The sequence below is a fragment of the Kocuria palustris genome (assembly GCF_007666205.1).
Lineage (GTDB): Bacteria > Actinomycetota > Actinomycetes > Actinomycetales > Micrococcaceae > Kocuria > Kocuria palustris_A.
On record NZ_VDOR01000004.1, the window covers coordinates 57,672 to 172,008 of the forward strand.

Below are 114,337 nucleotides of genomic sequence, written 5' to 3' on the forward strand. Positions count from 1 at the left end.
GGACGTCGAGGAGGTGGCCCGGCACGTCGAGGTCGACGTCGACCAGGTGGTCGAGGACCTCGGCCTGCTCTTCGTCTGCGGCCGCCCCGGGCACACCCCGGACCAGCTCATCGAGGCCTCGTGGGACGGCGGGCCCGTCAACGTCTCGAACGCCGACGAGATCTCGGACCCCGTGCGCCTGACGCAGCCCGAGGCGGCCTCGCTGCTGATCGGGCTGCAGACCCTGCGCTCCCTTCCCGGCGAGCAGACCCCGGCGATCGACTCCGCGCTGCGCAAGGTGGCCGAGGCCGCCGGCGAGCCCGCGACCGTGGTGGATGCGGTCGGCGCCCGCGCGGACACCGCGCTGGCCGCGGCCTCCCTCGAGGCGGCCGGCCGGCCGGAGGAGCTCGAGCCCCTGCCGTCGATCACCGCCTGGAGCGCGGCCCAGGATCCGATCGACTCGCTCGTGGACCTGGTGCGCGGGGCGATCGACGGCCGCCGCCGCGTGCGCATCCAGTACATCGTCGCCTCGCGCGACGAGGTCACCGAGCGCGAGATCGATCCGCTGCACCTCACGTCGTCGAACACCTACTGGTACGTGATCGCGTGGTGCACCCGCGCGCAGGCCCTGCGCGAGTTCCGCCTGGACCGCGTGCGCTCGGCGCTGGTGGTCGGCGACGCCGACGGCCACGAGGACCTCGCCTCCCGCCCGCGGCCGCGGCCGCGGGATCCCGCCCTGTCGGCGGAGACGGAGATCGCCCTGGTCACCGACCGCCGCAGCCGCTGGATCGCGGATCAGTACCGCGCGACCCGCATGGCCGTCGTCGAGCTGCCGCCGGCCGCCTCCGAGCAGGCGGCGGCCGGGGGCTCCGCGCAGCCCGAGGAGGCCCCGGCCGCGGTGCGCGGGCGCTCGTCCGCCCACGTGCCCGTCGAGTTCGAGGCCGCCCAGATCTCGTTCACCACGGCGGAGCAGGCGTTCTCCCTGGTGACGCGGTTCGGCGGCCAGCTCGGCGCCCTGGCCCCGCCGCCGGTCGTGGAGGCCGGGGAACTCTGGGTGAACACTGCCATGGCCCCCTACCTCGATTCGGGCGACGAGCAGTCCCCGGGGATAGGGTGAGCGCCGTGTCCTGGTGGATGTGGGTGGTGCTCTGGAGCGCCGTCGTGGGGATCTCCGCCATCGTGCTGGGGATCCTGGCCTGGACGGTCTGGCGCCGGTTCGCGGGCGCCGCGCGCGAGCTGGGGGAGCTCGGTGCGACCGTTGAGCTCATCGAGGCCCGGTCGCGGCAGGCCGCCGAGCAGCGCGCCGCCCGGGCCGGCCGCCCGCGCGGGACGGACGTGTTCACCCCGTGGGGCGAGGCCCGGCTGAAGTATCGTGAGGACAGTCACCGACGACGCTCCGAGCGCATGGCGCGACGGGCGCGCAGAGGTCAGCCGCAGCGGGTCCAGGACCTGCAGACGGCACGAGGAAAGGAACACCGCAATGGGTAGGCTCTTCGACAATCCGATGTTCATCGTGTTGATCCTGCTGGTCATCATCCTGCTCTTCGGCGCGCCCAAGCTGCCGGGCATGGCCCGCAGCCTCGGGCAGTCGATGCGGATCTTCAAGTCCGAGGTCAAGGAGATGAAGGACGACGACAAGGGCGGCAAGGCCTCCCGCGGCGAGAACGAGTCCACGATCGTCGACGGCGAGACCGTCCGCGACTCGGGCGACCGCCGCTCGAACGGCTCGACCGCCGCCGACGGCGCGGCCCCGGCCGCCTCGGACTCCGACGGCACCGTCCGATGATGCGGGGGCCGGGCGCCCCCTCCGATGATCGCCGGGCCGAAGTCCTGAAGGGCTCCGGCCCGGCTCGCGTGCCGTCGACGCCGCCGTCCGGCGGCCACCAGGGAGACGCAGGATGACCGAGAAGCAGCCGGGGAAGACCGCGGCCCGGGCCGACAGGAAGGCCCAGCGCCGGGTCCGCAGCCGCCGCATGAACCCGCAGGCGCAGATGGCGCTCACGGAGCACCTGCGCGAGCTGCGCAACCGCGTGATCAAGTCCGCGATCGCCGTGGTGCTCGGCATGGTCGTGGGCTTCGTGGTCTACAACCCGTTCATGGCCTACATCACCGAGCCGCTGACCGCCGTGGCCGCGGCCCAGGGCCAGGAGGCGGCCGTCAACTACAACTCGGTCGGCGGGCCCTTCAACCAGATGGTCCAGGTCGCCATGACGCTGGGCATCATCATCTCCAGCCCCGTCTGGCTCTACCAGATCTGGGCGTTCATCATGCCGGCGCTGCAGAAGAAGGAGAAGCGCTACGCCTACGGCTTCGTGCTCGCGGCCGTCCCGCTCTTCCTGGCCGGCTGCGCCGTGGCGGTGCTGGTGCTGCCGACCGCCGTGGTCGCGCTGACGTCGTTCACCCCGTCGGGCGGCACCAACCTGATCGGCGCCGACGTCTACGTCACGTTCTTCATGCAGCTGATCCTGACGTTCGGCATCTCCTTCGTGCTGCCGGTCCTGCTCGTGGGCCTGAACATGGTGGGGATCCTCAAGGGGCGCACGATCCTGCGGTCGTGGCGCTGGGTCGTGATCATCGTGCTGATCATCTCGGCCATGGCCGCGCCCGGGCCGGACATGATGACCATGTTCTACCTGGCGATCCCGCTGCTGCTGCTGTTCTTCATCGCCGTCGCGATCTGCCTGCTGCTCGATCGCCGCCGGGCCCGGCGGGCGGCCGCCCGGGAGACCCAGACCGAGCTCTCGGCCGACAGCGCGACCTCGGCCGATGAGCTCGACGCCGTGGGCGGCTCCGGCCGGGCCGGCGGCCCCGTGGACCTGGCGGCCACGTCGGAGGAGGAGCTCCGGAGGCTGGGCGGACCCGAGCCGGGACGCTGAGCCGGGCCGCCGAGCCGGAGTCCGGTCCGGGCCCCGTCCCGTCCGACGGCCCCGGCTCCCGAAGGCCGGCCAGGGCTGTCGGTGCTGCGACGTAGGGTGGAGCCATGCCCAGTCCAGCCGAGCGATACATGGCAGCCAAGGCCCGCACCGCGCAGGCCCGGACCCACCGCAGCCGCTTCGCCCGGAGCCTGGACTTCGAGCTCGACGACTTCCAGCTCGAAGGCTGCCAGGCCCTCGAGGAGGGCCGCGGGGTCCTGGTCGCAGCGCCCACCGGCGCCGGCAAGACCGTGGTGGGGGAGTTCGCGGTCGACCTGGCCCTGCATCGCGGTCAAAAGGCCTTCTACACCACGCCCATCAAGGCGCTGAGCAACCAGAAGCACTCCGACTTCGTGCGCCGCTTCGGCGCCGAGCGCGTGGGCCTGCTCACCGGCGACACCTCGATCAACTCCGAGGCCGACGTCGTCGTGATGACCACCGAGGTCCTGCGCAACATGCTCTACGCGGATTCGCCCACACTGGCGAACCTGGGCTTCGTCGTCATGGACGAGGTCCACTACCTGGCCGACCGCTTCCGCGGCGCGGTGTGGGAGGAGGTCATCATCCACCTCCCGCCGCACGTGCAGATGGCCTGCCTCTCTGCCACGGTCTCGAACGCCGAGGAGTTCGGCGACTGGCTCGGCACGGTCCGCGGCGACACCGATGTGGTGGTCTCCGAGCACCGCCCCGTGCCGCTGTGGCAGCACATGCAGGTCGGCCACGAGCTCATGGACCTGTTCGTGACCGACACCGTCGAGCAGGCCGCGGAGAAGGCCGAGCGCCTCGAGCGCGCCCGGGAGTCGGGGGAGCAGGCGCGCATCGAGCCTCCCGCGGTGAATCCCGAGCTGCTGCACCTGGCCCGCTCCGGATCCGCCGGGCGCCGCGGCCCTGGCGGGCGATCCCGCGATCGGCTCCGGCAGTCCTCGGGACGCGGCGGCAGAGGAGGCGGGCGCGGCAAGGGGGGCCGCGGCAGGGGCGGCCACGACGACCGCCGGCACGGCTCGGAGCGCGACAGCGGCCCCTCGTCGATCCCGCGGATCACCCGCCCTCACCTGCTGCGCCGGATGCAGAGCGAGGGCCTGCTCCCGGCGATCACCTTCATCTTCTCCCGTGCCGGGTGCGACGACGCCGTCACCCAGTGCCTGGCCGCGGACCTGCAGCTGACGGACGAGGCGGAGCGGCGCACCATCCGCGCCGTGACGGCCGAGGCCGCGGCCTCCCTCAACGACGCCGATCTCGACGTCCTGGGCTTCCACGAGTGGCGCCAGGGCCTGCTGCACGGGGTTGCCGCCCATCACGCCGGGCTGCTGCCCCTGTTCAAGGAGGTCGTCGAGGAGCTGTTCGCCCAGGGGCTCATCAAGGCGGTCTTCGCGACCGAGACCCTGGCCCTGGGCATCAACATGCCGGCCCGCTCGGTCGTGCTGGAGCGGCTGGACAAGTTCAACGGCGAGTCCCGCGTGGACATCACGCCGGGGGAGTACACCCAGCTCACGGGCCGCGCCGGCCGCCGCGGGATCGACGTCGAGGGCCACGCCGTCGTGCTGTGGCGCCCGGGGACGGATCCGCAGGCCGTGGCGGGCCTGGCCTCCAAGCGCACGTACCCGCTGAACTCGAGCTTCCGCCCGACCTACAACATGTCGGTCAACCTGATCGCGCAGTTCGGGGCCCAGCGCACGCGCGGGATCCTCGAGTCGTCCTTCGCGCAGTTCCAGGCCGACCGCTCGGTCGTCGGCCTGGCCCGGGAGGTGCGGCGGAACCAGGAGGCCCTGGCCGGCTACGAGGAGGCCATGACCTGCCACCTCGGCGACTTCACCGAGTACGCACGCCTGCGCCGCGAGCTCAAGGACACGGAGAAGTCCGCCGACAAGGCCCGCTCCCACGCCCGCCGCACGGAGGCGGCCTCGTCGCTGCAGGATCTGCTGCCCGGCGACGTGGTCGACATTCCCCAGGGACGCAGCCGGGGCTACGCCGTCGTGGTGTCCCCGGATCCGCACTCGCCGCAGCCCCGGCCGTCGATCGTCACGCACGACGCGCATCTGCGCAGGCTGGGCCCCCAGGATCTCGAGGGGCCGCTGCGTCCCGTCTCCCGGATCCGCCTGCCCAAGCGGATCGCGGTGTCCTCCGTCAAGGAGCGGCGGAATCTCAGCAGCGCCATGCACGCGGCTCTGCGCGACGGCGTCCCTCCGCGGACAGGCAGCGGCGGGGATCAGCCGCGCTTCGCCCGCGGCGGCTCCGGCTCCGAGGCGCGGATCGCCGAGCTGCGCCGACGGCTGCGCGAGCACCCGTGCCACGGCTGCAGCGACCGCGAGCAGCACGCGCGCTGGGCCGAGCGCTGGCACCGGCTCCGGCGCGACACCGACCGCCTCATGCGGCAGCTCGACGGCCGCACCAACGCCGTGGCCGCCACCTTCGACCGCATCACGGCGGTGCTGCACGCCCTGGACTACCTGGAGCTGCGCGACGACGAGCTGCGCCCGACCCCCGCGGGCCAGACGCTGCGGCGCATCTACGGCGACCGGGACCTGCTGCTGGCCATGGGGCTGCGCGACGGCATCCTGGAGGGCCTGGACCCCGCCTCGATCGCGGCTGTCGCCACGATCTTCACGTATCAGGCCAAGCGGCAGGACGCCGGAGCCAGGCCGCGGCTGCCCTCGGCGCGGATCGAGCAGGCCGTGGCCGCCGCGGTCACCCACTGGGCGCGGCTGACGGATCTCGAGGAGCAGCACCGCGTCGAGCAGACCGCCGAGCCCGAGCTGGGCATGGTCGGGCCCATGCACCGCTGGGCCCGCGGCGCATCGCTGCGGGCCACGATCGAGGACACCGAGCTCGCCGCCGGCGACTTCGTGCGCTGGACCAAGCAGGTCATCGACCTGCTGGACCAGGTGGCCTCGATCCGCAGCCTCAGCCCGCAGACGCGCACCGGCTGCCAGCGCGCCGTCGACCTCATCCGCCGCGGCGTCGTCGTCCAGTCCGTGCTGGAGGACCCCGAGCCCTGAGCGCCGCCCTGCGCACCGGGACGCCGCCGTCCCACGCACCCGAGCCCCTGAAGGAGCACCATGACCGCTGACACCGCGGCACCTCGCATCGACCGCTCGCCCGCGGACGGGCCCGTCCTGTATCGCCGCGGCTCGGTCTACACCACGGTGGACCCGGGAGCCTCCGCCCTGATCGCGGAGGGATCGCAGGTCGTCTGGGTCGGCTCCGAGCAGGCCGCCGACTCCCTGCAGGACGACCGCATGAGGGTCGTCGAGCTCGACGGCCGGCTGATCACCCCGGCGTTCGTGGACAGCTCGGTCGATCTGCGCCGGGCGGGCTCGCCGGCCCGGGCCGCGAGCCTCGGTCTGGGCGCCCTCGTGCACACGGCCGCCGCGGCGGCCGAGGACGAGGGACTGCAGGAGTGGATCGAGGCCGCCCGCTCCGGGACCGGCCCCCGGATCCTGCTGTGGCCGACCCTCGCCTCCCCGGCGGCCGACGACGGCTCCGCCGGCGACGCGGACGTCGAGACCGCGGTGGCCGAGCTGCGCGCCGCATGCGAGGACGTCCCGCTGGTGGGCCTGCGTCGCCAGATCGGCGAAGGCCGGTCCGCGGAGGCGGCCGGATTCGCCGCATCCGCCGGCCGGGCAGGTCTGCATCCCGCCCTGGCCGTCTCCGATCGCGCCGGCCTGGCGGCCGCCCTCGAGGGCCTCGAGTCCATCGCGGCGGCCGAGGGCGAGCGCGCCGTGCACGCACTGGGCGTCCGGATCGATCTGATCGGCGCCGTGGACCTGGCGGGAGCCGATCTCGAGCGGATCGCCGCCTGTGCGGCGACCGTGTGCCTGGATCCCTCCTCGCAGGCTCCGGTCGCGGAGCTCTACCGGCAGGGGATCCCGGTCGTGTGGGGCACCGGCGGTGCGGCGCTCGACGGCTGGGAGGCCGTGCGCAGCCTGATGCGCCATCCGGACCCGCAGCAGCGCATCTCGGCGCGCGCCGCATTCGTCGCGGCCACCCGCGGTGCCTGGCGGGCTCTGGGGGGCGGGCATCCGCTGGCCGGGCAGCTGGCCTCGGGCACACCGGCCACCTATGCGGTGTGGGAGGTCGAGGCGCTCATGGTCCAGCAGGCCGAGGGGACGGGGGCCTCGTGGAGCACCGATCCGCGGGCGCGCACCCCGCTGCTGCCCGCCCTCGAGGACGAGGCCGCACCGCGCTGCACGCAGACCGTGGTCGACGGCCGCAGCCTGCCGACAGCCTGAGGCGTCCTCGTCTCCCAGGCACTCGCCAGGGGAGCGGGTCCCGTCAATGCCGTCGCCCGTGATCCGGGCATGGCAGAGTCGGGGGCAGCGGTCCTCCGATCGCATCCCCGTCGGCGCGCCCTCGACCTGTTGGTGCGGTGCCGGGGCCGGATTAGACTCACTGCTCCGCACCGATCGCGCAGCGCTCCCGGCGCTGACTCGGCGGCCGCAGCGACGCGGCCGGGCTCCGGTCGATGCGGGAGCAGCCCGCGGGCTGATCCTCGATGTCCTGCTCGAAGCTCCACGGCGAAAGGATGCGCGCAGCGTGCGTTCCCTCATCATCATCCCCACCTACAACGAGCGCGAGTCGCTGCCGACCGTCATGGACCGGCTGCGCCGCGCCGTTCCGCAGGGCGACGTCCTGGTCGTGGACGACAACAGCCCCGACGGCACGGGCGACATGGCGGATCGGATGTCGGAGGCCGACTCGCAGATCCACGTCCTGCACCGCACCGAGAAGAACGGCCTGGGCCAGGCCTACATCGCCGGCTTCACCTGGGGCCTGGAGCACGGCTACGAGATCCTCGTCGAGATGGACGCCGACTGCTCGCACCAGCCGGAGGAGCTGCCCAAGCTGCTGCAGGCCGTGGAGAACGGGGCGGATCTGGCCATCGGCTCGCGCTACGTCCCCGGCGGCTCGACCGTGAACTGGCCGTGGATCCGCAAGTTCATCTCCCGCGGCGGCGGGATCTACGCCCGGTTCTTCCTGGGCTCGAACATCCGCGACATCACCGCCGGCTACCGCGCCTTCCGCGCCGAGACGCTCCAGGCCATCGACTTCCAGTCGGTCACCTCGCGCGGCTACTGCTTCCAGATCGACCTGGGCTGGCGCACGGAGCTGGCCGGCCTGCAGGTCGTCGAGGTCCCGATCACGTTCGTCGAGCGGGCCGAGGGCGACTCCAAGATGAGCGCCGACATCACCCGCGAGGCGATCGTCAACGTGGCCAAGTGGGGCCTGACCGCCCGCGCCAAGGTGCTGCGCGACAAGGCCCAGGGCGTGCTCGGCCGCTGACCCGGCCCCGAGCTCGGTGTGTGCGCCCGGCGCGGGCGTCCGCCGATGCCGGTGCGGCGCCGGTGCCGGCACCGGGAGGCGACATGACGAAGGGCCGCTCCCTGCAGGGGAGCGGCCCTTCCGCGGTCCTGTCCGGACGCCGATCGGGCTGCGGCTCGCGCTCGGCTGCCCGGAGCTCGGCCGACCCGCGCCGAGCCGTCAGATGCGCGCCGTGATCACAGCGCGTGCTGCTCGCGGTAGTAGTCGATGCGCTGCTGGAGGATCTCCTCGAGCTCCTCGGTGCTGCGGCGCTCCATCAGCATGTCCCAGTGCGTGCGCTGATGCTTCTCATTGGGGTTCTCCGGCTTCTCGCCGTCGACGATGATGGCCTCCTGGCCCGTCTTGGTGTGCCAGACGGGCGGGACCTCCGCCTCCATGGCGAACGTGACGAAGACCGACTCGCCCTCGGGAGTGCGGTACTCCACGCGCTGCCGCGAGGCAGGCTCGACGCCGGCCTCCGACTCCATGGACTGCGAACCGAGGCGCATGCCGCGAAGGCTGCGATCGCTCATCGGGTGTTTCTCCTGTCGATGGGGACACGTGCTGCTGAAGGCGGCAACGCCGCGGGGCCCGAGTCTATTCCCGGACCCCTCGGCTGATGCCGCGGCGACCGTGCTCCGGCGCGTCCTGCGGACGGGCCACCCCCGTGGAATGCGGAGGAGGAGCACTGCCGAGCGCAGTCCTGGGCGGAGCCGGGCTCAGTGCTGCTGATCCCAGCCTCCGCCGTGCCCGGTGCCCGGGTCGGCATGTCGACCCGGGGCCTGCTGATCCTGACGCGGCCGGTCCTGCTGGTCGAAGGGCAGGTCCCGGCGCTCCGACGGCCCCGCCGGCGAGGAGCCGGCAGGGCCACCGTTCTGGGCGCCGCCCCCGCCGGAGCCGCCGCCGTCGCCCGGCAGCGGGGCATTGAGGTCCACCGGGGCGTTCGGGTCGATGGACTCGGGGCCGGGCACCTGGAACTCATCGGGATCCGTGAACGACTTGGAGGGATTCAGGTCCTCATCGGTGACCTTGACCAGGCCCTCGTCGTCCTTCGCCTGGCGGCGCGCCTCGGCCTCCCGCTGGTCCTCGTCCTCCATGACCTCGCCCCAGTCCGGACCGGAGTCGGGGTTGCCGAGGAACTCGCCCACGCCGCGCAGGGCGTCGCCGAGCTCGGCCGGGATCATCCAGACCTTGTTCGCGGAGCCCTCGGCCACCTTGGGCAGCGTCTGGATGTACTGGTAGGCGAGCAGCTTCTGGGTGGGCTTGGCCCGGTGGATCGAGTCGAAGACCTTCTGGATGGCCTGGGCCTCGCCGTCGGCGCGCAGGATCGCGGCCTTGGCGTCGCCCTCGGCGGAGAGCACGGAGGCCTGGCGCTGGCCCTCTGCCGTGAGGATCTGGGACTGCTTCTCGCCCTCGGCGGTCAGGATCGCGGCGCGGCGGTCGCGCTCGGCGCGCATCTGCTTCTCCATCGAGTCCTGGATCGATGCCGGGGGAGTGATCTCCTTGATGTCCACGCGCGAGACGCGCAGGCCCCAGCGCCCGGTCGTGGAGTCCAGGACACCGCGCAGCTCGGCATTGATCTTGTCGCGGGAGGTCAGCGTCTCCTCGAGGTTCAGGCCGCCGACCACGTTGCGCAGCGTGGCCGAGGTGAGCTCGTCGACGGCGTGGATGTAGTTGGTGATCTCGTAGGTCGCGGCCCGGGGGTCCGTGACCTGGAAGTAGACGACGGTGTCGATGCCCACCACCAGGTTGTCCTCGGTGATCACCGACTGCGCCGGGAAGGAGACGACCTGCTCGCGCAGATCGATCATGGGCAGCAGGCGGTCGATGAACGGCACCAGGATGTGCAGTCCGGGCGACAGCGTGGACTGGTACTTGCCGAGGCGCTCGACGATGCCTGCGCGGGCCTGCGGAATGATCCGCACCGCCTTCAGCAGGATCACGACGGCGACCACGACTAGGATGACCAGCAGGATGATCGTGGCGATCATGGGGCTCTCCTCGAGTGTCTCGGGGTCGGAGGAACAGGTGGGACCGCGGGGGAGCCGGGGATGCTCAGGCGCGGTCGAGGTCCGGGTCGCCCAGGGCGGGGGCCGAGCGATCGACGACGACGGCCGCGCCGTCGACGCGCTGGACGTAGACGGTCTCGCCCACGGGGATCTCGGGTCCGGAGGTGCGGGCGCTCCAGACGTCGCCGTGCAGCCGGACCAGGCCGGTGGCCGAGGAGACCGGCTCCAGGACGGTGCAGCTCGAGCCCGGGAGCCGGTCGGCGTTGGAGAGCCCCTCGCGGCCCGGCCCGCGCTGCATGCGCGCGATGAGGGGCGGGCGCACGACGAAGAGCAGCAGCAGCGAGACTCCGATGAAGACCACGATCTGCAGCGCCCAGCTCCCGCCGTCGAGTCCGGAGAAGGCGGCGGCGGCCACCGCGCCGATCGAGAGCATCAGGAACGTGAGATCGAGGGTCAGCACCTCGATCACGATCAGCACGGCCGCGACGATCAGCCACAGGATCCATCCATCGGCGGTCATCCAGTCGAGCATCGGGCGGCCCTTCGTCGTCGGCGGTCTGTGCCCCCATTGTGTCAGGGTTCGCATTTGAAAACCGGAGGGCGAGGTCGTGTGTCGCGGATCGCAGCGGCGGGACTCGCACGGTGAACGGGAATCATCTGCTGTTCATCTCGTGTTCACCTGACATAAGATCTGCTGACGCTCCTCGCGACGCGCCGCGCGTGGACGAGGGCAGGCGAGCTCGTCGTCCGGGACCGCAGGAGCAGCAGGCCCGCAAGAGACACAAGAAGCAGGAGAGTCCGTGAAGATCATCGCACCCATCGCCGCATCGGCCGTCGGCGCCGGCGTCACGGGGGCTGCGGCCGGTCTTCTTGCGCTCACCACGGCTCAGGCCCACCTGCCGGCTCTCATGGCGCGGGCCATGAGGCCGATCCCGGACCTGCAGCACAAGCGCGTCCTGCTGTGCACGGGGGAGGCGGATCCCCGCACGCGGGGCACCGCTCAGGACGAGGCCCAGCAGTGGCGCCGGGCCATCGAGGCGGAGCACGAGATCTCCGTGGTCCTGGTGGACCTGCGCACCGGCCCGCGCCCGACGGCCCGTCAGCGGGCCCGCGCGCAGCAGCTGGCCGAGTCCGTCCCGTCGGATCGTCGTCGGGAGTTCGCGATCGACGATCCCGCGGGGCGCACGGTGATCAGGACTCGGGGGAGTCGGGGTCCTGCGGCTGGTCCCCGATGATCTGGCCCAGGGGGTCGACGCGCGGCGGGCGCAGGATGCTGCGCGAGACATTGCGGTACTCGTAGCGCCCGAGCAGCTTGGCGGCCTCTTCGTCCTCGAGGTCGTAGGCGTGCGCGAGCATGCGGACGTTCTCCGTGTAGAAGGCGTGGAGCTTGTCCACGCCCTTCAGGAACTCGATTTCCTTGCTCATGGTGGATGCGGCCTCTCAGGCGGTGGCGGTCTGGGGTCCGTGAGGCTCGGCCCACAGCGGATCGTGTCCACCGTAGTCCGTCCCGCCGGGAAACTCGCGTCCTGCGGCGGGCATCACCTGGTCGTCGCCGGGCATCGGCTGCACTGCGCCTGCGGCATCCGGGACGCGGACGTCCACACCGTCGGTGCCATGCGGCGGACCGAGGGGCGACGAGCCGCGCAACAGGAGTGTCGACCTCGTCCTTCGAAAGCCGATAATCTACATTATGTAAAGTCGAGTGCTCCGAGCGGCGGGATGCGCCCGCGAGGGGCCTCCTCCGCGGGCCCGCGGAGCGCAGCTTGCGGCGGTCGCGCCGGGCCCTCCGAGCACCGCTGCGTGGTGAGCGCGCGACGACCGGCAGCGTACGGACTCGCGGCCCCTCAGCCCCGTTCGGGTCCGAGGCGGCGCCGTCCGCCCGCGGTGCGCCGGGCCGTGAAGCCGACGCTCTGCCATCGGCGCGAGATATGCGGCGCAGCGGTCCGTCCGGATTCCGATATCCACCCGTAGACACCCCGCGGCATTGTCCGCGGATCGCGACGCGATCCCCTGAGCGGAGGCTCTGCGGTATTGTCGGTGAATGCCGTGAGGGCGATTCGTCGTCGGCGCAGCCTCTCCGCGGGAGGCATGGCAGAGCGCATCGTCGCTCCACGTCAGAAAGGGTTCGTGCCCCGCGGGCGCCGCGGCGCAGCGGCGGGCCGCGACCTCTTGGTCGGCGGGTTCGCTGATTCCGTGTCGTAGTAGATAAATAGAACGACACGATCCGAAGAATCGCCGCTGCGATGCCGACAGCACGGCGGAGCGGAATGCCTCCGAGCTCCCTCCTTCGCATCGGAAGGGAATTCCGAGTGAATGCGGCTCGCTCCCCTGCCTGCCCGCGCCGGACACCCTCCCTTCGATAGTATGTTCGAGTCGCCGATCGGTGGGTGCTCCCCTGCTCGACTCCCCCGGGATCGGCACCTCCCTCTCCCCGCCCACCGAAGGACGGCCGTTCCATGGCTCTGCCTCCCCCGCCCGTCGAGATCCCGCTGCGGGAGGCCGTGCAGCGCTTCCTCGCCTCGGTGGAGCGTCGTGCGCGGGTCCAGTCCCTCTCCGCGGCCACGGCCAAGAACTACCGTGTGGATCTCGAGCGCTTCCTGGAGCTGCTCCCCCGGGCGGAGGAGCACACGGCGGAGTCGGTCACCGGCGAGGACGTGGACGAGGCGCTGCTGATCTTCGCGGGCACCGCGGATCATCGGCGCAAGCCGCGCGCCGGGGAGGAGATCGACGACGCCCGTCGCCGCATGGCCGTCACGGCGAGGGAGGCCAAGTCGGCCGGCTCGACCCTGCGGATGCGGCGCTCGCTCTCCCGGTTCTTCGCCTACTGCGTCGAGCAGTCGTGGGCCACGATCTCGCCCATGGGCGCCTCCGAGCTGACCCCGCAGGCGGAGGACCCGCTGCGGGTGGAGCGCACGTCCCTGGACATCGAGGAGGCGCAGGCGCTGCTGCGCCACGGCCCCGGCACCGAGGCGACCAACCGGCACCGGGACCGGGACGCCATCGCCCTGGGGCTGATGATGGTCGTGGGGCTGCGCGCCGGGGAGATCGTGCGCCTGGATGCGGACCATCACTCCCCCGCCGGCCCCGGCGGACCCGCCCGACTCGTGGTCTACGGCAAGGGCCGCAGCACGCGCACGGTGCCGATCGCCGCTTGGATCGACGAGCTCATCTCGTCGTACCGGGCTCGCCTGGGCCCCGAAGCACCGGCGCCGCTGCTGCTGTCTGCCACGGGGCGCCGTCTGGCCGTGCGGGACATCGAGCGCCTGCTCGAGCGCGCCGTCCAGCGCACCCGGGCCGCCGACCCGCGCCGCGCCCGCGGCGTCGTCCCGCACGGGCTGCGGCACACGGCCGCGACCCTCATGCTGGCTGACGGCTGGGACGTCAAGGTCGTCGCCCGGCTGCTCGGGCACAGCTCCGTGTCCACCACGAGCCGCTACCTCGACGAGCTGCCCGGCGAGCTCTCGGCCGCGATCGACGCCCATCCCCTGCACCCCTGACGCGGAGGACGGCGGCCCCGACCCCCGGTCAGGGATCGGGGCCGCCGTCGCAGCCGACGCTGCCCTCGCAGCGCCGCAGCCTTCCGCGGGAGGGATCGGCTCAGACCAGCCGGCCGGTTCCGGGGAAGCGCTCCCACACGCGGTGGCGGGTCAGCGCGTCCTGGACTCCCGAGAGGACCTCCCGGGGCGACTCGCCCACGGTGACGCCGGCGCCGTCGGCCAGTCCCAGCGCCCCCAGGGTGTCGATGCCCGTGCCCCAGGCGCCGACGGGCTTGGCCTGGCGCCAGACCTCCTGCAGCAGCAGGCTGGCCCGCGGGTCCACCTCGTCCGGGCCGGGCGCGGCCGCCTTGGCGTCCAGCCCCTGGTGGGCGTCCGGGCCGGGCAGGGGGCCGGAGGCCACCAGGAGCGCATCGAACTCGACCGAGCGGGCCGTCAGCAGCGTGCGCTGGGCGACCACGCCCTCGGCCACGGCTCCCCCGGTCGGGGCGATCACCAGCGGCACCATGCCTGCCTCGTCGATCTCGCGCACGAGCTGGGCCAGGGCCGCGCCGTCGACGCTCTGGCCGACGACGATGCCGATCTGGCGGCCGTCGACCGGCCATGTCCTCCCGACCTGCGACAGCGCAGCGGAAGCGCGGACGTCCTCGGCGGGCGGCACGGTCGGCTCGGGCTCGGGCAGGCCGAGGCCCTCGGCGACGGCGCGGCCCAGAGCAGGATCGATGGCCGCCAGGTGCCGCACTTGGCGCAGGCGCACGTTCTCGTCCCAGCACTTGCCGAGCTCGAACGTGTAGGCCTGCGCCGTGTGCTCGCGCTCGACCTCGCTCAGCGACAGCCAGAACAGGCGGGCCTGGCTGAAGTGGTCGTCGAAGGACTGCGGCCGGCGGCGCTCCTTGACCGAGGCCTCGACGGGCTGGGGGACGTCGATGAACGGGCGCTGCGCCTCGGGGGTCTCGAACGGGTTGCCCCCGTCCAGCGAGTTCGGGCGATAGGGCGCCGCACCCGAGTGCACCGCGGACTGGTGCATGCCGTCGCGCAGCATGTCGTTGACGGGCGCATGCGGGCGGTTGATCGGCAGCTGCGTCCAGTTCGGCCCGCCCAGCCGGGTGATCTGCGTGTCCAGGTAGGAGAACAGGCGTCCCTGCAGCAGCGGGTCGTCGGTGACGTCGATGCCCGGCACCAGGTTGTTCGGGTTGAAGGCCACCTGCTCGGTCTCGGCGAAGAAGTTCGACGGGTTGGCGTCGAGCGTCATGAGCCCGACCGGCTGCACCGGCGCCAGCTCCTCCGGGACGAACTTGGTGGGATCCAGCAGGTCGATGCCCTCGAAGGTCTGCTCCGGCGTGTCCGGGAAGACCTGCACGCCGAGCTCCCACTGGGGGTGGGCTCCGGCCTCGATCGCGTCGGCGAGGTCGCGGCGATGCATGTCCGGGTCGGCTCCGTTGATCAGCTGGGCCTCCTCCCACAGCACCGAGTGGACCCCCAGCTTCGGCTTCCAATGGAACTTGACCAGAGAGGTGGCGCCGTCCGCGGCCACCAGGCGGAAGGTGTGGATGCCGAAGCCCTCCATCATCCGCAGCGAGCGCGGGATGCCGCGATCGGCCATGTTCCACAGCGTGTGGTGCTGAGCCTCGGTGTGCAGCGAGACGAAGTCCCAGAAGGTGTCGTGGGCCGACTGCGCCTGCGGGATCTCCCGGTCGGGCTGCGGCTTGGCCGCGTGCACCACGTCAGGGAACTTGATCGGGTCCTGGATGAAGAAGACCGGGATGTTGTTGCCCACCAGGTCCCACGTGCCCTCGTCCGTGTAGAACTTCGTGGCGAAGCCGCGGGTGTCGCGGGCCAGGTCGCCCGAGCCCCGGGAGCCCAGGACGGTGGAGAACCGCACGAACACCGGGGTCCGCCTGCCCTCGGCGAAGACGCCGGCGGCACTGAGCCCGGACGCGGTCCCGTAGGACTCGAAGACGCCGTGGGCGCCGGATCCGCGGGCGTGGACCACGCGCTCGGGGATCCGCTCGTGGTCGAAGTGGGAGAGCTTCTCCCGGAAGTGATGGTCCTGCAGCAGGATCGGCCCGCGGGGGCCGGCCTTGAGGGCCTGCTCGGAGCTGCGCAGCCGCGCCCCGTGGGCGGTCGTGAGGAACTCCCCCTGCTGGGCGCGGTCGGCGGGCTCGGCCCCGGTCTGCGCGCCGGTGGCGGTGCGAGCCTGCGGCGCGGCCTGATCGGGCTTGGGCGGCAGCGGGCCGCGGGGCTGGACGGGCTCCTCGACGGGAGCGGCCTCCGAGCCCGGGACGCCGGGGACCTGCGGAATCTGGGAATCATGATCTGACACGACGGATCTCCTCTGTCGTACTGCGCTGGTCGGCACGTGCTCATCCACCTGCCATGCCTCTGTGTATCCCGGATCGGGACGGATCATAAGGAGGCTGTCCACGCGTTCAGCAGACCCACAGCAGCCCGTAATGTGATGTGCCTCACATATGACAGGCCCCAGTGGTCTTCCCGGCGCATTCATGCCACTATTGAGAAGTAGTCAGATTAAGCGAGACGAACAGGAGCGGAACCCGGCATGTCACTGATCAACACCCAGATCCTCCCCTTCACCACTCAGGCCTTCCACAACGGAGAGTTCGTCGAGGTCAGCCAGGACGACGTCCTGGGCAAGTGGGCCGTCTTCTTCTTCTACCCCGGTGACTTCACCTTCGTGTGCCCCACCGAGCTCGGCGATCTGGCCGATCACTACGAGCAGCTCCAGGAGATGGGCGTCGAGGTCTACTCGGTGTCGACCGACTCGCACTTCGTGCACAAGGCCTGGCAGGAGACCTCCGAGCACGTCGGCAAGGTCCGCTACTACATGCTCGGCGACTCCACGGGCGACATCACCCGCAACTTCCAGAACATGCGCGAGGGCGCCGGCCAGGCCGACCGCGCGACGTTCCTGGTGGATCCCGAGGGCACCATCCAGTACATCGAGCAGACCGCCGAGGGCATCGGCCGCGACGCCTCGGAGCTGCTGCGCAAGGTCAAGGCCGCCCAGTACGTGGCGGCCCACCCGGGCGAGGTCTGCCCCGCCAAGTGGGAAGAGGGCGAGGACACGATGACCCCGGGCATCGACCTCGTGGGCAAGATCTGATCCAGCCCGACCCTTCGCCGCGAGCCGTCCTCGACGACGAGCCCGGCAGCGCACGACGGCGGGCCGGCACGCGCCGGCCCGCCGTCGTCGCATCCCAGCGGATCCCGCAGGCGCCCCGCGCCGGGCGCTGCGCATCCGAGCACCGACACAGCACAGGAGCAGACATGGCCAAGACCCTTCTGGACGAGAACCTCACCGGGCAGCTCCGGCAGCTCATGCCCCGGATCACCGAGGAGGTCGAGCTGATCTCCTCGCTGGACGACCGCGACGCCTCCGCCGACCTCGAGAAGCTGCTCGACGACATCGCCGCGCTCTCGGACAAGGTCACCGTGCGCCGCGACGACGGCGCCCACGAGCGCCGCCCGTCGTTCACGATCTCCCGCAAGGGCACGGACGTCGCCGTCACCTTCTCCGGGATCCCCATGGGCCACGAGTTCACGTCGCTCGTGCTGGCCCTGCTGCAGGTGGGCGGCAATCCCATCAAGGAGGAGCAGGAGCTCATCGACCAGGTCGCCGACCTCGACGGCGACTACGAGTTCACGACCTACATGTCCCTGTCGTGCCAGAACTGCCCCACCGTGGTCCAGGCGCTGAACACCATGGCGGTCATCAACCCCCGCATCAAGCACACCGCCGTCGAGGGGTCGCTGTTCCAGGACGAGGTCGAGGAGCAGGGCATCATGTCCGTGCCCACGATCCACCTCAACGGCGAGCACTTCGGCCAGGGCCGCACGACGATCGAGGAGTTCGTCGCCCGCCTGGACAGCGGCGCGGAGGCCAAGGCCGCGGCCAAGCTCAACGAGAAGGACCCGTACGAGGTCCTGGTCGTCGGCCAGGGCCCGGCCGGCGCGTCATCCGCGATCTACGTCGCGCGCAAGGGCATCACCACGGGTCTCGTGGGCGAGCGCTTCGGCGGTCAGGTGCTGGACACCATGGCCATCGAGAACTTCATCTCGGTCCCCTACACCGAGGGCCCCAAGTTCGCCGCGGCGCTCGAGCAGCACGTGGGCTCGTACGAGGTCGACGTGGTCAAGGCGCAGAGCGCCACCGAGCTGATCCCCGCCGAGGAGGAGGGCGGCCTGCACACCGTGAAGTTCGGCGAGGAGGCCGCGCTGCAGGCCCGGGAGATCGTCCTGGCCACCGGTGCCAACTGGCGCCTGATGGGCGTCCCGGGCGAGTCCGAGTACCGCAACAAGGGTGTCTCCTTCTGCCCGCACTGCGACGGCCCGCTGTTCAAGGGCCAGGACATCGCCGTGATCGGCGGGGGCAACTCGGGCATCGAGGCCGCGATCGACCTGGCCGGCGTGACGAACCACGTGACGGTGCTGGAGTTCCTCGAGGAATGCCGCGCCGACGACGTCCTGATGGAGAAGCTGCGCTCGCTGGACAACGTCGACGTCATCACCAATGCGGCCACGACCGAGGTCATCGGCGACGGCAAGCAGGTCACCGGCCTGGCCTACATGGACCGCACGACCGATCAGACGCACGAGCTCGAGCTCTCGGGGCTGTTCGTGCAGATCGGCCTCATGCCGAACACCGGCTGGCTGCGCACCAGCGGCGTGGAGCTCACCCAGCGCGGCGAGATCGTGGTGGACGAGCACGGCGCCACGAACATCCCCGGGGTGTTCGCGGCCGGCGACTGCACCGCGATCCCGTTCAAGCAGATCGTGGTCGCGCAGGGCGCGGGGGCCACGGCCGGTCTCTCGGCCTGGGAGCACCTGATCCGCACCAAGGCGGCCGTGCCGGCCTGATCCCGGGTCCCTGCTCCGGACGCCTGGCCGCCAGGCGTCATCCTGCGGCCCGGGCGGCACCGGATCGCCGTCTGCGCCCCTGACGCGGCGCTGCCAGGAGCGCATCCCGCACGACGACGGGCCGATCAGCACTCGCTGATCGGCCCGTCGTCGCGCGCGTGCAGGGCTCGAGCGGACTGGCGGCCCTGCTGCGTGGAACCTGCGGCCACTGCCAGAGCGCGGTCGAAGGGCCGCCATACGCTGAAGGCGCCGAGGGAGGGCCGCCGAGGGACGGACGGACTCCACCGGCGTCGGCCGGGCATCCGCCGCGGCCGCTCAGCACCGCTGGAGCAGAGGAGCACCCCATGACCGCCGACACCGCCTGGCGCACCTCAGGAGACGGGACCGCGATCACCGACGAGACCATCGAGCGGATCGACCGCTGGTGGCGCGCCGCCAACTACCTGTCGGTCGGGCAGATCTACCTGCTGGACAACCCGCTGCTGCGCCGTCCGCTGGAGCGCGACGACATCAAGCCGCGCCTGCTCGGGCACTGGGGCACGACCCCGGGGCTGAACTTCGTCTACGCCCACATGAACCGCGTCATCCAGCAGCGCGACCTGAACGTCGTGAACATCACCGGCCCGGGCCACGGCGGCCCGGGCATGGTCGCCAACGCGTACCTCGAGGGCACCTACGAGGAGGTCTACTCCTCGATCACCCGCGACGAGGACGGCATGCGGCGGCTGTTCCGCCAGTTCTCCTTCCCCGGCGGCATCCCCAGCCACGCCTCCGCCGAGCTGCCGGGCTCGATCAACGAGGGCGGCGAGCTGGGCTACTCGCTGAGCCACGCCTACGGCGCGGCCTTCGACAACCCGGACCTGCTGGTCTGCGCGGTCGTCGGGGACGGGGAGGCCGAGACCGGACCCCTGGCCACCAGCTGGCACTCCAACAAGTTCGTGGATCCGCTGCACGACGGCGTCGTGCTGCCGATCCTGCACCTCAACGGCTACAAGATCGCCAACCCCACGCTGCTGGCGCGCCTGCCCGAGGACGAGCTGCTCGCGCTGATGCGCGGGTACGGGCACACCCCGTACGTGATGACCGGCGGCTTCGACGGCGAGGACCACGAGGCCGTCCACCGCCGCATGGCCGAGACCCTCGACGCGGCTCTGGACCACATCGCCCGGATCAAGAAGTCCGCCGCCGACGGCACGCTCGAGGGCCGCCCCGCCTGGCCTATGATCATCCTGCGCACCCCCAAGGGCTGGACCTGCCCGCCCGAGGTCGACGAGCAGCGCATCGAGGGCAGCTGGCGGGCGCACCAGGTGCCGCTGTCCGACGTCCGCGAGGACGAGGGGCACCTGCGCATGCTCGAGGACTGGATGCGCTCCTACGCCCCGCAGGAGCTCTTCGACGACCGGGGATCGCCCTCGGGGGCCGTCCTCGAGCTCTCCCCGCAGGGACCCCGGCGGATGAGCGACAACCCGCACGCCAACGGCGGCCTGGTGCGCAAGGACCTGCGCCTGCCGGACTTCCGCGACTTCGCCGTCGAGGTCGCCGACGACGACCGCGGCACGCGCCTCACCGAGCCCACGCGACGGCTCGGGGAATGGCTCACGGAGGTCGTGCGGGCCAACCCGGAGAACTTCCGCATCTTCGCCCCGGACGAGCTGGCCTCCAACCGCCTGGCGCCCCCGGTCTTCGATGCGACCGCCAAGCAGTGGAACGCGCTCTACGAGGACGACGACTCGAACATGGCGCGCCGCGGGCGGGCCATGGAGATGCTCTCCGAGCACCAGTGCCAGGGCTGACTCGAGGGCTACCTGCTCACCGGCCGCCACGGCATGTTCACCTCCTACGAGGCGTTCATCCACATCGTCGACTCGATGTTCAACCAGCACGCCAAGTGGCTCAAGGTCACCCGGTCGCTGCCGTGGCGCGCCCCGATCTCGTCGCTGAACTACCTGCTGTCCTCGCATGTGTGGCGCCAGGACCACAACGGCAACACCCACCAGGACCCCGGGTTCATCGACGTGGTGATGAACAAGTCCCCGGAGATCGTGCGCGTCTACCTGCCCTTCGACGCCAACACCCTGCTGAGCACCTACGACCACGTCCTGCGCTCCGACGACCATGTCAACGTCGTCGTCGCGGGGAAGCAGCCCACCGCGGACTGGCTGTCCATGGACGAGGCCATCGCGCACTGCACCCGCGGCCTGGGCATCCTGGAGTGGGCGGGCACCGAGCTGCGGGGCACGGACCCGGACGTCGTGCTCGCGGCGGCCGGCGACGTCCCCACGACGGAGATCCTGGCCGCGGCCAAGATCCTGCGCGAGGAGGTCCCGGACCTGAAGGTCCGCGTGGTGAACGTGGTCGACCTCATGCGGCTGCAGTCCGAGGAGGAGCATCCGCACGGGCTCGACGACCGGGAGTTCGACGGCATCTTCACGACCGACAAGCCCGTGATCTTCGCCTATCACGGCTATCCGTGGCTGATCCACCGCCTCACCTACCGCCGCAGCAATCACGTGAATCTGCACGTGCGCGGCTACAAGGAGGAGGGCACGACCACCACGCCGTTCGACATGCTGCTGATGAACGACATCGACCGGTACCAGCTGGTGATCGACGCGCTGGACCACGTGCCCGGGCTGGCCTCGCGGCAGGCCGAGCTGCGCCAGCAGATGCAGGACGCCCGCGCCCGTGCGCGCGCCTACACGCGCGAGCACGGCGCGGACATCCCCGAGGTCGCGCAGTGGCACTGGCAGGACGGCTCCGACGCCGATGCGGCCCCGGCGGACGACACCGGCGGCGACAACGAGTGATCTGCTGACCGGAGCGGCAAGGGTCCGGGGCCGCCGTCCCCGGGCCCGCCGGTCTCCCGGGTCCGGGGAGCGACCGACGCCGGGCAGAGCAGCGCCCCGCAGCCGATCGGCTGCGGGGCGCTCGCGCCTGCCGGATCGCGACGTCCGTCGCCGCGGTCGGGAGGATCGATCCGAATGATCAGGCCTCGACGCGCGGCGCGCTGAGCACGGCCAGGGCCTCATCGGCGCGCTGGGCGACCACCTTCACGTCGTAGGTCTCGGCCACGGTGGCCTGCACGGACTTGAAGTCGCGTCGGCCCCCGGTGGCCAGGTGGGCCAGGAAGCCGAACACGGCGCCCCAGACGGCACCCAGGATCAGGGCCCACAGCAGGATCGTGAACCAGGCCGCGGGCACGAAGATCATGAAGAGGATGCCGATCAGCAGGCCGAACCACAGACCGCTCAGTGCGCCGGAGCCGGCGGCGCGGCCCTTGGTCATGCGCCCGGTCACGCGCTCCTCCGAGCGCAGGCCCTCCCCCACGATCTTGACGGTCGAGACGTCGAACTTCTCGTCCGAGAGCCGGTCGACGACCTCCTGGGCCTCGGCGTAGCTGCGGTAGCTGCCGATCGTGCGGAACTCGAGATTGGCGGCGGGGATCTCCGTCATGCGTGCACATCCTTTCCTTGGGAATCACTCCCATTCACGCACGCGGACGCGGGGTCGTGGCAACCGGTTGCCATCGATTCTGGCCTGTCGGAGGGGGCTTTTCGCGGCCCGCGGACAGGGGGCGGGGTCGACGAGACGCACGTCACCGTGCTATCGACGAGCCTCCCCGGCCGGAGGACTCGTCCGTGGTGCCGATCTGCGGCGGCGTGGGCCCCGGCCGGGACTCCTCCGCGGCCAGGGAGTCGTACTCGTCGTGGGAGGCCCTGCCCTCCCGCTCGGTCCCGGGTGCGCCGGTGTGCTCGGCATCCCTGGAGCGGTCCTGCTCGTCGGGATGCCGGGCATCCGAGGCCTGCGGGTCGCCGCCGCGGTCCTGCTCGTCCGCTCCGCTGCCCTCCTCCTCCTGCTCGTCCCGGTACTCGTCGAGCTTCTCGCGCTGCTCGTGGCCGCGCTTGGAGTAGGTCGCGATGCGCACGGCATCGGCGTCATCGAAGTTCGATCCCAGGGCGCCGGCCAGCAGGCCCATCGAGACGGACATCGACACGATCGCGATGTAGTCCCCGGGGCCCGGGGCGTAGCCCAGCTGGGAGGCGAGGTAGTCGGCATCGATCACGATGACCGACAGCGCGCCGAGCGCGACGAAGAGCAGCGCGAAGACCATGACGACGCTGAGCAGCACCGTCACGAACGTCGCGATGTTCTCGACCGCGGCCCGGCCCGAGCCGGTGGCCGCACGGTCGTGGAACCACAGCCTGTTGCGCGTGATCAGCCACAGCGTGAACGTCAGGACCATCACCACGCCGATCAGCACGTGGCGCGCCGGGCTCACGGCGACGGCCAGGGTCCAGATGCTGCCGAAGAACACGCCGAAGCCGCCGGAGGCCAGGCCCGCGGCGATGCCGCCGCTGAGCGCCGTGACCAGGCGGCCCGGCCGGTTGGTGCGCACCATCCCGGCGATCTGGCGCAGGCGGGCGGAGGGGCCCGGCCGCACCAGGTAGTGGACGTCCGTCTCCAGCCCGGGGCGCACGGCCACGTGGGAGACGCCGATCCCCTCGACGAGCTCGTCGCCATCGACCGGGCGCTGCGCATCGCGGGTGCTGACCTCCACCAGATCCACGATCAGATCCCGCGCCGAGGCCTGCAGGCGCAGCGCACCCAGCGACGGCAGCGAGATCATCGTGGAGCGCCCGGCGGCGTCGACCTCCGCGATGACCGGCCGCTGATCCAGGGCACGCGGCAGATCGGTCAGGTAGACGAGGTAGCGCCAGTCATTGCGCTCGAGGATGCCCGGGGCGCGGGCGCTGAACGGGACGGTGCCGTCGTCGTTGAGGGGGAAGGTGAAGTGGCTGACCTCGGTCTCCCACGGCGTCCCGGTCCGGCGCGTGAGCCGCTCGGCGATCTCGTCGGCGAGGGCATCGGTCACGTTCTGGGGCACGCCGGGATCGGCGAGCAGGCCGAGGACCTGGGGCTGGGAGGGCATGCGGACATTCTCGCATCCGTCCGCCCGGCGGCCCGTCGGACGGGCGGATGCGGATCAGCAAGTTGCGGCAACCCGTTGTCCGCGCCGCGCTCGCCCGAGTTGTCTGGTCCCATGTCATCAGAGTCGATCGCATCCCATCCGGACCGTCTGCTGCCCGCGGACCCGGCCACCCGCTCCATTGCCCGCGGCCTGCTGAGCGAGGTCGAGCACCTGCCCATCGTCTCGCCGCACGGCCACGTTCCGCCGGCCATGATCGCGGACGACACCCCGTTCCCGGATCCCACGGAGCTGTTCATCAGCCCGGACCACTACCTGACCCGCCTGCTGCACGCCGACGGCGTCGACCTGGCCGATCTGCGCGTGGGCGGGCACCGGCAGACGGATCCGCGCGAGTCGTGGCGGATCTTCTGCCGGCACTGGCACCTCTTCGACGGCACGGCCACGGGCTACTGGCTGCGCTCGTCGTTCGCGAACGTGTTCGGCATCGACGACTCGAAGATCGACGAGGCCCACGCGGACGAGATCTACGACCAGTTCATGGAGCTCGTGCAGAAGCCGGAGTTCCGCCCCCGGGCCCTGTTCGACAGCTTCGGCATCGAGGTCCTGGCGACCACCGACGACCCGCTGGACACCCTGGAGCCGCATGACCGCGTGGCCGCCGACCCCTCGTTCCGCGGGCGCATGCTGCCCACGTTCCGCCCGGACTCCTACGTCCAGTTCGCCAAGCCGGGCTTCGCGGACCGAGTCCGTCGGCTCATCGACGAGGCCGGCGACGGCCTCACCGGCTACGCGGGCTACCTGCGGGCCATGGAGAACCGCCGCCGCTACTTCATCGACCACGGCGCCGTGTCCTCCGATCATGGCACCCACGACGCCCTGACGCTCAAGCTCGACGACGCCGAGGCCGACCGGCTGCTGCAGAAGGGCCTGGCCGGGCAGCACACGGCCGAGGAGGCGCACGCCTTCGAGGCGAACATGACCTATCAGTTCGCCCGGATGGCGGTCGAGGACGGCCTGGTCATGACCATCCACCCCGGCGTGCACCGCAACCACTCCCCCGAGACGTTCGCGCAGTTCGGACCCGACACCGGCCACGACATCCCGTTCCAGATGGAGTACACGCGCTCGCTGCAGCCGCTGCTGGGCGACTTCGGGAACCAGAAGGACTTCCACCTCGTCCTGTTCACGATCGACGAGACCGTGTTCTCCCGGGAGATCGCTCCCCTGGCCGGGTTCTACCCGTCGGTCTACATCGGCGCCCCGTGGTGGTTCATCGACGAGCCCGACGCGATGGCCCGCTGGCGCTCGGCGATCACCGGGACCGCCGGGTTCTCCCGGTCCTCCGGGTTCATCGACGACACCCGCGCGTTCACCTCGATCCCGGCCCGCCACGAGGCGTCGCGGCGCACGGAGGCATCGTTCCTGGCCCGGCTCGTGGCCGAGCACCGACTGAGCGAGGAGCGCGCCCGCGAGATCATCGTCGACATCGTCGACGCCGCACCCAGGAGGGCCTTCAAGCTGTGAGCACGCAACCGCTGAACCGCACCACGTGCACCGACGCCCCGGCGCCCCCGGTGCGCATCGTCCATCTGGGCCTGGGCGCCTTCCACCGAGCGCATCAGCTCTGGTACACCCAGCACTCCGAGGCCGACCCGTCCGATCCGCAGTGGGGCTTCGCGTCCTTCACGGGCCGCTCGCCGCGGATGTCGGACCTGCTCGGCGCCCAGGACGGGCTGTTCACGCTCATGGAGCGCGGCCCGGAGGGCGATGAGCCCGAGATCATCGGCGCCCTGGCCGACCCCCGCGCCGCCGACGACGTCGATCGGCTCTGGGAGCTGCTGGCCGCCGAGTCCACGGCGGCGGTCACCCTGACCATCACGGAGGCGGCCTACAACCTGGGCCCGGGACTGTCCTTCGACGCCTCGGACGAGACCGTGGCCCGGGACCTGGAGGCCCTGCGCGGGGCCTGGTCCGACGGCGGCTTCGACACCTCCGGCCTCGGGGTCCCGGAGTCACCGGCCGCCAAGCTGGTGGTGGGGCTGTCGGCGCGCCGGGCGGCCTCGGCCGGGCCGATCGCGGTCGTCTCGTGCGACAACCTCTCGGGCAACGACGCCGCGGCTCGCAGCGCGGTCCAGGGCCTGGCCGCCGAGGTGGACGCGCAGCTGGGCGCGTGGATCGAGCAGAACGTCTCCTTCGTGGGCACCTCGATCGATCGCATCACGCCGGCCACCGAGGACTCCCTGCTCGATGACGTCGCGGAGGCCACCGGATTCGCGGATCAGGCGCCGGTCGTGACCGAGCCCTTCCGCAGCTGGGTCCTGCAGGGCGACTTCCCCGCCGGGCGCCCGGAGTGGGAGCGGGCCGGGGCGGTGTTCGTCGACGACCTCGAGCCCTTCGAGCGGCGCAAGCTGTGGCTGCTCAACGGCTCCCACTCCCTGATGGCCTACGCGGCGCAGCAGCGCGGCCACGAGACCGTCGCCGAGGCCATCGGCGACGAGACCGTGCGCGGCTGGGTCGAGGCCTTCTGGGACGAGGCGCAGCGCCACCTCACGGCACCGGAGCTGGAGATCCCGGCCTACCGGGCGGCGCTGATCGAGCGCTTCGAGAACCCCCGGATCCGCCACAGCCTGGCCCAGATCGCCGGCGACGGCTCCGCCAAGCTGCAGATGCGCGCGGTGCCCCTGCTGCGCGCCGAGCGCGAGGCGGGCCGCAGCGGCGAGGCCGCCGCGCGCCTGATCGCGGCCTGGACCGTCTTCCTGGAGGGCCGCGACTCCGTCCAGGACGCCAAGGCCGACGCCGTGCTCGAGGCCTCTCGCGCGCCCGACCGCGTCCGCGAGCTGATCCGGCTCCTGGACCGGGACCTGGCGCAGGACGACGGCGTCGTCGAGCAGGTCCAGGCCCTGGCCGAGGCCCTGTCCTCCTGAGCCCGAAGGGGCGGCCCGCGCACGGCATCGTGCGCGGGCCGCCCCTTCCGCACACCCGCATCCGCACAGCAGAAAGGCGACATCATGCTGCGACCGCAGACCTCACCCACCCGCGAGCTCGTCAACCTCGACGGGAGCTGGCGCTTCGCCGTCGACTGGGACCGCCGCGGCCTGGCGGACGGCTGGCAGTCCGCGCCTCTCGAGGGCCGCCTCGAGGCGCCCGTCCCGGGCTCGGTCAACGATCTCTTCCACGACGAGCGCATCCGCGACCACGTCGGGTACTACTGGTACCAGCGCGAGGTCCGCGTCCCCCGCGGCTGGGACGGCGAGCGCATCCTGATCCGCCTCGAGTCCGCGACGCACGAGGGCACCGTCTTCGTGGACGACCGGAAGGTGGCCGAGCACCGCGGCGGCTACCTGCCCTTCGAGGCAGACATCACGGAGCACGTCGCCGCCGGCGAGACCTTCCGCCTGAGCATCGCCGTGAACAACGAGCTCACCAACGCCTCGATCCCCCCGGGCGAGATCGTGGAGCACGAGGACGGCCGCCGCACCCAGGAGTACAAGCACGACTTCTTCAACTACGCCGGCCTGCACCGCTCGGTGTGGCTGTACTCGCGCCCGGCCGCGCACGTCGAGGACATCACCGTCGTGACCGATCGCGACGGCTCGAGCGGGACGGTGGACTACCGGGTCGAGACCTCCGGCGGCTCCGGGGACGCCGAGGTCTCCGTCCGCGTCCTCGACGAGGCCGGGAAGGAGGTCGCCCAGGGCTCCGGCGCCTCCGGCACCCTGTCCATCCCGGACGTGACCCTGTGGCAGCCCGGCGCCGGCTACCTGTACCGTCTGGTGGTCGAGCTGCGCTCGGACGGGCAGCTCGCGGACTCCTACTCCCAGAGCTTCGGCGTGCGCACCGTCGAGGTCCGCGGCAAGCAGGTCCTGATCAACGGGGAGCCGTTCTACTTCACCGGCTTCGGGATGCACGAGGACCACGAGACCCTCGGCAAGGGCCACTCCGACGCCCACATGATCCAGGACTTCCAGCTGCTCGAGTGGATCAACGCCAACTCGCTGCGCACCTCGCACTACCCGTACAGCGAGGACATCATGGACTACTGCGACCGCCACGGCATCGTGGTGATCGACGAGACCGCCGCCGTCGGGCTCAACTGGGCGATCGCCGGCGGGATCATGGGCGGCGAGGAGGGCGGCACCTTCGAGCCCGGCCACGTGGACGACTCGACGGCCGCCTCCCACCGCCGCGAGATCGAGGAGCTGATCGCCCGCGACAAGAACCGCCCCGCCGTGGTCCTGTGGTCGATCGCCAACGAGCCCGACACGGCCGTGGACGCCGCCCGCGACTACTTCGAGCCGCTCGTGCGGCTGACCCGCGAGCTCGACCCGTCGCGCCCCGTGGGGTTCGTCAACGTCATGTTCGCGCCCGCGGGCAGGTGCACGGTCTCGGACCTCTTCGACGTCCTGATGATCAACCGCTACTACGGCTGGTACGTCCAGCCGGGCGATCTGGTCTCCGCCGAGCAGTCCCTCGAGGAGGAGCTGCGCGGCTGGGACGAGTACGGCAAGCCCGTGATCATGACCGAGTACGGGGCCGACACGGTGGCCGGGCTGCACTCGGTCTACGACCAGCCCTTCACCGAGGACTACCAGGTGAGCTTCCTCGACATGTACCACCGGGTCTTCGACCGCGTGGAGTGCATGATCGGCGAGCACGTCTGGAACTTCGCCGACTTCCAGACCAAGTACGGCTACGCGCGCGTGGACGGCAACAAGAAGGGCGCCTTCACCCGCGACCGCAGGCCGAAGGCCGCAGCGCGTGCGCTGAAGCGGCGGTGGGCGGACAAGCTCGGCCGCTGAGGCCCGCGGCGCCCGGCCGATCGGGCGCCGCTGATCCCGCCGCGAGGGGCGGTCCCGGAGCCGATCCGGGGCCGCCCCTCCCCTGCGTCCGGGCACCGCGGGAGAGACGCAGGCAACAGCCGGGAACCGCCGGGGCCCCTTCTGCGGCCCCGTGAACAATGGAGGGACGGGAGCTGAACAGCCTTCAGCCGCTGAGTCCGCCGCACCGACCTCGACGATGAGGGCGGCGGGATTGAGGAGACCTCCATGTCCACAGAAGCAGGTGCCCCGGGGCGCACCGAGAACGAGGCGATGAAGCCTCTGCCCTGGAAGTCCGTCATCGGCTACGGAGCCGGCGACGCCGCGAACAACGTGGCCTTCACGACCACCACGATGTTCCTGCTCATCTACTACACCGATGTGCTGGGCCTGAGCGCCGTGGTCGGCGGCATGATCCTGGGCGTCGTGCGCGTGCTCGACGCCTTCTTCGACATCTTCGCCGGGGCCGTCGTGGACGGCGCCAAGGTGCGCCGGCTCGGCAAGTTCCGCCCGTTCCTCGTGGTCGGAGCGGTGCCCCTGCTCATCCTGGCGTTCCTGAACTTCCACATCCCCCGGATCGGCGAGTCCGGGATGCTGCTGCTGGCCTTCCTTGCCTATGCGCTGATGGGCCTGGTCTACTCCCTGGTCAACATTCCGTTCGGGTCGATGGCCGGGGCCATGACCCAGCGCGACGACGACCGCGCCAAGCTCGGCTCGGCCCGCGTGGTCGGGGCCACCATCGTGGGCGCCTCGCTGAGCGCGTTCGTGGCGCCGCTGCTCGAGCCCGGCCCGGGCCTGCAGGGGATCTTCACCCGCGTGCTGCTGACCCTCGTGATCGTGGGCTTCGTGCTCTACATCGTGTGCATCGCGACCACGCGCGAGCGCGTCGTGCGCGACGTGGCCTCCGTGCCCCTGCGCCGCAGCCTCAAGGCGGTCGGCCAGAACAAGCCGCTGCTGATGCTCATGGCCAGCTCGGTGTTCTTCCTGAGCTCCTACCTCTACCTGAACACGGTGCAGGTCTACTACGTCCGCGACGCCCTGAACGCCCCCGAGCTCTTCCCGGTCATCGCGATCGGGCAGCTGGCCATGACCTTCGTGCTCGTGATCCTCATGCCGAAGCTGGTGCTGCGCTTCGGGAAGAAGCACCTGTACATGTTCTTCGGCGCGCTCGTGGTGCTCGGCGGACTGATCATGGCCTTCAACCCGGGCGGCTCGGCCGTCGGCGGGCTGATCGGCCTGCTCGTCGCCCTGGGCGGCGTGCTCGGCAACAACGTGGTGGTCTTCGCGCTGGAGGCCGACACCGTCGAGTACGGCGAGTGGAAGACCGGGGTGCGCTCCGAGGGCTCCATCTACGCCGTGTTCTCCTTCACCCGCAAGGTCGGCCAGTCCATCGGCGGCATGCTCGCGGGCGTGGGCCTGGGCTGGGCCGGCTACGTCTCGGGGGCGGCCGATCAGTCGGCGGAGACCTTGCACGGCATGCAGCTCACCTCGGGGCTCTTCCCGGCGGCGCTGGCGCTGATCGCCACGCTGATCATGATCCGCTACCCGCTCACCGAGAAGGCGCACACCGGGATCATGGAGCAGATCCAGATCCGCCGCGAGACCGGCACCATGCCGCAGGTGGATCCGTTCGAGGACGAGCGGCGTCCGGGCCGCCGCCGCTGACCCCGGGCTTCGGGAGGGCGTGCCCCTGCCCGCCCTCCCGATCCCCCGGCGGCTCGCGCTGCCGTCGCGGAGCCCGTCGTCCCCTTCTCCGGGGACGGCGGGCTCTGCGCATGCCCGCCTGCGTGCGGGGTGTGTCCCGGGCAACACATGGCAATCCGAGGTGCCCCGTTCAGGGGCTGTTCAGGATGGACCGCAATCGGCAGTGAGGTCCCTCACGGGAGGGCAGCCCGCGCCGTCTCCTGAGAGAGGGACCCCATCCCCATGAGCACCACGACCGACGCCCCCGGAGGCCTGCCTGCCCCCGAGCGCGGGGCGAGCCGGCTGAAGCCGATCCAGTACATCGCCTACGGCGGCGGCGACATGGCCAACAACCTGGCCTTCTCGCTGTCGATCTCCTTCCTGGCGGTCTACTACACGGACGTCGCACTGCTGGCCCCGGCCACGGTGGGGCTGATCTTCCTGGCCATGCGCTTCGTCGATGCCTTCACCGACGTCATCATCGGATCGGTGATCGACCGCACGAACACCCGCATGGGCAAGTTCCGGCCCTACATCATGGTCTTCTGCGTGCCGCTCGTGCTCTCCGCGATCCTGGCGTTCTCCATGCCGGCCGGGCTGCGCGGCACGGACGGCGCGCTCATCTGGGCCGTCGTCACGTACTTCCTGCTCGGCTCGGTGTTCTACACCCTGGTCAACATCCCCTACGGCTCGCTCGCCGCGGCCATGACCGACAACAGCCAGGACCGCTCCAAGCTCGCCCTGGCGCGCACGCTCGGCTCGGGCATCATGCAGATCGTCACGGCCGTGGCCATCAGCCCGGCCATGCAGCAGTTCGTGGGTGATCCCGACGGCCTGCAGGCCGCGCTGACCCGCACCATCGCGCTGCTCGGCGCGGGCGCGCTCGTGCTCTATGCATTCCTGGTCATCACCTCGCGCGAGAACGTCGAGCGCCGGGTCGCCAAGGTCAGCCTCAAGGAGAGCTTCCGCACGCTCGCGGCCAATCGCGCCCTGCAGGCCCTCGCCGGCATCTCGGTGGTCTACCTGGCGGGCCTGTTCTGCCTCACCGGCATTCTGATCTACTACGCCCGCGACGTCCTGGGCGACGCGCGCTACATGATCTGGTTCTCGCCGCTGATGTTCGGGATGATCGTCGTCCTCGGCTGGAGCATCCCGATCCTCTCCCAGCGCCTCGGCAAGCCGCGCGTCTTCCAGATCGCCGCGCTCGTGGGCGTCGTCGGCGGCCTGCTGATGGGGCTGCTGGGACGCGACGCTCTGGCCATGGCGTTCGTGGGCGTGACCCTGATCGGCGCCAGCAGCAGCTTCGTGAACACCCTGATGTGGAACATGGAGGCCGACGCCGTCGAGTACGGCGAGTGGAAGACCGGGATCCGCAACGAGGGCACGACCTACGCGATCTTCTCGTTCGTGCGCAAGATGGCCCAGGCCCTCGGCGGCTGGGCGGGGCTGTGGCTGATCGGCGTCTTCGGCTACGTCCCCGGCGCCGCGGCTCAGCCCGACTCGGCGATCACGGGCATCAGCCTGGCCGCGGGCATCGTCCCGGCCGCCTTCTTCCTGCTCTCCGCGATCCTGGTGCAGTTCTACCCGCTGACCGACAAGCGCCACGCGCAGATCCTGCTGGACCTGCGCTCGCGCAAGGAGACCGGGATCCTCCCCCAGGCGACGCGCGACGAGCACGAGGAGCACGCAGCCGCCGACGCGGACCGCGGCGCCCGGGATCCGTCGGCGGAGGCTCCCGGCTCCGAGCCCGGGGCGCCCCGGGGCAAGTGAGGGAAAGGCCTCGGTGCGGCAGACACCCCGGACCTAGCCTGGAGGCACTGATCACCGATGGACGGCAACGAGGATGCCCTCGACGTCCTGTCCGAGGAGGGGAGCACCGTGATGATCACCGATGCCAGCGTCGCCGAGCTGCCGTGCAGCGGCCGCACCGAGGGAACGGTCGTCGCCTGGTGAGCGGGCAGCAGGCATCGGGACGGACCCCCGTCATCGTCGTGATGGGGGTCTCCGGGTCCGGCAAGACGACCATCGGCGCCCTGGTGGCCGATGCCAAGTCGGTCCCGTTCGTGGATGCGGATGACCTCCATCCGGTCGAGAACGTGCGGAAGATGGCGGCGGGCACGCCGCTGGACGACGAGGACCGGGCTCCCTGGCTCGACATCGTGGGCCGGCGGCTGCAGGAGGCCGAGGAATCCGGCGAGGGCGTGGTCATGGCCTGCTCCGCCCTGCGCCGGTCCTACCGCGATCGCATCCGCAGCATCGCCCCGACCGCCGTGTTCCTGCACCTGCACGGCACGCTCGATGTCCTCACCGCGCGGATCGAGGGGCGCAGCGGGCATTTCATGCCGCCGTCGCTGCTGACCTCGCAGATGGACACGCTCGAGCCGCTGACCGACGACGAGGCCGGCTACGTGCTCGACATCGGCCAGACCGTCGATCAGATGATCGAGGAGGCCGTCCCGGCGCTGGAGAGCATCCGCGACGAGATGCCGCGCGGCTGATCCCGCTCCGGGGAGCCCGCCTCGGGCGGGCTCTCGCCTCAGCCGGCGTCCCGTCGTGCTCCCGGCGGGGCGTCGGAGCCGTCCTGGGCCGCGGCGACCTGCGCCTCCAGATCGGGGCGGGCGAGGGACCAGGCCTGCAGCGCGGTGATGCCGATCCCGCGCGGACCCGTGCGACGGGTGGTCCCGCGCACGAGCAGCAGCCGGGTGCCGAAGAGCACCGATCCGGAGAGCCGCTGGGCCTCGTCGAAGAACGCGCAGTCGGCGGTCCCGCTGCCGTCGTCGAGGCTGATGAAGACCACGCGGTTCCCGCCGCGCATGGGCGGGGTCATGGTGGACACGCGCACCCCGGCCACGAGCACCTCCGTCCGGGAGCGCAGCTCCAGCAGGTCCCCCGCCGCCGTGACGCCGAGGCGGCGCAGCAGCGGGGCATGGCTGTCGAGCAGATGCGCGCTGACGTCCAGGGCCATGTGGTCGAGCTCGGCGCGCACGGTCTGCTCGGTGCTGGGCCTCGGCAGCCCCGGTGCCAGGCCCCGCAGCTCCGGATCCCCCAGCGGCAGCTCGAGCTGGCCCCTGACCTCCCGACGCAGGGTCGGGGCCCTGGCATCGGCGCGCTGCCGCATGGCCTGGACCAGATCCGCCCGGTTGGCGGCGCTGCCGGAGCGCTCGAGCAGCTCGTCGAGCGCTCCCACCGCGGCCAGCCGCTCGAGCGAGCGCCGGGTGGGACGCGCGCGGGTCCGCAGATCGCCGAGCGTGGCGTAGGGCCGTCCCGCCGCGATGCGCTCCACCTCCGCGTCCGAGAGGCCGCTGATCTCGCGCAGGGACAGGCGGATGCCCAGGCGGGGCCGGCCCCGGGCGTCGAGCCCGGTCTCCGGGGGCAGCTCCTCCACGCGGTGCTGGCCATCGGAGCGGCTGACGTCCACCGGCAGCACCGGGATGCCCATGCGCCGTGCCTCCCCCACGAGCAGGCGCTTGGGGTACATGCCGGGGTCGTGCTCCCACACCGCCGCCAGGAAGGCCTCCGGGTGATGCGCCTTGAGCCACGCGGACTCGTAGGTGGGCACCGCGAAGGCCGCGCCGTGGGCCTTGCAGAAGCCGAACGAGCCGAAGGCCGAGAGGATCTCCCACACCTCGTCGAGCACCCGGGGCTTCCAGCCGCCGTGCTCGCGGGCCCGCGAGCGCACGAACTCCTCGACGGCCGGCTCCTCCGGTCCGCCGAGCTTGCGGCGCAGCTCGTCGGCGCGGGCCAGCCCGCAGCCGGTCAGGGTGTCCAGGATGCGCAGGATCTGCTCGTGGAAGACCGTGACCCCGTGGGTCTCGGCCAGGATCGGGTCCAGCCGGGGGTCGAGCGAGGGCACCGTGGCGAAGCCGTGGCGCTGATCCAGATAGGGTCGCACCATGTTGGACTGCATGGGCCCGGGGCGGAACAGGGAGATGTCCACGATCAGGTCCTCGAAGCTCTCCGGGGCCATCTTCCCGATCAGCTCGCGCTGGCCCGGGGACTCGATCTGGAAGCAGCCCAGGGTGTTCGTGGAGCGGATCAGCTCGAAGGTCGCGGGGTCATCGCGCGGCAGCGCCTCCAGGTCGATGCGCTCGGGCGCGTCGGGCTCGTCGTCCTGACGACGACGAGCGCGGATCAGCTCGATGCGCTGGATCTCGTCGAGCGCATAGGTCAGCGCGGACTGCATGCGCACGCCCAGCACATCGAGCTTGAGCATGCCCATGGGGTCCATGTCGTGCTTGTCGAACTGGCTCATGGGCAGCCCCAGCCCGGAGGCCTGCACGGGGGTGCGATCCAGCAGCGAGCGATCCCCCAGGATCACGCCGCACGGATGCATGGAGATATGGCGGGGCAGCCGGTCCAGGCGCTCGGCGACGTCCACGAGCAGATCCAGCTGCTTGTCCTGGGTCACCTGCTGGGCGAACTCGGCCAGCTCGGGCTTCTCCTCCAGCGCCTCCCGGAACGACGAGGCGGAGAAGCGCCACAGCTGCTTGGCGATCGTGTCCACCTGGGCCGGCTCCATCCCCAGCGCGAGCCCGGCATCGCGCACCGCCCCGCGAGCGCGGTAGGCGTTCTGCATGCTCATCAGCGAGACCCGCTGGGGGCCGAAGCGCTCGAAGATGCGGTCGTAGACCTCGTGGCGGCGGGCGGACTCCACGTCGATGTCGATGTCCGGCAGGGACGAGCGGTCCCGGGAGAGGAAGCGCTCGAAGAGCAGCCCGTGCTCCAGGGGATCCGGCTGGGAGACGCCCAGGAGGTGGTTGACCAGCGAGGAGACGCCCGAGCCGCGGGCGGCCCGACGCACCCCCATGGCCCCGATCATGTCCGAGACCTCGGCGACGGTGAGGAAGTAGGACGCGAAGCCCAGGTGCTCGATGATCCCCAGCTCGTGCTCCAGGCGCTCCCGCACCCTGGCCTCCTGCGCGGAGCCCGGCAGCGCCTGCGGGTAGCAGCGGGCCACGGCCGCCTGGCAGCGCTGGCGCAGCTCCCGGGGCGCCGGGGCGTCCAGGCCCAGCACCTCGGCCTCCGGCACCACCGGGCGCCCCCAGCCGCAGTCGGCCACGGCGTCCAGGCGGGTGAGGTCGGCGACCTCGGCGGTGCCGCCCAACAGCGCCTTCACGCCTGCCGTGCCCAGGTCGGCGCTGCGGGCGGCGTCGCGGGCCAGATCCTCCATCTGCGCGGCGGGCTTGAGCCAGGCCTGGCCGTTGGGCTGCAGGGATCCGCTGTTCGTCTCCCCCGCCGCCAGTCGCGCCAGCGGGGTCAGAGTGCGGGCGGCGTCCAGGACGTCAGCGGTCGCGGCATCGGCGGGGTCGAGGTAGCGCACGGCGTTGCTCAGCACGCAGCGCACGCCCGATTCGACGGCCATCCGCAGGGTCCGGGCGGCGTGCCCGGCGCTGCCCGCAGCGCCCGGCTCCGCCAGGTGATGCACGACCTCCAGGGCCAGGGCCTGCGGCGGCAGCAGCTGCTTCCACCGGGTCAGGGCCTGGCGGGCGCTGCGATAGCGACGAGCCGCCAGCAGTCTGCCCACGTCCGAATCCGGGCCGAGCAGCACGACCAGCCGGACGGGAGCTCCCGAGATCCCCGGGGCCGCTCGCTCCCGCAGCTGCTGACGACTGACACCGGGCAGGAAGGAGGCGCTCGGACCCGCCCCCAGCCGGGAAGGCCGCCCCGGGACGCTGCCCTCCTGGGACTGCAGCCGGTGCGCGTCCGAGATCAGCCGGCACAGCGCGGCATACCCCTCCCCCGGCTCCAGTCCGGCCCCGGCCCCTGCCGCCAGCACGACGACGCGATGGAAGCGCTCGCCGTCGGAGTCCCCCACCCGCAGATCGACGCCCAGGATCGGGTCCACTCCTGCCGCGCGGCAGGCGCCGAGATGCTTGACCGCGCCGTAGAGGCCGTCGCGATCCGTGCACCCCAGCGCATCGGCCCCGTCGGCTGCCGCCGCGGCCACGAGGGCCTCCGGACGGGCGACGCCGTAGTGCGCGCTGTAGGCAGTGCGCACATGCAGATGGGTGAAGGTCACCCCCGTATTCGAAACTATGTTCGAATCGGAGTCAACTCACCTCCGCCCAGGACGCCGCCGCGCTCAGGAGGCGGAGTCGAAGGCCCGCAGCCCCTCGATCCTCGCGCCCTCCCGCGGGGCGGGCTGGTGCGCCGGGGCGTCGCTGCGACGCAGCGGCAGGTCGATCACGCCGCCCCCGGATTCGGTGGTGGCTCGGAGCAGCCGCCAGCGACCGGTCTCCATGGAGTGCACGAGCTCCAGAGTGATCAGCGCCGAGCGGGGGCTCAGCCGCACCTGGACGCGCCACATCTCCTGATCCACCACCTCGGTGTCCCGCGGGGCGCGGTGGCCATCGACCCACCACGCTCGACGCCGATGCCAGCGCACCGGCTCCTCCGCCACGCTGTGCACGCGCCCCTCCCACAGCACCCGCACCGGCGCCCCCGATGCCCCGCACTCGACCTCCACGCCCTGCGTCAGCAGCCCCATGATGTCCTCCGCTCTTCCGCGTCTCGCCCGTCCCGATCCTCGTCCGATCGACACTGCGAAACTAGAAGAGATGTACGACAGCACAAGGGGAATATGACGTCCATGGGAACACCAGTTCCCATAGGCGTCATCCGCGGAGGAAGGGCGGCGGGGCAGAGTCAGGACGGGCGCCAGCAGGGCAGGGACATCAGCTGCGTGCCCTCCAGTGGGGGAAGACCGTCATCGAGCCCCCTGAGTCGGCTGTAGAGATCCTGCAGGGCGGCCCGGTTCGGCAGATGCTCGCCTCCGGCCGCGCGTTCGAGAACGGTGAGCGTCCCGATCAGCCGGATGCTGCCGACGCCTGGATTCTGAGCACGGAGTCGTTCGAGGCGTCGCGCCTCGGCAGCTGCGGCGCGACGGCCTCCGCCGTCGTCGATGAGAACGATGGCATCCGCCCCGGCCTCGGCGGCCAGTGCGGCGTGCGCGATGACCAGTGTCTCGCCGAGATCCTTCGAAGCTCGGAGACGTTCGGCTGCTGGGGTTCGGCCGATCCGCTCCACAGCCCTGGCGAGATCCGCCGTGAGGTCGTCGGAGAGGACCTCGAGCAGATGCTCGGGAATCTTGCGCAGGACAGTGGCTGCGGCTGCGAAGCGGCGGTCCTGGCCGGACCGACGCCGGATCTCGGACTCGACGGCCTCCGGGATGCTCAGCGGTCCCAGTGTCGCGAAGAGGAGGCGCTCCCGATGGACCGAGAAGAAGTTGAGGCCCGGCCCGGCATCCATGATCGGGCGCTGCATCACACAGGCCGGCTCTGAGCGGCGCCGGGCTCGTCGAGATCGCTCAGATCCACGGAGACAGGCGGCAGGTCTGCTGCAGCCATCTGCGGGGGTGCCGGCTCCAGCGGCGTGATGCCGGCTTCACGCAGCTCCTGCTCAGTGGTCTCCGTGCTGAGGCCCCGCAGGGACGCCAGCGTCTGCAGGGAGACGGCCCCCTCCGCGTAGCCGACCACGGCACGAGCCAGGAGGCGCTGCGGCGGACGGGGGCGGTCGGCGTCGGCCTGCAACGACTGGTACTGGCCCCTCCAGCCGAACAGGGTCGCGAGTTGCGGTGTGGAGCGGCTCATCCACTCGGCCTTGGTCGTGGCGTCGATGTACCCGCAGCCGTGGAGGGCGATCGCAGCGAGAGCCGGTGACACCAGGAAGCGCTGCACGACACGGGAGAGGTCCGCGGCGGCGAGTGCCCTCTGCTCCCCCAGCACCTCCCGGATGCCCTCCGCAGGGAGGAGCAGGTGGCGGGCGAAGGAATCGGCGCGGATCTCTGCAGAGGAGCGGGTGGAGAGATCTGTGCTGGCCGCCCAGTCTGCGAAGACGGCATGGGCCAGCTCGTGGGCCAGCGTGCTGCGCTGGCGCATGGGACGCCGAGTGCGTGCCACGCCGATGAAGGTGATGTCGCGCTCAGGGTCGTGGATGGTCAGGCCGTGCTCGTCAGCGCCGGCGTCCAGCACGGCGACGTCATGCCCCGTGGTCTGCTCGATGAGTGCCACGAGATCCCCGAGGGGGTGGAAGCCCAGGCTGTGCGTCCGACGGAAATCCTCCGCTTTCTCCCTGCCCTCCTGCTCGGCGCTCATGCCTGAGCTCGAGGCGTGGGCACAGGGATCCCCTGGTCATCGAGCTGAGCATCGAGCTCGACGAATCGCAGCAGCTGCTGGCGCATCCCCGTCATCTCCGCGCCGTTCGCAGAGCGAGCGGCGCACTGCACGCGCCGGGAAGCATCCGTTCCTGTCAGCTGGGAGATGGTGCTGCCGGTGGCCTCTGCGATGACCATGATCTCGGTCATCTTGGCCTCCCGCTTGCCAGAGACAATGCGGCTGAGCGTCGACTGCGAGATGCCGGTGCGGTCCTGCAATGCGCGCTGAGACAGGCCTGCCGCAGTGCGAGCCGCCTCGATCGCCGGTCCGATCTGGAGGGTGGACATGAGGACTCCTGAATCAGTTCGAGAAGATGATTCAGTCTACCGCTCACGCAGAGGCTTCACCAGGGATCGCGGGCGCCGTCTTCCTCCTGTCCCTGCAGTGCGCCCCGAAGGGGGGGCTCCCAGGACCTTCCACGGCCCGCCCCCGGATCATCCGCAACATGCACACCCTGTTCAAGTGGACGAGCTGATCCTGGGCGGCGGAGGAACCCTGAACTGGTCCATGGTCCGCGACGGGCTGCGCGATGAGATCAGCATCGTGATGATGCCGCTGGCCGACGACGAGATCAACGCGACCTCCCTGCTCGAGGCCAGCAGCGAGCGCTCGAGCCCCCTGCCGATCGGCTTCTCGCTCAAGGGAATCGAACCCCTGGACGACGGGAGCCTCTGGCTGCGCTGCGACGTGCAGGGACCGATCGGGCAGAGCTGAGCCCTGTTCGGCCCACATCACCAGATCATGCGAAGAAGTCCTCGTCGATCTCGATCACCTTGTAGGTCTCCTTGACCTGCACACCGACGCCGAAGCGGATCATCAAGCTCGTGAGGCGCTTGCCATCGATGAGGATGATGCGAGTCGGCACATTCTTGGCATAGGCGCGGGCGCCTTCGGAGAAGCGACTGCTCGTGATGAACACGCCGTTGTCGGCTTTGCCGCTCAGAGCTCCGACGAAGGCCTGAAGATCGGGGCGCCCGACGGTGTTGTCATCCCCGTAGCGCTTAGCCTGGATGTAAACGCGGTTCAGTCCCAGGATGTCTTGATCGATCACCCCATCGATGCCGCCGTCGCCCGTGAGCTGTGTGACGCTGCCGCGTCCGCTCGTGCCGCCGTACCCCATCGCAAGAAGCAGGTCGATCACTGCCTGTTCGAAGAAGCCGGGGTCCTTGTCCCTGAGCCGGGCGAGGAGCTCCATCGCAGTCTCCTCATGGATCCGCTCGATCCCGCTCTGCACCTGCTCGATCGGCGTCATGGATGACTCGTCAACGGCGTCAGTTCCGGCATCGGAGGATCTTGTGTTCTTTGCGCGCGCGACATATGGACGGATCAGTGAGTCCGGGTCCTCGCCCAGCGCGGCGATGTCTCGCCCTCTCGCTGCGTGAGGAAAACGCCCGAGGACTTCGCGGCCAGCCTCCGCGATCTGATAGTGGCCGCGCTCAGGGCGGGTGAGCGCACCGACGTTCGTCAGGAACGACACAGCCCATCCGATGCGATTCATGTACTTGGGCTGGTTTCCCGATGGCAGCATCTCCTCGCGCTGCGCCCCTGTCAGACCGATGTCGTCCGCGACCGGCGGATGCACTTCGCGCAGATGCCGGACAACTCCATCGTTCATGACCCTCAGCACTGGGATCATGAATCCTTCCCACGTGGGCATCTCGGTCATCGGGCAATACCCCCGGGGAATACCGCGAACTCGAAGCGCAACTCTGCATACGGCGCTCCTACGATGGTCGGTGCCATGCAGGGTCTCCGTTCTCGCAGCAATGCGATCGCAGGTCCGTTGATCTGATCCATCTTATCTGCGAGCCCGGCTCAGCCTCACACCCGCATCACGTCGGCCGCGTCTCCCAGAACGCCACCGCCGAAGCCGCGGCCACGTTCAGCGAGTCCACCCCGTGGGACATGGGGATCCGCACCGTGAGATCGGCGTGGTGGATGGCAGGTGCAGTGAGCCCGTGGCCCTCGGTGCCCAGCAGCAGGGCGAGCTTCTCCCCTGACTCCCGCACGCGGGTGCCGAGATCGTCGAGGGCCAGGGAGTCGTCCTCCAGCGCCATGGCGGCGGTGAGGAAGCCGGCGTCCTTGACCTGCTGCAGATCCGCCGTCCAGTGCTCCAGGCGCACCCACGGCACCTGGAACACGGTGCCCATCGACACCCGGATGGCGCGGCGGTACAGCGGATCGGCGCAGCGAGGGGTCACCAGCACGGCATCGACCTGCAGGGCCGCGGCCGAGCGGAAGATCGCGCCCAGATTGGTGTGATCGACCACGTCCTCGATGATCGCCACCCGTCGGGACGAGGCCAGGACAGCGGCCAGCGGCAGCGGCTCCGGACGCTGCATGGCCGCCAGCGCCCCGCGGTGCAGGTGGAAGCCGGTGACGCCCTCGAGCACCTCGTCCTCCCCCACGTAGAGGGGGACGTCGGGGTTCTCGTCGAGCACATCGGCCAGGTCGAGCACCCACTTGCGGGACATGAAGAACGACCGCGGCCGATGCCCCGCGGCCAGGGCACGGCGCAGCACCTTGGAGGACTCCGCCAGGTACATCCCGCGCTCGGGCTCGAGCTTGCGCCGCAGGGACACGTCGGTCAGCGACGTGTAGTCGGCCACCCGGGGGTCGTCGGCATCGGTCAGCGGCACGACCTGCGGGAAGCGCTCGGCGAGCTCGTGGACGGAAGGGGCGCAGTGGTTGCTCACAGCAGCTGCCTCACCATGTTGGCCAGGGCGGCCAGCCCCAGGATGACGATCACCGTGCGCAGGGCCACCGGCGAGAGCCTGCGACCCACCTTGGCGCCGAGCCACGAGCCGACCGACGACGAGACCGCGATCAGCACCACGACCCACCAGTCGATGCGCTCGAAGGAGAAGAGGATGTAGGACACGGCGGCCACGATGTTCACCGCGGCCACCAGGAAGATCTTCACGGCATTGGCCGACTGCATCGACGCCAGCAGGAACACGCCCAGGATCCCCAGCAGCAGCACGCCCTGCGCCGCCACGAAGTAGCCGCCGTAGATGCCCGCGACGAACACCAGCACGTAGAGGATCGACGGCTGCGGCAGGGCGTCGGGGTCCAGGGGCGCCGGCTGCTCGCCGCGAGCCCGGGCGGCCTCGGCGAGCCCCTGCGCCTGGGCCTCCTTGCGGGCGCGCACGATGCCCTGCAGCTTCGGCTGGAAGACCACGAAGAACAGGGCGACGACGATCAGCACCGGCGCCACGTAGGAGAAGACCTCCTCGGGCAGGACCATGAGCAGGCCCGCGCCGATCGCGCCGCCCGCCACGGAGCACGGCAGCAGCCGCAGCAGCGTCCCGCGCAGCCCGCGCAGCTCGGCGCGGTAGTTCCAGGCCCCGGTGAGATTGCCCGCGATCAGGCCCATGGCGTTCGACATCGTCGCCGTCACGGGCGGCACGCCCATCGTGACCAGCACGGGGAACGTCACCAGCGTGCCGGAGCCCACGATCGTGTTGATCAGACCGGCCCACAGGCCGGCCACGAGGATCAGCCCCGCCTGCCACCAGGTGAACTCGAAGGACTCGAGCAGCCCGGCCATCCACTCCACTGCCGGGACCGGGTCAGTCGCGGCGGAATGCGGCGAAGCGATCGCCCACGCGCACGAGCTTCAGCGGCATGCCGAAGGTCTCCGAGAGGTTGGACTGCGTCATGACCTCGCCCACGGGGCCGGCGGCGACCACGCGGCCCTCGCTGAGCAGCAGGGCGTGGGTGAAGTTCGGGGGCACCTCCTCGAGGTGATGCGTCACCATCACCACGGCGGGCGCCAGCTCGGAGGCGGCCAGCTCGTCCAGGCGCGTGACCAGGTCCTCGCGCCCGGCGACATCGAGGCCGGAGGCGGGCTCGTCGAGCAGCAGCATCTCGGGGTCCGTCATCAGGGCGCGCGCGATCAGCACGCGCTTCTTCTCCCCGGAGGACAGCGAGCCGAACTTCCGATCGGCCAGGCCCTGCAGGTTCCAGTCGGCCAGCAGCTGGGCGGCGCGGTCGGTGTCGGCCTCGTCGTAGCGCTCGCGCCAGCGTCCGGACACGCCGTAGGCGGCGGTCAGCACGACGTCGGCCACGGGCTCCCCGCCGGGGATCTGCTCCGCGAGGTGCGAGGAGGTCAGACCGATGCGCGGGCGCAGCTCGAACACGTCGACGCGGCCCAGGGTCTCGTCGAGGATCTCGACCGTCCCGCGGGTGGGGTGCTGCCGCGCGGAGGCCAGGGAGAGCAGGGTGGACTTGCCGGCCCCGTTGGGGCCCAGGACCACCCAGCGCTCGCTGTCCTGCACGGTCCAGCTGACCTGCTCCAGCAGGTTCTTCCCGCTGCGGACGAGATCGACATCGGTCATCGACAGGGCTGCGCTCATGGAGGCCACTCTAACCCCCGCGCGGGGGCGGGCTCCGGCGACGGGCGGGCCCGGCCGATGACCGATCCCGAGCCGTCGGGGGCTAGACTCGCGGCCATGACCGAGCAACTCGCCCTGATCGCCCTGGCCCGGACCCCTCACCCGGAGACCGTCCAGCAGATCATGGAGTCGATCGAAGAGGCCGGGGCGACCATCGAGTCCCACGGCCGCGTCCGCGTGACCCCGAACGCCTCGGGCGGCGGCTCCTCCGATGCCGAGCTCAACGGCTACAACGCCGCCTACGCCCAGTTCACCGGACTGTCGCTCGAGCGGGCCCGCGAGATCGCGCGCCCCGATCCCCTGTCCACCCCGTGGGACGACCTCGACGTGAGCGTCGTGCCGGCGGCGATCATGGATCCGGACCAGCGCAAGCTCCTCGTCATGGACGCGGACTCGACCTTCCTCCAGCAGGAGGCCATCGACCTGCTGGCCGCCAGGGCCGGGGTCCAGGACCAGGTCGCGCAGCTCACCGATCGCGCCATGTCCGGGGAGATCGACTTCGCCTCCTCCCTGCGCGAGCGGGCCGCCCTGCTCGAGGGGCTGCCCGACACCGTGCTCGGAGAGGTCGCCCAGGAGCTGCGCCCCACGGTGGGCGCCGGCGTCCTGGTCGACACCTTCCACCGCGCGGAGTACACGGTGGGCGTCGTCTCCGGCGGCTTCCGCCAGGTGATCGAGCCCCTGATGGCCAAGCACGAGATCGACCACTACCTGGCCAACGAGCTGGAGGTCGTCGACGGGCGGCTCACCGGCCGCGTCGTCGGCCCGATCGTGGACGCGTCGGTCAAGGCCTCGATGCTGCGCTCCTGGGCGAAGGACGACGGCGTCTCCCCCGAGCAGACGATCGCCGTGGGCGACGGCGCCAACGACATCCAGCTGCTCGAGGCCGCGGCCGTCGGCATCGCGTTCAACGCCAAGCCCGTGCTGCGCCGAGCGGCCGATGCCCAGGTCAACATCCCGAACCTGGACGCGGTGCGCTTCTTCGCCGATCTCTGATCCGCGCCTGCACCGGGGTGCAGGTGGGTGCAGACACGACGGCGGCGCCGGGGCCTGTGAGCTCCGGCGCCGCCGTCGTCGTCCCTGCCGGCCGCGGTCCGGCCGGCGGAGGGATCAGCTGCCGCTCTGCGCCAGGAAGTCCTCGGCGCCGCCGACGAGCTCGACGTGGCCGGTCGGGACGTCGGCGGTGACCATGCGAGCGATCTCGGCGGCGAACTCCTGGACCGAGTACAGCCTGCCGGCCGCCTCGCGCCGCTGGTCGAGGGCACCCGGGCGGGCGCGGTTGAGCAGCGTCGCGGTGACGGTGCCCTCGATCATGTCGGCCGAGACGACCACGAAGCCGATGCCCTTCTCGGTGAGCATGGGGATGCGCTCGGTCAGCGCGTCCTCGCCGGCGCGCTTGGACAGCGCGACCTGCTCGTACTCGGGCATGGTCTCGACCTCGCGGATGAAGTGCGCCTGGTGGCTCGTCACGAACACCACCCGGCCGCCCTCGGGCAGCACCTCGGCGGCGGCCTCCAGGGCGCGGACCTGCGCGTCGCGGTTGAGCTTCATCGCGTAGTCCTCGCCGAGGTCCGACTCCATGCCGCCGGAGGCGTTGAGGATCACGACGTCGACCGAGCCGAAGCTCTCCTGAGCGGCCTCGAGCAGGGGGCGGATGCCGTCGTCGTCGGTGAGGTCGGCGCCCACCGCCACGGCGTGCCCGCCGGCCTCCTCGATCTGCTGCACGACCTTGTTCGCCCGCGGGGCCTTCTGCCGGTAGTTGACGACGACGTTCGCGCCCTCGCCTGCGAGGATCCTTGCGGTGTCGGCTCCGACGCCGCGCGAGGAGCCGGTGATGACGACGGTCTTGTCTGCCACTGAGTCCATGCTGATCTCCTGTGCGTTCGCTGCTGGTGGTGCTGGATGGCAGGCGGCGCCGCGCCCGGGGCGTCGCGCCGCCTGCGGTCAGGGAGCGAGCCGGAGGCTCACAGCCCCATGCCGAAGCCGCCGTCGACCGGGATGACCGCCCCGTTGATGTAGGCGGCCCCGGGAGCGGTGGCCAGCCAGCGCACGACCTCGGCGACCTCCTCGGGCTCGCCGAAGCGCCCGGCCGGGATGCGCTCGGCATAGGAGGCGGAGACGTCCTCGGGCAGCTCGGCGGTCATGTCGGTGCTGATGTAGCCGGGCGCCACGACGTTGGCGGTGATGCTGCGGCTGCCGAGCTCGCGGGTGATGGAGCGCGCGACGCCCTGCAGGCCGGCCTTGGAGGCGGCGTAGTTGACCTGCCCGGGAGCACCGGTGTATCCGACGATCGACGAGATGAAGACGATGCGCCCGGCCTTCTTCCGGAGGAACCCGCGCACGGCCCGCTTGGAGACCCGGAAGGCGCCGGTCAGGTTGGTGTTCACGACGTCGGCGAAGTCGTCCTCGCTCATGCGCATCAGGAGGGTGTCCTGCGTGATGCCAGCATTGGCCACGACGACGTCGACGGGGCCCCACGTCTTCTCGACCTCGGTGAACGCGGCGTCCACGGACTCGGCGTCCGAGACGTCGCAGCGCACGGCGTCGACGCCGGCAGGCGCATCCCCGGAGCGGTAGGTCACGACGACCTGGTCCCCCTGGTCGCGGAAGGCCTGGGCGATGCTGCGTCCGATGCCGCGGTTGCCGCCGGTCACCAGGACCACGCGCGGGGACTGCGGATCCTGCGTCTGAGCTGTCATGGGGGTGTGGCTGCCTTTCGATGCGGGGAGCGGCGCCGTGCTCGACGCCGGGTCCGTGTCCGGCGGCGGGCGCTGAGCGGGCCGCCGTCGGACGGGGTGCGGCCCGGATGCGACCGCGGAGTCTGCCGTCACCCTACCGGCCCCCGCGGACCGCTCCGTGGTGGAGCCCCTGACAGAATCGAGGGCGAGCGTTGTGCCGATCCGCGAGGCCGCGGCGTCTCCTGCCCGACACCCCGCAGCGGGTGCACAATGGAGGGATGCTGCGGCGCTCGCCGACCAGGACGGGCCACGGCCGCCGGCGGTGCGGGCAATGCAGGGCGCGCGGCGGCGCGTCGCGGACAGCGGAAGGAGGCGAGCATGGCACCCCGGTACCTCAACGCCTCGGACCTGCCCGCCGTCCGGGTCTCGGCCGAGGGCGCCCGCCCGCGCCAGCGCGCCGTCGAGGTCTCCCGCGGCCAGGCGTCCCGCAGGGGCCGCGGGAGCAAGGGCGGTCCCTCGTACTCCATCACCTCGACTCCCGAGGCGCATTCGGCGGACATGGGCCGGCGCATGGTCGTCTACGGGATCCAGATGCTGCTGCGCGTGATCTGCCTGGTGGCCTTCGTGCTCGTGGACCATTGGATCCTGCGCATCGTCTGCGGGGCGGGGATCGTCCTGCTCCCGTGGTCGGCCGTGCTGCTGGCCAATGTCGGCGCGGACCGCTCGGAGCGCGCGTCGTCCTACCTGGGGCCCGAGACCGCCGAGCCGCCTGCGGCGCTGAGCGCCGCTCCCGTCGCCGCGGACCAGGACTTCGAGGGCGAGTACGTCGACGAGTCCGGCCGCCCGCTCGGCCCCGGCTCCGCCGCCGGCGGAGCGACGGGCGCGGCGGCCGACGGGATGCGGGACAATGGGGACGACCCCCGCGGCGGCTGACGACCGCGCCGCCCCCGCTGCACCACGACCAGGAGCCCTCTGCCCTATGTCCTTCGATCTGCTCGGCTCGCTCTCCGACGACCCCCGGGAGCCCCGCGAGGCCGCTGCGGCGGCGGATCAGGACGGCACCGCGCCACAGTGCTCGCGCCGCGGCTGCCGGGAGGCCGCCGTGTGGGCGCTGCAGTGGAACAACCCCCGCCTCCACACCCCGCAGCGGCGCAAGGTGTGGGCGGCCTGCTCCGAGCACCGCGAGCACCTGGCGCAGTTCCTGCGCGCTCGCGGGTTCCTCCGGGACATCACCCCCCTGGCCGAGGCCGCGGACGAGGCCGTCGAGAAGGACGACGACGCCCGATGAGGCGATTCCTGCAGACCTACTCCTTCCTGCTCACCGGCCGCTGGATCGGCTGGTTCGCGCTGTGCTGCGTGGGCGCGCTGCTGTGCCTCTACCTGGGCAACTGGCAGTTCGGCCGCGCCGAGCAGATCGAGCACGGCAATCAGCTGATCGTCGAGAACCACGACGCCGACCCGTACACCGGCCAGGAGGCCGTGCAGGCCTTCACGGACTTCGACGGGTCGCAGCAGTGGCACCCCGCCGAGCTCACGGGCGAGTACGTCGAGGACGGCACCGTGCTGGCGCGCAACCGGACCTCGAGCGGGCAGATCGGCTACGAGGTGCTCGTGCCCCTGCGCACCGATCAGGGCCCCACGATCCTCATCAGCCGCGGCTGGATCCCCACCTCCGACGCCGGGGACGGCAGCGCCTCGGAGGTCCCCGCTCCCCCGGCCGGCGACGTGACGGTCACCGCCCGCGTGCAGCCCGGGGAGGGCACCGCCGATCGCAGCGCCCCGGAGGGGCAGGTGGCCTCGATCCACCTCCCCGATGTCGAGGAGGCCTCGGGCCAGGACCTGGTCGACGGCGCCTACGGGCAGATGCACGCCGAGCAGCCCCCGGCCCAGGACGCGCCCGCGCCCTTCATGCAGCCGGATCTGGACCACGGCCCTCAGCTGTCCTACTCCATGCAGTGGACGGCCTTCGCGGTGCTCGTGTTCGTGGCCTACGCCTACTCGGCCCGGCAGAAGGTGCGCAACGACGCCTGGGACCGCGAGTACGCCGCACGGATCGAGGCGGAGCTCGCGCAGTACTACGACGCCGACGGCACCTTCGTCGGCGTGGGCGACGGGCGGACCGAGGAGGACCTGATCCGCCAGCTCGAGATGGTCGACGACATGCCCGCCCACCTGCGCGATCTCACCCGGCCCAAGCGCCGCGGCCGCCGCTTCGGCTCGCAGGACGCCGCGGAGGAGGACGCTGCCCTGGAGGCGCCGCGGCGCTGAGCCCCGAGGGCATCGGGGCGCCCTGCTCGGGGCGCCCGCCCGCAGGCCGGGCGAGCGACGGCTGGAAGCTCAGGCCAGCGTGATGAGGTCCTGGTACTCCTGCGACCAGTGATCCTCGATGCCGTCGGGCAGCATCACGACGCGCTCCGGGTTCAGCGCCTCGACGGCGCCCTCGTCGTGCGAGACCAGCACCACGGCGCCCTCGTAGCGGCGCAGCGCGGCGAGGATCTCCTCGCGCGAAGCGGGGTCGAGGTTGTTCGTGGGCTCGTCGAGCAGCAGCACGTTGGCCGAGGACGCCACGAGCGTGGCCAGGGCCAGACGCGTCTTCTCGCCGCCGGAGAGCACGCCGGCGGGCTTGTCGACGTCGTCGCCCTGGAACAGGAACGAGCCCAGGACCGTGCGCGCCTGGGTGTCGGTGAGATCGGGGGCCGCGGACTTCATGTTCTGCAGGACCGTGCGGTCCTGGTCCAGGGTGTCGTGCTCCTGGGCGAAGTAGCCGAGCTTGAGGCCGTGGCCCGGCTCGACCTGCCCGAAATCGGGCTCGGCCTCCCCCGCGAGCATGCGCAGCAGCGTCGTCTTGCCCGCGCCGTTCAGGCCCAGGATGACCACGCGCGAGCCGCGGTCGATGGCCAGGTCGACGTCGTTGAAGATCTCGAGGGAGCCGTAGGACTTGGACAGGCCGGAGGCCCGCAGCGGGGTCTTGCCGCACGGGGCCGGGGCCGGGAAGCGGATCGCGGCGACCTTGTCCTGGACGCGCTCGCCCTCGACGCCGGCCATGAGCCGCTCGGCGCGCTTGATCATCTGCTGCGCGGCGACCGCCTTGGTGGCCTTGGCGCGCATCTTCTCGCCCTGGGCCATCAGCGCCGCGGCCTTCTTCTCCGCGTTGGCGTACTCGCGCTTGCGGCGGTGCTCGTCCTGCTCGCGCTGCTGCTTGTAGCGCTTCCAGTCCATGTTGTAGACGTCGACGACGGCCCGGTTGGCATCGAGGTAGAGGACCTTGTTGACGACCATCTCCATGAGCTCCACGTCGTGGGAGATCACCAGCACGCCGCCGGAGTAGCTGCGCAGGAACTCCCGCAGCCACGCCACGGAGTCGGCGTCGAGGTGGTTGGTGGGCTCGTCGAGCAGCATCGTGTCGGCGTCCGCGAAGAGGATGCGGGCCAGCTCCACGCGCCGGCGCTGGCCGCCCGAGAGCGTGCGCAGCGGCTGGGCGAGCACGCGGTCCGGCAGGTCCAGGTTCGCGGTGATGGTCGCGGCCTCGGACTCCGCCGCGTAGCCGCCGCCGGCCTGGAACTCCGACTCGAGCCGCGGGTAGCGCTTCATGGCCCTGTCCCGCACGGCCTCGTCCTCCGAGGCCATCTCCTCCTCGGCCCTGCGCATGCGGGCGATGACCTCGGCCAGGCCGCGGGCGGAGAAGATCCGATCGCGGGCCAGCTGCTCCATGTCCTCGACCTTGGGGTCCTGGGGGAGGTAGCCGATGGTCCCGCTGCGGGACACGGTGCCCCCGGCGGGGATCCCCTCCCCGGCGAGCACCCGGGTCATGGTGGTCTTGCCGGCGCCGTTGCGTCCCACGAGGCCGACCTTGTCGCCCTTCTGCACCCGGAAGTCCACGCCGTCCATCAGCAGCCGGGCACCGGCACGCAGTTCGAGGTTCGACACGGTGATCACGTCAGGCACGGCCTTTCCACGGGGCGGCCGCCGTCGGACGGACGGCGGAACCGATGCAGTCTAGCGGCGACCGGCGGCAGGCGCTGTCAGCTGTGCCACTGCCTGAGCCCCGTCGAGACGGCGCATTCCGCGGCCTCGACACCCGCGTCCGGGCCGCCCCGCGGGCTCGGCGCACCTCTAGAATCGGGGCGGCCGGTCCGGAGACCTCGTTCGACGGCCTCCCCACACCCCCAGCGAAGGCGATCAGCGATGAACAGCGAGCAGAGCCGGCCGGGCGCCGAGGGCGCCCAGGCATCTCCGAACCCGCAGCGGGCCGTGCGCGGCTCCCATATCGCGGCCTCGGAGCCGGCCCTGGCCCAGCACCCGGATGCCCCCGAGCTCGATGTCCGCCCGGTCGAGGCGGATGCCGCCGGCGGCGTGTGGCGGGACGCGATGGGCCGCGCGGCGGGACGATCGGCGCAGATCCTGATCATCGGGGCCCTGGCGGCGGCCTTCGTCTGGCTGATGATCACGATCCAGCTGGCGGTCATCGCCGCGCTCGTGGCGCTGATCCTGGCCACGACCGTCGGCCCTGTGGTCAATGCCCTCGTCCGCCGGGGGCTGCCGCGCTGGGCGGGATCGGCCATCGTGTTCGTGGCGCTGATCCTGGTCGTGTCGGCGATCATCTCGGCGGTCACCGCGACCGTCATGGCCGAGTGGGACGAGCTCTCCCAGCAGGCGGCCCAGGGCATGGGCGACGTCGAGTCGATGCTGACCGACCCCTCGATCCCGATCGACTCCCAGCTGCTGACGGATCTGATGTCCTCGGCGGGCTCGATGCTCTCGTCGCAGGCCTTCGTCTCGACCCTGTTCTCGAGCTTCGGCACCGCGGGCAGCGTGCTGACCGGTCTCATCCTGATGCTCGTGATGCTGTTCTTCTTCCTGAAGGACGGCCCCAAGATGTGGAACTTCCTGCTGCGCTGGTTCCACGGCGAGGTCCGCGCCCGGATGGCCGAGACCGGGGACCGCACCGCGGAGGTCCTCGGCGGCTACGTCCGGGGCATCGTGATCGTGGCGACGGTCGATGCGACGCTCATCGGGCTCGGTCTGTGGGTCATCGGCGTCCCGCTGGCGCTCCCGCTGGCCGTGCTGTGCTTCCTGTCGGCCTTCATCCCGATCGTGGGACCGTTCATCTCCGGGCTGTTCGCCGCGCTGGTGGCGCTGGTGACCCTGGGCCTGCCCCAGGCGCTGGCCGTCGCCGCGCTGACCATCGTGGTCAACAACGTCGACGGCAACCTCCTGCAGCCGCTGATCGTGGGCAAGTCGCTGAGCCTGCACCCCCTGATCGTCCTCACGGCGCTGACCGTCGGCGGGCTCGTGGGCGGCATCGTCGGCACGATCCTGGCGACCCCGCTGACCGCGGTGGCCTGGTCCGTGATCCAGATCTGGAGCGACCGGTACCAGTCCGGCGAGGATCCCGTGCTCGGCCGGGACCCGGTGGACCCGGAGACCTCCGCGGCCCGGCGAGCCACCCTGGCCGAGCGCTGGCGCTACCAGGCCATGCGCCTGCAGCCGATCCGCCACGGCTCCCGCGGCGCGACGGCCACGGATGCCGCCACGGGCCAGCTCCTCCCCGCCGCCGAGCCCCCGGCCGAGCCGCTCGAGGACCCGGTCTCCGAATGGCCCGTCCACCAGCCCGACGGCGGGACGCCCCGGGCCGATGCGCGCTCCGCGCAGTTCGGCGACCTGGGCGCCGAGGCACCGTGGATCGCCTCCGATCCGGCCCAGGACGGTCCCGCGCCGGACGGAACGGACCGCAGCGGCTCCGCGTAGGACGATCCGGTGCCGCGGTCGGCTGTTCGATGCGGATCCGTCCGGAGATCCGTGCGCCAGGCGCGACGCGCCGAGCGGCTCCCGCCCAACGGGCGCGGCGTCTGCACAGAGCTGGCCTAAGGTGCCTCCATGCCTTCCTCGCCTCAGGTCTCCCACCAGGACGACTCCTCCTCCCCCGCTTCCCGCTCCGCCGAGTCCCGGTCCGCTGCCCGGCCCGACACCGCAGGCGCAGCCCCCGGGGGCTCCGCGGCGCCCCCCGGCGGGCGGGCCAGAGGATCCCGCGGCGGGGCCGGCACGGACCTCGGGCTGATCGCGGTGTTCGCCGCCTTCACCGCGGTCGCCGCCGTGCTCCCGGCGATCCCGGTGGGGCCCGTGGCGGTGCCGATCACCCTGCAGACCCTGGCCGTCTACCTCACCGGGCTCGTGCTCGGCGGCCGGCGCGGCTTCCTGGCCGTGCTGCTCTACGTGGTCGTCGGCCTCGTCGGGCTGCCCATCTTCTCCGGCTTCCGCGGCGGGCCCGCCGTGCTGGCCGGGCCCTCGGCCGGTTACATCCTCAGCTTCCCGATCGCCGCCCTGTGCTGCGGTCTGCTCGCCTACGCCCTGCTGCGCCGCGGCGCACGGGGCGGCCGGGTCGCGCTGGGCCTGGCCGGGGCCGCCGTGCTCGGCGGATTCACCATCACCCGGCTGCTCGGCATCCCCGGGATGATGCTCAACGCCGGGCTCCCCCTCCGGGACGCCTTCCTGGCCGATCTGATCTACTGGCCCGGCGATCTGATCAAGGTCGCGCTCGCCGCCGTGATCGCGGCGGCCGTCCACCGGGCCTTCCCCCGGCTCGCCGCCCGCCGGTGACGCCGCGGACTCCTTCTGGAGATCGACGGGGACCGCCCGGCCCGGCCGAGATCGAGCTGCAGGACGTCGTCGTCGAGGTCCCCGGCCCGGTCGGCGCCGCGGAACAGCTGCGGCTGCTGGGGCCGATCACCGCACGGCTGACCGAGCGGCGCATCGCGGTCATCGGCCTCAACGGCTCCGGCAAGTCCACGCTGCTCCGGGTGCTCAACGGCCTCGCCGAGGTCGCATCGGGCACGGCCCGCGTCCACGGCGTCGACGCGGTGCAGGACGTGCGCGCGGCCCGCCAGGTCGTCGGCTTCCTGTTCTCCGATCCCGCCGCGCAGCTGCTCATGCCCACGCCCCAGGAGGACGTCGAGCTGTCGCTGCGCGCGGCCGGGTATCCCGCGGCTCAGCGGGAGCGGACGGCCCGGGAGCTGCTCGAGGACGCCGGACTCGGCCACCGCCGTCATCACTCGATCCACGACCTGTCCGGCGGGGAGCGCCAGATCACGGCGCTCACGGCGGTGCTCGCCGTCCAGCCGCGCGTGCTCGCGCTGGACGAGCCGACCACGCTGCTCGACCTGCGGCACCGCAATGCGCTGATCCAGCACCTGGATCGGCTGCCGCAGCAGCAGATCATCTCGACGCACGACCTCGAGCTCGCCGCAACGGCCGATCGCGCGCTGCTCATCCACGCCGGGCGGGTGGTCGCGGACGGGCCCTCCGCCGAGGTCGTCGCGCGCTATCGCCGCGGCTGCGCCGCCGACGGGGACCTGACCCGGTGAGCCGCTCGCGCCGGGAGCTCTTCGGCTTCCACCGGCCGGCCGACACCCCGGTCCACCGCGCTCCCCTGGCCCTCAAGGCGGCCGGGATCGCGATCGTCTCGGCGCTGCTGATGATCCCGTTCCCGTGGCTGCTCGGACTGCTGGGCGTGCAGGCCCCCGCGGCCGCCTGGGCCGTGCCCGCCGGCTGCCTCGTGCTGGTCCTGGCCGCGGCGCTGGCCGCGCGGATCGGGCCGCGCGGCTGGTGGCACAGCATCCGCCCGGCCGCCTGGATCCTGGCGCTGCTGGGCGCCTACCACCTGCTGCTGAGGCGGGACCCGGCCATGGCCGCGGAGGTCCTGCTGACCGTCGTGACCGCCCTGCTGGCCACGCGCGTCCTGCTCGAGACCACGCCGCTGCCGGAGCTGCTCGACGGTCTCGTGCGGCTGCTGTCGCCGCTGCGGCGGGTGGGCGTGGATCCGCAGCGCATCGGACTGGCCATCCAGATCATGCTGCGCACCATCCCGTTCCTGACCGGGGTGGTCGACGACCTGCGCGATGCCGCTGCAGCCCGCGGCGTGCGCCTCGGACCCGTGGCGCTGGCCTCTCCCCTGGTGATCTCGGCGGTGGCGCACGGCCAGCGCACGGGGGAGGCGGTCGCGGCGCGCGGGCTCGACTCCCCTCCGGACCGCATCCGGCGGACCGGGGCCCGGCGTGACCCCGGGCACGGTCGATAGACTGGCCCGCGAGCACCAGCAGTCGAGAGATCAGGAGATCGTCGTGAAGTTCCTCTGCCGCATGCAGGTCCACTTCCCCGAGTCCATGTCGCCCGAGGAGGTCGCCGAGAAGCAGGCCCAGGAGAAGGAGTACTCGCAGGGCCTCCAGAAGGCCGGCGAGTTCGAGGCCATCTACCGCGTGGTCGGCCAGTACGCCAACATCTCGATCTTCGAGGTCGAGTCCAACGAGCGCCTGCACGAGATCCTCTCGGGCTTCCCGATGTACGCCTACATGGACATCGAGACCACTGCCCTGTGCCGCCACCCGAACTCGATCCGCTGAGGTCGAGCTGACGGCTCCCTGAGGCGCTCCGGGCCCTCGGCTCACCGATGCCTCCCGGATGCCCCGCGAGCACGACGACGGCGCCCCCGCCGCTTCCGGTCATCGACCGAGAGCGGCGGGGGCGCCGTCGCCCGTTCCGAGCGGGCCGGGACGCGCTGTCAGGGACGGCTCAGATGTTGAAGCCCAGGGCCCGCATCTGATCGCGGCCGTCCTCCGTGATGCGCTCCATGCCCCACGGCGGCATCCACACCCAGTTGACGTGCCACTCGTCGACGAGCGGGCCGATGTTCTGCTCGACCTGCTCCTCGATGACGTCCTGCAGTGGGCAGGCCGCCGTGGTCAGCGTCATGTCGAGCTTGAGGGCCCCGTCCTCCATGTAGGAGGCGCCGTAGAGCAGGCCCAGGTCGACGATGTTCACGCCGAGCTCGGGGTCGATGACGTTCTTCAGGGCGTCCTCGACCTCTTCGATCGTCGGTGCGCCTGCGGGCACCTGGCCCGCGGCGGCGGTCGTGTCGGTCATCGCTTGCTCCTCGTCAGGATCGGGTGATCATCGGGCGGCGGTGACGTACTTGTCGTAGCCCTCGGCCTCGAGCTGCTCGGCCAGCTCCGGGCCGCCCTCCTCCACCACGCGGCCGTCGGCGAAGACGTGGACGTGATCCGGGGCGATGTAGCGCAGGATGCGCGTGTAGTGGGTGATCAGCATGACGCCCATGCCGTTGGCCGCCTTGGCGCGGTTCACGCCCTCGGAGACGACCTTGAGCGCGTCGATGTCCAGGCCGGAGTCGGTCTCGTCGAGCAGGGCCATCTTGGGCTTGAGCAGCTCGAGCTGCATGATCTCCATGCGCTTCTTCTCGCCGCCCGAGAAGCCCTCGTTGACATTGCGCTGGATCATCTGCGGATCCATCTTCAGCTGCTCGGCCGCGGACTTGACGTCCTTGGTCCACGTGCGCAGCGAGGGCGCCTCGCCGTCGACCGCGGTCTTGGCCGAGCGGAGGAAGTTCGAGGTGGTCACGCCCGGGATCTCGACCGGGTACTGCATGGCCAGGAAGAGCCCGGCGCGGGCGCGCTCGTCCACGGACATCTCCAGCACGGACTCGCCGTCCAGCAGGACGTCGCCCGAGTCCACGCGGAACTTGGGGTGCCCGGCGATGGTCGAGGCGAGGGTGGACTTGCCGGAGCCGTTGGGGCCCATGATCGCGTGCACCTCATCGGAGGCGATGGTGAGGTTCACGCCCTTGAGGATCTGCTTGCTGTTCTCGTCGTCGAGCAGGACCGATGCGTGCAGGTCCTTGATCTCCAGAGTGCTCAAAAGTCTCTCCTGACAGGTGAAGTGTGTGGTGCCGCGTGCGGCAGGTGGGTCCGCCGAGGGCGGGGGCCGATCGGATCAGGCGCCCTGCTCGACGTTGGCCAGCTCGGTCTCCACGACCTCGCGCAGGCGCTCCTCGATGCCCTCGTCCTCGATCTGCTGCAGGATCTCGAACAGGAAGCCGCGCACCACCAGGGCGCGGGCCTCGCGCTCCGGGATGCCGCGCGACATCAGGTAGTAGAGGTGCTCCGCATCCAGCTGGCCCGTGGTCGAGGCGTGGCCCGCCCCGGCGATCACGCCGGTCTCGATCTCCAGGTTGGGGATCGAGTCCATGCGGGGGCCGTCGTTGAGGATCAGGTTGCGGTTGAGCTCGTAGGTGTCGGTGGCCTCGGCGGCCGGGCGGATCAGCACGTCGCCGACCCACACCCCGTGAGCCCCCTCGCCCTGCAGCGCGGACTTGTAGGTCACGCGCGAGCGGCAGCTGGGCTGCGAGTGGTCTACGAACAGGCGGGACTCGAGGTGCTGGCCGTCGTCCACGAACGTCAGGCCGAACATCTCGACGTCAGCGCCCGGAGCGCGGAAGCGCACGGACGGGGTCACGCGGACGGTCTCGCCGCCCAGCGAGACGACGACGTGCTTGAAGCTCGAGTCGCGGCCCAGGGACACGTGCTGCGCGGACGCGTGCACGCTGCCCTCGTCGTCCCACTCCTGCAGCGAGACCACGGTGACGTTCGCCGAATCGGCGATCGCGAACTCGACGTTCTGCGACACGACCGCGCTGCCGCGGTGGCGCAGCACGATGCGGGCCTTCGAGAACGCCTGCGCCTCGACGATGATGTGCGAGGCGGCCGGGTCGGAGCTCGAGCCCTGGATGTCCACCAGCACGGTGTCCTCGAGCTCGACCTCCTGGGGCACCGTCACGACGGTGGCCTCCTGGAAGTGGGCCCAGGCATTGGCCGCCAGCCGGTCCTCCGGGATGCCGGCCGAGCCCACGCGGGCGTCGTCGCGGCCCACGGTCTCGACCCGCACGCGGTCCGAGCCGGAGACCGACACGGCCGGGGCGGGGCCCGTCAGGGCGTCGCTGTGCAGGCCCTTGAGGCGCTTGAGCGGGGTGAACCGGAAGTCCTCCTCGCGGCCGGTGAGCTCCGGGAAGTCGGCCAGGTCGTAGGACGCCTGCCGATCCGCGCGGGAGACCCCGGCGATCTTCTGGCCCTTGACCGAGCCGTCCTCCTGGGAGGCGGAGACCCCCATGGCCTCCTCCTCGGAGTCGACCAGATCGGTGGCGAGCTTCTCGCCCTCCTGGGTCATGCCGGGGATCGCCAGGCGCGCCTCGTCGGTGCGGACGCCGTCGACCAGGTCCTCCTCGGGGACGGTCGTGCCGGGTGCTTCGACGGTGCTGGACTGATCAGCCAACGGAACCCTCCATCTGCAGTTCGATCAGGCGGTTGAGCTCGAGCGCGTACTCCATGGGCAGCTCGCGTGCGATCGGCTCGACGAAGCCGCGCACGATCATGGCCATGGCCTCCTCCTCGGGCAGGCCGCGCTGCATGAGGTAGAACAGCTGCTCCTCGGACACGCGCGAGACGGTCGCCTCGTGGCCCATCGAGACGTCGTCCTCGCGGATGTCGACGTAGGGGTACGTGTCCGAGCGCGACACGGTGTCCACGAGCAGGGCGTCGCACACCACGTTCGACTTGGCGTGGTGGGCGCCCTCGCGGACCTGGACCAGGCCGCGGTAGGCGGAGCGCCCGCCGTTGCGGGCCACCGACTTGGACACGATCGACGACGAGGTGTGCGGGGCGACGTGCACCATCTTGGAGCCGGTGTCCTGGTGCTGGCCCTCGCCCGCGAAGGCGATGGACAGGGTCTCGCCGCGGGCGTGCTCGCCGGTCATGTAGACCGCCGGGTACTTCTGCGTGACCTTGGAGCCGATGTTGCCGTCGACCCACTCCATGGTGGCGCCCTCGTGGGCGATCGCGCGCTTGGTCACCAGGTTGTAGACGTTGTTCGACCAGTTCTGGATGGTCGTGTAGCGCACGCGGGCGTTCTTCTTGGCGACGATCTCGACGACGGCCGAGTGCAGCGAGTCCGTCTTGTAGATCGGCGCGGTGCAGCCCTCGATGTAGTGGACGTAGGAGTCCTCGTCGGCGATGATCAGCGTCCGCTCGAACTGGCCCATGTTCTCCGTGTTGATGCGGAAGTAGGCCTGCAGCGGGATGTCCACGTGGACGCCCTTGGGGACGTAGACGAACGAGCCGCCGGACCACACCGCGGTGTTCAGCGCGCCGAACTTGTTGTCGCCCACGGGGATGACCGTGCCGAAGTACTCCTCGAAGAACTCGGGGTGCTCGCGCAGGGCGGTGTCGGTGTCCATGAAGATGACGCCCTGCTCCTCCAGGTCCTCGCGGATCTGGTGGTACACGACCTCGGACTCGTACTGGGCGGCCACGCCGGCCACCAGGCGGGAGCGCTCGGCCTCGGGGATGCCGAGCTTCTCGTAGGTGTCGCGGATCTCCTCGGGCAGCTCCTCCCAGGAGCCGGCCTGCTGCTCGGAGGCGCGCACGAAGTACTTGATGTTCTCGAAGTCGATGCCCGAGAGGTCCGCGCCCCACGTCGGCATCGGCTTGCGCTCGAAGAACTTCAGCGCCTTGAGACGCATGTTGAGCATCCACTCGGGCTCGTCCTTGCGCGCGGAGATGTCGCGCACGACGTCCTCGTCGATGCCGCGGCGCGCCGAGGCTCCGGCGACGTCCTTGTCGGCCCAGCCGTACTCGTACGTGCCGATGCCCTCGAGCTCCGGGTTCTTCTCCAGGATGTCGGAGATGACGGTGTCGTTGGCTTGTGTCACATCTGTCACGACGGCCTCCTCTGGTGGTTCTGCGATCGGCTCGGGCCCTCGGCCGGTCGACCGCGTCGGATCGGGTGGTGCGGGTGGATCAGTGGGGCCCGTCGGCGCCGGAGGCGCTCTCGGGCGTGCCGTCCTGCCGGTCCAGCGGCACGTGCGTGTTGCACACGTGCGCCCCGGAGGCCAGCGTGGACAGGCGGCGGATGTCGACCCCGAGCAGGGAGCCGATCATGCGGGTCTCGGCCTCGCAGAACTCGGGGTGCTGCTCGGCGATCTCCTGCAGGGGACAGTGCCCCTGGCACAGCTGCGCGGAGACCGTCCGGCGGCGGGCGGAGCCGACCCTCACCATGTTGGCGGTGGCGGCGTAGCCGTCCTCCGAGAGCAGCCGCACGAGGGCCTCCGTCCGGTCGGCGACGTCGTCGCCGGCGGCATCGACCACCGGCCGGTACCGGGTCTCGATGCGCTGCTGATGGCGCTCGACGAAGGCGCGCAGCGCCTCGTCGCCGCCGAGATCGCGCAGCGCCTGGAGGGCGTCGCCGGCCACGCCGAGGTAGTCGTTGCTCAGCCTCTCGTGGCCCTCCGGGGCCACGACGTAGCGGCGGGCGGGGCGACCGGCCCCGGCGCCCGGGCGGCGCACCATGGTGACCTCGATGAAGCGATCGCGCTCCAGGGCGTCCAGGTGCCGGCGCACGGCCGCCGGGGTCAGGCTCATCCGGGCCGCGACCTCGCTGGCCGAGACCGGGCCCTGCTCCAGGACGGTGGTCAGGATCCGCGAGCGAGTGGTGGTCTCGGGCGCGTCGTCGAGGCCGCGCGCGCCGCGTGCTTCCGTGTCGATCATGCCCATCCCGCCTCTCGTGATCTCGGGGTCCGGGAGCGGACGGTCGAGGACCGCTCCTGCAAATACACAACTCGAGTATGTCCAAATCCATTCCGCATGCCTAGGAAGGCGACCCTCAGTAGAGCTGCGGGCAGAAGCCCTGCCCCCGCCGCCGCGGCCGGGTCGGCGGCGGGAGGCGCCGCCGTGGTGAGGCGCATGGCCGACGACGGCCCCTCCGATCGGATCGGAGGGGCCGCGGGGCCGGGGGCGCCGGCCGGCGCAGGCGATGCCGCGGAGGGCTCAGACGGTGACGGGGCCGTCGCGCAGCTCGGACTCGGCGCGGACGGGGGTCTCGGAGGTCACGTGGAAGGCCTTCTCGACGGCCATGGCGACGACGGCGACGAAGATCGCCGAGCCGATCAGGTGCAGGGCGACCACCAGGATGGGCAGCCCGTTGAAGTACTGGTAGAAGCCGATCAGCGCCTGCAGGATCACGACCATGCCCACGAGCTGCAGGGACCGGCGCACCGCCATCGGCCAGCTGCGCCGCCCGAGGAGCAGACCCAGCAGGACCAGGGCCACCACGAGGTAGACCGGCACCGCATGCAGGCGGGTGATGGCCACCGCGTCGAACGTGTGGCGCACGACCTCCCCGGCGTCGCCGGCGTGGGGCCCCGTTCCGGTCACCAGGGTGCCGACGTAGACGATCAGTGCCGCCAGGACTCCGAGGGCGCCGGCGAGCAGGCGGATGCGCCCGCGCTGCTCCGGGGCCTGCCCGCGCAGCTCGGCGCGGGCCACGTGCTCCAGGCTCAGGCGGCGGGTCTTGTTCACGAGCATGGCGGCCAGGGCGATCATGACGCTGGAGATCACGAAGTGGATGCCCACGACCCAGGGGTTCAGGCCCGTGAGCACGGTGATCCCGCCCACGACGGCCTGCAGCGGGATGCCCAGCCCGAGCAGCAGCGTGAGCACGAAGAGCGACGTGTGGCGCCCGGCCATGCGCACGACCGCCAGGAAGGCCAGCACGGCCACGATCATCAGCACGCCGGTCAGGGTGCGGTTGCCGAACTCGATGATGCCGTGCAGGCCCATCTCCGGGGTCGAGGTCCAGGACTCCTCGGTGCACATGGGCCACGTGGGGCAGCCCAGGCCGGATCCGGTGAGCCGGACGAGGCCGCCGGTGAGGATCAGGAGCATGTTGGCCACCAGCGAGGCCCAGGCGGTGAACCGCACCCAGCCGTCGACCTCGCCGCGCAGCACGAATCCGACGGGCTCGCGGCGAGCGGCCTCGACGGCCGCGGCCTCCTCCCGTCCGTCGCGGTGGTCCGAGGGTGCCGGCGCCGGTGCCGAGGGAGGGGTGCTCACGTGCTCACGTCCAGGGTCTGAAGGGGTCGATGCGCGGTCCGCCGCGCGTCCTGCCCGGACGACCCGCAGCGGGGCCGGTGCGGGCGCCGCGGGGACTGCCCCGGAAGGGCTGCCCGGGCGCGCAGCGGGGATGATCCCAGTCTAGTCCCGATCGGCGGGCCCTCCATCCGAGCGGCCGTCAGCTCCAGCGGAAGAAGCGCACGGCGGCCGGCCACCCGATCAGCCCCCAGCCCAGCAGGATCGCCAGGTGCAGCACCAGAGGGCACTGACCGGCGCCGAGCAGGATCAGCCGCAGCGACTCCCCCAGCGCGGCCGAGGGAAGCGCCGCGACCGCCCATCCCAGCACGCCGGGCAGGGCGCTCGACGGCGCGAGGGTGCCGCCCGCGGCCGCCAGCAGCACCCACAGCAGGTTCACGACGGCCAGCGTCGCCTCGGCGCGCAGGGTCCCGGCCACCAGCATGCCCAGGCCCGTGAACACCGCTGCGCCGAGGACGAGGACCGCCAGCGCGGCGGCGAGCCGCCCGGGCTCCGGCCGCCAGCCGAGCAGCAGGGCCACCGCCGAGATCAGGATCGTCTGGACGGCGAGGACCGCGAGGACGGCCGCGGACTTTCCCGCGATCAGCCCGAAGCGGCCCAGCGGGGTGGTCGACAGCTGGCGCAGCACGCCGTAGCGGCGGTCGAAGCCCGTCTGGATGCCCTGGCCGGAGAACGCGTTCGAGATCACGCACAGCGCCAGGACACCCGGCACCGCGAGATCGATCCGCTGCGCGCCGGCGGGCAGGAAGCCGTCGAGCAGGTCCGTCCAGGTCAGCGCGAACAGCGCCATGACCGGCAGGATGATCAGCAGCAGCAGCTGCTCGCCGTTGCGCAGCATGGCGCGCGTCTCGTAGCCGGCCTGGGCCGCGATCCGACGCGCCGCCGGGGCGGGCCGGGACATCCGCCGGGGGGCCTGCGGGCTCGGCTCGGGCCCGCCCTCCGATGCGGCCTCCCGCTCTGCGATCGCTGCTGGCTCCTTCATCGCATTCTCCTCCCCGACAGCTCCAGGAACACATCCTCCAGCGACCGCGGCTGGAGGCTCAGGGAGACGGGCAGCTCGCCGGAGGCCTCGAGCCAGGCCGCCGCCGCGGCGACGTCCTGCGGCCGGACCGCTCCGCTGATGACGACCCGATGCCGGTCGACGGCCACCCTCAGGCCGTCGCGGCCCAGCTCGGGCGGCCGCCGCTCCCAGCGGCGGCGCTGATGCTCGGTCAGCTCGATCCGCAGCGCCCCCGAGCGGCCGTCGCCCGCGATCAGCTCGGTCACGGAGCCGGCCGCGCGGACCGTGCCGCCGTCGACGATCACCACGTGATCCGCCAGCCGCTGGGCGTCGTCCAGCAGGTGCGTGGTGAGCACGACCGCGGTCCCGCTCGCGCGCTGCTCGTCGATCAGCTCGAAGACCGCCGCACGGGACTGCGGGTCCAGCCCGGCCGAGGGCTCGTCCAGGAACACGATCTCGGGTCTGCCGGCCAGCGCGGCGGCCAGGGCCACGCGCTGGCGCTGGCCGCCCGAGAGACGGCGCAGCGGCGTGCCGGCGAACGACCCGATGCCCAGGCGCTCCTGCAGCTCTTCGGCGGGGATGGGATCCTGGTACATCGCCGTGATGTGGCGCAGGTACTCCCCGGCCCGCGAGGCCTGCGGGAGGCCGCCGTCCTGGAGCATGACCCCCACCCGCGCGCGCAGCGACGGCGCCGCGCCCCACGGCTGCTCCCCGAGCAGCCGCACGGTGCCGGAGGTGGGGCGCTGCAGCCCCTGGGCGCACTCGAGCGTCGTGGTCTTGCCGGCGCCGTTGGGCCCGAGCAGCGCGGTGACCTCGCCGCGGCGAGCGGTCAGGCTGATCCCGTCGACGGCCCGCGCCCTGGGCGTCTCCGCCGGCATCTCGGCGGCCGCGCCGCGACGTCGGCGCCCGGAGCCGCGCCGGGCCGGGAAGGCCTTGACCAGGTCGCGGATCTCGAGGGCCTCGGCCCCCGCGGTCACTGGCCCATCTCCGCTCGCAGCTGCCGCACGGCGGCGCGGATGCGCTCGCGGCTGGGTGTGGCCACGGGGTGCAGGGGCCGGCGCGGCGGAGCGGTGTGCTGACCGCAGATGTCGTTGAGCGCGTAGATGGAGCTCAGCGGACGCTCCCAGCGCAGAACCTCGATCAGCGGCGAGAACGCCCGCCGCCAGCGCTCCACGAGCTCGATGTCGCCGGCGGCCGCGGCTGCCCGGAAGGCGACCCACTCCCGCGGCAGAGCGGCCGCGAAGCCGGTGTGCCAGGCGATCCCGGGATCCGCGGCGGCCAGGATGAGGGAGGTCCCCGCGATGCCGTAGCCCACGCCCGGCCCGGCCAGCTCGCGGAAGAGGTGCCGGCGGTTCTGCAGGGCGCGCTCGGAGTCGACCGTGTCCTTGAAGGCCACCACGTTGCCCAGGTCGCTCAGCTCGGCCGCCAGGTCGATCGGGTACACGAAGCCCGTGGTCGACGGATTGTTGTCCAGGCACAGCGGCAGCGCGACGGACGAGGCCACGGTCTCCACCTGATCCGCGATCTCCGGGGAGCGCAGGGCGACGTAGGACAGCGGATTGAGCACGAGTCCGTCGGCCCCGGCGTTCTCCGCATCCCACGCGAGCTCGAGCACGTCCTGGGTGGTCATGGCGGAGACCCCCGCTCCGACCGGGACCTGCGAGCCGGCCGCGGCCCGGACCGCCGTGCGCACGACGGTCCCGCGCTCCTCGGAGCTCAGGTAGGCGAAGGAGCCCGCGGTGCCGAGCACGCAGATCGCGTCCACGCCGGTCTCGGCCAGCGACTCGACCTGTCGGGCGAGCTCGGGCAGGTCGACGGCGCCCGAGGTGGTGAACGGCGTGACCGGATAGGCGATCAGCCCGGAGAAGTCCATCCTGAGCATGCTCACGCTCCTCGGCGGGACGACGGGTGGCAGGGGGGCGAGGCGCGGCGGCGCGGGGCTGCAGGGCCTCGAGTGAGGATCAGCGGGTCGGGGCGATCAGAGGATCGGGCCGCCCAGGAACGGGTCCACGGCCACGGCGACGAAGACCAGGCTCAGGTACGTGATGGACCCGTGGAAGACCTTCATGGCCTGGGTCGAGGTGGGCTCCGCGGCATTGGCCAGACCGAGCAGGCGGTGGCACTGCAGCAGGAACCAGGCCCCGGCGGCCAGCGTCACGACCGCGTAGACCCAGCCGGCGCCGCCCACCGGGACCAGCAGCAGCGAGCAGATGACGGTGGCCCAGGCGTAGAGCACGACCTGGCTGGCCACGCGGCCCTCGGGGGCGATCGCACCGAGCATGGGGATCCCGGCGCGGGCGTAGTCATCGGCGTACTTCATGGACAGCGGCCAGTAGTGCGGCGGCGTCCACAGGAAGATCACGGCGAACAGCACGAGCGCCGGCGCCTGGACCGTCCCGGTGACAGCGGCCCACGCGATCAGCACGGGCATGCAGCCGGCGACGCCGCCCCAGACGATGTTCTGGCTCGTGCGGCGCTTGAGGATGATCGAGTAGAAGACCGCGTAGAGGAAGATCGCGGCGGCCGTGAGCACGCCCGTCAGGACGTTGACGGCCAGCGCGAAGAGCAGGACGGAGACGACGGAGAGCACCCAGCCCAGGGCCAGCGCCTCCCAGTCGGCGACGACGCGCGTGACGAGCGGGCGCTTGGACGTCCGCTTCATCAGCCGGTCCGACTCGCGGTCGATGTACGAGTTGAAGGCCCCGGCGGCCCCGGCCGAGAGCGTGCCGCCGACGAGGGTCACCAGGATCAGCCAGATGCTCGGGAACCCGCTGCCGCCCTGATGGTGATGGGCGAAGATCATGGTGGGCACCGTGGCCACGAGCAGGAGCTCGACGATGCGCAGCTTCATCAGCTGCAGGTAGGCCTGCACCCGCCGGCCCGGACTCGTCCTGCGCGGCTCCCGGCCAGGGGTCGCCGCGGGCTGGGACCCGGTCGGTGCGGCATGCCTGGAGGCCTGCGCTGAACTCACGTGAACTGACTCCCTGGGGACGATGCTGGGGCGGTGCGGGGACGACGGCGGATGCGGATCGCGCGATGGGGCCGACCCGGGGCCCGGATGCGCTCGGCCCCGCCGGCTGCGCGGCGGCGCCGATGATCTGTCCCAGTCTAGACCTTCGCAGCGCGGACCGCTCCTGCGCCCCGCCGGGGGGGGGCGTGGGACGCGGCCGTACGCCCACAGGCAAACCGCAGAAACGGCCCCTTCCGATGCCCGGGGCGTGATCTACGCTGGACGCACAGCCCGGCATCGCCGCCGGTCGGCGGGCGATGCCTTGTACGCCAAGAAAGGACAGTGCTCCTGTGCCTCAGTCTGATCAGTCACTCACCTGGACCGATGTCGATCGCCGCGCCGTGGACACCGTCCGCGTGCTCGCCGCGGACGCCGTGGAGAAGGTGGGCTCGGGACATCCCGGCACGGCCATGAGCCTGGCCCCGGCCGCCTACCTCCTCTACCAGAAGGTGATGCGCCACGACCCCAGCGACGACCGCTGGACCGGCCGCGACCGGTTCGTCCTCTCCCCAGGGCACACCTCCCTGACGCTGTACATCCAGCTGTTCCTGGGCGGGTTCGGGCTCGAGATGGAGGACCTCGAATCGCTGCGCACGTGGGACTCCAAGACTCCCGGCCACCCCGAGTACCGCCACACCGCCGGCGTCGAGATCACCACCGGCCCGCTCGGGCAGGGCCTCTCCTCGGCCGTCGGGTTCGCCTACGCGCAGCGCTACACCCGCGGCCTGTTCGACCCCGAGTCGGCCCCGGGCGAGTCCGTGTTCGACCACCACGTGTACACGATCGTCTCCGACGGCGACCTCCAGGAGGGCGTCACCTCCGAGGCGTCGTCGCTGGCCGGGCACCAGGAGCTCGGCAACCTCATCGCGATCTACGACCAGAACCAGATCTCGATCGAGGACGACACCGACGTCGCCTTCACCGAGGACGTCGCCAAGCGCTACGAGGCCTACGGCTGGCACGTCCAGTCCGTCGACTGGACCGCGGGCGGGCCCAACGGCACCGAGTACGTCGAGGACGTCGACGCCCTCTTCGCCGCGATCAAGGCCGCCGAGGCCGAGACCGGGCGCCCGTCGCTGATCTGCCTCAAGACGATCATCGGCTACCCGGCCCCGAACAAGCAGAACACCGGCGGCATCCACGGCTCCAAGCTCGGGTCCGACGAGCTCGCCGCGACCAAGCGGATCCTCGGCTTCGACGCCGAGCAGAGCTTCGCGATCGATGACGAGGTCCTGGCGCACACCCGCGAGCTCGTGCAGCGCGGCAAGGCCGACCGCGAGCAGTGGGAGAAGTCCTTCGAGCAGTGGCGCTCGGCCCACCCCGAGCGCGCGGAGCTCTACGACCGCCTGCGCGAGGGCCGCCTGCCCGAGGGCTACGCGGACGCGTTCCCGCAGTTCCCTGCCGGGGAGACCATGGCCACCCGCAAGGCCTCCGGCAGCGTCATCAACGCGATCGCGGACACCTTCCCCGAGCTCTGGGGCGGCTCCGCCGACCTCGCGGGCTCGAACAACACCACGATCGAGTCGGCGAACTCGTTCAACCCGTCGAGCCGCACGACCAAGAAGTTCTCGGCCGACCCCTACGGCCGCGTCCTGCACTTCGGCATCCGCGAGCACGCCGCCGCCGCGATCGTCAACGGCATCACCATGTCGTCGCAGACCCGCGCGTTCTCCGGGACGTTCCTGATCTTCTCGGACTACCAGCGCCCGGCCGTGCGACTGGGCGCGCTCATGAAGGTCCCGTCGATCTACATCTGGACGCACGACTCGATCGGCCTGGGCGAGGACGGCCCCACGCACCAGCCCGTCGAGCAGCTCAGCACGCTGCGCGCGATCCCTGGCCTGAACGTCGTGCGCCCGGCGGACGCCAACGAGACCTCGATCGCGTGGCGGACGATCCTGGAGACCACGGAGAACCCCTCCGGCCTGGCGCTGACCCGGCAGAACGTCCCCACGTTCCGCCGCGAGGACCTCCACCCCGACGGCGAGGGCGAGGCCTTCGCCTCCGCCGAGGGCGTCGCCAAGGGCGGCTACGTCCTGGCCGATGCCCCCGAGGGCACGTCGCTCGACGTCGTGCTGATCGGCACCGGCTCCGAGGTGCAGCTGGCCGTCGAGGCCCGCGAGCAGCTCAAGGCGGAGGGCATCGGCGCGCGCGTCGTGTCCATGCCGTGCCGCGAGTGGTTCGACGCCCAGGACCAGGACTACCGCGATGCGGTCATCCCGCGGGACCTGGGCGCCCGCGTGACGGTCGAGGCGGGGATCGCCATGTCGTGGCGCGACCTCCTCGGCTCGACCGGTCGCGCCGTCTCCCTCGAGCACTTCGGCGCCTCCGCCGACTACGAGCGCCTCTACCGCGAGTTCGGCATCACCGCCGAGGCCGTCGTCCAGCAGGCCAAGGAGTCGATCTCCGCGGCCCGGTGAGGGCAGCGGCGGCCCGGCACCGCCCGCCGGCGCCGGGCCGCCACCTCCCCCAGACCATTCCCAGCCGCGCCTGTCCGCAGGCGCACCGACGATCCCTCGAACCCAGGAGCATCACATGACCGACACCACCGCCAAGCTCTCCCAGGCCGGAGTCTCCATCTGGCTCGACGACCTGTCCCGCGAGCGCCTGACCACGGGCAACCTGCAGGAGCTCATCGACACCAAGGACGTGGTCGGCGTCACGACGAACCCCACGATCTTCGCCAGCGCCCTGTCCAAGGGCGAGTCCTACGAGGAGCAGGTCCGTCAGCTCGCCGCCGACGGCGCCGACGTCGACGACGCCGTCTTCCGCATCACCACGGACGACGTCCGCGACGCCTGCGACGTCTTCGCCCCGATCGCCGAGGCGACCCAGGGCCGCGACGGCCGCGTGTCCATCGAGGTCGACCCCCGCATGGCGCATGACGCGGACGCGACCTCGGACATGGCCCAGCGCCTGTCGCAGACCATCGACCGCGACAACGTGCTGATCAAGATCCCGGCCACCGAGGCCGGGCTGCCGTCGATCACCGCCACCCTGGCCGAGGGCATCTCGGTCAACGTGACCCTGATCTTCTCGCTCGAGCGCTACCGCGCCGTGATCAACGCCTTCCAGACGGGCCTCGAGCAGGCTCTGGAGAACGGCAAGGACCTCTCCCGGATCCACTCGGTGGCCTCGTTCTTCGTCTCCCGCGTGGACTCGGAGATCGACAAGCGCCTGGACGCCGTCGGCACCGAGGAGGCCGCGGCGCTCAAGTCCAAGGCCGGCCTGGCCAACGCCCGCCTGGCCTACCAGGTCTACCAGGAGGCGTTCTCGACCGAGCGGTGGGCCCGCCTGGCCTCGGCCGGCGCCAACGCCCAGCGCCCTCTGTGGGCCTCGACCGGCACCAAGGACCCCTCCCTGCCGGACACCCTCTACGTGGACGGCCTGGTCGCCGCCGACGTCGTGAACACCATGCCGGAGAAGACCCTCGACGCCGTCGCCGACCACTCGGAGGTCTCCGGCGACACCATCACCGGCACGTACGACGAGTCCGATGCGCACCTGGACCGCCTCGCGGAGCTGGGCATCGACTACGACGACGTCGTGCGGCTGCTCGAGAAGGAGGGCGTCGAGAAGTTCGAGGCTTCCTGGGCAGAGCTGCTCGAGACGGTGCAGTCGGCCCTCGACGCCGCGCGCTGACCTGCTCGGCACTCGGGCCGCCGCCGCGACGGCAGGGCGCAGCCCTCGTCCTCGCCGCGGCCGGCCCCCGGCGAAGCGGCATCGTGCGCCGCGGCCGCGCGCCGCAGCGAGCGATGCCGCGGGCCCGGCAGCACAGACCCCGCACCACCGCCGAAGGACCGAAGCAATGGATCGCCGGGCGGGGCGGTCGTCCACGGCCGCATCCCGCCCCGCACTGCGAGAGGACATCATGAGCACTCTTTCCGTCACCGCCGCGGGGGCAGCCCGCGAAGCCATCGACCGGCACGTCCCCCAGCTCGCCGCGGACCGCTTCGCCTCGCGGCTGTTCGCCAAGGACCACACCCTGTGGGGCCCCGAGGCCGAGGAGGAGGCCGCCAAGCGCCTGGGCTGGGTCGACGCGCACGACGTCTCCCGCCCGCTCGTCCAGGAGATCCTCGACCTGCGCGACTCGTTCGCCGCGGAGGGCGTCGACCGCTTCGTGCTCGCCGGCATGGGCGGGTCGTCCCTGGCCCCCGAGGTGATCACGCGCACCGCCGGCGTCGAGCTGTTCGTGCTCGACTCGACCGATCCCGTGATGGTCCGGGCGGCGCTGTCCGATCGCATCGGCCGCACCGCCGCGATCATCTCCTCGAAGTCCGGCTCGACCGTCGAGACCGACTCCGCGCGCCGAGCCTTCGAGAAGGCCTTCACCGACGCGGGCATCGACCCCGCGCGCCGGCTGGTCGTGGTCACCGATCCCGGCTCCCCCTTTGACGGCGCCGCCCGCGAGGCCGGCTACCGGGCGGTCTTCAACGCCGATGCCACCGTGGGCGGGCGCTTCTCGGCGCTGACCGCCTTCGGCCTGGTTCCCTCGGGTCTGGCCGGAGCCGACATCGTCGGGCTCCTCGATGACGCCGAGACCGCCTCGGAGATGCTGCGCGAGGACGCCGACGACAACCTGGCGCTGCGCCTGGGCGCGGCCCTGGGCGGCACGACGCCGCTGCGGGACAAGATCGTGCTCCAGGACCGCGGCTCGGGCATCGTGGGCTTCGCCGACTGGGCCGAGCAGCTCATCGCCGAGTCCACGGGCAAGCTCGGCACCGGCCTGCTCCCGGTCGTCGTCGGGGACGACGCGCCCGAGCTGTCCGCTCCGGTGGCCTCCGACGTCCTGCCGGCCCTGCTGGTCTCGGCGGACGACGAGAGCCTGCTCAGCGGCGACGTCGACGCGGTGGCCGTGTCGGGCTCCCTCGGCGCCCAGATGCTGCTGTGGGAGACGGCGACCGCCGTGGCCGGCGCCCTGCTGCGGATCAACCCCTTCGACCAGCCCGACGTCGAGTCCGCGAAGGTCGCCACGCGCGCCGTCCTGGCGGAAAAGCCCGAGCCCGCCCCCGCGGATCTCGTGGACGGCTCCGTCGAGATCCGCGGCGACGCCGCGCTGCTGTCCGGCGCCCGGGACCTGCGCAGCGCCGTCGAGGCCCTGCTCAGGTCCCTCCCGGCCGACGGCTACCTCGCGATCCAGGCGTACTTCGATCGCCTGACCTGGACGGAGCTCGAGGACTCCCGGGCGCTGCTGGCCCGCATCACGCGCCGCCCGACGACCTTCGGCTGGGGGCCGCGCTTCCTGCACTCGACGGGCCAGTTCCACAAGGGCGGGACCTCCGTGGGCGCGTTCCTGCAGATCGCGGCCGCCTCCGACACGGATCTGGAGATCCCCGGCGGCGACTTCACCTTCGGCGAGCTGATCTCGGCCCAGGCCGACGGCGATGCCCAGGTCCTGCGCGAGCACGGCCGCCCCGTGCTGCAGCTGCGCCTGACCGATCGCGAGACCGGCGTCAGCCAGGTGCTCGACGTCCTGCACGCGATCCTCGGCCGCTGATCCGCACGGCGCGGAGCCGCCGGCCTCCGGGCTGCGACCCCGCGCCGTGCCGCGTCGGGCCCGCCCGGCGCCGCCAGGGGCCCGACCGCGTCGGGCCCCTGGTGCTTCCCGCCGCTCCGCCCCGCCTCCGACAGGAGTAGTCTCGGACCGGCCCGGGCGCCGCCGACATCCTCGGCGCCGCCCGCCCCGTCGCTTCCCAGCCCCGCTCTCCAGAGGAGCCCCGTGCCGAACTCCGCACCGCCCACGACCAACCCGCTGCGCGATCCGCGCGATCGGCGCCTCGCCCGCGTGGCGGCGCCGTCGGCCCTCGTCCTGTTCGGCGTGACCGGCGACCTCGCGCGCAAGAAGCTGCTGCCCGCCATGTACGACCTGGTGAACCGGGGCCTGCTGCCGCCCTCGTTCTCCCTGGTCGGCTTCGGCCGACGCGACTGGAGCCACGACGACTTCCGCGACTACGCGCGCCGGTCCGTCGAGGACAACGCCCGCACGGGGTTCCAGGAGACGGTGTGGCAGCAGTTCGCCGCGGGCCTGCGCTTCGTGCAGGGCGAGTTCGACGACTCCGAGGCCTACGACCGCCTGGCCGCCGTGCTGTCGGAGCTCGACGAGGACCGCGGCACGCGCGGCAATCACGCGTTCTACCTCTCGATCCCGCCCAAGGCCTTCGAGCTCGTGTGCCAGCAGCTGGCCGAGCACGGCCTCGCCGAGAACGAGGAGGCCGAGGGCTGGCGCCGCGTCGTGATCGAGAAGCCCTTCGGCCACGACCTCGAATCCGCCAAGGAGCTCAACTCGATCGTCGAGAGCGTCTTCTCCCACGACGCGATCTTCCGGATCGATCACTACCTCGGCAAGGAGACGGTCCAGAACATCCTGGCCATGCGCTTCGCCAACGCGATGTACGAGCCGCTGTGGAACGCCGATCACATCGATCACGTGCAGATCACCATGGCCGAGTCGATCGGCATCGGCACCCGCGCCGGCTACTACGACGGCGTGGGAGCGGCGCGCGACGTCATCCAGAACCATCTGCTGCAGCTGCTCGCGCTGACCGCCATGGAGGAGCCCGGCAGCTTCACCGCGCGCGCCCTGCGCTACGAGAAGGCCAAGGTGCTCTCGGCGGTCGTGCTCGGCGACGACCTCGGCGCGTCCTCGTCGATCGGCCAGTACGGGGCCGGTCTGCAGGGCGGCGAGCAGGTCAAGGGCTTCCTGGAGGAGCAGGACATCCCCGCCGACTCCCGCACGGAGACCTTCGCCGCCCTGCGCCTGGAGGTCGACAACCGGCGCTGGCAGGGCGTCCCCTTCTACCTGCGCGCGGGCAAGCGCCTGGGGCGGCGCGTCACCGAGATCGCCGTGATCTTCAAGCGCACCCCCAACCGCCTGTTCACCCCGCACGACACGGAGGAGTTCGGGCAGAACGCGGTGGTCATCCGGATCCAGCCCGATGAAGGCGTGACGATCCGCTTCGGCTCGAAGGTCCCGGGCACGCAGTCCGAGATCCGCGACGTCACGATGGACTTCGGCTACGGCCACGCCTTCACCGAGTCCTCCCCCGAGGCCTATGAGCGGCTGATCCTGGACGTGCTGCTCGGCGAGCCGCCGCTGTTCCCCGACCATCAGGAGGTCGAGCTCTCGTGGCGGATCCTGGACCCCTTCGAGCAGCACTGGGCCGAGCACGACATCCGCCCGGAGACCTACGCCCCCGGATCCTGGGGACCCGCATCCGCCGACCGGCTGATGCAGCGAGAAGGAAGGACCTGGAGGCGTCCGTGATCGTCACACTCGAGAACACCACCACCGCCGACATCGACAAGACGCTGCAGCGGCTGCGCGACGAGAGCGGCGTGGTCACCCTGGGCCGTGTCCTGACCCTCGTGATCGTGGCCGAGGCGGGTCACTCCGAGAAGGCCCTCGACGCCGCCGTCCAGGCCTCGCACGAGCATCCGTGCCGGATCATCATGCACGTGGCCCACTCGTCCCACGACTCGACCCGCCTGGACGCCCAGGTGCGCGCCGGCGGCGATGCGGGCGCCTCGGAGGTCGTCGTGCTGCACGGCTACGGCGAGCTCGCCGTCCCGTCGGAGGCCCTGGTCTCCGCCCTGCTGCTGCCCGATGCCCCGATCGTCGCCTGGTGGCCGCACCGCGTGCCGGCGAACCCGGCGGAGTCCTCGATCGGGCGGATCGCGCACCGTCGCATCACCGATTCGACGACCGCGGGCGACGTCGTGACCTGCCTGTCGGACCTCGCCGAGAACTACCGCCCCGGCGACACCGACATCTCCTGGACCCGGCTGACCATGTGGCGCGTCCAGCTCTCGGCCGCCTACGAGCAGGCCCCGGCCAGCCCCATGCGCGAGATCGTCATCACGGGCGCCGACGACTCGTCCCGCGTGCGGCTGCTCGGCGCCTGGCTGGGCTCCCGGCTCGAGTGCCCCGTGCGCCTCATCCACCCCGAGCGCTCGACGCACGGGCTGGACACGGTCCGCCTGGTCCGCGAGGGCGGCGAGATCGTCCTGGACCGACCCGGCGACACCCTGGCCACCCTGAGCCAGCCCGGCCAGCAGGACCAGAAGGTCGCCCTGCCCCACCGCTCGCTCAGCGCCTGCCTGGCCGAGGAGCTGCGGCGCCTGGACCCGGACGAGGTCTACGGCGACGTCCTGCGCTCGGTCGGGGCCTTCGAGCGCGATCAGGCGACGGCGCGCGCGGCGGCCGGCGAGCAGGACACGGACCCGGACGGAGCCGACCCGGCCCGCCCCGCAGACGACGAGGAGCAGGAGCAGGCATGACCGACGCACTCGAGATCTCGACCGCCCCGGACAAGGACTCCCTCGCGGAGCTCGTGACCCAGCGGGTGCTGCAGGTGCTGGTCGACGCGCAGGCCGAGCGGGGCCGCGCCTCGATCGCGCTGACTGGCGGCAGCATGGGCACGCGCACGATCGCGGCTCTGGCCGCGACGTCCCGGACCTCCGACCGCGGCCCGGACTGGTCCAGGGTGGACTTCTGGTGGTCGGACGAGCGCTTCCTCCCCCGCGGGGACTCCGAGCGCAACGTCCAGCAGGCCATGGACGCCCTGACCGAGTCCGCCCCGGAGTTCCAGGTGCCGCCGGAGAACGTCCACATCATCGGCAGCGCGGACGAGTTCGCCTCGCCCGAGGAGGCGGCGGCCGACTACCTCGACGAGCTGCGCGCGGCCGCGGCCGATCAGGGCACGCAGCAGCTGCCTCTCCTCGACGTCGCGCTGCTGGGCGTCGGCCCCGACGGGCATGTCGCGTCGATGTTCCCGGGCCGCGACGAGCTCGGCATCGAGGCGGCCACCGTCGTGGCCGTGCACGACTCCCCCAAGCCCCCGGCCCGGCGCGTGTCCATGGCGCTGCCGCTGATCCGCACGGCATCGCATGTGTGGTTCGTGGTGGCCGGGCAGGACAAGGCCGAGGCCGTGGGGCGCCTGCTCGACGGCGGCCCCGTCGATCGGACGCCGGCCTGCGGTGTGCGCGGCACCGCCTCGACGGCCCTGTTCGCGACCCCGGACGCCCTGGGCGACCGCGCCTGAGCCGCCGCCCAGGGCCGCCGCCCAGGGCCGCCCGAGCGCAGCAGAACGGCCCCGCCTCCCATGGGAGGCGGGGCCGTTCTGCAACCTGGGGACCGGCGCGGGTCACAGACCCGCGGGGGCGGCGCCTCCGGTCTCGACGAATCGCATGGTGATCCCGAACGCCGCGATGCACAGCGCCCACACCACGATCACCGTGGTGGTCAGGCGCACGAGGTTCTTCTGCGCGACGCCCGAGGTGTTCAGCGACTGGGTCATGCCGCCGCCGAACATGTCCGAGAGACCACCGCCCTTGCCCTTGTTGAGCAGGACCAGGATGATCGCCAGGACGCTGGTGAGCACGATGACCGCCAGCAGGATGTCTTGCAGGATCGCCATGGATCTCCCTCGAAGTCGCGTCTCGGGCAGCCGCGGATCAGTCGGTCGTCAGGTGCTGCTCGAACTTCGCAATGCTAGCAAACTCGTCCGCGTCGAGGCTGGCGCCGCCGACGAGGGCTCCGTCGACGTCCTTGCCGCCGAGGATCTCGGCGACGTTCTTGGCCTTGACCGACCCGCCGTAGAGGATGCGCGTCGAGGCGGCGGTCTGCTCGTCGTAGAGCTTCCCGATCTCCGCACGGATGGCGGCGGCCATCTCCTGGGCGTCCTCGGGCCCGGCGACCTTGCCGGTGCCGATGGCCCACACGGGCTCGTAGGCCACCACGAGCTCGGCGACCTTCTCCGCGGGCAGGCCCTGGATCGAGCCGCGCACCTGCTCGAGCGTGTGCTCGACGTGCCGGCCGGCCTCGCGGACGTCGAGGCCCTCGCCGACGCACAGGATCGGGACCAGGCCGTGGCGGTGCGCGGCCTCGATCTTGGCCAGGCACTGCTCGTCGGTCTCGCCGTGGACGGTGCGGCGCTCGGAGTGCCCGACGATCACGTAGGTGCAGTCCAGCTTGGCCAGCATCTCGCCCGAGATGTCGCCCGTGTAGGCCCCGGAGTCCTGATCCGAGAGGTCCTGGCCGCCGAAGCGCACCGGGAGGCCGTCGCCGGCCACGATGGTCTGCACCGAGCGGATGTCGGTGAAGGGAGGGAAGACGGCGACCTCGACGCGGTCGAAGTCGTGCTGGGCGTCCTGGAGGGTCCAGGTCAGCTTCTGCAGCAGCGCGACGCCCTGCTGGTGGTCGAGGTTCATCTTCCAGTTGCCCGCGATCAGCGGGGTGCGGTCGAAGGTGCCGTCGGTCTTGGCGGTCATGCGTGTCTCCTCGGGAGGTCGTGCGGGTCGGTCTGAGCGCCGCCGCCGGATGCCGCGGTGAGGCATCCTGCGGCGGCGGGGTGCGGCGGTCGGTCAGCCCATCACGGCTACGCCCGGCAGCTCCTTGCCCTCGATGAACTCGAGGGATGCGCCGCCGCCGGTCGAGATGTGGCCGAACTGGTCGTCGGCGAAGCCGAGCGTGCGCACGGCCGCGGCCGAGTCGCCGCCGCCGATCACGGACATGCCGGAGCCCTCGGCCAGCGCCTGGGCGATGGCGCGCGTGCCGCCCGCGAAGGCCTCCATCTCGAACACGCCCGCGGGGCCGTTCCAGAAGATGGTCCGGGCCGCGCGGATGGCCTCCGCGAAGGCCCGGGCGGAGTCCGGGCCGATGTCCAGGCCCATGCCGGAATCGCCGATGCTGCCGCCCTCGATGTCCTCGACGGGGCGGACCTCGTGCTCCGCGTCGGCCTTGAACTCGGCCGCGTACACGATGTCGGTCGGGAGCACGATCTCAGTGCCCTGGCCGGCCGCCCGGTCCAGGTAGCCCTTGACCGTGTCGATCTGGTCCTCCTCGACGAGCGACGAGCCGATCGAGTGCCCCTGGGCCTTCAGGAAGGTGAAGACCATGCCGCCGCCGATGAGCAGCTGATCGGCGCGGCCGATCAGGTTCTCGATCACGGCGAGCTTGTCCGAGACCTTCGACCCGCCCATGACGACCACGAAGGGGTGGTCCGGGTCCGAGACCACCTTGGTCAGGACGTCGACCTCGGTCTTCACCAGATCGCCCAGGTAGGGCGGCAGGATCTTCGCGATGTCGTAGACCGAGGCGTGCTTGCGGTGCACGGCGCCGAAGGCGTCGCCCACGAAGGCCCCGTCCTCCCCCGTCAGCGCGGCCAGCTCCTGCGCGAGCTCTCGGCGCTCGGACTCGTCCTTGGAGGTCTCGCGCGCATCGAAGCGCACGTTCTCCACGACCAGGACCTGGCCGTCGGTCAGCGCCTCCGCCTTGGACCGGGCGTCCTCGCCCACGACGTCCTCGGCGACCGCCACGTCGAGCTCGGAGAGCTCGGCCAGCTTCTTCGCGGCGGGGGCGATCGAGTACTGGGGGTCGACCTTCCCCTTCGGCCGGCCGAGGTGCGCGGTGACGATGACGCGGGCGCCCGCGTCGGAGAGCTTCTGGATCACGGGCAGCGAGGCGCGCACGCGGCCGTCGTCGGTCACCGTCGAGCCGTCGAGCGGCACGTTGAGATCGGAGCGGACCAGGATGCGGCGTCCGGAGACGCCCTCGGCGAGCAGATCGTCCAAGGACTTGGCCATGATGGTTTCCCTTCGTCGGGCGGGCGCCGCGCCGTCTCGCGCGGCGGTACTGCTGCGGGCGTCGGCTGCGTCCCTGCAGACGACGGCGCGCGGGGCGCCGCAGCACCATGCTGCGGGCCCCGCGCGCGGAGTGCCTCACGGCCCCGAGCCGGCCGGGGCCGTACGGGCGTTCGATCCCCTGCGGATCAGAACTTGGAGGCGACCAGGTTGGTCAGGGAGACGAGGCGGGAGGTGTAGCCCCACTCGTTGTCGTACCAGGCGATGACCTTGACCTGGTTGCCGATGACCTTGGTCAGCGGCGCGTCGAACACGGTCGAGACCGGGTAGCCCTCGATGTCCTTCGAGACGATCGGGTCCTCCGAGTACTCGATGATGCCCTTCATGGGGCCCTCGGCGGCCTTCTTCAGGGCGGCGTTCACCGACTCGACGGTGACGTCCTTCTCGACGTCGACGGTCAGGTCGACGATCGAGCCGGTCGGGGTGGGCACGCGCACGGCGAAGCCGTCCAGCTTGCCCTTCAGCTCCGGCAGCACCAGGCCGACAGCCGCGGCGGCGCCGGTCGTGGTGGGGACCATGTTCAGGGCGGCGGCGCGGGCGCGGCGCAGGTCCTTGTGCGGGGCGTCCTGGAGGCGCTGGTCGGCGGTGTAGGCGTGGATCGTGGTCATCAGACCGCGCTCGACGCCGAACTCGTCGTTGAGGACCTTGGCCAGGGGCGCCAGGCAGTTGGTCGTGCACGAGGCGCCGGAGACGATGTTCATGGTGGCGGGGTCGTACGAGTCCTCGTTCACGCCGAAGACGAAGGTGCCGTCGACGTCCTTGCCCGGTGCCGAGAGGATGACCTTCTTGGCGCCGGCATCGAGGTGCGCCTTGGCGGCCTCGCCCTTGGTGAACAGGCCGGTGGACTCGACGACGATGTCGACGCCGAGATCGCCCCACGGCAGAGCGGAGGGCTCGCGCTCGGAGAGCAGCGCGGTCTCGTTGCCGTCCACCACGAGCTTGTCGCCCTGCAGGGACACCTCGCCCGGGAAGCGGCCGTTGATGGAGTCGTACTTGAGGAGGTGGACGAGGGTCTCCGGAGCGGTGAGGTCGTTGACAGCCACGATCTGGATGTTCTCGCCCTGCTCGCGCACTGCGCGGAAGAAGCTGCGTCCGATGCGGCCGAAGCCGTTGATGCCAACCTTGATGGTCACTGCGATCGATCTCCTTGTCTACGGTGACGTCCTTCGACGAGTGCACGACCAGTCTGCCGCACGAGCCGGGGCATGACACCCCTCTGCGCGCTGCAGGCCGTTTGGGAATCCGAGGGATCGCACATGAACGCATCTCCCCCGGCCTCCGGGGCGCGGAATCCGCCGCGCACCGGCCCTTTCGGCTCCTCGTCACGGCCAGTCTAGTGTGCGGAGGGGGAGAATCCCAGTGCATGGCAGAAGAATCCCCACAGCCACGGCTCGGCGAGGAGCGCTAAACCCACATGAAACAACACTGGGGGTGGGACGCGGTCCGCAGCGGGTGTCAGACGGCGCCGGCCTCGCCGCGTCCCGCGGCCTCCGTGCCGGAGATGCCGAGCTCCTCCGCCCGGCGATCCGCCATGGCCAGCAGCCGGCGGATCCGGCCGGCGATCGCGTCCTTGGTCAGCACCGGGTCGGAGAGCCGGCCGAGCTCGTCGAGCGAGGCCTGCTTGTTGGCCAGGCGCAGCTCGCCGGCCACGCGCAGGTGCTCCGGGACGTCGTCGCCCAGGATCTCCAGGGCGCGCTCGACCCGCGCGCCGGCCGCGACAGCCGCTTGGGCAGAGCGGCGCAGGTTGGCGTCGTCGAAGTTCGCCAGGCGGTTGGCCGTGGCGCGCACCTCCTTGCGCATGCGCCGCTCCTCCCACGTCATGAGGCAGTCGTGCGCGCCCATGCGGGTCAGCAGCGCGGCGATCGCGTCCCCGTCGCGCACCACGACGCGGTCTCCGCCGCGCACCTCGCGGGCCTTGGCGATCACGTCGAGGCGGCGGGCCGCGCCCACGAGGGCCAGAGCGGCCTCCGGACCCGGGCAGGTGAACTCCATGGCGCCGGAGCGCCCGGGCTCGGTCAGGGAGCCGCGGGAGAGGAAGGCGCCGCGCAGCGCGGCCTCGGCATCGCCGACGGAGCCGTTGACCACGACCGGCGGCAGGCCGCGCACCGGGCGCCCGTGGGAGTCCAGCAGGCCCGTGCGCCGGGCCAGGGCCTCGCCGTCGCGAGCCACGCGCAGGACGTAGTTGCTGCCGCGGCGCAGCCCGCCGCCGCCCGAGACGATGCCGAGCTCGCAGGCGTGGCCGAACTCCTCCATCACGATGGCGCGCATGCGCCGGGCGACGATCGCGGTGTCCAGCTCGATCTCGACGACGATGCGCCCGGAGACGATGTGCAGCCCGCCGGAGAACCGCAGGACGGCGGAGAGCTCGGCACGGCGCTCCGAGGCCTTCGAGACCTCGGTGCGCGCGAGCTCGTCCTTGACCGATGCCGTGAGGGACATCAGATTCCTTTCGATGCCGGAGATCTGGGGGATGCGGGATCGTCGCCGACCCTCAGCCCGGGCAGGCGCGTCCGATGCACCGGGACACCTTAGCCGCACGTCCTCGACGTCGCCCATTCGCCGACGGGCGCCAGGCCCCCGGCGGCCGCGGTCGGCACGGCGCCGCGGGGCGGCTCAGCGCTCCATGACCTCCTGGTAGGCCGCCGCGAGCTTGAGCGGCGAGTGGATCGACAGCCCCTCCGCCCGGCGCAGGTCGGCGTAGTGGACGAAGGCGCCCATCGCCTGCGCCGCGCGCTCGAGGGCCGGGCGGTCCTCGACCGAGGACGGATCCGCGATCACGGCGTCGATGCCGATGTCGGGGGCGTAGCACCCCAGGACCTCGAGCTCCTGGGCGCTGGTCTTGCCCTGGGTCTCCGAATCCCGGGAGAGGTTCATGGTCACGACCTTCATGCCCTCCGTGCCGCGGATGGCCTGGCGCATCTCGGGCATGAGCAGATGCGGCAGCACGGAGGTGTGCCACGAGCCGGGTCCGAGGATCACGCAGTCGGCCGCTTCGATCGCCGTGAGCGCCTGCAGGCAGGGCTCGGCGTCGGAGGGCAGCAGCCGGACGTCGCGGACGTACGGCTCGCGCGCCAGGGCCACCTGTCCCGTGACGGTGCGCAGCCCGGTCTCGGCCTGGTCGTCCGGGACGTCGCCCTCGATCACGAGCGGCGTGAGGGACATCGGCAGGACGGTGCCCTCGGCCTCGAGCAGCGCGCCGGCCCAGCGCAGGCCGTCGACGGGGTCCTCGAGCAGCTCCCACAGCGTGACGATCAGGAGGTTGCCCAGCGCATGGCCGTCGAGGGCGCTCTCGTGCTGCGGCCCCGAGGCGAAGCGGTGCTGCATCACGTCGCGCCAGGTCATGCCCCAGTCGGAGTCGTCGCACAGCGCTGCCAGTGCCATGCGCAGATCGCCCGGCGGCAGGACGTCGAGCTCCTGGCGCAGCCTGCCCGAGGAGCCGCCGTCGTCGGCCACGGTCACCACCGCGGTGAGCTGCTTGGTGAGCAGGCGCAGGGCCGACAGGGAGGCGGACAGGCCGTGCCCGCCGCCGAGGGCGACGACGGACTTGCCGGTGCTGCGGCGCGGCGTGGGGCTCACGCCGCCCATCCGCGGGTGCGGGGGCAGCTGCCCGGCGGGTGCGGCGGACGGGATGCGGTTCTCGGTCATGGTGCGGTCCAGGGGTGTCGAGGCGGTCGGGGCGAGGGGGTCGGCGGCCTACTCCCGGCCGACGTCCCGATGCTCGACGTTGACCACGACCCGCGGCAGCTTGGACAGCCGGCGGGCGATCTCCTCCGTCATGGCCACCGATCGGTGCTTGCCGCCCGTGCAGCCGACCGCGATGGTCGCGTAGTGCTTGTTCTCGGTGCGGTAGCCCTCGAACACGGGCTCCAGCATGGAGGTGAACCGCTCCAGGAAGGTGCGGGCGCCCTCGCCCTGGAAGACGTAGTCCCGCACCTCCTTGTCCCGGCCGGTCCTGGGACGCAGCGCCGGGATCCAGTGCGGATTGGGGATGAAGCGGACATCCGCCACGTAGTTGGCATCGGGCGGCACGCCGTACTTGAAGCCGAAGCTCATGACCGTCAGGCGCAGGACCATGGGCCCGTTCGTCGAGAACAGGTCCGCGACGGCCTTCGACAGCCCGTGGACGTTGAACGACGAGGTGTCCAGCACGACGTCCGCACTCTCCCGCAGCGCGGCGAGCAGACGCCGCTCGGCGGCGATCCCGTCCATGATGCGCCCGCCGGCCTGCAGCGGGTGCGGCCGCCGCTGGTGCTCGTAGCGCGCGATCAGCACCTCGTCGGAGGCCTCGAGGAAGAGGATGGAGAACTCGACCCCGTTGGCCTCGAGCGCCGAGAGCGTGTCCTGCATGTCGTCGAACAGGGCCTTGCCGCGGACGTCGATGACGACCGCCAGCCGCGGGATCGCCTCCGGCGAGCGGGAGACGACGTCCGCCAGGGTCTGCAGCATCTGCGGCGGCAGATTGTCCACGACGTACCAGCCCTGGTCCTCCAGGGCGTTGGCCGCGGTCGAGCGGCCGGCGCCGGACAGACCGGTCACCACGAGCAGCTCCGCCGTGCGGGGACGGCCGGGGCGCTCGCGATCGGTGCCGGGCTCGATCGGGGGATTCTCGGTCATGTTCTGCCTCCTGGCTCCAGCCTATCCCGGGGCGCCGGCCCCTCAGTCGAGGATCTCCCCGGTCGCCATGTCGACCGAGAGCCCCTCCTGGCCGGAGCCCCCGCCGCCTGCCTCGTCCTCGGCGTGCAGGGCGGCGAAGACCTTGAGCGCGAGCGCCTCCCCGAAGCCGGGCACGTCCTGGAGCTGCTCGACCCTGGCCTGCCGGATCCGCTTGACCGAGCCGAAGTGCTTGAGCAGCGCCTTCTGCTTGGCCGGCCCCACCCCGGGCAGGTCGTCGAGCACCGAGGCGGTCATGGCCCGGCCCCGCTTGGCGCGGTGGAACGTGATGGCGAAGCGGTGGGCCTCGTCGCGGATCCGCTGGACGAGGTACAGCGCCTCGGAGGCGCGCGGGAGGATCACCGGGAACTCGTCGTCGGGGACCCAGACCTCCTCGAGGCGCTTGGCCAGTCCGACCACGGCGACGTCGTCGATCCCCAGGTCCTCCAGGGCGCGGGCGGCCGCCGCGACCTGGGGCGGCCCGCCGTCCACGATCACGAGGTTCGGAGGGTAGGCGAAGCGCTTGCGCTCGGCCGGGTCCTCCGCCAGCTCCTCCCGGCCGAGCTCGCCCGTGCGCGGAGCCTCCCGCTCCTGCTTCTGCTCGAGGTGGCGCTTGAAGCGACGGTGGATGACGTCGTGCATCGACGCGGTGTCGTCCCGGGCGGCCTCGCCGGTGATCGAGAACTTGCGGTACTCGGACTTGCGGGCCAGGCCGTCCTCGAAGACCACCATGGAGGCGACGACATTGCTGCCCTGCACGTGGGAGATGTCGTAGCACTCGATGCGCATGAGGGCCTCGGAGAGCCCGAGGGCCTCCTGGAGCTGCTGGAGCGAGGCCGAGCGCGTGGTGAGGTCTCCGGCGCGGCGGGACTTGTGCAGCGACAGGGCCTGCCGGGCGTTCTCCTCGACCGTCTGCATGAGCTGGGCCTTCTCGCCGCGCTGCGGGATGCTCACGGAGACCCGCGAGCCGCGCAGGCCCGAGAGCCACTGCTCGAGCTGCTCCCGGTCCTCGGGCTCCTGGGCCACCAGCACGGTGCGCGGCACGGCGTCCTCGCGATAGTCCATCTCGGCGCTGCGCGGGCGGTGATGCGATCCCCCGGTCTCCTCGCGGGCCTCCTGGACCTCGCGCTGCTCCCGGGCGGCCGTCTCCGTCTCGCCGTAGACCTGCTGCAGCAGCACCTGCAGCAGATGCCCGGCATCCGTCTCCTCGACCTTCTCGGTGACCCAGCCGCGCTGGCCCCGGATGCGGCCCCCGCGCACGTGGAAGACCTGGACCGCGGCCTCGAGCTCGTCGTCGGCCAGGGCGAAGAAGTCGGCGTCCACGGCGTCCGAGAGCACGACGGCGTTGCGCTCGAAGGCCTTGCGCAGCGCCTCGACGTCGTCGCGGCGGGCCGCGGCCGTCTCGAAGTCCATCTCGGCGGCGGCCTGCTTCATCAGCCGCTCCTGCTCGCGGATGAACGGCTCCGCGTGCCCGGCCATGAACCGGCAGAGGTCGTCGACCAGGTCCCGGTGGTCCTCGACCGAGATCGAGCCGACGCACGGGGCGGAGCACTTGCCGATGTACCCGAGCAGGCACGGCCGCCCCGAGCTCTCGGCCCGGCGGTACACGCCCTTCGAGCACGAGCGCACGGGGAACACCCGCAGCACGGCGTCCAGGGTCTCCCGGATCGCCCAGGCCTGGGAGTAGGGCCCGAAGTAGCGCGTGCCCTTCTGCTTGGCCCCGCGCGTGACCATGGCCCGGGGCACCTCCTCGCCGAGAGTCACGGCGAGGTAGGGGTAGGACTTGTCGTCGCGGTAGGCGATGTTGAACCGCGGCCGGAACTGCTTGATCCACGTGTACTCGAGCTGCAGGGACTCCATCTCCGAGCCCACCACGACCCATTCGACGCCGGCCGCCGTGGTCACCATGGCCCGCGTCTTGGGCGCCAGGGTCTGCGGCGGCGCGAAGTAGGACCACAGCCGATTGCGCAGGTTCTTCGCCTTGCCCACGTAGATGACGCGCCCGGCCTCGTCGCGGAAGCGGTAGACACCGGGGTCCTGCGGGATCTCGGATCTGCGGGGGCGGTACGAGGCCGGATCAGCCACGCCGGGCATCCCCCTCCACATTGCCCGACGTGTTGAAGACGTCGGCGCGCTCCTGGCCGGAGAGCTCCGCGATGGCGTCCATGACCCGATCGGTCAGCTCCCGGCGCTGCCGCCCGGTCTGCGGGCCCTCCGCCCGGGGCACCCGGATGGGCTCGCCGAGCGTGACGGTGAACGGCCGCGGCCGGAGCAGGGTGGCCCCGGGCGGCTGGACCCGCTCGGTGCCCGCCAGCGCGACCGGCAGGATGGCGGCGCCCGTGCTCAGCGCGGCATGGGCCACGCCGGTCCGGCCCCGGTACAGGCGGCCGTCCCGGGACCGGGTGCCCTCGGGGAACACGCCGAAGACCCCGCCCGCCTCGAGCAGCTCGAGCGCCGGGTCCAGGGCCGCGACGGCGCCGCGGCGCGAGGACCGGTCCACCGGGATGATGCCCAGCACCTTGTAGACCTCCCGCATGATCCAGCCCCGGATCCCCGGCGCGTTCAGCGGCGAGGCCTTGGCGATGAACGACACCCGGCGAGGGAAGATCGCCGAGAGGATGATGCTGTCGACCAGCGCCCGGTGGTTCGACGCCACAATCACCGGCCCGGACGCGGGGAAGTTCTCGAGGCCGCGGATCTGCGCGCGGCACGCGATCATGAAGGCCTTGGCCACGACGCGCTGGGTGGTGCGGTACAGGCTGGGGCGGGGAACCCGCTCCAGGGCCCGGGTCAGCGCGCTCATCGGCCCGCTCCCGACGTCGTCTCGGCGCGGGCGTCGCCCCGGGCGGGCTCCTCGACCGCCTCCCCCTCGACGACGGCCCCGTCCAGGACCTCGCGCAGGAACTCGCCGGTGAAGCTCTCGGGCACGGCCGCGACGTCCTCGGGCGTCCCCTCGGCCACCACGGTGCCTCCCCCGGAGCCTCCCGTGGGGCCCATGTCGACCACCCAGTCCGCGGTCTTGATGACGTCGAGGTTGTGCTCGATCACCATGACCGTGTTGCCCTTGTCGACCAGGGCGTGCAGCACCTTCAGCAGCTTGGAGATGTCCTCGAAGTGCAGACCGGTCGTGGGCTCGTCAAGGACGTAGATCGTCTGGCCCCGCGACTGGCGCTGCAGCTCGGCGGCGAGCTTGACGCGCTGTGCCTCGCCCCCCGAGAGAGTGGTGGCCGGCTGGCCCAGGCGCACGTAGCCCAGGCCCACGTCCACCAGGGTGTTCAGGTGGCGGGCGATCGCGGTGTACGCCGAGAAGAACTCGGCCGCCTCCTCGATCGGCATGTCGAGGACCTCGGCGATGTTCTTCCCCTTGTACTGCACCTCGAGGGTCTCGCGGTTGAACCGGGCGCCCTTGCAGACCTCGCACGGGACGTACACGTCCGGCAGGAAGTTCATCTCGATCTTCAGGGTGCCGTCGCCGGCGCAGGCCTCGCAGCGCCCCCCCTTGATGTTGAACGAGAAGCGCCCGGGCTGATAGCCGCGGATCTTGGCCTCCTGGGTGTCCGCGAACAGCCGGCGGATCCGGTCGAAGACGCCCGAGTACGTCGCGGGATTGGACCGCGGGGTGCGCCCGATCGGCGACTGGTCGACGTGCACGATCTTCTTGAGCTGATCCGCGCCCTCGATGCGCTTGTGCCGACCCGGGACCTGCTTGGCGCCGTTGAGGTCGTTGGCCAGCCGCGTATAGATGATGTCGTTGACGAGCGAGGACTTCCCGGAGCCGGAGACGCCCGTGACCGCGGTGAACACGCCGATCGGGAACTCGACGTCCACGTTGCGCAGGTTGTTCTCCTTGGCGCCGATGACCTTGAGCATGCGCTTGCGGTCGATCGGACGGCGCTGGGCGGGCACCGGGATCTGCCGGCGCCCGGCCAGGTAGTCGGCCGTGATCGACTCCCGGTTCTCGAGCAGGTCCTCGTAGCGGCCGGTGTGCACGATGCTGCCGCCGCGCTCGCCGGCGCCCGGGCCGACGTCGACGATCCAGTCCGACTCCCGGATGGTGTCCTCGTCGTGCTCGACGACGATCAGGGTGTTGCCCATGTCCCGCAGCTTGGTCAGGGTCTGGATCAGCCGGCGGTTGTCCCTCTGATGCAGCCCGATCGAGGGCTCGTCCAGGACGTAGAGCACGCCCACGAGCCCCGCGCCGATCTGCGTGGCCAGGCGGATGCGCTGGGCCTCGCCGCCGGAGAGGGTGGCGGCGGGGCGCTCGAGGTCGAGGTAGTCGAGCCCGACGTCGAGCAGGAAGTTCAGACGGGCGTCGATCTCCTTGAGGACCTGCTCGCCGATCCGGGCCTCCCGGGGGGACAGCTCGAGCGAGCGGAAGAAGTCGAGCGCCTCGCGCATGGGAAGGCGCGTGGCATCGGCGATCGAGAGGCCGCCCACGGTCACCGAGAGCATGGTGGGGTTCAGCCGCTTGCCGTCGCAGGCCGGGCAGGGCACGACGCGCATGTACTGCTCGTAGCGCTCCTTGGCCGAGTCCGACTCGGTCTCCTCGCGCTTGCGGCGGATGTAGCCGTAGACGCCCTCGAAGCCCTGGGTGTAGCGGCGCTCGCGGCCCCAGCGGTTCCGATACGAGACCGTGACCTTGAAGTCCTTGCCCTCGAGCAGCGCCCTGCGCGCTGCCTTGGGCAGGTCCTTCCACGGCGTGACCAGGTCGAAGCCCATCTCCTCGCCGAGCCCGGCCATGAGGCGGTTCCAGTAGTCGCTGTGGGCCTTGCCCTGCGACCACGGCTGGATGGCGCCCTCGACGAGGGTGAGGTCCTCGTCGGGGACGACCAGCGTCTCATCGGCCTCCAGGCGCGATCCGATGCCGTCGCACTCCTGGCAGGCGCCGAACGGCGCGTTGAAGGAGAACGACCGGGGCTCGATCTCCGCGGCCCCGATGGGGTGGTCGTTCGGGCAGGCCAGGTGCTCAGAGAACGTGTGCCGGCGCTCGAAGCCCTCCGGCAGCTCCTCCCCCTCGCGCGTCACGAGCTCGATGACCACGCGGCCGTCGGCCAGCCCGAGCGCGGTCTCGACCGAGTCGGTGAGGCGGCGCTCGGCCCCCTCCTTGATCACGAGGCGGTCGACGACCACCTCGATGTCGTGCTTGATCTGCTTCTTGAGCTGGGGCGGGTCGTCCAGGGAGACCTGCTCCCCGTCGATCACGGCCCTCGAGTAGCCCGAGGTGCTCAGCGACGACAGCAGGTCCTCGAACTCGCCCTTGCGCCGGCGCACGACCGGGGCCAGCACCTGGAAGCGGGTCCGCTCCGGCATCTGCATGACCCGGTCCACGATCTGCTGCGGTGTCTGGCGGGTGATCGGCTCCCCGCACTGCGGGCAGTGCGGATGCCCCACGCGCGCCCAGAGCAGCCGCATGTAGTCGTAGATCTCGGTGATCGTGCCGACGGTCGAGCGCGGATTGCGCGAGGTGGACTTCTGATCGATCGACACCGCCGGGGACAGCCCCTCGATGAAGTCGACGTCCGGCTTGTCCACCCGGCCGAGGAACATGCGGGCATAGGAGGACAGCGACTCGACGTAGCGCCGCTGCCCCTCTGCGAAGATCGTGTCGAACGCCAGCGAGGACTTGCCCGATCCGGACAGGCCGGTGAACACGACCATCGCGTTGCGCGGAATCGTCAGATCGATGTTCTTGAGGTTGTGCTCGCGGGCGCCGCGGATCACGATCTCCGTCAGATCGGCTCCGGCGGCGGGGTCCGCGCTCGGCTCGGGGGCGGGCTGGCTGGGGGCGAGGGTTCGTTCGGACACGCCCTGCATGGTATCGGCAGGTCCCGACTCCGCGGCCGGCTCTGCGCTCAGGGCTGAGCGCGGGGCATGCACTCGTCGCGGCGTCCGCCGCTCAGCCCAGGCCGCGCCGGTACGCGACGACCAGCCATCCGAGATTGACCACGACGCCGAAGACCGCGGGCAGCGCGACCCAGACGCTCCACAGCAGGCCGTTGGCCGCCGAGAGCGCGAAGACCACGAGCCCGAGGAAGCACAGGGCCGCCATGACATGCAGCATCCAGCGCTGGCCCCACAGCCAGATCAGCAGCGGCACCAGATACGCGATGGCCAGCCCGAAGACGGTGGTCAGCGACGGGCCGGGCTCGAGGTCCTGGCCGAGGTCCTCGACCGCCCGGACGATCTCCGCATCGTGGGTCTGGACGTGGATCATCCACAGGAAGGCGATCAGGGAGGCGACGGTCAGCACGATCAGGCGCGGCGGTCGGCGGATCTCCCATGCCTCGTCGGCGGGCGGAAGCAGCTGGGGCACGGGGGGCTCCTGACGGGCGTCGTCGGACGGACCCGGTCAGCCTATCCAGCCGCCGCGCGCCGCGCCGGGCGGGCCGTGAGATGCCCCTCACACTCGCCCGCCCGCGGGCGGGCGGAGGTGCCCCGCCTGCCCGGAGTCTCTACAATCGGCGCCATGAACGTCACCGACACCGACACCATCGAGCTCGCGGAGATCACCGCCCGCAGGATCGTCGTCGGCGAGCTGCAGAACAACGTGTACCTGCTCACCTCCAAGGAGCACGGCTCCCAGGTCCTGATCGATGCCGCCGCGGACTCGCGGGCCATCGCCGGTCTCGTCGGGGCCGGAAGCGGCGACTGCTCGCTGTCCGGCAGCCTCCAGATGATCATCACCACCCACGCGCACCCCGATCACGTGGGGGCCCTGGCCGAGGTCAAGTCCCGCTCCGAGGCCGTCACGGCCTGCGGCACCGACGACGCCGACGACATCGACGTCGACATGGACCTGACCCTGGACGACGGCGACGTGGCCGAGTTCGAGGGCTTCGACCTCGAGGTCATCGGCCTGCCCGGGCACACCCCCGGGTCGATCGGTCTGGTCTATCGCGATCCCGACGGTCCCGCGCGCATCTTCACGGGCGACGCCCTGTTCCCGGGCGGGGTCGGGAAGACGACGTCCCCGGACGCGTTCCAGCAGGCCTTCACGAACGTCGTGGGCCGCATCTTCGACCGCTTCGACGACGACACGGTGATCCACCCCGGCCACGGGGAGTCCACGACCGTGGGTGCGGAGCGGCCCCACCTCGAGGAATGGCGCGAGCGCGGCTGGTGAGCCGCCGACAGCCATGACCGACGACGGACGGGAGGCCGCGGCACGCGCGCGCCGGGAGTTCGATCCCCGCGAGCTCGGTGCGCGAGAGACCACCCTGCTGCTCAAGTCGCTGCTCATCCCCCGCCCCATCGCCTGGGTCGGCTCGCGGGCCGGCGACGGCACCGCGAACCTCGCACCGCATTCGTTCGTCACGATGGCCTCGGAGGCGCCGCCGATCGTGCTGTTCACCTCGATCGGGCGCAAGGACACCCTGCGCTGCATCGAGCAGACCGGCGAGTTCACCGTCTCGATCGTGTCCTCCGCCCAGACCGATGCGGCCAACCTGACCTCGGCGCCGCATCCCCCGGAGACGAGCGAGTTCGAGGCCGTCGGCATCGAGCCCTCCGACTCCGTCGTCGTCTCGGCCCCCGGCGTGGCCGCCTCGCCCGCCGTGCTCGAGTGCGTGCGCGAGCAGATCCTCCCGGTCGGCGACGGCTTCCTGGTCCTGGGCCGCGTGGTGCACGTGAGCGTCGACGCGGAGGTGCTGCGCACCGACGACCGCGGCCGCACCCTGCCGGATGCCCGCGCGCTGGATCCCATGAGCCGGCTGGGCCGCAGCGAGTGGGTGGAGCTCGGACGGATCCGCGCCGTGGCCAGGCCGCAGCGGGGCTGAGCGCTCCGCGCCGCCGCGGGCGACGAGCGCGCCGTCCTGTCGGGGCGCGTGGCTAGGCTTGGCCCACGATGACACTGCTGAGCGCCCTCTCCCCCGACCTCGCCGACGCCGGCTCCCGCTACCTGCGCGGGGACTTCGCGCGCAATCCCCTCACCTCGGACGAGGTCTACGAGGGCTTCCACGGCTGGGCCTCGGAGACCGGCATCGAGCTCTACCCCCATCAGGACGAGGCCGTGCTCGAGTTCGCGGGCGGGGCGAACGTGATCCTCTCCACGCCCACCGGGTCCGGGAAGTCGCTCGTGGCCATGGGCGCCCATTTCTCCGCCATGGCGCGCGGGCAGCGCTCGTACTACACCGCTCCGCTCAAGGCGCTCGTGTCCGAGAAGTTCTTCGCGCTGTGCGAGGCCTTCGGCGCGCAGAACGTGGGCATGGTCACCGGCGACTCCGCGGTCAACGCCGAGGCGCCCATCGTGTGCTGCACCGCGGAGATCCTGGCCAACATCGCGCTGCGCGAGGGCCGGGACGCGGATCTCGGGCCCGTCGTGATGGACGAGTTCCACTTCTACGCCGATCCCCAGCGCGGCTGGGCCTGGCAGGTGCCGCTGATCGAGCTGCCGCAGGCCCAGTTCCTGCTGATGTCCGCGACCCTCGGCGACGTCACCCGGTTCGACGACCGCATGCGCGAGCTGACGGGCCGGGAGACCGCCGTCGTGGACGACGCCCAGCGACCCGTCCCCCTGAGCTACTACTACTCGGAGATCCCCGTCCACGAGCAGATCGACGAGCTCGTCTCGACCCATCACGCGCCCGTCTACGTGGTGCACTTCTCCCAGCTGCAGGCCATGGACCAGGCGCAGGCGCTGATGAGCGTCAACGTGCTGTCCAAGGAGGAGAAGGAGCGGGTGGCCGAGGTCATCGCGGGCTTCCGCTTCGCGGCGGGCTTCGGGAAGACCCTCAACCGCCTCGTGCGCCACGGCATCGGGGTGCATCACGCCGGCATGCTCCCCAAGTACCGGCGGCTCGTCGAGCAGCTCGCGCAGCAGGGCCTGCTCAAGGTCATCTGCGGCACGGACACCCTGGGCGTCGGCATCAACGTCCCGATCCGCACGGTCCTGATCACTGCGCTGTCCAAGTTCGACGGGAGCCGCACCCGTCGCCTCAACGCCCGCGAGTTCCACCAGATCGCCGGCCGAGCGGGACGCGCCGGGTACGACACCCAGGGAACGGTCGTCGTCCAGGCCCCCGAGCACGACATCGAGAACAAGCGCGCCCTCGAGAAGGCGCGGCGCAAGCACGGCGACGACGAGAAGAAGCTGCGGCAGATCCCGCGCAAGAAGCCCCCGCAGGGCTTCGTCGCGTGGTCGCAGAAGACCTTCGAAGCCCTGATCGAGGCCCGCCCCGAGCCGCTGCGGTCGTCGTTCGGGATCACGCACGCCATGCTGCTCAACCTGCTCGAGCGGCCGGGCGACCCGGTCGCGGCCACGGCCCATCTGATCGCCCACGCCGATGCCCCGCCCCCGGAGCGCCGTGCCATGGTCCGGGATGCGCTGTCGATCCTGCGCGAGCTGCTGGCCACCGAGGTCGTCGAGAAGCTGCCCGAGCCGGACGAGAACGGCAGCCGCTACCGGCTCACGATCGATCTGCAGGAGAACTTCGCGCTCAACAGCCCCCTGTCGCCCTTCGCACTGGCGGCGCTGACGCTGCTGGATCCCGAGTCGCCGGAGCACGCCCTCGACATCGTCTCGGTCATCGAGGCCACCCTGGACAAGCCGCGCCAGGTGCTGCTCATGCAGGAGAAGAAGGCGAAGACCGAGGCCCTGGCCACCATGAAGGCCGAGGGGCTCGAGTACAACGAGCGCATGCGCGAGCTGGACGAGATCACGTGGCCCATGCCGCTGCGGGAGATGCTCGAGGACGCCTTCGAGACGTACCGCGGCTCCGCGCCCTGGGTCGCCCAGCACGAGCTCGCGCCCAAGTCGGTCGTGCGGGACATGTACGAGCGCGCCATGACCTTCGGCGACTACGTCCAGTTCTACGGCCTCGCACGGTCCGAGGGCATCCTGCTGCGCTACCTCTCGGACGCGTACCGCGCTCTGCGCCAGACGGTCCCGCAGGACATGGGCACCGAGCCCTTCGACGATCTCGTGGCGTGGCTCGGCGAGACCATCCGGCAGACCGACAACTCGCTGCTGGACGAGTGGGAGAAGCTCACCGAGGGCGGCTCCCCCGCCGGCACTCCCCAGGACTCGGTCGAGGAGCTGATCCACGAGCAGCCCCCGGCCATCACGGACAGTCCGCGCGCCTTCCGCGTGATGGTCCGCAATGCGATGTTCCAGCGCGTCGAGCTGTTCGCGGACGAGAAGGAGAAGGTGCTCGGGGCCCTCGACGGCGAGTCCGGCTGGGACCGGGACCGCTGGGCCGCGGCCATGGACGCCTATTTCGACGAGTACCAGGACATCTACACGGATGCCCAGTCCCGCGGCCCCTCGCTCATCCGCATCGACGAGAAGCCGCAGGACCTCGACGGGTACTGGACCGTCCAGCAGGTCTTCGACGATCCTGACGGGCATCACGACTTCGGCATCAGCGCACGGATCGACCTGTCGGCCTCGGACGAGGACGGCTTCCCCGTGGTGCTCGTGGACAACGTCGGGCCGATCACCGAGACGGGCCGCTGATGATGCAGTTCAGAACGCATTATATGATGTAATGCAGGTTCCAGTGCATAGGGGGCTCTCATGTATGCCATGACCGTCGATCGCCGCCGCTCCCGGGCGGAGGGCCGGGCCCTCGACATGAGCGGCGCTCGAGATCGGCTCCGCACGGCCTTCCCGGAAGCGCGGCTCCCGTGGCACCTCTCCGCCGGCGACGAGCTCCAGGTGCTGTTCGCAGACCCCGAGCCCACGGTGGAGGCCGCTCTGCTGCTGGCGGAGACCGGCCGCTGGCACGTGGGCATCGGGCTCGGCGCGGTCGACGAGCCGCTGCCCGAGACGGTCGCGGAGGCGACCGGGACGTGCCTCGTGCTGGCCCGCGATGCCGTGGATGCGGCCAAGAAGCTGGCCTGCCGCACCGCGGTCCGGGGGCCGCGCCGCTCGATCCGCGCCGTGCGCGACGCCGAGGCGCTGCTCGCGCTGCTGTCGACCCTGCGCCAGCGGCGCACGGATGCCGCCCGCGAGGCCGCCTCCTTCGCGGACCAGGGGATGACGCAGGAGCAGATCTCCCGTCGGCTCGAGATCGACCAGTCCTCGGTCTCCCGGCGCCTCCGCACGGCCATGTGGCAGGAGGAGTCCGAGGCGCGGCAGGTGCTGGTCGATCTGCTCGAGTTCGCGCACGAGCGCGGTCTCGTCGGGGAGCAGAGGGGACGCTGATGGCCGAGGCGCAGACCGCTCCTTCCCCCCGGCCGCCCCGCAGCTCCGTGGCCGGCCTGCGCGGCGCCCTCACGCTCTGGGGGCCGCTCCTGCTGCTGGTGATCACCGCGATCTGGTGGCTCCGCGAGGGGGCCGTCCCGCTGTGGTGGTCCGCTCCGGCGGTGACAGCCGCCGGAGCGCTGCTGGGAGACCCCGTGGTGCGGTCCCTGCTGGAGATCGCCCGCGACACGGGCGCGGCCGAGCAGGCCCGGCTCGAGCGGCTCGAGGAGGTCCGGCCCGACACCGTGCTCACCGTGCCGACATCGACGGAGGACGAGAGCGAGGTCCCGGCCGACGACTCGCCGCCGCTGCGCGGCGGCCTGGTCATCGGAATCCTGGAGCGCGTAGCCGTCACGGTGTGCCTGATCGGCGGGTACCCGACGGGGCTCGCGGTCGTCGTGGCCGTCAAGGGGCTCGCCCGGTACGGGGAGTTCACCACGCCGAGCCAGCGCGAGCAGTTCATCATCGGGACCCTGGCCTCGCTGCTGTGGGCCGCCGGGGCCGCGGGCATGATCATGACGGTCTCCCCCGGTTCCTGAGCTGCGGCGGGCATCGCCGGCCGTCGCCGAGATGAGGAGGGCCCCGCACCGCCGACGGCGATGCGGGGCCCTTCCTGCGGGGCTCGATGCCCCCCGTCGGAGGGCCTCCGGGGTCAGTCCCCCGTGCCGCGCTCGACGCGGGACGAGCCCGAGTGCGGCTGGGGCTTGTCCACCGACGTGCCGTCCTCCTCGGCGTCCACGTCGACGGGCTCCGGGGCACGCCCCGTGGACTTGTACTCCTGGTGCGCGCCGCGCGCCTGCTCGACGAGCGCCTCGTAGGCGCTGTGGTCGTCGATGAGCTCGTCGCGGTGCTTCTGCTTGATGGCGGGCATCTTCTCGACCAGGGAGGCGCCCTTGGAGGCGAGCTTCTGGCGCTGCTCGTCCGAGGCGTCCTTGGGCAGGGCGATGTACTCCTTGGAGACGCGTCGCAGCCCGTCGATCACGCGCAGGGCGCGGCCCTTGGGGCTGAGCAGCGAGGCCAGCACGGTCACCAGCAGCACGCCGACGATCACGCCCAGCGACTGGCCGATGGTCACCTCCGGCGGGAAGTGCACGGGCTCGCCGCCGTTGATGAACGGCAGGTCGTTCTCGTGCAGGGCGTGCACGATCAGCTTGTAGCCGATGAAGCCCAGGATGATGGCCAGGCCCCACGACAGGTAGATGAGCCGGTCGAGCATGCCGTCGATCAGGAAGTAGAGCTGACGCAGGCCCATGAGCGAGAACGCCACGGCCGTGAAGACCAGGTACGTCTCCTGGGTGAGGCCGAAGATCGCCGGGATCGAGTCGAAGGCGAACAGGATGTCCGTGCCGCCGATGCAGACCATGACGAGCAGCATGGGGGTCATGACCCGCTTGCCGTTCTCGTAGGTGAACAGCTTGTCGCCGTCGTAGTAGTCCGTGGTGTGCATGTACTTCTTGGCGGTGCGGACGATGAGGTTGTCCGCCTCGTCGTCGTCATCCCCCGTCAGCTCGCCCTTGATCAGGCCGGCGGCGGTGAAGATGAGGAAGAGGCCGAAGATGTAGAACAGCCACGCGAGCTGGTTGATCGCGGCCGCGCCGATGAAGATGAACACGGTGCGTGCGACCAGCGCGAAGGTGATGCCGAAGAGCAGGACCTTCTGCTGATCCTCGCGCGGCACCTTGAAGGACGCGATGATGATCAGGAAGACGAAGAGGTTGTCGACCGACAGCGCCTTCTCGGTGATGTAGCCGGCGTAGTACTCGGTCGCGTAGACGCCGCCCCACATGGCCAGGACGAAGAGCCCGAAGATCAGGGCGATCCCCACGTAGATGGCGGACCAGACGGCCGCCTCCTTGATGTGCGGCTCGTGGGCCTTGCGCACGTGGAAGAAGTAGTCGAAGGCGAGCATGCCGATGATCACGGCGACGGTCAGCCCCCAGATCAGGGGTGAGACTTCCATAGGGGGTCCTCTCGATGAGCGGATCGGAACGCAAGTCTCTCCACCGGACCGCGGTCGGGGTGCGCGATGCGCGTGCCCGGCCCGGCCCGATCACTGTGCCCGGCGGGGGCTACGTGCCCCGCGTGCTGACGTCCACAGTGCGATCGGATACTCCCCTACGCTCACGGCATCTTACACAGGCGTCGGCTCGGGGTCCGCTCCCGGCGCCGCTCGAGCGCCGCCGCCCGGGGGCAGGTCAGGCCCCGCCGGACTCCCGGACGTGGCGGATCTCCCGCTTGACGTCGTGCAGCTCGTCGCGGATGCGTGCCGCGAGCTCGAACTTGAGGTCCATGGCCGCCTGGTTCATCTGCTCCGTGAGCTGCTCGGCCAGGTCCTCGAGGCTGTCGGCCGGGACCTCGGTGCGGCTCTCCCGCAGCTTGGCGGCCTCGGCATCCGCCTCCTTGGTCCGCTCGTCGCGGCGGCCCTTGGTGGGCGCGGTCCTGCCGCTGGCGCCGGCGCGCGCGGAGAGCAGCTCGTGGGTGTCCTCCGACTCGCGGGCCAGCTGCTCCGTGATGTCGCCGATGCGCTTGCGCAGCGGCGTGGGGTCGATGCCGTGCTCCTTGTTGTAGGCGATCTGGACCTCGCGGCGGCGATTGGTCTCGTCGATCGCGGTGCGCATGGAATCGGTGATCTTGTCGGCGTACATGTGGACCTGGCCGCCGATGTTGCGCGCCGCGCGGCCGATGGTCTGGATGAGGGAGGTGGTCGAGCGCAGGAAGCCCTCCTTGTCGGCGTCCAGGATCGCCACGAGCGAGACCTCGGGCAGGTCCAGGCCCTCGCGCAGGAGGTTGATGCCCACGAGGACGTCGAACACGCCCTGGCGCAGCTCGGAGAGCAGCTCGACGCGGCGCAGCGTGTCCACGTCCGAATGCAGGTACTGGACCTTGACCCCGTGCTCGAGCAGATAATCGGTCAGGTCCTCGGCCATGCGCTTGGTCAGCGTGGTCACGAGCACGCGCTCGTCGCGCTCGGTCCTGGCCGTGATCTCGTCCATGAGGTCGTCGATCTGCCCCTTGGTGGGCTTGACCACGATCTCGGGATCGACCAGGCCGGTGGGGCGGATGATCTGCTCGACGTAGCCGTCGGCCTGCCCGAGCTCGTACGGCCCCGGCGTGGCGGACATGTAGACGGTCTGCCCGATGCGCTCGAGGAACTCGTCCCAGGTCAGCGGCCGGTTGTCGAGGGCCGACGGCAGGCGGAAGCCGTGGTCCACGAGCGTGCGCTTGCGGGACATGTCGCCTTCGTACATGCCGCCGATCTGCGGGACCGTGACGTGGGACTCGTCGACGATGAGCATGAAGTCGTCGGGGAAGTAGTCGAGCAGGCAGTGGGGGGCCGAGCCGGCATCGCGGCCGTCGATGTGCCGCGAGTAGTTCTCGATGCCGTTGCAGTAGCCCATCTGCTCCATCATCTCGAGGTCGTACGTGGTGCGCATGCGCAGCCGCTGGGCCTCGACGAGCTTGTTCTGGGACTCGAGCTCGTCGAGCCGATCGCGCAGCTCGTCCTCGATCTGGCCGACGGCCCGGGACATCCGATCGGCGCCGGCCACGTAGTGCGAGGCCGGGAAGACGTACATCTCCTGCTCGTCGCGGATGACCTCCCCCGTCACGGGGTGCAGCGTGTAGATCGCCTCGATCTCGTCGCCGAAGAACTCGATGCGGATCGCGTGCTCCTCGTACATGGGGATGATCTCCACCGTGTCGCCGCGCACGCGGAAGGTCCCGCGGTGGAAGTCCATGTCATTGCGCGCGTACTGCATGTTCACGAACTGGCGCAGGAGGTCGTCCCGGTCCAGCTGATCGCCCACCCGGAGGGTCACCATCTGCCGGATGTACTCCTCCGGGGTGCCCAGGCCGTAGATGCAGGAGACCGTGGAGACCACCACGACGTCGCGGCGCGTGAGCAGGGCGTTGGTGGCGGAGTGGCGCAGGCGCTCGACCTCCTCGTTGATCGAGGAGTCCTTCTCGATGAAGGTGTCCGTCTGCGGGACGTAGGCCTCCGGCTGGTAGTAGTCGTAGTACGAGACGAAGTACTCGACGGCGTTGTGCGGCAGCAGCTCGCGCAGCTCGCTGGCCAGCTGCGCGGCCAGCGTCTTGTTCTGGACCATGAGCAGCGTGGGGCGCTGGACGGACTCGACCAGCCACGCGGCCGTGGCCGACTTGCCGGTGCCCGTGGCGCCGAGCAGGACGATGTCCTTCTCCCCGTCCTCCACCCGGCGCGTCAGCTCGGCGATGGCCTTGGGCTGATCGCCGGCGGGCTGGAACTCGGAGACGACCTCGAACGGGGCGACGACGCGATGGATCTCCTGGGCAAGGCTCATGCGGACCAGGCTACGCCCGGGCGCCGACAGCGCAGCGGCCCGGTGCGCACCGGGCCCTCGGCCGCGAGGAGCCGCGGCTCAGCGCAGCGGGCTCGAACCGTCCGTCGAGCCCTTGCCCGAGCTCCGGCCCGGCGTCGTGCCGCTCTCGCGGTCCTCGCCCCGATCCCGGATCGCGCCGGGATCCGCCGAGGCATCGATCCCCTGCAACCCGCCCGTGCGCCGGCGGTGGGCCAGCACGACCTCCGGCTGCTCGGGGTGCGCGAGCTGCGGGGCGTGCTCGGGCTCGGAGCCGTCGTAGTGATCGGGCGCCACGACGACGTCGGGATCGAGGCGGCCGTCGGCGGAGCGGCGCTCGTACTCTTCGGGCGGCAGCGTCCGGCGCCAGCGCCGGGTCTGCAGGGGCGCGACCTCCCCTGCGTCCTCGCGCATGGCGCGCAGCAGCGACCACATCTGGAAGTAGCCGAGCACGAAGAACGGCAGCCCGATCAGGATCGCCACGTTCTCCAGGGCGGTCAGCCCGGCCTCGCCGGCGCCCAGCAGGATGGTCGCCGCGACCGCGCCGATGGCGAGGACCCACCACACCCGCTGGTGCACCGGGGACACGTCGTCGTGGCCGCTGGCCATGTTGTCCATGACGAGCCCGGCGGAGTCCATCGAGGTGATGAAGAACAGGGAGACGATGATGATCGCGAGCACCGAGACGAGCTCGGTCAGCGGGAAGTGCCCCAGGAAGGCGAACAGCGCCCCGGGGATGTCCCCCTCGCCCACGACGGCCTCCACGAGCCCGCCGCCCTGGTTGAGCTCGATGTCGAAGACGCCCGTGCCGAAGATGCCGAACCAGATCACCGAGAACAGCACGGGCAGGCCGAGCACTCCCCCGATGAACTGGCGGATGGAGCGGCCCTTGGAGATCTGCGCGATGAAGATGCCGACGAACGGCGACCACGTGATCGTCCAGGCCCAGTAGAAGACCGTCCAGCCGCTCTGCCAGCCGGTGTCGCCGAGGGTGTCGTTCCAGAACATCAGCCCGGGCAGCTCCTGCATGTACACGCCGAACCACTCGATCGCCCCGCGCAGCATCATCACGGTCGGGCCGGAGACCAGCACGAAGACGAGCAGGCCCACCGCCAGCAGGATGTTGGCGTTGGACAGCACCTTGATGCCCCGGTCCAGGCCCAGGGCCACCGAGACCGAGGCCACGATGGTCACCGCGACGATGATGAGCAGCTGGCTCAGCGCCGACTCCGAGATCCCGAACAGGGTCGCCAGACCGGCGTTGATCTGGAGGGTGCCCAGGCCGATCGACACGGCCACGCCGGTCAGGGTCCCCACGAGCGCGACGATGTCGATCGTCTTGCCCACCGGTCCGTGGATGCGGGCGCCCAGCAGGGGCTGGAACATCGACGAGACGCGCGGCGGGAGGTTGCGCTTGTACATGAAATAGCCGAAGCACAGGGCCGGCAGCGCGAAGATCGTCCAGGTGTGCAGGCCGAAGTGGTAGAGGGTGATGGCCATGGCGCTGCGCGCGGCCTCCTGGCCCTCCGGCTCGACCCCGTGGAACGGCGGCTCGGCGAAGTGCGAGATCGGCTCGGCGACGGCCCAGAACATCAGGATCGTCCCGATCCCGGCCGCGAAGAGCATCGCGAACCACGCGAGCGTCGAGTGCTCCGGGCGGGAGTCCTGGGCGCCCAGCCGCAGGCCGCCGAAGCGGCTGATGCCGATGTAGACCAGGAACAGCAGGAAGACGGAGACGCCCAGGATGTAGAACCAGCCGAGGTTCTCCATGATCCAGCCGGAGCCGCCCGCGAAGAAGGCGTTCATGGCGTCGGTGAACAGCAGGGATCCCAGGACGAAGCCCAGGACGATGATCACGGCCGCGAAGAAGATGACGGGATTGGTGCGCAGATGCAGGGCGTCGTGCAGTCTGGTGAGCATAGGTGGGTCCGCGGCCTGCGCACATGCGCCGCGGCGCATGCCGAGGTAGAGGGTGACGAGGACGGAGGCCGCGCAGCCCTGGTGGTGATGGTCGACCGGTGTTCGCGGTGCGGGGTGCGCTCTAGCCGCCTCGGGCGCGCCTCCACGGTAGGCGGGGATCCGCGCTGGCCCCAGACGGCACCGGACACACCGCTCCGACCTGGGACGACGGCTCCGTCATGGAACGCGGCGCTCCCACCATGCATCCACCGCGGCGACGAGCTCGGCCACCGTCCCGTCGTTGACCAGGACGTCGTCGGCGGCCTCCCGGCGCTGCGCGTCCGTGGCCTGGGCGTCGATCCTGGCCGCGGCGTCCTCGGGGCTCATCCCCCGGTCCTCGACCATCCGCCGGATCCGCTGCTCGCGCGGCGCCTCGATCACGAGCACGAGGTCCATCTCCTCGGCCTGGCCGGTCTCCACGAGCAGCGGGATGTCGCGCACGATCACGGCCCCGGGGCGCTTGGCTCGGGCCTGCTCCACGAGCTCGCGGGATCGCTCCCGGACCAGCGGATGCACGATGGCGTTGAGGCGTTCGCGGGCCTGCGGGTCGGCGAAGACCCGGCGCCCCAGGGCGGGCCGGTCGAGTGCCCCGTCGGGCCCCAGGATCCCGGAGCCGAAGGCCTCGACCATCGGCTCGATCGCAGCGCCGCCCGGGCCCTGCAGCTCGCGGACCACGGCATCCGCGTCGATCAGCACGGCCCCGTGCTCCCGCAGACGCCGGGCCGCCGTCGATTTGCCGGAGGCGATGCCCCCGGTGAGTCCGATCATCGTCATGGGCCCAGGCTAGCGGCCGGGCCCGCCGATCGGCCCTGCCGTCCTCCGCTCCGGCACCCGCCTCCTAGGATCGGGGCATGCCCCAGCGCTACACCGTCCTGTCCGCGCACGACGAGATCGCCCACGAGATCGAGATCAGGCGCTCGCGCTTCCTGTGCGTCCTGCGCCGCGTGCAGACCGAGGAGCAGGCCCGCGACCTCGTCGCGCAGCTGCGCCGGCGGCATCACGACGCCCGGCACCACTGCTCGGCCTTCGTGCTGGGCCCGGACCGGGCGGTCCAGCGCTCGAACGACGACGGCGAGCCCTCCGGCACCGCGGGTGCCCCCATGCTCGAGGCGCTGACGCAGCACCGCGGCCCCTCCGGCGCGGGTTCCCCGGCCGCGGACGCGGAGCCGCCCGCCGATCTCTCGGACGTCTGCGCGGTCGTGGTGCGCTGGTTCGGCGGGACGCTGCTGGGCGCCGGCGGGCTGGTCCGCGCCTACTCCCAGGCCGTGGCCGAGACGCTGGCGACGGCTCCCCTGTGCACGCGGGCCCGGCGCCGGCACGTGAGTCTGGCCGTCTCCCCCGGTTTCGCCGGCAAGCTCGAGAACGAGCTGCGCACGAGCGGCATCGCCGTGCTGGGCACCGACTACGGGGCCGCCGAGGCGCTCGTGCGCGCGGCCGTCGAGGACCGGGACGACGCCGTGGAGCACCTGCGGGCCGTCGTGGCCGAGGTGACCTCGGGCACCGGCCGGCTGCGCGACGACGGGACCGGCTGGGTGGATCTCGGCTGACCGGCGGCCCGCAGGCGCGCAGGGCCTCGTCCGGTGCTCAATCGGCGCCCGGGCTGCCCTAACGCGGCGAGCCGTCGCCGTTCTCCCGCTCGGTCCGCCAGGTCCGGGGCTGATGGGTCTCGTACTCCGGCTCCGTGCCCGGCTCGAAGTCGGGCCGCATGGTGTAGTCGTCCATGTCGTAGCCGCTCTCCCCCGCGCGGCGGTGGTACTCCTCCAGCGGGAGCACCTGCTTCCACTGCCGGGTGCGGATCGGGCGCGCGCCGCCGAAGTCCTCGCGCACCGCCTGGATCACCATCAGCGCCTGGACGAACATCATCGCCGTGATGGGCAGGCCGAAGACCTTGATGACCTCCTGCAGCGCAGTGAGCGCATCCTCGCCGGAGCCCAGCAGAAGCACGACGCAGATCCCGCCGATCGCCAGGGTCCAGAACACCCGCTGGCGCATGGGCGCGGCGTCCTCGTGCCCCGAGGCCATGGCGTCCAGGACCAGCGCCCCCGAGTCCAGGGAGGTGATGAAGAAGATCGTGATGAGCACGAGCGCGAGCACGGCGGTCAGCTCGAGCAGCGGGAAGTGGCCCAGGAACTCGAAGAGCGACGCCGGGACGTCCCCGTCCTCGACGATCGTCTGCACCAGGCTCCCGCCCTCGCGCTCGATCCGGAAGGCGTTGACGCCCATGATCCCGATCCACAGCAGCACGAACAGCGACGGGATGATCAGCACCGCGACGACGAACTCGCGGATCGTGCGCCCGCGGGAGATCTTGGCGATGAACATCCCGACGAACGGGGCCCAGGTGGCCGTCCACGCGAAGTAGAACACCGTCCAGGTCCCGGTCCAGTCGCTGTCGCCCCACGCGGTGTTGAAGAACGCCAGGGTGGGCAGCATGGCCAGGTAGCGCCCTGCGGATTCGACCGTGCCCTTCATCACCTCGGTGGTGGCCCCGAACATCAGCAGGAACAGCAGCAGGGCGATCGCCAGGAAGATGTTGAGGTACGACAGCCGCTTGACGCCCTTGTCCATCCCGGCGATCACCGAGACGAGGGCCACCGCGGTGATCACGGCGACGATGAGCGCCTGCACCCATCCGGCCATGGGGATCCCGTACATGACGTCCAGCCCGCCGTTGATCTGCATGGCGCCCTGCCCGATCGACACGGCCAGGCCGAAGATCGTGGCGATCACCGTCATGGCGTCGATCGTCTTGCCGATGGGCCCGTGGATGCCGTCGCCCAGCAGGGGCTGGAACGATGACGAGACCCGCGGCGGCAGCTTGCGCTTGTACGTGAAGTACGCGAAGGCCAGCCCCGGCACGATGAAGATCCCCCACATGTGCAGCCCGAAGTGGAAGTTCGCGATGCCCAGGGCGTCCGAGGCCGCCTGCACCGATTGCGCCTCCACGCCGTACATCGGCGGGTTCGCATAGTGGTTCACCGGCTCGGCGACGCCCCAGAACATCAGGACGGCCCCGACGCCGGCAGCGAAGAGCATCCCGAACCAGGCCATGCCGGAGTACTCGGGCTCGGCGTCGTCGTCGCCGAGCTTGATCCGCCCGTACCGGCTCATGGCCAGCCCGAAGGCGAAGATCAGCATGCAGGTGATCGCGGTGACGTAGAACCAGCCCAGATTCGCGGAGATCCAGGCGGCCAGCGTCCCGAAGACGCCCGCGACCCCGCCGGGGAAGATCACCATGATCACGGCGAAGGCCACCACGAATCCGGACGCGGCGAAGAAGATCTGCGGGCTGGTCCGCAGCCCCAGTCGGTCATGGAGCTTGGTGAGCATGGACGTGGGGCTCCCAGGGGGTGGAGGCGGAGGAGGCGGCGCGGTCTGCCCGGAGGCCAGCCGCGGCATCGACGGGCGAGCCGTCGGAAGCCGCGCTCCACCCTATGCGAGATCGTCGAGCGCCCGGAGCCGGTCGGCGCGCCCCGCGGGCCTCGGGGACCGTGAGACCCCCGGCACGGCGAAGGCCCCCGCCGGCGAGCGGCGGGGGCCTTCGGATCAGCCCGCGGGCGCGAGGACGAGCCTCGAGCCGCGGCCTGCGCGATCAGTTGCCGGTGAGCTTCTCGCGCAGGGCGGCGAGGGCCTCGTCGGAGGCCAGGGTGCCGCCGTCCTCGTCCTGGGCGTCCGAGGAGTACGACGACGGGGCCGACTGCGAGGACGAGCTCGGGGCGGAGCTCGACGAGGACGAGGTGGCCACGCCGGCGCCGGCGACAGCAGCCTCGGCGTCCTCGTTGAGGTGGCGGCGCACCTGCTCCTTGTGGGCCTCCCAGCGGGCCTGGGCCTCGGCGTACTGCTGCTCCCAGGCGGCGCGCTGCTCCTCGAAGCCCTCGATCCACTCGTTGGTCTCGGGATCGAAGCCCTCGGGGTACTTGTAGTTGCCCTGCTCGTCGTACTCGGCGGCCATGCCGTACTGCGCGGGATCGAACTCGGTCGAGTCCGGGTCCACGCCGTCGTTGGCCTGCTTGAGCGACAGGGAGATGCGGCGGCGATCCAGGTCGATGTCGATGACCTTGACGAACAGCTCCTCGCCGACGGAGACGACCTGCTCGGCCATGTCGACGTGGCGCTGGGCCAGCTCGGAGATGTGCACCAGGCCCTCGATGCCGTCCTCGACGCGCACGAACGCACCGAACGGGACGAGCTTGGTGACCTTGCCCGGCACGACCTGGCCGAGCGCGTGGGTGCGGGCGAAGAGCTGCCAGGGATCCTCCTGGGTGGCCTTCAGCGACAGGGAGACGCGCTCGCGGTCCATGTCGACGTCCAGGACCTCGACCTTGACCTCCTGGCCGACCTCGACGACCTCGCCCGGGTGGTCGATGTGCTTCCAGGACAGCTCCGAGACGTGCACCAGGCCGTCGACGCCGCCGAGATCGACGAAGGCGCCGAAGTTGACGATCGAGGACACGTGGCCCGTGCGGACCTGGCCCTTCTGGAGCTTGTTGAGGAAGTCGGAGCGGACCTCGGACTGGGTCTGCTCGAGCCACGCGCGGCGCGAGAGCACGACGTTGTTGCGGTTCTTGTCGAGCTCGATGATCTTGGCCTCGAGCTGCTGGCCGATGTACGGGGCCAGATCGCGCACGCGGCGCATCTCCACGAGCGATGCCGGCAGGAAGCCGCGCAGGCCGATGTCCAGGATGAGGCCGCCCTTGACCACCTCGATGACGGTGCCGTTGACGACGCCGTCCTCTTCCTTGATCTTCTCGATGTCGCCCCAGGCGCGCTCGTACTGAGCCCGCTTCTTGGACAGGATCAGGCGGCCTTCCTTGTCCTCCTTGGTGAGGACCAGGGCCTCGACCTGATCGCCGACGGCCACGACGGAGTCGGGGTTGATGTCGTGCTTGATCGAGAGCTCGCGGGACGGGATGACACCCTCAGTCTTGTAGCCGATGTCGAGGAGGACCTCGTCACGATCGACCTTGACGACAGTGCCCTCCACGAGGTCGCCGTCGTTGAAGTACTTGATGGTCGCATCGACGGCGGCGAGGAAGTCCTCCTCGGTTCCGATGTCGTTGACGGCGACCTGCGGGGTGGTGGTGGTCATGTAGTAGGGACTCCGATGGAATTGGAAAGTGGTCGGTTCGGTCTTCGGCTCGCCGCTGCGGCGCATCGGCCGCGGGCGAGCGGATCGTACGGGTGCACACGGTGCACCGATCAAGTCTAACGGCCGGATCAGCGCGCATCAACACTCCCGAGCGCGTGAGCACTCGGGAGGGGCCCCGCGAGCACGTGCTCCGAGGAGGGCCGGGGGCTCAGTGCGCGGCGGCGTTCCAGTCGGGGCCCGTGCCCACGTTGACCTCGAGGGGCACCGAGAGCTCGGCGGCGGCGCCCATCTGCTCGCGCAGGATCTCGGTCACGCGCTCGACCTCGCCGGCGGCCGCCTCGACCACCAGCTCGTCGTGCACCTGCAGCAGCACCCGGGAGCGCAGGCCGTCCTGGGCCAGCGCGCGGTCCACATTGATCATGGCCCGCTTGATGATGTCGGCCGCGGAGCCCTGGATGGGCGCGTTGAGCGCGGCGCGCTCCGCTCCCTGGCGGGCCTGGCGGTTGTCGCTGGCCAGATCCGGCAGGTACCGGCGGCGGCCGTCGATCGTGGCGGTGTAGCCGGCCTCGCGAGCCTCCTCCACGACGCCGCGCAGGTAGTCCCGCACGCCGCCGAAGCGCTTGAAGTAGTCGGACATCATGGTCCGCGCCTCGTCGACCGAGATCTGCAGCTGCTGGGACAGCCCGTAGGAGCTCAGGCCGTAGACGAGCCCGTAGCTCATGGCCTTGACCTTGGCGCGCATCTCGGAGGTGACGTCCTCCGGGGCGACCGAGAAGACCTTGGAGCCGACGTAGCGATGCAGGTCCTCCCCCTGGCGGAACGCGTCGATCAGGGCCTCGTCCCCGGACAGGTGGGCCATCACCCGCATCTCGATCTGCGAGTAGTCGGCCGTCACCAGGGTCTCGAGGGGCCCCTGATCGTCGGAGCCCACGACGAAGACGGCGCGGGTGCGCCGGCCCTCCTCGCTGCGCACCGGGATGTTCTGCAGGTTCGGATCCGTGGACGACAGGCGCCCCGTGGCGGCCACGGTCTGCTGGTAGTCGGTGTGGATGCGCCCGTCGTCGGCCACGGCCTGGCGCAGGCCCTGCACGATCTGCTTGAGCTTGCTGGTGTCGCGCCAGCGCATCAGGGCCAGCAGGAACCGGGCGCCGTCGGACTCCGGATCGACCCTGGTGAGCAGATCCGCCACGGCGGAGGCCGAGGTCGTGTAGCCGGTCTTGATCTTCTTGGTCGGCGGCAGCCCCAGAGTCTCGAAGAGCACGGTCTGCAGCTGCTTGGTCGAGCCGAGGTTGACCTCCGGCTCGCCGTCCTCGCGGGGGACGATCGACTGCGCGGTCTCCCAGGCCTGTCGGATCGGCCCCTCGAGGTCGTCGATCAGCTCGGTGACGCGCTGCGAGTCGACGGCGACTCCCGTGAGCTCCATCTGCCCCAGGATCCGGGCCAGCGGCAGATCCATCCCGGTGAGCAGCTCCAGCTGGTTGTCGGCCTCGAGGCGCTCGCGCAGGTGCCGGGAGAGCTGCAGGGCCGAGAGCCCGAGCGAGGCCTCGTGCAGCAGGCGCGCCTGCGACGTGCGGGCCTGTCCCGCGGCGTCCCCCGCGACGTCCAGCGAGGTCTGCCCCTCCGCGGCGGCCGACGGCTCCTGGAAGTCCTCGATCTCGATGTCCAGGTGCGCGGCCAGCAGGCCCTCGAGGTCGTAGCCGCTGCGCGCCGGCTCGATGAGGTAGGCGGAGAGCTGGACGTCGTCGATCGCGCCGGCCAGCTCGAGGCCGCGCACGCGCAGCGACTTCCACAGCTCCTTCAGTCCGACGACCACCTTCGGCCGCTGCTCGTCGGAGAGCCAGCTCGCCAGGGCGCCGTCGAGCTCGTCGTCGGCCGCGCTCAGGTCGATCTGCAGGGCCGAGGGGGCGCCCTCCCCCTGGCCGGCGCACACCAGCAGCAGCTCCGTGACATCGCGGGCGCCGGGGAGGCGGGCGTCGTCGTCATGACGGACCGGGCGCACGGCCACAGGCGCGTCGCCGGAGCGCTCGAGCCATGCCGCGAGCTGCTCGGCGGTCTGCGCGGCCTCGACCTGCTCGATGACCGGCGCCGCCGCCCGGGGGGCGGCGTCCTCCGCCGCGAGAGCCTCGAAGAGCCGGCCGCGCAGCCCGGAGCCGAACTCGAGCTCGTCGAAGATCTCCCCGACGCGCTGGGTGTCCGGTGCCGGGATCGCGGCGTCGTCGATCGAGAAGCCGAGCTCGAGGTCCGTCTCCAGTCGGTTGAGGCGGCGGTTGCGGCGCACCAGATCCAGGTTCTCGCGCAGGGCCTCGCCCTTCTTGCCGGTGATGCTCCCGGCGTGGTCCAGGATCGACTCGACCGGGCCGTAGGCCTCGATCCACTTGGCCGCGAAGCCCGGCCCCACGCCCGGCACGCCGGGGAGGTTGTCGGCCTGCTCGCCGGTCAGCGCCGCGAGGTCCGGGTAGTTCTGCGGGGCGACCTTGTACTTCTCCAGCACCGCCGCAGCGTCCATGAGCCGCAGGTCGGACGGGGTGCGGCCCGGGTACACGATGGTCACGTTCTCGTCGACCATCTGGAAGGCGTCGCGGTCGCCCGAGAAGACGAGGACCTCGAACTCCTGACGGGACCCCTGTGCCGCGAGGGTGGCCAGGACGTCGTCGGCCTCGTAGCCCTCCTTGGTGACGATGGGGATCTCCAGCGCCTCGAGCACCTGCTGGATGCGCGGGATCTGGCCCAGGAACGCCTCCGGGGTCTCGTCGCGGCCGCCCTTGTAGTCGCCGTACTCCTGGGAGCGCAGGGTGGGGCCCTCGAGGTCGAAGGTCACGACCAGGTGCGTGGGCCTCTGCTCCCGGAGCATCTTGGCCAGCGTGTTCAGGAAGCCGTAGACGGCCTCCGTGTGCGTGCCGTCCTCGGTCACGAACGACGGCCCGTTCCCGTACTCCGCGGCGCGCGAGAGCGCGAAGAACGCGCGGAAGGCCAGCGAGTGGCCGTCGATCAGCAGCAGGCGGCGCTCGGGGCGCTCGATCCGCTGCGGCAGGGGCACCTCCACCGGGGCATCGGTCTTGACCCCGATCGTCACGGACGACGGGGCGGAGGTCTCGGTGCTGGTCTTCGTGCTCACGCGCCCATCCTAGGGGCGGGCCCGGACACCGCGGTCCGGCTCGGGCGGCTCAGCCGACCTGGCTGAGGATCGCGTCGGCGACCTCGCGCATGGACAGGCGCCGATCCATCGACGTCTTCTGGATCCAGCGGAACGCCTCCGGCTCGGTGAGGCCCATCCGGGTGATCAGCAGGGACTTCGCGCGCTCGACCAGCTTGCGGGTCTCGAACTGGTCCTTCATCTCAGAGACCTCGTCCTCGAGGGCCACGATCTCGTCGAAGCGCGAGAGCGCGACCTCGATCGCCGGGACCAGGTCCGCGGCGGTGTAGGGCTTGACGACGTAGGCCATGGCACCGGCCTCGCGGGCGCGCTCGACGAGCTCCTTCTGGCTGAAGGCGGTGAGCAGGACGACCGGGGCGATGCGCTCGGCGGCGATCTCCTCGGCGGCCGAGATGCCGTCGAGGATCGGCATCTTCACGTCCATGAGCACGAGGTCGGGCTCGAGCTCGCGGGTCAGGTCCACGGCCTTGCGCCCGTCGGCGGCCTCGCCCACGACGTCGTAGCCCTCGGCGCCCAGCATCTCCACGACGTCCATGCGGATCATCGAGTCGTCCTCGGCGACCACCACGCGGCGCCGCTGCTGCGAGGGCGCCTCCTCCGGGGCGGGCTCTGAGGTCCCGCCGGAGGCACCCGGGACGGGGAGGTCCAGCGGTTCGGGATTCTCGGTCACGGCGGGTGCTCCTCAGCGTCGGCGGCGGTGGCCCTGCGGATCGGCCCCTGCGCGTCGCGCCGGAGCCCTGGACGCCGCGGCCCCGGCCGGCGCCGGGATGCGGCAGGTGGCCTCCAGCCTATCCACCCGCGCCCGGCCGCGCATGGCGCCCTGCGGTAGGGTGCAGGTGCGCGGACCGCGCCCAAGTGGCGGAATCGGCAGACGCGCCGCACTCAAAATGCGGTTCTTCGGAGTGTGGGTTCGAGTCCCACCTTGGGCACCCCCAGATTGGCCCCTACTTCCCCGGAATCACGCGGGAGTAGGGGCCTTCTTCATGTCCGGGCCTGGCCTTCTGCCCACGTTCTGCCCACATTCGTCTGCGAGAAGGCGTGATCCAGCGAGGTCGCCACGGCCTCGAGATCGTCATCGAACAGGTCTGCGTAGACGTCCAAGGTCATCGCTGCGGAGGCGTGTCCGAGCATCCGCTGCACGGCCTTCACGTTGGCGCCGGAGGCCACCGCCAGCGACGCCGCAGTGTGGCGGAGGTCGTGAACGGTCATCTTCGGCAGGCCGGCGCGCTGCAAGGCAGCGGTGAACCACGAGCGCGTGCCACCGTCGCCGGTGAACAGGTTGGGGCGCGGCTGGAAGCCACCAGAACGACCGGGGAACACCAGATCGTCGGCGGCCTTCCCCTCGAGCTGTTCGGCCACCAGCGGGGCCAGGAACGCCGGGTATGGGACGGCGCGCTGCTTGTGAGACTTCGGGGTCCCCACCTCGAACTTGGAGCCGGTGATTTGCACGGCGTTGCGCTCGACTTTGATCCGCCGGCGGGTGGTGTCCACGTCCTTCACGCGCAGCCCGATCGCCTCGCCCCACCGCAGGCCGGTGTAACCGAGCACCAGGACTAGAGCGGGCCGGTCGGAGGCTGCCGCAAGGGCGTGCAGCTGATCATGCGACAGGTACACATGGGGCTTCGCCACCTTCCGGGGCAACGCGACACCCTCAGCCGGGTTCGCGAGGATGCGGCGGTCACGGACGGCGCCGGCCAGGATCGACGACAGCACTCCGTGAGCGCGCTTCACCGTCGTGGGCGACTTCTCCCGTGCGAGTCCAGCGGCCCATTCCTCGACGGCGGAGAACCGCACATCCGTGACCGCCGTGGTGCCCCAACGCGGCTGCACATGGTTCCGCCACGCGGACTCCACAGTCCGCAGTGTGGAGGGCTTGAGGCTCGAGCGGCTGGCGATCCACCGCTCTCCCAACGCGCCGATGGTCACACGGGTGTCAGCAGGGTCGATCCACTCGCCGCGGTCCTTCGACACTTCGACGGTACGGGCGAAGCGCTCGGCATCCCTCTTGGTCGTGAAACCGCGCTTGTCCGTCTGACGACGATCCGGAGTCCTATACCTCACCCGATAGCGGCGGCCGGCCTTCGTCGCGTAGGACTCAATCGTTGCCACGATCCAGCGCCTTCTGCATCTCAGCCCGCAAGGTCCGGGTGATCCGCCCCTTCTTCTGCGCGGTGGCACCGGGCGGCGCCTGGGCCTCGACCTCGGCGGACATGAGACGGCCCCACAGCTTCCTGGAGTGCTCTCGGAACTGCTGTTCATCGATGCCCAGCGCATCTGCCGCCCTCCGGTCCGCCAGTGGCAGATCGTCAAGCTCCAGCTTGAATGGGTAGTGAAGTCCGACCGTCTGCCCGAGCAGGTACTTCCCGACCATGGGGCCGTCGACGACGAGCCCAGGGGCGGCACCTTCACCACCCTGCTCGGGTGCTTGCCCAATGGTCACCTCACCTTGAGCCTCCAGCAGATCTGCGGGCGCTACGGGCTCGCCGGTCAGGTCAGTGAGGGTGATGGCCAGCAGGATCAGCGTGTCGACGCTGACGGGGCTGTCACCGTGCTCGAACCGCGAGACGCGCCCTGAGCCCCATAGCTCGCCGCTGTACATGCGCAGCCCGCGGGCAACCTCGTCCAGGGTGAGGGTGTGGTCGGCACGGTGGCGTCGCAGGTTGTGCCCCACGACTTCGGAAATGGTGGTCATCGTCAGCAAGCGTGCCACACGTCTCAAGTCTGCACTCCCGTGGACTTGTGATGAGCCGCTTTCGCCTGTACGCTCTCAATCACAAGGTTGCAGGATCGGAAACCTGTGACGCCGCACGATCCCCAGGAGGGGCGAGAAATGCAGACCAAGCCACTGACGATCGAGGACATGATCCAGCAGTTCCCCGGAACCACGCGGGGCTCATGGGCACAGCACCGATACCGCGGGACCGGGCCGGAGTTCTTCCGCGTGGGTCGGAAGATCTACTACTCCCCGGACGCCGTTGAGAAGTACATCCGAGACCAGACCCGCACCATCACCGGCGACGCCGCCTGACCACCCCAGCTAAGGCCGCATGCAGCGGCAGGCACCACACGGTGCTGAACAACGGTCGCTTCGACGGCCGGAACGGAGATCCCCTATGTCTCGACTCATGGACATGCGCCAGCAGGTGCACAACGAAGCCGCGAAGCTCAGAGCGCACCTCTCCGATGAAGGAGCAGACGGGTACGACCTGGCGATGCTGACGCTCTCCAATCGGAAGGCCAGCGACATCGCGAAGGTCGTTCTCGACTTGCAGGACGGCCTTCGACCAGACCGCGGTTGGGACTCGAACCGCACAACTTATGCGGATCCGACTCCGGCTGAGGCGATCCGCAACGTCTTGCGGGAGTACGCCCGATGATCCGCCGCCGCGGGGACACCCCGCCGGAGCCGTTCGACACGCATGACACCGGCAGGGACCACATCACCAGCCCGAAGAAGAAGAACGACGATCGCGACCATTCCGCCAAGAACAGGATCGCGACCGCCGCAGCACCCATCAGCACTATCGATAGGACAGCGCAATGAGCGTCATCACCGATCTTACCCGTATCCAGCCCCCTGCGGGCTTTCAGCCGGAGTTCGACCTCGAACCCCGGGAGGACGGCGACCTACGCCGCGCCACGGACAAGGCGCCGCTGTTCTGGATGGGGCCGGCCCTCGTCGTCCCCGGCGTGGACTTGTACTCCGAGTGGGCTCCAGGGAACGGCACGCGGGTCTTCACCCCGGATGGTGAAGCCCTCTGCGCTGCGGACCTTCTCCGAGCGTCCGCCGCGCTCCTGCGCTACCACGACGTGATCGCCCGCGCCGAGCGGGAGGGCCAGCGGTGAGCGAGCTCCGCGATTCCGCGATCGTCGTCCTCGCGTTCAGCGCGCTGTTCTGGCTGAACACGCTCGGCGCCCACGCCCTCGTTAGCTGACCGACCAGAAACCGACCTGCATACGACTGCAGCCCCGCCAGGGACCAACCGGCGGGGCTGCTTCATATCCCCTCGCCCACCACGGCGAAGAGAGGACAACGAATGACTACGACCAGCGTAGCGGCACCAGGGCGCTCTGTCTCCGATGTTACAGAAAATCTCCTGAAATCCAACGATCCGGTGGCTCTGAACCTCTGGCATGTCGGCTACCGCGCCGGCTCGTCCGCTGAGCGCGCCCGCGTCCAGCTGTGCGCAGCCGACTTCGGCGTCGACCTCGGCCCGTCCCCGGCCCTACAGCCCCGTCTGCGCGCTGTCCCGGACCAGGGCTCCCCGGAGGCCGGGCAGGCCGTCAAGGATGCCGCTGTGGCCGCCTGGCGCGCGCTGTACGCCACGGGGCAGATCCGGCAGGAGGTGGCCGCGTGACCGACCTGGAGAACGTCCTGAACGCCGTCCTCGAGCACCTGCGCAGGTTCGTCGTGTTCAGCGACGAGAACGATCCCATCGCTCTCAGCCTGTTCTGCGCCCACACGCACGCACTCGAGCACACTCGGACCACGCCGCGGGTCATCATCGACTCGTCGACGTACGGGTCGGGGAAAACGACCCTGCTTGAACACATCGCGAAGCTCAGCCATAAGCCGCTGCTCGCTACATCGATCTCACCCGCTCTGTTGCCCCGAGTGCTCGATACCGAGGTCCGCACAGTGCTCGTCGACGAGGCCGAGAAGAGTCTGCGCCCCGACAAGGAAGGCGTCTCGGACATCTTCTCCGTCATCAACAACGGGTACCGCAAGGGAATGACGAAGCCGACCCTCATCTCCCAGGGCAACGACTGGGTAGTCCGGGAGACCGAGATCTTCGCCCCCGTCGTGATGGCCGGCAACGCCCCCACGTTGCCCGACGACACGCGCTCCCGCTGCATCCGAGTCCTCCTCATGCCCGATCTGCACGGGGAAGCCGAGGAGACCGACTGGGACGACATCGAGAACGAGACCATCGCGCTGCGCGAGAACCTCGCCGCCTGCATCGACCAGGCCGCCGAGCAGATCACCGTCAAGCCGCAGATGCCTGATGGGTGTCGCGGTCGGATGAAGGACAAGTGGATGCCCCTTGCACGGATCGCCCACGCGGCCGGCGGTCATTGGCCGGAACGGATTGAGACGGCGATCGCCGCGGACATGGAGGAACTCAAGATGGAACGGGAGGACGGCCTTGCCTCCGAGCGGCCCAGCGTTCGGCTGCTGCAAGACATCGGTGAGGTGTGGAGCGAGGACGAGAGCTTCGTCCCTACCGCGGTGCTGATCGACCGGCTCAAGGCGCACAACCCTCGCATGTGGGGGCCGAAGCCGGAGAAGCCTAACGGTCTGACGCCGCAGGGCATGGGGCGGATGCTGGTGACGGCGTTCAAGATCCATTCTTCGCAGCCGGTGCGGACTCGCGGCTACGTCATCAGCTCCTATGAGCGGGCGTGGCGACAGTTCGGAGTCCCCCACCCCCATTTGAACCGTGACAACCGTGTGAAGGGTGGAACCGTGCGTCCGCTCGACCACGGTTCCACGGCTCTCACGGAGTCCACGGTTCGCACAGAGGGGTCGTGCCAGCACGGCTTCGATGCCTCCAGCTGCCAGCGATGCCTTGCCGAAGAGGCCGGTGCGGCATGACGCGTTGGGACCAGTTCCCCACCTACACCGACCAGGACGGGCACCTGATACGGGTCACCGGCGCCTGGTGCGCCGCGTGCTCCTACCCAATGCTCCCCGACCACGGGGATCGGCACCCGCTCTGCGCCGAGCCGGCTCCATCCGCGGGGTCGGCTCTCGTCGTCCTACAGCCCATGGAGGCCACAGCATGAACCCAGCAACCATCCACCTCACCTGCGAACACTGCTCAAGGCCGGTCACCGGCACCACGGGCGCTGTCCGCGTCTACGACCACGACCTAGCCGCCGCTGAAGCAGCGCACGCCGCCCACGCTGCCGCCCACCAGGCCGCGGTTGCGATCCTGTCCCCGCTTCATCTCGACGGGGCAGCAGACGAGTTCCTGCGCCCACCGGCTCGCGCACGCTGGCAGGTGGAGCATGACCGGTGCGCCCCCACCGCGTCACCGGCGCACGTCATCCCCGCCTCCCTGCTCTGCTCCACGCGAGACGTGCTCGCCGCGACGATCACCCTCATGTCGGAGCCGTGGATCGGCCGCACTGACTGGACGGAGTTCGTCCGCCGCCACTGCCTCGGCCCCATCCCAACCAGCTCGGAGGCCGGACTGTGAGCGCCACCCACGATCGGCTGCTCGCCACGCTCGAGCAGTACCACCCCACGCAGATTCCCTGCCGCGGCCCGGACGGCGATCGCTGGATCACCGGGGCACCGGCCGACATTTGGTACGCCCAGGCGCACTGCGAGAAGTGCCCCGCCCGGGTCGCCTGCGCGTCGTATGCCGTCGACGCCGAAGAACCCGCGGGGGTCTGGGGCGGGACCACCCCCAAGGCGCGCGCCGGCCTTGCCCGTCAGCGGCGTCGCTCCGAGATCACCGCGAAGGAGGCCGCCGCGTGAGGGTCCGCGCCCATCCCTGGACATGGCGCAACCGCAACGGCACCACCCGCGGGGCGCTCATCGCCGCCCAGATCACCAGTCGCGAGCGGCGGACCGTGTTCGTTCCCGCCGAGAAGCTGTACGCCCTCGCGGACGAGCTGGTCGACATAGCCGAGGCAATCGAGAAGGAGGACCAATGACCGGCAAGCGTCTCAGAGTTAGGCCCTATGTATGGGCGCACGACGACGGCAGCGAGGAAACCGGATACCGAATCCAGCGGCGCGGGGCATTCCTATTTCTCGACGAGATGGACGCCTACCACGTGTGCTGCGAGCTCGCGGACCTGCTCGACGCCGCGAACACCCAACAGGAGGACCCCAAGTGACCGACCGCCGCACCCGCGAAGAGCTGATCGCCGACGCCTTCGGCACCAGCACCCCCGCACCCCCACAGCCGGACCCGGACCAGCCGCCTAGTCGGCGGCCGGACCCCGCCCAAAGCTGGGCGCCCGAACCCGACCCGGCCCGCGAACGAGCCGAGGCCTTCTTCAACGCACCCAACACCTGGTGAAAGGAACCACACCATGAGCAACGCCCTGACCGCCGCCCACACCGCCGCGACCCTGGGACTCGCGCCCCTGCCCGCGGACATCAAGCACGCCGCCGAGGAGAAGTCCCAGATCACCTCCCGCCGCGATGCCACCCACCAGGCCGGCCAGACCGCCCAGCTGGATTACGAACGCGCCCTCGCAGACGGCGACACGAAGGCTGCAGCGACCGCCTGGGCGACGACCCAAGCACTCCGCCTCGACCAGATCGCGCCGGTCTACAACCGCCTGATCGCCGCAGCCGACGCACAGGCCCAGGCCGCCGCCGAAGCCCACCTGGTCACGATCGCCTCGAAGGCACGGGCCGGCTTCAACGAGGCCGCTCAGGCCTTCGTCGCGGCATACGACGAGCTCGGCGGCTCCCGACTCTCCCCGGCCCAGTTGATCCGCAACGAACGATCCGCCCAGCTCTGGCGCGACCTCACCACCGCAGCCGAAGCCCTCGACGCCCACGCCGTGGTCATCGACGCCGCAGCCGCAGCAGGAGCCGGCATCGACCCCGCAGACCGCAGCGAGGAGGCCGTGGACCAGATGACGCGGTACGCCGCCGGCCTGGCCCATGGCTGGGCGCTCGGCGCTGTCGACCAGGGCAGTGCGAACGACTGGCTCCGCAACGCCGACATCGCACCCGTCGCCCGCTGGCTTCGCATCCTCCACGCCCAGGGCCGCCATGGACGCCCGACCCTCAAGGCCCTCGAGCCCGACGAGCAGCGCAGTGAGATCGCCCAGCTGCGCGCCATCGCACAGGCATGGGGCAACGGCGCAGGCGGCAACCTCGCCACCATCGCCCAGTTCGCCCCGAGGTTCTGGGCGCAGCACAAGAACTGACACCACCACGGCCCCCTCTCGCTACTCAGCGGGAGGGGGCCTTTACCCATGCTCAGGAGCCCTGTGCGCCCGCCTGCGGCCCTCACAGCCCACGAGGCCACCGGGGGCCACCACGGGCACACAACGCCCCAGGAAGGACAACATGCCCGGATGGACCACATCCAACAGACGGGACCGACTCCCGAAGAACTGGCACCGACTCCGCGAACAAGTCCGAGCCCGAGCAGGCGGACAGTGCGAGCAGATCACCAACGGCCAAAGATGCACCGCAAACGGCAATCAGTGCGACCACAAGGTGCGAGGCGACGACCACAGCCTCAGCAACCTCCAGTGGTTGTGCGGACCACACCACGCCGCCAAGTCCTTGAATCGCCCCGGGTCTGGTGGAGGCTCTGATTCCACGGGAGGATGAGGAGCATGGCAGCACC

General features: G+C 71.1%; 102 protein-coding genes, 1 tRNA gene and 1 pseudogene (1 of these 104 running past the window's edge). 54 read left to right on the plus strand and 50 right to left on the minus strand.

All coding sequences use genetic code 11. From position 1 onward, the window contains the following. The 7 genes from FSY66_RS06115 to FSY66_RS06145 all read left to right on the plus strand — a co-directional run. Window positions 1–1,096, plus strand: the 3' end of a protein-coding gene (locus FSY66_RS06115) for a WYL domain-containing transcriptional regulator (RefSeq protein WP_260853517.1). 1,220 nt of this gene lie to the left of the window's left edge; 1,096 of the gene's 2,316 nt are visible here — the last part of the coding sequence; its start codon lies off the left edge, out of view; its stop codon occupies window positions 1,094–1,096. Beyond that, window positions 1,093–1,467: a hypothetical protein gene (locus FSY66_RS06120; RefSeq protein WP_144792313.1), complete on the plus strand. Its 375-nt coding sequence runs from the start codon at window positions 1,093–1,095 to the stop codon at window positions 1,465–1,467. The genes FSY66_RS06115 and FSY66_RS06120 overlap by 4 nt, the downstream gene beginning before the upstream one ends. Beyond that, a complete protein-coding gene (gene tatA, locus FSY66_RS06125) occupies window positions 1,460–1,765 on the plus strand; it encodes a Sec-independent protein translocase subunit TatA (RefSeq protein WP_144792315.1) in 306 nt (101 codons plus the stop codon). The genes FSY66_RS06120 and tatA overlap by 8 nt, the downstream gene beginning before the upstream one ends. 112 nt (window positions 1,766–1,877) lie before the next feature. Beyond that, window positions 1,878–2,855, plus strand: coding sequence for a twin-arginine translocase subunit TatC (gene tatC / locus FSY66_RS06130; RefSeq protein ID WP_144792318.1), 978 nt, complete (start codon window positions 1,878–1,880; stop codon window positions 2,853–2,855). Between the two features lie 104 nt (window positions 2,856–2,959). Beyond that, on the plus strand, window positions 2,960–5,887 hold the full coding sequence (locus tag FSY66_RS06135; protein ID WP_144792320.1) for a DEAD/DEAH box helicase: 2,928 nt from the start codon (window positions 2,960–2,962) through the stop codon (window positions 5,885–5,887). A gap of 60 nt (window positions 5,888–5,947) precedes the next feature. Continuing rightward, the gene (locus FSY66_RS06140; RefSeq protein WP_144792322.1) at window positions 5,948–7,120 is read left to right on the plus strand and encodes a hypothetical protein; all 1,173 of its coding nucleotides are present in this window, start codon (window positions 5,948–5,950) and stop codon (window positions 7,118–7,120) included. A 304-nt stretch (window positions 7,121–7,424) separates the two neighbouring features. Beyond that, on the plus strand, window positions 7,425–8,171 hold the full coding sequence (locus FSY66_RS06145) for a polyprenol monophosphomannose synthase (RefSeq protein WP_144792324.1): 747 nt from the start codon (window positions 7,425–7,427) through the stop codon (window positions 8,169–8,171). 215 nt (window positions 8,172–8,386) lie between these two features. On the opposite strand, the gene FSY66_RS06150 is transcribed toward FSY66_RS06145, so the two are convergent. The 3 genes from FSY66_RS06150 to FSY66_RS06160 form a co-directional block, all read right to left on the minus strand. Continuing rightward, entirely contained in the window at window positions 8,387–8,722 is a 336-nt protein-coding gene (locus FSY66_RS06150; RefSeq protein WP_144792326.1) for an RNA polymerase-binding protein RbpA, read from the minus strand. Window positions 8,723–8,908: 186 nt separating this feature from the next. Further along, window positions 8,909–10,180 (minus strand): SPFH domain-containing protein, encoded by a 1,272-nt coding sequence (locus FSY66_RS06155; protein WP_144792328.1) that lies wholly within the window; start codon window positions 10,178–10,180, stop codon window positions 8,909–8,911. 64 nt (window positions 10,181–10,244) lie between these two features. After that, window positions 10,245–10,718 (minus strand): NfeD family protein, encoded by a 474-nt coding sequence (locus FSY66_RS06160; protein WP_186304459.1) that lies wholly within the window; start codon window positions 10,716–10,718, stop codon window positions 10,245–10,247. A 280-nt stretch (window positions 10,719–10,998) separates the two neighbouring features. Between FSY66_RS06160 and FSY66_RS06165 the strand changes: the two genes are divergently transcribed. Continuing rightward, a complete protein-coding gene (locus tag FSY66_RS06165) occupies window positions 10,999–11,433 on the plus strand; it encodes a hypothetical protein (protein ID WP_144792332.1) in 435 nt (144 codons plus the stop codon). Here the strand turns inward: FSY66_RS06165 and FSY66_RS06170 are convergent. Further along, complete coding sequence (locus FSY66_RS06170; protein WP_144792334.1) at window positions 11,390–11,623, minus strand: hypothetical protein; 234 nt, start codon at window positions 11,621–11,623, stop codon at window positions 11,390–11,392. The two genes, FSY66_RS06165 and FSY66_RS06170, sit on opposite strands and share 44 nt — an antisense overlap. Window positions 11,624–12,654: 1,031 nt before the next feature. Here FSY66_RS06170 and FSY66_RS06175 point away from each other — a divergent pair. Next, the gene (locus FSY66_RS06175; RefSeq protein ID WP_144792336.1) at window positions 12,655–13,695 is read left to right on the plus strand and encodes a tyrosine-type recombinase/integrase; all 1,041 of its coding nucleotides are present in this window, start codon (window positions 12,655–12,657) and stop codon (window positions 13,693–13,695) included. 100 nt (window positions 13,696–13,795) lie between these two features. Here the strand turns inward: FSY66_RS06175 and FSY66_RS06180 are convergent, their stop codons facing one another. Next, the gene (locus FSY66_RS06180; RefSeq protein ID WP_144792338.1) at window positions 13,796–16,015 is read right to left on the minus strand and encodes a catalase; all 2,220 of its coding nucleotides are present in this window, start codon (window positions 16,013–16,015) and stop codon (window positions 13,796–13,798) included. 237 nt (window positions 16,016–16,252) lie between these two features. On the opposite strand from FSY66_RS06180, the gene ahpC reads away from it, so the two are divergent. From ahpC to FSY66_RS06195, 3 genes and pseudogenes are all read left to right on the plus strand, one after another. After that, window positions 16,253–16,816 carry an alkyl hydroperoxide reductase subunit C gene (ahpC, locus tag FSY66_RS06185; protein ID WP_144792340.1) on the plus strand — a complete coding sequence of 188 codons (564 nt, stop codon included), beginning with the start codon at window positions 16,253–16,255 and terminating at the stop codon, window positions 16,814–16,816. 164 nt (window positions 16,817–16,980) lie between these two features. Further along, window positions 16,981–18,570: an alkyl hydroperoxide reductase subunit F gene (ahpF, locus tag FSY66_RS06190; RefSeq protein WP_144792342.1), complete on the plus strand. Its 1,590-nt coding sequence runs from the start codon at window positions 16,981–16,983 to the stop codon at window positions 18,568–18,570. Window positions 18,571–18,914: 344 nt separating this feature from the next. Next, a pseudogene (locus FSY66_RS06195) lies at window positions 18,915–21,377 on the plus strand (phosphoketolase family protein). Window positions 21,378–21,555: 178 nt separating this feature from the next. Here the strand turns inward: FSY66_RS06195 and FSY66_RS06200 are convergent. Together FSY66_RS06200 and FSY66_RS06205 are read right to left on the minus strand one after the other, a co-directional pair. Further along, complete coding sequence (locus FSY66_RS06200) at window positions 21,556–22,023, minus strand: general stress protein (protein ID WP_144792344.1); 468 nt, start codon at window positions 22,021–22,023, stop codon at window positions 21,556–21,558. A gap of 142 nt (window positions 22,024–22,165) precedes the next feature. After that, window positions 22,166–23,500: an MFS transporter gene (locus FSY66_RS06205; RefSeq protein ID WP_144792346.1), complete on the minus strand. Its 1,335-nt coding sequence runs from the start codon at window positions 23,498–23,500 to the stop codon at window positions 22,166–22,168. A 111-nt stretch (window positions 23,501–23,611) separates the two neighbouring features. Here FSY66_RS06205 and uxaC point away from each other — a divergent pair, with 111 nt between their 5' ends. The 7 genes from uxaC (at window position 23,612) to FSY66_RS06235 (ending at window position 32,498) form a co-directional block, all read left to right on the plus strand. Beyond that, the gene (uxaC, locus tag FSY66_RS06210) at window positions 23,612–25,024 is read left to right on the plus strand and encodes a glucuronate isomerase (RefSeq protein WP_144792348.1); all 1,413 of its coding nucleotides are present in this window, start codon (window positions 23,612–23,614) and stop codon (window positions 25,022–25,024) included. Continuing rightward, window positions 25,021–26,424 carry a mannitol dehydrogenase family protein gene (locus FSY66_RS06215; RefSeq protein WP_186304461.1) on the plus strand — a complete coding sequence of 468 codons (1,404 nt, stop codon included), beginning with the start codon at window positions 25,021–25,023 and terminating at the stop codon, window positions 26,422–26,424. The genes uxaC and FSY66_RS06215 overlap by 4 nt, the downstream gene beginning before the upstream one ends. Before the next feature lie 84 nt (window positions 26,425–26,508). Next, window positions 26,509–28,299 carry a beta-glucuronidase gene (gene uidA, locus FSY66_RS06220; protein WP_144792350.1) on the plus strand — a complete coding sequence of 597 codons (1,791 nt, stop codon included), beginning with the start codon at window positions 26,509–26,511 and terminating at the stop codon, window positions 28,297–28,299. 246 nt (window positions 28,300–28,545) lie between these two features. Next, complete coding sequence (locus FSY66_RS06225) at window positions 28,546–29,982, plus strand: glycoside-pentoside-hexuronide (GPH):cation symporter (RefSeq protein ID WP_144792352.1); 1,437 nt, start codon at window positions 28,546–28,548, stop codon at window positions 29,980–29,982. A 261-nt stretch (window positions 29,983–30,243) separates the two neighbouring features. Beyond that, the gene (locus tag FSY66_RS06230; protein WP_144792354.1) at window positions 30,244–31,770 is read left to right on the plus strand and encodes a glycoside-pentoside-hexuronide (GPH):cation symporter; all 1,527 of its coding nucleotides are present in this window, start codon (window positions 30,244–30,246) and stop codon (window positions 31,768–31,770) included. A 57-nt stretch (window positions 31,771–31,827) separates the two neighbouring features. Beyond that, window positions 31,828–31,953, plus strand: a complete 126-nt coding sequence (locus FSY66_RS12850) for a hypothetical protein (protein ID WP_260853521.1) — start codon at window positions 31,828–31,830, stop codon at window positions 31,951–31,953. After that, window positions 31,950–32,498 (plus strand): gluconokinase, encoded by a 549-nt coding sequence (locus FSY66_RS06235; protein WP_260853522.1) that lies wholly within the window; start codon window positions 31,950–31,952, stop codon window positions 32,496–32,498. Before FSY66_RS12850 ends, FSY66_RS06235 begins: the two co-directional genes overlap by 4 nt. Before the next feature lie 38 nt (window positions 32,499–32,536). On the opposite strand, the gene FSY66_RS06240 is transcribed toward FSY66_RS06235, so the two are convergent. The 5 genes from FSY66_RS06240 to FSY66_RS06260 all read right to left on the minus strand — a co-directional run bounded on the left by FSY66_RS06240 (window position 32,537) and on the right by FSY66_RS06260 (window position 38,440). Further along, on the minus strand, window positions 32,537–36,019 hold the full coding sequence (locus FSY66_RS06240) for a DNA polymerase III subunit alpha (protein ID WP_144792356.1): 3,483 nt from the start codon (window positions 36,017–36,019) through the stop codon (window positions 32,537–32,539). 63 nt (window positions 36,020–36,082) lie between these two features. Next, window positions 36,083–36,487, minus strand: coding sequence for a hypothetical protein (locus tag FSY66_RS06245; protein WP_260853523.1), 405 nt, complete (start codon window positions 36,485–36,487; stop codon window positions 36,083–36,085). 158 nt (window positions 36,488–36,645) lie between these two features. Next, a complete protein-coding gene (locus FSY66_RS06250) occupies window positions 36,646–37,263 on the minus strand; it encodes a PIN domain-containing protein (protein WP_260853525.1) in 618 nt (205 codons plus the stop codon). Beyond that, window positions 37,263–38,093, minus strand: a complete 831-nt coding sequence (locus FSY66_RS06255; protein ID WP_144792360.1) for an ImmA/IrrE family metallo-endopeptidase — start codon at window positions 38,091–38,093, stop codon at window positions 37,263–37,265. Before FSY66_RS06255 ends, FSY66_RS06250 begins: the two co-directional genes overlap by 1 nt. Further along, window positions 38,090–38,440 carry a helix-turn-helix domain-containing protein gene (locus tag FSY66_RS06260; RefSeq protein ID WP_144792362.1) on the minus strand — a complete coding sequence of 117 codons (351 nt, stop codon included), beginning with the start codon at window positions 38,438–38,440 and terminating at the stop codon, window positions 38,090–38,092. Before FSY66_RS06260 ends, FSY66_RS06255 begins: the two co-directional genes overlap by 4 nt. A 175-nt stretch (window positions 38,441–38,615) precedes the next feature. Here FSY66_RS06260 and FSY66_RS12555 point away from each other — a divergent pair, with 175 nt between their 5' ends. Next, on the plus strand, window positions 38,616–38,867 hold the full coding sequence (locus tag FSY66_RS12555) for a dihydrofolate reductase family protein (protein WP_186304463.1): 252 nt from the start codon (window positions 38,616–38,618) through the stop codon (window positions 38,865–38,867). A gap of 25 nt (window positions 38,868–38,892) precedes the next feature. Here FSY66_RS12555 and FSY66_RS06270 read toward each other — a convergent pair whose 3' ends face one another. From FSY66_RS06270 to FSY66_RS06285, 4 genes are all read right to left on the minus strand, one after another. Further along, complete coding sequence (locus FSY66_RS06270; RefSeq protein WP_260853526.1) at window positions 38,893–39,789, minus strand: restriction endonuclease; 897 nt, start codon at window positions 39,787–39,789, stop codon at window positions 38,893–38,895. A gap of 196 nt (window positions 39,790–39,985) precedes the next feature. Continuing rightward, a complete protein-coding gene (locus tag FSY66_RS06275) occupies window positions 39,986–40,792 on the minus strand; it encodes a TrmH family RNA methyltransferase (RefSeq protein ID WP_144792546.1) in 807 nt (268 codons plus the stop codon). A 53-nt stretch (window positions 40,793–40,845) separates the two neighbouring features. Beyond that, window positions 40,846–41,703: a sulfite exporter TauE/SafE family protein gene (locus tag FSY66_RS06280; RefSeq protein WP_144792368.1), complete on the minus strand. Its 858-nt coding sequence runs from the start codon at window positions 41,701–41,703 to the stop codon at window positions 40,846–40,848. A 22-nt stretch (window positions 41,704–41,725) separates the two neighbouring features. Further along, entirely contained in the window at window positions 41,726–42,511 is a 786-nt protein-coding gene (locus FSY66_RS06285; protein ID WP_144792370.1) for an ABC transporter ATP-binding protein, read from the minus strand. A gap of 96 nt (window positions 42,512–42,607) precedes the next feature. On the opposite strand from FSY66_RS06285, the gene serB reads away from it, so the two are divergent. Further along, window positions 42,608–43,543 carry a phosphoserine phosphatase SerB gene (serB, locus tag FSY66_RS06290; RefSeq protein WP_144792372.1) on the plus strand — a complete coding sequence of 312 codons (936 nt, stop codon included), beginning with the start codon at window positions 42,608–42,610 and terminating at the stop codon, window positions 43,541–43,543. Window positions 43,544–43,657: 114 nt separating this feature from the next. On the opposite strand, the gene FSY66_RS06295 is transcribed toward serB, so the two are convergent. Together FSY66_RS06295 and fabG are read right to left on the minus strand one after the other, a co-directional pair. Further along, a complete protein-coding gene (locus FSY66_RS06295; protein WP_144792374.1) occupies window positions 43,658–44,413 on the minus strand; it encodes an SDR family oxidoreductase in 756 nt (251 codons plus the stop codon). A gap of 98 nt (window positions 44,414–44,511) precedes the next feature. Next, window positions 44,512–45,246 (minus strand): beta-ketoacyl-ACP reductase, encoded by a 735-nt coding sequence (gene fabG, locus FSY66_RS06300; RefSeq protein WP_144792376.1) that lies wholly within the window; start codon window positions 45,244–45,246, stop codon window positions 44,512–44,514. A gap of 357 nt (window positions 45,247–45,603) precedes the next feature. Between fabG and FSY66_RS06305 the strand changes: the two genes are divergently transcribed. The 3 genes from FSY66_RS06305 to FSY66_RS06315 are packed head-to-tail and all read left to right on the plus strand — an operon-like array spanning window position 45,604 to window position 47,493. Further along, window positions 45,604–46,158 (plus strand): DUF3099 domain-containing protein, encoded by a 555-nt coding sequence (locus FSY66_RS06305; protein ID WP_186304465.1) that lies wholly within the window; start codon window positions 45,604–45,606, stop codon window positions 46,156–46,158. A 46-nt stretch (window positions 46,159–46,204) separates the two neighbouring features. Continuing rightward, window positions 46,205–46,513 carry a hypothetical protein gene (locus FSY66_RS06310; protein WP_144792380.1) on the plus strand — a complete coding sequence of 103 codons (309 nt, stop codon included), beginning with the start codon at window positions 46,205–46,207 and terminating at the stop codon, window positions 46,511–46,513. Beyond that, window positions 46,510–47,493 carry an SURF1 family cytochrome oxidase biogenesis protein gene (locus tag FSY66_RS06315; RefSeq protein WP_144792383.1) on the plus strand — a complete coding sequence of 328 codons (984 nt, stop codon included), beginning with the start codon at window positions 46,510–46,512 and terminating at the stop codon, window positions 47,491–47,493. Before FSY66_RS06310 ends, FSY66_RS06315 begins: the two co-directional genes overlap by 4 nt. Window positions 47,494–47,562: 69 nt before the next feature. Here FSY66_RS06315 and FSY66_RS06320 read toward each other — a convergent pair whose 3' ends face one another. Continuing rightward, on the minus strand, window positions 47,563–49,161 hold the full coding sequence (locus FSY66_RS06320; RefSeq protein ID WP_144792548.1) for an ABC-F family ATP-binding cassette domain-containing protein: 1,599 nt from the start codon (window positions 49,159–49,161) through the stop codon (window positions 47,563–47,565). A gap of 249 nt (window positions 49,162–49,410) precedes the next feature. Here FSY66_RS06320 and FSY66_RS06325 point away from each other — a divergent pair, with 249 nt between their 5' ends. From FSY66_RS06325 to FSY66_RS06345, 5 genes are all read left to right on the plus strand, one after another. Next, a complete protein-coding gene (locus FSY66_RS06325) occupies window positions 49,411–50,973 on the plus strand; it encodes an AI-2E family transporter (protein ID WP_260853528.1) in 1,563 nt (520 codons plus the stop codon). Between the two features lie 129 nt (window positions 50,974–51,102). After that, window positions 51,103–51,822, plus strand: a complete 720-nt coding sequence (locus FSY66_RS06330) for a biotin transporter BioY (protein WP_144792385.1) — start codon at window positions 51,103–51,105, stop codon at window positions 51,820–51,822. Beyond that, window positions 51,819–52,586, plus strand: coding sequence for an energy-coupling factor ABC transporter ATP-binding protein (locus FSY66_RS06335; RefSeq protein ID WP_260853530.1), 768 nt, complete (start codon window positions 51,819–51,821; stop codon window positions 52,584–52,586). Before FSY66_RS06330 ends, FSY66_RS06335 begins: the two co-directional genes overlap by 4 nt. Further along, entirely contained in the window at window positions 52,583–53,299 is a 717-nt protein-coding gene (locus FSY66_RS06340) for an energy-coupling factor transporter transmembrane component T family protein (protein ID WP_144792387.1), read from the plus strand. The genes FSY66_RS06335 and FSY66_RS06340 overlap by 4 nt, the downstream gene beginning before the upstream one ends. Then, on the plus strand, window positions 53,277–53,621 hold the full coding sequence (locus FSY66_RS06345) for a muconolactone Delta-isomerase family protein (protein ID WP_260853531.1): 345 nt from the start codon (window positions 53,277–53,279) through the stop codon (window positions 53,619–53,621). Before FSY66_RS06340 ends, FSY66_RS06345 begins: the two co-directional genes overlap by 23 nt. Window positions 53,622–53,790: 169 nt before the next feature. Here the strand turns inward: FSY66_RS06345 and FSY66_RS06350 are convergent, their stop codons facing one another. From FSY66_RS06350 to FSY66_RS06395, 10 genes are all read right to left on the minus strand, one after another. After that, the gene (locus FSY66_RS06350; protein WP_144792389.1) at window positions 53,791–54,141 is read right to left on the minus strand and encodes a metal-sulfur cluster assembly factor; all 351 of its coding nucleotides are present in this window, start codon (window positions 54,139–54,141) and stop codon (window positions 53,791–53,793) included. A 27-nt stretch (window positions 54,142–54,168) separates the two neighbouring features. Next, a complete protein-coding gene (gene sufC / locus FSY66_RS06355) occupies window positions 54,169–54,930 on the minus strand; it encodes a Fe-S cluster assembly ATPase SufC (protein WP_144792405.1) in 762 nt (253 codons plus the stop codon). 75 nt (window positions 54,931–55,005) lie between these two features. Next, window positions 55,006–56,235 (minus strand): Fe-S cluster assembly protein SufD, encoded by a 1,230-nt coding sequence (sufD, locus tag FSY66_RS06360; RefSeq protein ID WP_144792561.1) that lies wholly within the window; start codon window positions 56,233–56,235, stop codon window positions 55,006–55,008. A 97-nt stretch (window positions 56,236–56,332) separates the two neighbouring features. Then, window positions 56,333–57,784 (minus strand): Fe-S cluster assembly protein SufB, encoded by a 1,452-nt coding sequence (sufB, locus tag FSY66_RS06365; protein WP_144792407.1) that lies wholly within the window; start codon window positions 57,782–57,784, stop codon window positions 56,333–56,335. 79 nt (window positions 57,785–57,863) lie between these two features. After that, window positions 57,864–58,610, minus strand: coding sequence for a helix-turn-helix transcriptional regulator (locus FSY66_RS06370; RefSeq protein ID WP_144792408.1), 747 nt, complete (start codon window positions 58,608–58,610; stop codon window positions 57,864–57,866). 279 nt (window positions 58,611–58,889) lie between these two features. Beyond that, the gene (locus tag FSY66_RS06375; RefSeq protein WP_144792410.1) at window positions 58,890–59,954 is read right to left on the minus strand and encodes a COX15/CtaA family protein; all 1,065 of its coding nucleotides are present in this window, start codon (window positions 59,952–59,954) and stop codon (window positions 58,890–58,892) included. 178 nt (window positions 59,955–60,132) lie between these two features. Further along, window positions 60,133–60,972, minus strand: a complete 840-nt coding sequence (locus FSY66_RS06380) for an ABC transporter permease (protein WP_472650219.1) — start codon at window positions 60,970–60,972, stop codon at window positions 60,133–60,135. Further along, a complete protein-coding gene (locus FSY66_RS06385) occupies window positions 60,969–61,967 on the minus strand; it encodes an ABC transporter ATP-binding protein (RefSeq protein ID WP_144792412.1) in 999 nt (332 codons plus the stop codon). Before FSY66_RS06385 ends, FSY66_RS06380 begins: the two co-directional genes overlap by 4 nt. Further along, window positions 61,964–62,872, minus strand: coding sequence for a dihydrodipicolinate synthase family protein (locus FSY66_RS06390; RefSeq protein ID WP_260853539.1), 909 nt, complete (start codon window positions 62,870–62,872; stop codon window positions 61,964–61,966). The genes FSY66_RS06385 and FSY66_RS06390 overlap by 4 nt, the downstream gene beginning before the upstream one ends. Before the next feature lie 96 nt (window positions 62,873–62,968). Continuing rightward, window positions 62,969–63,961 carry a heme o synthase gene (locus FSY66_RS06395; RefSeq protein WP_144792414.1) on the minus strand — a complete coding sequence of 331 codons (993 nt, stop codon included), beginning with the start codon at window positions 63,959–63,961 and terminating at the stop codon, window positions 62,969–62,971. Window positions 63,962–64,257: 296 nt separating this feature from the next. Here FSY66_RS06395 and tkt point away from each other — a divergent pair, with 296 nt between their 5' ends. The 6 genes from tkt to pgl all read left to right on the plus strand — a co-directional run bounded on the left by tkt (window position 64,258) and on the right by pgl (window position 73,041). After that, window positions 64,258–66,420, plus strand: a complete 2,163-nt coding sequence (tkt, locus tag FSY66_RS06400) for a transketolase (protein WP_186304467.1) — start codon at window positions 64,258–64,260, stop codon at window positions 66,418–66,420. A gap of 115 nt (window positions 66,421–66,535) precedes the next feature. Beyond that, window positions 66,536–67,642 (plus strand): transaldolase, encoded by a 1,107-nt coding sequence (tal, locus tag FSY66_RS06405; protein ID WP_144792418.1) that lies wholly within the window; start codon window positions 66,536–66,538, stop codon window positions 67,640–67,642. Window positions 67,643–67,871: 229 nt separating this feature from the next. Further along, window positions 67,872–69,497, plus strand: coding sequence for a glucose-6-phosphate isomerase (locus FSY66_RS06410; protein WP_144792420.1), 1,626 nt, complete (start codon window positions 67,872–67,874; stop codon window positions 69,495–69,497). Window positions 69,498–69,719: 222 nt separating this feature from the next. Continuing rightward, window positions 69,720–71,264: a glucose-6-phosphate dehydrogenase gene (gene zwf, locus FSY66_RS06415; RefSeq protein ID WP_144792422.1), complete on the plus strand. Its 1,545-nt coding sequence runs from the start codon at window positions 69,720–69,722 to the stop codon at window positions 71,262–71,264. Further along, complete coding sequence (locus FSY66_RS06420) at window positions 71,261–72,277, plus strand: glucose-6-phosphate dehydrogenase assembly protein OpcA (RefSeq protein ID WP_144792425.1); 1,017 nt, start codon at window positions 71,261–71,263, stop codon at window positions 72,275–72,277. The genes zwf and FSY66_RS06420 overlap by 4 nt, the downstream gene beginning before the upstream one ends. Continuing rightward, on the plus strand, window positions 72,274–73,041 hold the full coding sequence (gene pgl, locus FSY66_RS06425; protein ID WP_144792428.1) for a 6-phosphogluconolactonase: 768 nt from the start codon (window positions 72,274–72,276) through the stop codon (window positions 73,039–73,041). Before FSY66_RS06420 ends, pgl begins: the two co-directional genes overlap by 4 nt. A gap of 102 nt (window positions 73,042–73,143) precedes the next feature. On the opposite strand, the gene secG is transcribed toward pgl, so the two are convergent. The 11 genes from secG to FSY66_RS06480 all read right to left on the minus strand — a co-directional run bounded on the left by secG (window position 73,144) and on the right by FSY66_RS06480 (window position 86,603). Continuing rightward, on the minus strand, window positions 73,144–73,416 hold the full coding sequence (secG, locus tag FSY66_RS06430; RefSeq protein WP_144792432.1) for a preprotein translocase subunit SecG: 273 nt from the start codon (window positions 73,414–73,416) through the stop codon (window positions 73,144–73,146). 37 nt (window positions 73,417–73,453) lie between these two features. Then, window positions 73,454–74,269: a triose-phosphate isomerase gene (tpiA, locus tag FSY66_RS06435; RefSeq protein WP_144792435.1), complete on the minus strand. Its 816-nt coding sequence runs from the start codon at window positions 74,267–74,269 to the stop codon at window positions 73,454–73,456. 93 nt (window positions 74,270–74,362) lie between these two features. Then, on the minus strand, window positions 74,363–75,583 hold the full coding sequence (locus tag FSY66_RS06440) for a phosphoglycerate kinase (protein ID WP_144792438.1): 1,221 nt from the start codon (window positions 75,581–75,583) through the stop codon (window positions 74,363–74,365). 185 nt (window positions 75,584–75,768) lie between these two features. Then, window positions 75,769–76,773, minus strand: a complete 1,005-nt coding sequence (gene gap, locus FSY66_RS06445) for a type I glyceraldehyde-3-phosphate dehydrogenase (RefSeq protein ID WP_144792441.1) — start codon at window positions 76,771–76,773, stop codon at window positions 75,769–75,771. 322 nt (window positions 76,774–77,095) lie between these two features. Continuing rightward, complete coding sequence (gene whiA / locus FSY66_RS06450) at window positions 77,096–78,079, minus strand: DNA-binding protein WhiA (RefSeq protein ID WP_144792444.1); 984 nt, start codon at window positions 78,077–78,079, stop codon at window positions 77,096–77,098. A gap of 174 nt (window positions 78,080–78,253) precedes the next feature. Beyond that, complete coding sequence (locus tag FSY66_RS06455) at window positions 78,254–79,225, minus strand: gluconeogenesis factor YvcK family protein (protein WP_144792571.1); 972 nt, start codon at window positions 79,223–79,225, stop codon at window positions 78,254–78,256. Between the two features lie 108 nt (window positions 79,226–79,333). Then, a complete protein-coding gene (gene rapZ, locus FSY66_RS06460) occupies window positions 79,334–80,254 on the minus strand; it encodes an RNase adapter RapZ (protein ID WP_144792447.1) in 921 nt (306 codons plus the stop codon). A 42-nt stretch (window positions 80,255–80,296) separates the two neighbouring features. Then, window positions 80,297–82,375: an excinuclease ABC subunit UvrC gene (gene uvrC, locus FSY66_RS06465; RefSeq protein ID WP_144792450.1), complete on the minus strand. Its 2,079-nt coding sequence runs from the start codon at window positions 82,373–82,375 to the stop codon at window positions 80,297–80,299. Further along, on the minus strand, window positions 82,368–83,093 hold the full coding sequence (locus FSY66_RS06470) for a lysophospholipid acyltransferase family protein (RefSeq protein ID WP_144792453.1): 726 nt from the start codon (window positions 83,091–83,093) through the stop codon (window positions 82,368–82,370). The genes uvrC and FSY66_RS06470 overlap by 8 nt, the downstream gene beginning before the upstream one ends. Beyond that, window positions 83,090–86,104, minus strand: a complete 3,015-nt coding sequence (gene uvrA / locus FSY66_RS06475; protein ID WP_260853533.1) for an excinuclease ABC subunit UvrA — start codon at window positions 86,102–86,104, stop codon at window positions 83,090–83,092. Before uvrA ends, FSY66_RS06470 begins: the two co-directional genes overlap by 4 nt. An 82-nt stretch (window positions 86,105–86,186) precedes the next feature. Further along, window positions 86,187–86,603 carry a hypothetical protein gene (locus FSY66_RS06480; protein ID WP_186304468.1) on the minus strand — a complete coding sequence of 139 codons (417 nt, stop codon included), beginning with the start codon at window positions 86,601–86,603 and terminating at the stop codon, window positions 86,187–86,189. A 153-nt stretch (window positions 86,604–86,756) separates the two neighbouring features. Here FSY66_RS06480 and FSY66_RS06485 point away from each other — a divergent pair, with 153 nt between their 5' ends. The 5 genes from FSY66_RS06485 to FSY66_RS06505 all read left to right on the plus strand — a co-directional run bounded on the left by FSY66_RS06485 (window position 86,757) and on the right by FSY66_RS06505 (window position 92,011). After that, window positions 86,757–87,413 (plus strand): MBL fold metallo-hydrolase, encoded by a 657-nt coding sequence (locus tag FSY66_RS06485; RefSeq protein WP_186304470.1) that lies wholly within the window; start codon window positions 86,757–86,759, stop codon window positions 87,411–87,413. A gap of 13 nt (window positions 87,414–87,426) precedes the next feature. Continuing rightward, complete coding sequence (locus tag FSY66_RS06490; RefSeq protein ID WP_144792462.1) at window positions 87,427–88,065, plus strand: flavin reductase family protein; 639 nt, start codon at window positions 87,427–87,429, stop codon at window positions 88,063–88,065. A 68-nt stretch (window positions 88,066–88,133) separates the two neighbouring features. Next, complete coding sequence (locus FSY66_RS06495; RefSeq protein WP_144792465.1) at window positions 88,134–90,743, plus strand: DEAD/DEAH box helicase; 2,610 nt, start codon at window positions 88,134–88,136, stop codon at window positions 90,741–90,743. 69 nt (window positions 90,744–90,812) lie between these two features. Beyond that, complete coding sequence (locus tag FSY66_RS06500) at window positions 90,813–91,433, plus strand: transcriptional regulator (protein WP_144792468.1); 621 nt, start codon at window positions 90,813–90,815, stop codon at window positions 91,431–91,433. Continuing rightward, window positions 91,433–92,011 carry a hypothetical protein gene (locus FSY66_RS06505; RefSeq protein WP_260853534.1) on the plus strand — a complete coding sequence of 193 codons (579 nt, stop codon included), beginning with the start codon at window positions 91,433–91,435 and terminating at the stop codon, window positions 92,009–92,011. The genes FSY66_RS06500 and FSY66_RS06505 overlap by 1 nt, the downstream gene beginning before the upstream one ends. 113 nt (window positions 92,012–92,124) lie before the next feature. On the opposite strand, the gene FSY66_RS06510 is transcribed toward FSY66_RS06505, so the two are convergent. The 4 genes from FSY66_RS06510 to coaE all read right to left on the minus strand — a co-directional run bounded on the left by FSY66_RS06510 (window position 92,125) and on the right by coaE (window position 98,539). Further along, complete coding sequence (locus tag FSY66_RS06510) at window positions 92,125–93,432, minus strand: TerC family protein (protein WP_260853535.1); 1,308 nt, start codon at window positions 93,430–93,432, stop codon at window positions 92,125–92,127. Window positions 93,433–93,667: 235 nt separating this feature from the next. Beyond that, window positions 93,668–95,791, minus strand: coding sequence for an excinuclease ABC subunit UvrB (gene uvrB, locus FSY66_RS06515; RefSeq protein WP_144792471.1), 2,124 nt, complete (start codon window positions 95,789–95,791; stop codon window positions 93,668–93,670). Between the two features lie 78 nt (window positions 95,792–95,869). Beyond that, window positions 95,870–97,726 (minus strand): BCCT family transporter, encoded by a 1,857-nt coding sequence (locus FSY66_RS06520; protein WP_144792474.1) that lies wholly within the window; start codon window positions 97,724–97,726, stop codon window positions 95,870–95,872. Between the two features lie 216 nt (window positions 97,727–97,942). Further along, the gene (gene coaE / locus FSY66_RS06525; RefSeq protein WP_144792477.1) at window positions 97,943–98,539 is read right to left on the minus strand and encodes a dephospho-CoA kinase; all 597 of its coding nucleotides are present in this window, start codon (window positions 98,537–98,539) and stop codon (window positions 97,943–97,945) included. Between the two features lie 77 nt (window positions 98,540–98,616). Between coaE and FSY66_RS06530 the strand changes: the two genes are divergently transcribed. Continuing rightward, entirely contained in the window at window positions 98,617–99,312 is a 696-nt protein-coding gene (locus FSY66_RS06530) for an IMPACT family protein (protein ID WP_144792480.1), read from the plus strand. 58 nt (window positions 99,313–99,370) lie between these two features. Here the strand turns inward: FSY66_RS06530 and FSY66_RS06535 are convergent, their stop codons facing one another. From FSY66_RS06535 to FSY66_RS06550, 4 genes are all read right to left on the minus strand, one after another. After that, window positions 99,371–101,095, minus strand: coding sequence for a BCCT family transporter (locus tag FSY66_RS06535; protein ID WP_144792483.1), 1,725 nt, complete (start codon window positions 101,093–101,095; stop codon window positions 99,371–99,373). Between the two features lie 262 nt (window positions 101,096–101,357). Continuing rightward, a complete protein-coding gene (gene rpsA / locus FSY66_RS06540) occupies window positions 101,358–102,854 on the minus strand; it encodes a 30S ribosomal protein S1 (protein WP_144792486.1) in 1,497 nt (498 codons plus the stop codon). 208 nt (window positions 102,855–103,062) lie between these two features. Beyond that, window positions 103,063–105,969, minus strand: coding sequence for a DNA polymerase I (gene polA / locus FSY66_RS06545; RefSeq protein ID WP_144792489.1), 2,907 nt, complete (start codon window positions 105,967–105,969; stop codon window positions 103,063–103,065). Window positions 105,970–106,018: 49 nt separating this feature from the next. Continuing rightward, a complete protein-coding gene (locus FSY66_RS06550; protein WP_260853541.1) occupies window positions 106,019–106,576 on the minus strand; it encodes an ANTAR domain-containing response regulator in 558 nt (185 codons plus the stop codon). Window positions 106,577–106,857: 281 nt separating this feature from the next. On the opposite strand from FSY66_RS06550, the gene FSY66_RS06555 reads away from it, so the two are divergent. Further along, window positions 106,858–106,937: transfer RNA gene (locus tag FSY66_RS06555), tRNA-Leu, on the plus strand. A 52-nt stretch (window positions 106,938–106,989) separates the two neighbouring features. Here FSY66_RS06555 and FSY66_RS06560 read toward each other — a convergent pair. Next, window positions 106,990–108,117: a tyrosine-type recombinase/integrase gene (locus tag FSY66_RS06560; RefSeq protein WP_144792495.1), complete on the minus strand. Its 1,128-nt coding sequence runs from the start codon at window positions 108,115–108,117 to the stop codon at window positions 106,990–106,992. Beyond that, entirely contained in the window at window positions 108,104–108,700 is a 597-nt protein-coding gene (locus FSY66_RS06565) for a helix-turn-helix domain-containing protein (RefSeq protein ID WP_144792498.1), read from the minus strand. Before FSY66_RS06565 ends, FSY66_RS06560 begins: the two co-directional genes overlap by 14 nt. Before the next feature lie 138 nt (window positions 108,701–108,838). Between FSY66_RS06565 and FSY66_RS06570 the strand changes: the two genes are divergently transcribed. From FSY66_RS06570 to FSY66_RS06620, 12 genes are all read left to right on the plus strand, one after another. Then, window positions 108,839–109,036 carry a DNA-binding protein gene (locus tag FSY66_RS06570; RefSeq protein WP_144792501.1) on the plus strand — a complete coding sequence of 66 codons (198 nt, stop codon included), beginning with the start codon at window positions 108,839–108,841 and terminating at the stop codon, window positions 109,034–109,036. 103 nt (window positions 109,037–109,139) lie between these two features. After that, entirely contained in the window at window positions 109,140–109,385 is a 246-nt protein-coding gene (locus FSY66_RS06575; protein WP_144792504.1) for a hypothetical protein, read from the plus strand. Beyond that, window positions 109,382–109,552 (plus strand): hypothetical protein, encoded by a 171-nt coding sequence (locus FSY66_RS12560; protein WP_186304472.1) that lies wholly within the window; start codon window positions 109,382–109,384, stop codon window positions 109,550–109,552. Before FSY66_RS06575 ends, FSY66_RS12560 begins: the two co-directional genes overlap by 4 nt. Continuing rightward, window positions 109,549–109,854 carry a hypothetical protein gene (locus FSY66_RS06580; protein ID WP_144792508.1) on the plus strand — a complete coding sequence of 102 codons (306 nt, stop codon included), beginning with the start codon at window positions 109,549–109,551 and terminating at the stop codon, window positions 109,852–109,854. Before FSY66_RS12560 ends, FSY66_RS06580 begins: the two co-directional genes overlap by 4 nt. Window positions 109,855–110,123: 269 nt before the next feature. Next, window positions 110,124–110,366 (plus strand): hypothetical protein, encoded by a 243-nt coding sequence (locus FSY66_RS06585; RefSeq protein ID WP_144792511.1) that lies wholly within the window; start codon window positions 110,124–110,126, stop codon window positions 110,364–110,366. Then, window positions 110,363–111,604, plus strand: a complete 1,242-nt coding sequence (locus tag FSY66_RS06590; protein WP_144792514.1) for a DUF3631 domain-containing protein — start codon at window positions 110,363–110,365, stop codon at window positions 111,602–111,604. The genes FSY66_RS06585 and FSY66_RS06590 overlap by 4 nt, the downstream gene beginning before the upstream one ends. A gap of 187 nt (window positions 111,605–111,791) precedes the next feature. Beyond that, on the plus strand, window positions 111,792–112,211 hold the full coding sequence (locus tag FSY66_RS06595; RefSeq protein ID WP_144792518.1) for a hypothetical protein: 420 nt from the start codon (window positions 111,792–111,794) through the stop codon (window positions 112,209–112,211). Then, complete coding sequence (locus tag FSY66_RS06600; protein ID WP_186304473.1) at window positions 112,208–112,495, plus strand: WhiB family transcriptional regulator; 288 nt, start codon at window positions 112,208–112,210, stop codon at window positions 112,493–112,495. Before FSY66_RS06595 ends, FSY66_RS06600 begins: the two co-directional genes overlap by 4 nt. After that, window positions 112,492–112,674 carry a hypothetical protein gene (locus FSY66_RS06605; RefSeq protein WP_144792525.1) on the plus strand — a complete coding sequence of 61 codons (183 nt, stop codon included), beginning with the start codon at window positions 112,492–112,494 and terminating at the stop codon, window positions 112,672–112,674. Before FSY66_RS06600 ends, FSY66_RS06605 begins: the two co-directional genes overlap by 4 nt. Beyond that, window positions 112,671–112,859 (plus strand): hypothetical protein, encoded by a 189-nt coding sequence (locus tag FSY66_RS06610; RefSeq protein ID WP_144792528.1) that lies wholly within the window; start codon window positions 112,671–112,673, stop codon window positions 112,857–112,859. The genes FSY66_RS06605 and FSY66_RS06610 overlap by 4 nt, the downstream gene beginning before the upstream one ends. After that, entirely contained in the window at window positions 112,856–113,044 is a 189-nt protein-coding gene (locus tag FSY66_RS06615) for a hypothetical protein (protein WP_144792531.1), read from the plus strand. Before FSY66_RS06610 ends, FSY66_RS06615 begins: the two co-directional genes overlap by 4 nt. 13 nt (window positions 113,045–113,057) lie before the next feature. Continuing rightward, window positions 113,058–113,909 (plus strand): hypothetical protein, encoded by an 852-nt coding sequence (locus tag FSY66_RS06620; protein WP_144792534.1) that lies wholly within the window; start codon window positions 113,058–113,060, stop codon window positions 113,907–113,909. The last annotated feature ends 428 nt before the right edge of the window (window positions 113,910–114,337 follow it).

Bases quoted from the DNA above. Each gene is read 5' to 3' on its own strand.
- FSY66_RS06455 (WP_144792571.1), bottom strand. From the start codon at position 79,225: ATGGGCGGCGTGAGCCCCACGCCGCGCCGCAGCACCGGCAAGTCCGTC.
- tal (WP_144792418.1), top strand. From the start codon at position 66,536: ATGACCGACACCACCGCCAAGCTCTCCCAGGCCGGAGTCTCCATCTGG.
- FSY66_RS06260 (WP_144792362.1), bottom strand. From the start codon at position 38,440: ATGTCCACCCTCCAGATCGGACCGGCGATCGAGGCGGCTCGCACTGCG.
- FSY66_RS06610 (WP_144792528.1), top strand. From the start codon at position 112,671: ATGACCGGCAAGCGTCTCAGAGTTAGGCCCTATGTATGGGCGCACGAC.
- FSY66_RS06410 (WP_144792420.1), top strand. From the start codon at position 67,872: ATGAGCACTCTTTCCGTCACCGCCGCGGGGGCAGCCCGCGAAGCCATC.
- FSY66_RS06535 (WP_144792483.1), bottom strand. From the start codon at position 101,095: ATGCTCACCAAGCTCCATGACCGACTGGGGCTGCGGACCAGCCCGCAG.
- FSY66_RS06270 (WP_260853526.1), bottom strand. From the start codon at position 39,789: ATGATCCCAGTGCTGAGGGTCATGAACGATGGAGTTGTCCGGCATCTG.
- FSY66_RS06285 (WP_144792370.1), bottom strand. From the start codon at position 42,511: ATGAGCGCAGCCCTGTCGATGACCGATGTCGATCTCGTCCGCAGCGGG.
- pgl (WP_144792428.1), top strand. From the start codon at position 72,274: ATGACCGACGCACTCGAGATCTCGACCGCCCCGGACAAGGACTCCCTC.
- FSY66_RS06155 (WP_144792328.1), bottom strand. From the start codon at position 10,180: ATGATCGCCACGATCATCCTGCTGGTCATCCTAGTCGTGGTCGCCGTC.
- tkt (WP_186304467.1), top strand. From the start codon at position 64,258: ATGCCTTGTACGCCAAGAAAGGACAGTGCTCCTGTGCCTCAGTCTGAT.
- FSY66_RS06495 (WP_144792465.1), top strand. From the start codon at position 88,134: ATGACACTGCTGAGCGCCCTCTCCCCCGACCTCGCCGACGCCGGCTCC.
- FSY66_RS06225 (WP_144792352.1), top strand. From the start codon at position 28,546: ATGTCCACAGAAGCAGGTGCCCCGGGGCGCACCGAGAACGAGGCGATG.
- serB (WP_144792372.1), top strand. From the start codon at position 42,608: ATGACCGAGCAACTCGCCCTGATCGCCCTGGCCCGGACCCCTCACCCG.
- FSY66_RS06140 (WP_144792322.1), top strand. From the start codon at position 5,948: ATGACCGCTGACACCGCGGCACCTCGCATCGACCGCTCGCCCGCGGAC.
- rapZ (WP_144792447.1), bottom strand. From the start codon at position 80,254: ATGACCGAGAATCCCCCGATCGAGCCCGGCACCGATCGCGAGCGCCCC.
- FSY66_RS06575 (WP_144792504.1), top strand. From the start codon at position 109,140: ATGCGCCAGCAGGTGCACAACGAAGCCGCGAAGCTCAGAGCGCACCTC.
- FSY66_RS06315 (WP_144792383.1), top strand. From the start codon at position 46,510: ATGAGGCGATTCCTGCAGACCTACTCCTTCCTGCTCACCGGCCGCTGG.
- FSY66_RS06230 (WP_144792354.1), top strand. From the start codon at position 30,244: ATGAGCACCACGACCGACGCCCCCGGAGGCCTGCCTGCCCCCGAGCGC.
- FSY66_RS06500 (WP_144792468.1), top strand. From the start codon at position 90,813: ATGACCGTCGATCGCCGCCGCTCCCGGGCGGAGGGCCGGGCCCTCGAC.
- FSY66_RS06135 (WP_144792320.1), top strand. From the start codon at position 2,960: ATGCCCAGTCCAGCCGAGCGATACATGGCAGCCAAGGCCCGCACCGCG.
- FSY66_RS06380 (WP_472650219.1), bottom strand. From the start codon at position 60,972: ATGAAGGAGCCAGCAGCGATCGCAGAGCGGGAGGCCGCATCGGAGGGC.
- FSY66_RS06150 (WP_144792326.1), bottom strand. From the start codon at position 8,722: ATGAGCGATCGCAGCCTTCGCGGCATGCGCCTCGGTTCGCAGTCCATG.
- FSY66_RS06390 (WP_260853539.1), bottom strand. From the start codon at position 62,872: ATGCTCAGGATGGACTTCTCCGGGCTGATCGCCTATCCGGTCACGCCG.
- coaE (WP_144792477.1), bottom strand. From the start codon at position 98,539: ATGACGATGATCGGACTCACCGGGGGCATCGCCTCCGGCAAATCGACG.
- ahpF (WP_144792342.1), top strand. From the start codon at position 16,981: ATGGCCAAGACCCTTCTGGACGAGAACCTCACCGGGCAGCTCCGGCAG.
- FSY66_RS06255 (WP_144792360.1), bottom strand. From the start codon at position 38,093: ATGAGCGCCGAGCAGGAGGGCAGGGAGAAAGCGGAGGATTTCCGTCGG.
- FSY66_RS06505 (WP_260853534.1), top strand. From the start codon at position 91,433: ATGGCCGAGGCGCAGACCGCTCCTTCCCCCCGGCCGCCCCGCAGCTCC.
- FSY66_RS06280 (WP_144792368.1), bottom strand. From the start codon at position 41,703: ATGGCCGGGCTGCTCGAGTCCTTCGAGTTCACCTGGTGGCAGGCGGGG.
- FSY66_RS06310 (WP_144792380.1), top strand. From the start codon at position 46,205: ATGTCCTTCGATCTGCTCGGCTCGCTCTCCGACGACCCCCGGGAGCCC.
- FSY66_RS06490 (WP_144792462.1), top strand. From the start codon at position 87,427: ATGACCGACGACGGACGGGAGGCCGCGGCACGCGCGCGCCGGGAGTTC.
- FSY66_RS06350 (WP_144792389.1), bottom strand. From the start codon at position 54,141: ATGACCGACACGACCGCCGCCGCGGGCCAGGTGCCCGCAGGCGCACCG.
- FSY66_RS06570 (WP_144792501.1), top strand. From the start codon at position 108,839: ATGCAGACCAAGCCACTGACGATCGAGGACATGATCCAGCAGTTCCCC.
- FSY66_RS06245 (WP_260853523.1), bottom strand. From the start codon at position 36,487: ATGGGGCTGCTGACGCAGGGCGTGGAGGTCGAGTGCGGGGCATCGGGG.
- whiA (WP_144792444.1), bottom strand. From the start codon at position 78,079: ATGTCCCTCACGGCATCGGTCAAGGACGAGCTCGCGCGCACCGAGGTC.
- FSY66_RS06470 (WP_144792453.1), bottom strand. From the start codon at position 83,093: ATGAGCGCGCTGACCCGGGCCCTGGAGCGGGTTCCCCGCCCCAGCCTG.
- FSY66_RS06530 (WP_144792480.1), top strand. From the start codon at position 98,617: ATGCCCCAGCGCTACACCGTCCTGTCCGCGCACGACGAGATCGCCCAC.
- uxaC (WP_144792348.1), top strand. From the start codon at position 23,612: ATGTCATCAGAGTCGATCGCATCCCATCCGGACCGTCTGCTGCCCGCG.
- FSY66_RS06170 (WP_144792334.1), bottom strand. From the start codon at position 11,623: ATGAGCAAGGAAATCGAGTTCCTGAAGGGCGTGGACAAGCTCCACGCC.
- FSY66_RS06295 (WP_144792374.1), bottom strand. From the start codon at position 44,413: ATGGACTCAGTGGCAGACAAGACCGTCGTCATCACCGGCTCCTCGCGC.
- FSY66_RS06595 (WP_144792518.1), top strand. From the start codon at position 111,792: ATGAACCCAGCAACCATCCACCTCACCTGCGAACACTGCTCAAGGCCG.
- uvrA (WP_260853533.1), bottom strand. From the start codon at position 86,104: ATGCAGGGCGTGTCCGAACGAACCCTCGCCCCCAGCCAGCCCGCCCCC.
- FSY66_RS06485 (WP_186304470.1), top strand. From the start codon at position 86,757: ATGAACGTCACCGACACCGACACCATCGAGCTCGCGGAGATCACCGCC.
- FSY66_RS06580 (WP_144792508.1), top strand. From the start codon at position 109,549: ATGAGCGTCATCACCGATCTTACCCGTATCCAGCCCCCTGCGGGCTTT.
- FSY66_RS06620 (WP_144792534.1), top strand. From the start codon at position 113,058: ATGAGCAACGCCCTGACCGCCGCCCACACCGCCGCGACCCTGGGACTC.
- FSY66_RS06370 (WP_144792408.1), bottom strand. From the start codon at position 58,610: ATGATCGACACGGAAGCACGCGGCGCGCGCGGCCTCGACGACGCGCCC.
- ahpC (WP_144792340.1), top strand. From the start codon at position 16,253: ATGTCACTGATCAACACCCAGATCCTCCCCTTCACCACTCAGGCCTTC.
- FSY66_RS06205 (WP_144792346.1), bottom strand. From the start codon at position 23,500: ATGCCCTCCCAGCCCCAGGTCCTCGGCCTGCTCGCCGATCCCGGCGTG.
- fabG (WP_144792376.1), bottom strand. From the start codon at position 45,246: ATGACAGCTCAGACGCAGGATCCGCAGTCCCCGCGCGTGGTCCTGGTG.
- FSY66_RS06440 (WP_144792438.1), bottom strand. From the start codon at position 75,583: ATGGCCAAGTCCTTGGACGATCTGCTCGCCGAGGGCGTCTCCGGACGC.
- FSY66_RS06250 (WP_260853525.1), bottom strand. From the start codon at position 37,263: ATGCAGCGCCCGATCATGGATGCCGGGCCGGGCCTCAACTTCTTCTCG.
- FSY66_RS06175 (WP_144792336.1), top strand. From the start codon at position 12,655: ATGGCTCTGCCTCCCCCGCCCGTCGAGATCCCGCTGCGGGAGGCCGTG.
- secG (WP_144792432.1), bottom strand. From the start codon at position 73,416: ATGGCGATCCTGCAAGACATCCTGCTGGCGGTCATCGTGCTCACCAGC.
- FSY66_RS06305 (WP_186304465.1), top strand. From the start codon at position 45,604: ATGGCACCCCGGTACCTCAACGCCTCGGACCTGCCCGCCGTCCGGGTC.
- tatC (WP_144792318.1), top strand. From the start codon at position 1,878: ATGACCGAGAAGCAGCCGGGGAAGACCGCGGCCCGGGCCGACAGGAAG.
- tpiA (WP_144792435.1), bottom strand. From the start codon at position 74,269: ATGACCGCCAAGACCGACGGCACCTTCGACCGCACCCCGCTGATCGCG.
- FSY66_RS12850 (WP_260853521.1), top strand. From the start codon at position 31,828: ATGGACGGCAACGAGGATGCCCTCGACGTCCTGTCCGAGGAGGGGAGC.
- FSY66_RS06330 (WP_144792385.1), top strand. From the start codon at position 51,103: ATGCCTTCCTCGCCTCAGGTCTCCCACCAGGACGACTCCTCCTCCCCC.
- uvrB (WP_144792471.1), bottom strand. From the start codon at position 95,791: ATGAGCCTTGCCCAGGAGATCCATCGCGTCGTCGCCCCGTTCGAGGTC.
- FSY66_RS06325 (WP_260853528.1), top strand. From the start codon at position 49,411: ATGAACAGCGAGCAGAGCCGGCCGGGCGCCGAGGGCGCCCAGGCATCT.
- uidA (WP_144792350.1), top strand. From the start codon at position 26,509: ATGCTGCGACCGCAGACCTCACCCACCCGCGAGCTCGTCAACCTCGAC.
- tatA (WP_144792315.1), top strand. From the start codon at position 1,460: ATGGGTAGGCTCTTCGACAATCCGATGTTCATCGTGTTGATCCTGCTG.
- FSY66_RS12560 (WP_186304472.1), top strand. From the start codon at position 109,382: ATGATCCGCCGCCGCGGGGACACCCCGCCGGAGCCGTTCGACACGCAT.
- sufD (WP_144792561.1), bottom strand. From the start codon at position 56,235: ATGACCCAGGAGGGCGAGAAGCTCGCCACCGATCTGGTCGACTCCGAG.
- FSY66_RS06565 (WP_144792498.1), bottom strand. From the start codon at position 108,700: ATGACCACCATTTCCGAAGTCGTGGGGCACAACCTGCGACGCCACCGT.
- FSY66_RS06160 (WP_186304459.1), bottom strand. From the start codon at position 10,718: ATGACCGCCGATGGATGGATCCTGTGGCTGATCGTCGCGGCCGTGCTG.
- rpsA (WP_144792486.1), bottom strand. From the start codon at position 102,854: ATGACCACCACCACCCCGCAGGTCGCCGTCAACGACATCGGAACCGAG.
- FSY66_RS06510 (WP_260853535.1), bottom strand. From the start codon at position 93,432: ATGGAAGTCTCACCCCTGATCTGGGGGCTGACCGTCGCCGTGATCATC.
- FSY66_RS06200 (WP_144792344.1), bottom strand. From the start codon at position 22,023: ATGACGGAGATCCCCGCCGCCAATCTCGAGTTCCGCACGATCGGCAGC.
- FSY66_RS06520 (WP_144792474.1), bottom strand. From the start codon at position 97,726: ATGCTCACCAGACTGCACGACGCCCTGCATCTGCGCACCAATCCCGTC.